The organism is Paenibacillus sp. Cedars (genome assembly GCF_003184205.1).
GTDB lineage: Bacteria > Bacillota > Bacilli > Paenibacillales > Paenibacillaceae > Paenibacillus_AQ > Paenibacillus_AQ glucanolyticus.
Window position 1 is genome coordinate 57,672 of the sequence record NZ_CP020866.1, and the last position, 82,329, is coordinate 140,000.

At 48.2% G+C, this 82,329-nt stretch carries 59 protein-coding genes (2 of these 59 running past the window's edge); 49 read left to right on the forward strand and 10 right to left on the reverse strand.

Going from position 1 to position 82,329, the window contains the following annotated elements; translation table 11 throughout:
* The 4 genes from B9D94_RS01750 to argH form a co-directional block, all read left to right on the forward strand.
* Positions 1 to 850, forward strand: partial view of an acetylornithine transaminase gene (locus tag B9D94_RS01750; RefSeq protein ID WP_036639896.1) — the 3' portion only. It extends 371 nt beyond the left edge of the window; 850 of the gene's 1,221 nt are visible here — the last part of the coding sequence; its start codon lies off the left edge, out of view; it ends in the stop codon at positions 848 to 850.
* Positions 851 to 914: 64 nt separating this feature from the next.
* Complete coding sequence (argF, locus tag B9D94_RS01755; RefSeq protein ID WP_148246372.1) at positions 915 to 1,871, forward strand: ornithine carbamoyltransferase; 957 nt, start codon at positions 915 to 917, stop codon at positions 1,869 to 1,871.
* Positions 1,872 to 1,976: 105 nt separating this feature from the next.
* Complete coding sequence (locus B9D94_RS01760) at positions 1,977 to 3,209, forward strand: argininosuccinate synthase (protein ID WP_076150810.1); 1,233 nt, start codon at positions 1,977 to 1,979, stop codon at positions 3,207 to 3,209.
* Between the two features lie 258 nt (positions 3,210 to 3,467).
* Positions 3,468 to 4,883 (forward strand): argininosuccinate lyase, encoded by a 1,416-nt coding sequence (gene argH / locus B9D94_RS01765; RefSeq protein WP_006213030.1) that lies wholly within the window; start codon positions 3,468 to 3,470, stop codon positions 4,881 to 4,883.
* Positions 4,884 to 5,093: 210 nt separating this feature from the next.
* Here the strand turns inward: argH and B9D94_RS01770 are convergent, their stop codons facing one another.
* Positions 5,094 to 5,867, reverse strand: coding sequence for an alpha/beta hydrolase (locus B9D94_RS01770; protein ID WP_006213029.1), 774 nt, complete (start codon positions 5,865 to 5,867; stop codon positions 5,094 to 5,096).
* Positions 5,868 to 6,162: 295 nt separating this feature from the next.
* Here B9D94_RS01770 and B9D94_RS01775 point away from each other — a divergent pair, with 295 nt between their 5' ends.
* Positions 6,163 to 6,891, forward strand: a complete 729-nt coding sequence (locus tag B9D94_RS01775; RefSeq protein WP_006213028.1) for a bactofilin family protein — start codon at positions 6,163 to 6,165, stop codon at positions 6,889 to 6,891.
* A gap of 69 nt (positions 6,892 to 6,960) precedes the next feature.
* Positions 6,961 to 7,695 carry a hypothetical protein gene (locus B9D94_RS01780; protein ID WP_006213027.1) on the forward strand — a complete coding sequence of 245 codons (735 nt, stop codon included), beginning with the start codon at positions 6,961 to 6,963 and terminating at the stop codon, positions 7,693 to 7,695.
* A 69-nt stretch (positions 7,696 to 7,764) separates the two neighbouring features.
* On the opposite strand, the gene B9D94_RS01785 is transcribed toward B9D94_RS01780, so the two are convergent.
* The gene (locus B9D94_RS01785; protein ID WP_148246373.1) at positions 7,765 to 9,201 is read right to left on the reverse strand and encodes a VanW family protein; all 1,437 of its coding nucleotides are present in this window, start codon (positions 9,199 to 9,201) and stop codon (positions 7,765 to 7,767) included.
* A 206-nt stretch (positions 9,202 to 9,407) separates the two neighbouring features.
* Between B9D94_RS01785 and ftsE the strand changes: the two genes are divergently transcribed.
* From ftsE to B9D94_RS01810, 5 genes are all read left to right on the forward strand, one after another.
* Entirely contained in the window at positions 9,408 to 10,094 is a 687-nt protein-coding gene (gene ftsE / locus B9D94_RS01790) for a cell division ATP-binding protein FtsE (protein ID WP_006213025.1), read from the forward strand.
* Complete coding sequence (gene ftsX / locus B9D94_RS01795; RefSeq protein ID WP_006213024.1) at positions 10,084 to 10,992, forward strand: permease-like cell division protein FtsX; 909 nt, start codon at positions 10,084 to 10,086, stop codon at positions 10,990 to 10,992. The genes ftsE and ftsX overlap by 11 nt, the downstream gene beginning before the upstream one ends.
* 27 nt (positions 10,993 to 11,019) lie before the next feature.
* A complete protein-coding gene (locus tag B9D94_RS01800) occupies positions 11,020 to 12,288 on the forward strand; it encodes a murein hydrolase activator EnvC family protein (protein ID WP_006213022.1) in 1,269 nt (422 codons plus the stop codon).
* Positions 12,289 to 12,419: 131 nt separating this feature from the next.
* A complete protein-coding gene (locus tag B9D94_RS01805) occupies positions 12,420 to 13,889 on the forward strand; it encodes a S41 family peptidase (protein ID WP_148246374.1) in 1,470 nt (489 codons plus the stop codon).
* A 106-nt stretch (positions 13,890 to 13,995) separates the two neighbouring features.
* Entirely contained in the window at positions 13,996 to 15,315 is a 1,320-nt protein-coding gene (locus B9D94_RS01810; RefSeq protein WP_148246375.1) for a PDZ domain-containing protein, read from the forward strand.
* Positions 15,316 to 15,397: 82 nt separating this feature from the next.
* Here the strand turns inward: B9D94_RS01810 and B9D94_RS01815 are convergent, their stop codons facing one another.
* Together B9D94_RS01815 and B9D94_RS01820 are read right to left on the reverse strand one after the other, a co-directional pair.
* Positions 15,398 to 16,048 carry a response regulator gene (locus B9D94_RS01815; RefSeq protein WP_148246376.1) on the reverse strand — a complete coding sequence of 217 codons (651 nt, stop codon included), beginning with the start codon at positions 16,046 to 16,048 and terminating at the stop codon, positions 15,398 to 15,400.
* Positions 16,049 to 16,085: 37 nt separating this feature from the next.
* The gene (locus B9D94_RS01820; RefSeq protein ID WP_253806097.1) at positions 16,086 to 17,249 is read right to left on the reverse strand and encodes a sensor histidine kinase; all 1,164 of its coding nucleotides are present in this window, start codon (positions 17,247 to 17,249) and stop codon (positions 16,086 to 16,088) included.
* Between the two features lie 194 nt (positions 17,250 to 17,443).
* Between B9D94_RS01820 and B9D94_RS01825 the strand changes: the two genes are divergently transcribed.
* The 3 genes from B9D94_RS01825 to B9D94_RS01835 are packed head-to-tail and all read left to right on the forward strand — an operon-like array spanning position 17,444 to position 20,764.
* Positions 17,444 to 18,382, forward strand: coding sequence for an ABC transporter ATP-binding protein (locus tag B9D94_RS01825; protein ID WP_036639884.1), 939 nt, complete (start codon positions 17,444 to 17,446; stop codon positions 18,380 to 18,382).
* Positions 18,383 to 18,426: 44 nt separating this feature from the next.
* Entirely contained in the window at positions 18,427 to 19,608 is a 1,182-nt protein-coding gene (locus B9D94_RS01830) for an ABC transporter permease (RefSeq protein ID WP_036639883.1), read from the forward strand.
* Positions 19,601 to 20,764 carry an ABC transporter permease gene (locus B9D94_RS01835; protein ID WP_148246378.1) on the forward strand — a complete coding sequence of 388 codons (1,164 nt, stop codon included), beginning with the start codon at positions 19,601 to 19,603 and terminating at the stop codon, positions 20,762 to 20,764. Before B9D94_RS01830 ends, B9D94_RS01835 begins: the two co-directional genes overlap by 8 nt.
* Positions 20,765 to 21,020: 256 nt before the next feature.
* Here the strand turns inward: B9D94_RS01835 and B9D94_RS01840 are convergent, their stop codons facing one another.
* The gene (locus B9D94_RS01840; protein ID WP_006213014.1) at positions 21,021 to 21,833 is read right to left on the reverse strand and encodes an OmpA/MotB family protein; all 813 of its coding nucleotides are present in this window, start codon (positions 21,831 to 21,833) and stop codon (positions 21,021 to 21,023) included.
* A complete protein-coding gene (locus B9D94_RS01845; protein WP_006213013.1) occupies positions 21,817 to 22,611 on the reverse strand; it encodes a flagellar motor protein in 795 nt (264 codons plus the stop codon). Before B9D94_RS01845 ends, B9D94_RS01840 begins: the two co-directional genes overlap by 17 nt.
* Before the next feature lie 308 nt (positions 22,612 to 22,919).
* On the opposite strand from B9D94_RS01845, the gene uvrB reads away from it, so the two are divergent.
* From uvrB to B9D94_RS01880, 7 genes are all read left to right on the forward strand, one after another.
* Positions 22,920 to 24,911, forward strand: a complete 1,992-nt coding sequence (uvrB, locus tag B9D94_RS01850; RefSeq protein WP_006213012.1) for an excinuclease ABC subunit UvrB — start codon at positions 22,920 to 22,922, stop codon at positions 24,909 to 24,911.
* 102 nt (positions 24,912 to 25,013) lie between these two features.
* On the forward strand, positions 25,014 to 27,884 hold the full coding sequence (uvrA, locus tag B9D94_RS01855; RefSeq protein ID WP_006213011.1) for an excinuclease ABC subunit UvrA: 2,871 nt from the start codon (positions 25,014 to 25,016) through the stop codon (positions 27,882 to 27,884).
* Between the two features lie 262 nt (positions 27,885 to 28,146).
* Positions 28,147 to 29,742 carry an S-layer homology domain-containing protein gene (locus B9D94_RS01860; protein WP_253806098.1) on the forward strand — a complete coding sequence of 532 codons (1,596 nt, stop codon included), beginning with the start codon at positions 28,147 to 28,149 and terminating at the stop codon, positions 29,740 to 29,742.
* A 183-nt stretch (positions 29,743 to 29,925) separates the two neighbouring features.
* The gene (locus B9D94_RS01865; RefSeq protein ID WP_006213009.1) at positions 29,926 to 30,135 is read left to right on the forward strand and encodes a hypothetical protein; all 210 of its coding nucleotides are present in this window, start codon (positions 29,926 to 29,928) and stop codon (positions 30,133 to 30,135) included.
* Positions 30,136 to 30,373: 238 nt separating this feature from the next.
* Positions 30,374 to 31,450 (forward strand): S1C family serine protease, encoded by a 1,077-nt coding sequence (locus B9D94_RS01870; RefSeq protein ID WP_148246379.1) that lies wholly within the window; start codon positions 30,374 to 30,376, stop codon positions 31,448 to 31,450.
* The gene (locus B9D94_RS01875; RefSeq protein ID WP_148246380.1) at positions 31,450 to 33,384 is read left to right on the forward strand and encodes a copper amine oxidase N-terminal domain-containing protein; all 1,935 of its coding nucleotides are present in this window, start codon (positions 31,450 to 31,452) and stop codon (positions 33,382 to 33,384) included. Before B9D94_RS01870 ends, B9D94_RS01875 begins: the two co-directional genes overlap by 1 nt.
* A 252-nt stretch (positions 33,385 to 33,636) precedes the next feature.
* Positions 33,637 to 35,592, forward strand: coding sequence for a GTP-binding protein (locus B9D94_RS01880; protein ID WP_148246381.1), 1,956 nt, complete (start codon positions 33,637 to 33,639; stop codon positions 35,590 to 35,592).
* Positions 35,593 to 35,756: 164 nt separating this feature from the next.
* Here B9D94_RS01880 and B9D94_RS01885 read toward each other — a convergent pair whose 3' ends face one another.
* The gene (locus tag B9D94_RS01885; protein ID WP_006213005.1) at positions 35,757 to 36,965 is read right to left on the reverse strand and encodes an MFS transporter; all 1,209 of its coding nucleotides are present in this window, start codon (positions 36,963 to 36,965) and stop codon (positions 35,757 to 35,759) included.
* Positions 36,966 to 37,383: 418 nt separating this feature from the next.
* Here B9D94_RS01885 and B9D94_RS01890 point away from each other — a divergent pair, with 418 nt between their 5' ends.
* The 3 genes from B9D94_RS01890 to B9D94_RS01900 all read left to right on the forward strand — a co-directional run bounded on the left by B9D94_RS01890 (position 37,384) and on the right by B9D94_RS01900 (position 41,642).
* On the forward strand, positions 37,384 to 38,481 hold the full coding sequence (locus tag B9D94_RS01890) for a DNA alkylation repair protein (protein ID WP_076153333.1): 1,098 nt from the start codon (positions 37,384 to 37,386) through the stop codon (positions 38,479 to 38,481).
* Positions 38,482 to 38,492: 11 nt separating this feature from the next.
* Positions 38,493 to 38,750 carry a hypothetical protein gene (locus tag B9D94_RS01895; RefSeq protein WP_036639860.1) on the forward strand — a complete coding sequence of 86 codons (258 nt, stop codon included), beginning with the start codon at positions 38,493 to 38,495 and terminating at the stop codon, positions 38,748 to 38,750.
* 378 nt (positions 38,751 to 39,128) lie between these two features.
* Positions 39,129 to 41,642: a U32 family peptidase gene (locus tag B9D94_RS01900; RefSeq protein ID WP_148246382.1), complete on the forward strand. Its 2,514-nt coding sequence runs from the start codon at positions 39,129 to 39,131 to the stop codon at positions 41,640 to 41,642.
* 92 nt (positions 41,643 to 41,734) lie between these two features.
* Here B9D94_RS01900 and B9D94_RS01905 read toward each other — a convergent pair whose 3' ends face one another.
* Positions 41,735 to 42,484 carry a MerR family transcriptional regulator gene (locus tag B9D94_RS01905; protein ID WP_148246383.1) on the reverse strand — a complete coding sequence of 250 codons (750 nt, stop codon included), beginning with the start codon at positions 42,482 to 42,484 and terminating at the stop codon, positions 41,735 to 41,737.
* 634 nt (positions 42,485 to 43,118) lie between these two features.
* Between B9D94_RS01905 and B9D94_RS01910 the strand changes: the two genes are divergently transcribed.
* Positions 43,119 to 45,083, forward strand: coding sequence for a hypothetical protein (locus tag B9D94_RS01910; RefSeq protein WP_148246384.1), 1,965 nt, complete (start codon positions 43,119 to 43,121; stop codon positions 45,081 to 45,083).
* Between the two features lie 72 nt (positions 45,084 to 45,155).
* Positions 45,156 to 46,028 carry a UTP--glucose-1-phosphate uridylyltransferase GalU gene (gene galU / locus B9D94_RS01915; protein ID WP_148246385.1) on the forward strand — a complete coding sequence of 291 codons (873 nt, stop codon included), beginning with the start codon at positions 45,156 to 45,158 and terminating at the stop codon, positions 46,026 to 46,028.
* A gap of 70 nt (positions 46,029 to 46,098) precedes the next feature.
* Here galU and B9D94_RS01920 read toward each other — a convergent pair whose 3' ends face one another.
* Positions 46,099 to 48,558: an O-antigen ligase family protein gene (locus B9D94_RS01920; protein WP_006212997.1), complete on the reverse strand. Its 2,460-nt coding sequence runs from the start codon at positions 48,556 to 48,558 to the stop codon at positions 46,099 to 46,101.
* A 161-nt stretch (positions 48,559 to 48,719) separates the two neighbouring features.
* Between B9D94_RS01920 and B9D94_RS01925 the strand changes: the two genes are divergently transcribed.
* From B9D94_RS01925 to B9D94_RS02035, 23 genes are all read left to right on the forward strand, one after another.
* Positions 48,720 to 50,087 carry an ABC transporter permease gene (locus B9D94_RS01925; RefSeq protein ID WP_040681074.1) on the forward strand — a complete coding sequence of 456 codons (1,368 nt, stop codon included), beginning with the start codon at positions 48,720 to 48,722 and terminating at the stop codon, positions 50,085 to 50,087.
* A 14-nt stretch (positions 50,088 to 50,101) separates the two neighbouring features.
* Positions 50,102 to 51,331: an ABC transporter ATP-binding protein gene (locus tag B9D94_RS01930; protein ID WP_006212995.1), complete on the forward strand. Its 1,230-nt coding sequence runs from the start codon at positions 50,102 to 50,104 to the stop codon at positions 51,329 to 51,331.
* Complete coding sequence (locus B9D94_RS01935) at positions 51,328 to 52,887, forward strand: class I SAM-dependent methyltransferase (RefSeq protein ID WP_148246386.1); 1,560 nt, start codon at positions 51,328 to 51,330, stop codon at positions 52,885 to 52,887. The genes B9D94_RS01930 and B9D94_RS01935 overlap by 4 nt, the downstream gene beginning before the upstream one ends.
* A 14-nt stretch (positions 52,888 to 52,901) precedes the next feature.
* Positions 52,902 to 55,193: a glycosyltransferase family 2 protein gene (locus tag B9D94_RS01940; protein WP_006212993.1), complete on the forward strand. Its 2,292-nt coding sequence runs from the start codon at positions 52,902 to 52,904 to the stop codon at positions 55,191 to 55,193.
* 252 nt (positions 55,194 to 55,445) lie between these two features.
* Positions 55,446 to 56,834: a DUF2142 domain-containing protein gene (locus B9D94_RS01945; RefSeq protein WP_006212992.1), complete on the forward strand. Its 1,389-nt coding sequence runs from the start codon at positions 55,446 to 55,448 to the stop codon at positions 56,832 to 56,834.
* 126 nt (positions 56,835 to 56,960) lie between these two features.
* Positions 56,961 to 57,662 carry a glycosyltransferase family 2 protein gene (locus B9D94_RS01950; protein ID WP_006212991.1) on the forward strand — a complete coding sequence of 234 codons (702 nt, stop codon included), beginning with the start codon at positions 56,961 to 56,963 and terminating at the stop codon, positions 57,660 to 57,662.
* Positions 57,663 to 57,671: 9 nt separating this feature from the next.
* Complete coding sequence (locus B9D94_RS01955; RefSeq protein ID WP_006212990.1) at positions 57,672 to 58,061, forward strand: DUF2304 domain-containing protein; 390 nt, start codon at positions 57,672 to 57,674, stop codon at positions 58,059 to 58,061.
* Positions 58,048 to 58,413 (forward strand): EamA family transporter, encoded by a 366-nt coding sequence (locus B9D94_RS01960; protein WP_006212989.1) that lies wholly within the window; start codon positions 58,048 to 58,050, stop codon positions 58,411 to 58,413. Before B9D94_RS01955 ends, B9D94_RS01960 begins: the two co-directional genes overlap by 14 nt.
* Positions 58,414 to 58,429: 16 nt before the next feature.
* Complete coding sequence (locus tag B9D94_RS01965; RefSeq protein WP_006212988.1) at positions 58,430 to 59,173, forward strand: sugar phosphate nucleotidyltransferase; 744 nt, start codon at positions 58,430 to 58,432, stop codon at positions 59,171 to 59,173.
* Positions 59,174 to 59,195: 22 nt separating this feature from the next.
* A complete protein-coding gene (gene rfbC, locus B9D94_RS01970) occupies positions 59,196 to 59,744 on the forward strand; it encodes a dTDP-4-dehydrorhamnose 3,5-epimerase (RefSeq protein WP_006212987.1) in 549 nt (182 codons plus the stop codon).
* Positions 59,745 to 59,756: 12 nt separating this feature from the next.
* Entirely contained in the window at positions 59,757 to 60,779 is a 1,023-nt protein-coding gene (gene rfbB / locus B9D94_RS01975) for a dTDP-glucose 4,6-dehydratase (protein ID WP_006212986.1), read from the forward strand.
* Positions 60,776 to 61,660, forward strand: a complete 885-nt coding sequence (gene rfbD / locus B9D94_RS01980; RefSeq protein WP_006212985.1) for a dTDP-4-dehydrorhamnose reductase — start codon at positions 60,776 to 60,778, stop codon at positions 61,658 to 61,660. Before rfbB ends, rfbD begins: the two co-directional genes overlap by 4 nt.
* A gap of 122 nt (positions 61,661 to 61,782) precedes the next feature.
* The gene (locus B9D94_RS01985; RefSeq protein WP_253806099.1) at positions 61,783 to 62,715 is read left to right on the forward strand and encodes a glycosyltransferase family 2 protein; all 933 of its coding nucleotides are present in this window, start codon (positions 61,783 to 61,785) and stop codon (positions 62,713 to 62,715) included.
* 101 nt (positions 62,716 to 62,816) lie between these two features.
* A complete protein-coding gene (locus B9D94_RS01990) occupies positions 62,817 to 63,728 on the forward strand; it encodes a glycosyltransferase family 2 protein (RefSeq protein ID WP_006212982.1) in 912 nt (303 codons plus the stop codon).
* Positions 63,725 to 65,125: an undecaprenyl-phosphate glucose phosphotransferase gene (locus tag B9D94_RS01995; protein WP_006212981.1), complete on the forward strand. Its 1,401-nt coding sequence runs from the start codon at positions 63,725 to 63,727 to the stop codon at positions 65,123 to 65,125. Before B9D94_RS01990 ends, B9D94_RS01995 begins: the two co-directional genes overlap by 4 nt.
* A gap of 501 nt (positions 65,126 to 65,626) precedes the next feature.
* Positions 65,627 to 66,232 (forward strand): class I SAM-dependent methyltransferase, encoded by a 606-nt coding sequence (locus tag B9D94_RS02000; protein ID WP_148246387.1) that lies wholly within the window; start codon positions 65,627 to 65,629, stop codon positions 66,230 to 66,232.
* Positions 66,233 to 66,362: 130 nt separating this feature from the next.
* Positions 66,363 to 67,226 carry a phosphatidylinositol-specific phospholipase C/glycerophosphodiester phosphodiesterase family protein gene (locus tag B9D94_RS02005; protein WP_006212979.1) on the forward strand — a complete coding sequence of 288 codons (864 nt, stop codon included), beginning with the start codon at positions 66,363 to 66,365 and terminating at the stop codon, positions 67,224 to 67,226.
* 217 nt (positions 67,227 to 67,443) lie between these two features.
* Entirely contained in the window at positions 67,444 to 70,764 is a 3,321-nt protein-coding gene (locus tag B9D94_RS02010) for an S-layer homology domain-containing protein (RefSeq protein ID WP_148246388.1), read from the forward strand.
* A 224-nt stretch (positions 70,765 to 70,988) separates the two neighbouring features.
* Positions 70,989 to 71,678, forward strand: a complete 690-nt coding sequence (locus B9D94_RS02015; protein ID WP_006212977.1) for a heptaprenylglyceryl phosphate synthase — start codon at positions 70,989 to 70,991, stop codon at positions 71,676 to 71,678.
* A 73-nt stretch (positions 71,679 to 71,751) separates the two neighbouring features.
* Positions 71,752 to 74,082 carry a DNA helicase PcrA gene (pcrA, locus tag B9D94_RS02020; RefSeq protein WP_006212976.1) on the forward strand — a complete coding sequence of 777 codons (2,331 nt, stop codon included), beginning with the start codon at positions 71,752 to 71,754 and terminating at the stop codon, positions 74,080 to 74,082.
* Between the two features lie 78 nt (positions 74,083 to 74,160).
* Positions 74,161 to 76,173, forward strand: a complete 2,013-nt coding sequence (gene ligA / locus B9D94_RS02025; RefSeq protein WP_148246389.1) for an NAD-dependent DNA ligase LigA — start codon at positions 74,161 to 74,163, stop codon at positions 76,171 to 76,173.
* Positions 76,174 to 76,529: 356 nt separating this feature from the next.
* Positions 76,530 to 80,930, forward strand: coding sequence for a S8 family serine peptidase (locus B9D94_RS02030; protein ID WP_148246390.1), 4,401 nt, complete (start codon positions 76,530 to 76,532; stop codon positions 80,928 to 80,930).
* A gap of 183 nt (positions 80,931 to 81,113) precedes the next feature.
* Positions 81,114 to 81,311: a hypothetical protein gene (locus B9D94_RS02035; protein ID WP_006212973.1), complete on the forward strand. Its 198-nt coding sequence runs from the start codon at positions 81,114 to 81,116 to the stop codon at positions 81,309 to 81,311.
* 60 nt (positions 81,312 to 81,371) lie between these two features.
* Here the strand turns inward: B9D94_RS02035 and B9D94_RS02040 are convergent, their stop codons facing one another.
* A protein-coding gene (locus B9D94_RS02040) for an MFS transporter (RefSeq protein ID WP_036642522.1) crosses the window boundary here: on the reverse strand, positions 81,372 to 82,329 show its 3' portion. The gene runs 299 nt beyond the window's last position; the window shows 958 of its 1,257 coding nt (coding positions 300-1,257); the start codon falls outside the window, past its right edge — the gene reads right to left on this strand; its stop codon occupies positions 81,372 to 81,374.

Here is an 82,329-nt window from a genome sequence, read left to right on the forward strand (position 1 = left end):
TCAGAAGGTGAAGGGTACGGGGCGCTACGAGGTGATTACGTTTACCCAGTCCTTCCATGGACGGACGCTGGCTACATTGACAGCTACCGGCCAGGATAAGGTGAAGGAAGGCTTCCTTCCGCTGCCGGCTGGTTTTAAGAGCGTCCCGCTGCATGACCTTCCGGCACTTGAAGCTGCCATTAACAACAATACCGCAGCCATCATGATCGAGATGGTGCAGGCGGAAGGCGGCGTGCATCCGGTGGAGCCGGAATTCCTGCAAGCCGTGACCGAGCTGTGCAAGAAGCACGGTCTGCTGCTGATTGTTGACGAGGTTCAGACGGGCATGGGCCGTACCGGCAAGCTGTTTGCGCATGAGCATTACGGCATTGAGCCGGATATTTTTACCGTAGCCAAAGGGCTTGGCTCCGGCTTCCCGGTCGGCGCGATGCTGGGCAAAGGCTATCTGCGCGAAGCCTTCACGGCAGGCAGCCATGCCACGACGTTTGGCGGCACACCCATTGCGAGCTCCGTCATCCAGGCTACCATCGAGACGATGATTGAGGATCATGTGCCGCAGCGCGCGGCGGACGCCGGAGAATATTTGATGGCGAAGCTGAACGAGAGCCTGGGCGGTCATCCCTTTGTGAAGGCCATTCGGGGCAAAGGCCTGCTGATCGGGATCGAATGCGCGGAACCGGTTGGCGAGCTGGTACTGAAAGGACAGAGCCGCGGACTGCTGTTCGTGACAGCGGGACCGGAAGTGATTCGACTGCTGCCGAATCTGTACGTGACAAGACAAGAAATCGATCAGGCGGTATCCATTATTACAGAACTGATTCATGAGCATTCAGCGGTTCAGCAAGCATAACGAGAGCCGTTATCCTATATGTAGCTTTGACAATAACAGTATACGGCAAGGAGGATTTAAGTTTATGACCGCAAGCGGACAAGTGAAGGAATTAAGCCTGAAAGGGCGGGATATGATAGAGCTGGATGAATACTCCACGGAAGAAATTCAGTTCTTGCTGGATTCGGCTATCGAGATTAAGCGCAAGCAGAAGAACGGTGAAGTCTATCAGCCGCTGAAAGGCAAGACGATCGGCTTGATATTCGAGAAGTCGTCCACGCGGACACGGATTTCGTTCGAGACGGGAATGTTCCAACTGGGCGGACATGCACTCTTTTTAAGCAAAAATGATATTCAGCTTGGACGCGGGGAGCCGATCAGCGATATGGCCCAGGTAATGTCCCGCTATCTGGACGGCCTGATGATCCGTACCTTCGGACACGACAATGTGGTGAACCTGGCGAAATATGCCTCCATTCCGGTCATTAATGGTCTGAGTGATATGGCACATCCATGTCAGGTGCTGGCGGACCTGCAGACGGTGCTGGAGCACAAGGGCAAGCTGAAAGGCCTCAAAATGGCCTTCATCGGCGATGGCAACAACATGGCGCATTCCCTTCTGATTGGCGGAGCCAAGATGGGCATGCATGTGGCCCTTGCCAGTCCGAAGGGCTACGAGGCGGATGCCGGCATTGTGAAGCTGAGCGAGGATATCGCAGCACAAACCGGCGGCAGCATTACGATTACGCAGGATCCAATCGAAGCCGCGAAGGATGCGGATGTGATCTATACGGATGTATGGGCCAGCATGGGCTTTGAAGAGGAGCAGGCACAGCGGGAAGTTGCGTTTGCAGACTATCAGGTGAACGAGGAACTTGTAAAGGCGGCGAAGCCGGATTATTTGTTCCTGCATTGCCTTCCGGCCCATCGTGGCGAAGAGGTCAGCGAAGGGGTGATCGACGGCCTCAACTCCGTCATATTCGATCAGGCCGAGAATCGTCTTCATGCCCAGAAGGCTTTGATGGTTGCTTTGATGGCATAACGCCGTTTATAGCAGAGGGTGCATTCTCTATGAAAATGTCTGCGGACGTTTTCTTTAGTATAATGAACGATAGGGTTGTTAGTAACAAAGAGAGGGAGTTTAACCATGGCAAAACAAAAAATCGTACTGGCGTATTCCGGTGGCCTGGATACGTCCGTAATTCTGAAGTGGCTGAAAGAAACTTATGATGCGGAGATCATTGCTTTCACGGCTGACATCGGCCAGAAGGAAGAGCTGGACGGACTTGAGGAAAAAGCGCTGGCAACCGGCGCATCCAAAGTATACATCGACGATCTGCGCGATGAATTCGCGAATGATTTCATCTACCCGATGTTCCAAGCCGGTGCTATGTATGAAGGGCAGTACCTGCTCGGTACCAGCATCGCACGCCCACTGATTGCGAAGCGCATGGTGGATATCGCACGCGCCGAAGGGGCAACAGCGATTGCGCACGGAGCTACCGGTAAAGGGAACGACCAGGTCCGTTTCGAGCTGGGCGTAGCTGGCTTGGCACCGGACATTGAAGTGATTGCGCCTTGGCGTATCGAGGAGTTCCGCAGCTCCTTCCCGGGACGCGCGGAGATGATTGCTTACGCGGAAGCGCATGGCATTCCGGTAACGGCATCGGCAGCCAAATCCTACTCCATGGACCGCAACCTTCTCCACATCAGTTATGAGAGCGGCGTGCTGGAGGACCCTTGGTTCAATGCAAGTGCAGAGGACAGCAAGGATATGTACCTGCTCAGCGTATCTCCCGAAGATGCACCGGATGAGGCAGAGTATCTGGAGCTTACTTTTGAACAAGGGAATGTCGTTGCCCTAAACGGAGAGTCTCTGAGTCCGCTGCAGGTGATGGAGAAGCTGAATGAGCTGGGCGGCAAGCACGGCATCGGTCGCGTGGATATGGTGGAGAACCGTTTCGTGGGTATGAAGAGCCGCGGTGTCTACGAGACTCCGGGGGGAACCATCCTGTTTACCGCTCATCGCAAAATGGAATCCATCACGATGGACCGTGAAGTGATGAACCTGCGTGACAGCCTCATTACCCGTTACAGCACTTTGGTCTACAACGGTTTCTGGTTTGCGCCTGAGCGTCTCGCACTGCAAGCGCTGGTAACCGAAAGCCAGAAGAACGTATCCGGTACGGTGCGCGTGAAGCTGTACAAAGGCAACATCATCGGAGCAGGCGTGAAGAGTCCGGTCAGCTTGTACAATCCGGATATCGCAACGATGGAAGCTGATCCAACGCAAGCGTATGATCAAGGCGATGCAACCGGCTTTATTCGCTTGAACGCGCTGCGTTTGAAAGTGGCAACCGGTGTGAACCAGAATCAATAAGACTCGCAAGCAAGGGCCCGTGTAGACAGAATGCTTGCACTAAGCACGCGGGCTGGGACATGCGACTGTGAAGCATACAGCATGGTTTGTTCATGGATTTGGCAATAGACCAAGTACAGATGCATGGATCGAGAAGTAATGAACAGGCTGAAGGCCGTTTTCATGCTTGGGAGCTCCGATGTTTCTCGTGATACCGGGAACAGGTGGGGCTTCTAGCGGGAAGCGGCCCTCTGCCTTAAACAGAGAGGGGCAAGTGTTGTGAGCAAGTTATGGGGCGGACGCTTTACGAAGCAGACCAACGCATTGGTGGAGGAGTATACGGCATCCATCGGTTTTGACAAACAGCTGGCTGAGGAGGACATTCAGGGAAGCCTTGCGCATGTGTCCATGCTGGGCAAATGCGGCATCGTGCCGGCAGAGGATGTGGAGACGATCAAGGCAGGCTTGAACAAGGTGCTGGAGCGCATTCGTGAAGGCAGCATTGCGTTCTCTGTATCGGATGAGGATATTCATATGAATATCGAGAAAAATCTGATCGACGAAGTCGGACCTGTCGGCGGCAAACTGCACACAGGCCGCAGCCGCAACGATCAGGTGGCTACAGACATGCATCTGTACCTGCGTAACCGTGTTGTGGCGTTGACTGGTATGCTGCATGAGCTGCAGACCGCCTTGATCGGACAAGCGAAGGATAACCTGGATACGATCATTCCAGGGTATACGCATCTGCAGCGTGCACAGCCGATTTTGTTCGCTCATCATTTGATGGCTTACGTGTCCATGTTCCAGCGGGATATCGACCGCTTGATCGACAGCTACAAGCGCATTAACGTGCTTCCGCTTGGAGCGGGTGCGCTTGCTGGCACAACGTTCCCGATTGACCGTCATTTCGTGGCGGAGCAGCTTGGATTTGACGGCGTTTACGAGAACAGTCTGGATGCGGTCAGCGACCGTGATTTTATTCTGGAATTCCTCTCGGATGCATCCATCATCATGATGCACTTGTCTCGCTTAAGCGAGGAGCTGGTGCTCTGGAGCAGCACGGAGTTCAATTTCATCGAGCTTGACGATGCGTTCTGCACAGGCAGCAGCATTATGCCGCAGAAGAAGAATCCGGATGTGCCTGAGCTTGTCCGCGGCAAAACCGGTCGGGTATACGGCAACCTGATGGGCCTGCTTACCGTCCTCAAGTCGCTTCCGCTTGCTTACAATAAGGATATGCAGGAAGACAAAGAGGGCATGTTTGACACGGTGGCCACGCTGGAAGGTGCACTGCAGCTGTTTGCTCCGATGATCGCAACGATGAAGGTCAACAAGGGCCGCATGCGGGAGGCGGTGAATACCGACTTCTCCAACGCAACGGATATTGCGGACTTCCTGGTCGGCAAGGGACTTCCATTCCGTCAGGCGCATGAAGTGATCGGCAAGACGGTATTGTACTGCATTCAGAACAGCAAGTACTTGCTGGACCTGACGCTGGAAGAATTCAAGCAGTTCTCGGAGCTGTTCGATGACTCCATCTACGATGTGCTTCAGCCCGAGACGGTGGTTAATGCGCGTAATGTGTACGGTGGTACGGCAACCAGTCAGGTGAAGGCTGCGATCGAGCGTTCCGTGCAGACACAACAAGCGACGGAAGAGTGGCTGAACGTTCGTCAAGGAAACGTAGAGTAAGTAGAGTAACGTACACAGAGGGCATGGTTAAAATAAAAAAAGATGGATCAGCACAAACCATGTGCCGATCCATCTTTTTTTGTATCATAAGCATGAGAAGCAGGCAGCAGGTACAGGCTTTCGAATCCCGATTCGAAGCAGGCATAGCTCCATGGATACTTCGCTCAACCAATCAGCGCCTCGGTATTCTCATGTCATAGTTTCTGTTTCTCAGGCCTTCAGTGGAAGCCACTTCAGCACGTCCTGAATGTGGGTATCCCAATAGCCCCAATCATGGCCGCCCGGTCCCTCCTGATATGTGAAATCAAGGGACGTTCCTTCACAAGCTTTGCGGAAGGCCTGATTGTCCTGATACAGGAAGTCTTCCGTTCCGCAGCATTGATACAGGAGGGGTTTTGGCCCTTCCATGCGGTCCACTTCCTGAAGCAGCCACAGCAGGTCGTTGTCGGTGCCGGTAATGTCCCGTTCTCCGTAGACTAATTGGTGCTCAAACAAGGCTTCATTTCTTTCGATATGACCTGCCATGTCGAGTGCTCCAGACAAACTGGCCGCCGCGGCAAAAGATTCCGGACAGCGCAGCGCCAGCTTGAATGCACCGTACCCGCCCATGGATAAGCCTGCAACGAAGTTATCTTCTCTGGCATGCGACAGCGGGAAGAAAGAACGGGCTATGGCCGGAAGTTCTTTGCTGATGAAGGTCCAGTACTTACCTCCGTATTCCATGTCCGTATAGAAGCTGCGGTGTACTTGCGGCATAACAACAGCAATGCCCATCTCGGCGACATAGCGTTCGATGGAGGTTCTGCGCAGCCAAATGGAATCATCGTCAGATAAACCATGCAGCAGGAACAGCGTTGGATGAAGCCCGCTTTTGGCATGGTTGGTCATCCCGATCTGTGATGTGGTTTGCTGAGGCAGAATGACGGTCATGGACGTGCTGAGACCGAGAACCTCCGAAAAAAAGCGACAAGTCATAAGAGCCATGATATGTATCCCCTTTCATTTTTACATATGAGAGATCAACGACGTGCATATCAGAATCATATCATAATTATTTGCCCATTCTCCAAGAAATTCGTATGAAAATGCCTCGGTCTCAAGACCGAGACTAAGTTCCGTCATCGGGCTGTTTTATGAATAGCAACACTATGGTATCTTAGAGGGAGATTATGACTTTAAACGGTGCAAAGTAATGAAAAATACTTGAGAAATAAATAACGTTGCAGGCAGTAGCTGATATATATACAGTCATTACTTTTAAATCCAGAGGAGGATTAACATGATACCACATAACGAAAACTTGTCTGACCTGAAAATATCGGGAACGGGAACTTCAAGCGGCGGTCAGTATAACAAGGTGAGAATTGATGGTGCAGGGCAGGTGAACGGAAATCTGGATTGCGAGGAATTAATAGGTAACGGAACGATGAGTGTGAATGGAGCGGTAGCCGCACGTACAATTCGCGTTAACGGTTCGGGAAGCATCAAGGGAGCTGTAGACGCCGAAGAACTGAATGTTGCCGGCAGCTTGAGTCTGAAGGAAGGGTTGCGCTGCCGTTCTATTGTTATTGGCGGACATTGCAGCATTCACGGAGATTCGGAATCCGAGAGGCTTGAAGTGAACGGAAATTTGCGAAGCCGTGGGGATGTTCGGAGTGAGTCGGCCACGCTTAAGGGAGGCTTTAAGATTGATGGCCGTCTGCATGTAGGAACAGCGGATATTCGAGTGTTTGGTCGCTGTTCCGCTCAAGAAATCGTGGGAGACCGGATTACCATCCGCAAGAAGGGGAAGCGCCTCTGGGAAATGCTGTCCCTGCCATTAAAGGGAGCGCGGGTAGAGGCACGGATTATTGAAGGGGATATCTTGGATTTAGAATATATCGAGGCCGATATTGTCCGCGGTAACCGGGTGATTCTCGGCAAAGGATGCGAGGTAAGGCAAGTGGAATACAGAGACGAATTGACGCAGCATCCGGAGGCAGAAGTCAAAGCATCCCGGCGGTTTTAAGTTAGTTTAACCATGCCATAAGCATTCAGGTTAAGGCCGATTAGGTGGGAATCAAGGAGGCGGCGAAGAGTGGTTAATGATACGGCTGTGGAAAGACCCGGTATTTCTATTATGGGTGACGGAACCGTTGGCGGCGGTGTCGTGGGAAGGCTGCGAATTAACGGCGAAGGTGTCATTAACGGAGATACTGATTGCCATCTGCTGCGCTGTAATGGAAGTGCCATTGTCAATGGAAGCCTGCTCGGAAGGCTGGCACGGGTTAACGGTCATCTAAAGGTCTCTGACCATGTAGAAATGGAGCGTATCCGCATTAACGGGAGTCTTGATGCTGGGAGAAACGCAAGGATCAGCCACATTGGTATGAATGGAGATCTGAGTACAGGGATGGATCTGTTCTTCGTCAAGGGGGTCGTGAATGGCACGGTTACCGTTCAAGGCAATGTGGAAGCAGAGCAGATGACGGTTCGGGGAACGCTAAGCGTGAATGGGCACGTACAGGCCAGGGAATTGAACTTAACGTTAATCAAGCAAATTTCAAGTGTCCCTGAAATTCGAAGCCGCATGATCACGGTAGCGCCGACGAAGCTGGCGAAGTTGTTTCATTCATCCCGCAGGGGGCATCTGAATGCCGAGCGGATCGTAGGCGAGGAGATTCGCTTGGAGAATACGAGAGCGTCTGTTGTCAGGGGCAGCCGAGTGCATATTGGTAAAGGCTGCACCATAGACCGGGTGGAATATACCGAGACTTTCAGTGCAGATGCCAAGGCCGTTGTCAAAGATTTTTATAAAATAGATTCCATATGATTTTTAAGGCTAAAAGCCCGTATTCGCGTGAGTTCGCGTATACGGGCTTTTTTTCAGTTATGTCAATGTTTAAGGTGTACTGATTCCGTCTTCAACCACTTCCTCTTTTGGCGATTCTTTTGCTTCCGGCATCTGGACTTCGTTTGTTGGATTGATCGCAACGATGCTGTTTTGCGCGCGGTAAGTGTCTTTGGATATCTTCACGTTCTCCACGACCTTGCCGTTCACTTTCTTGGTTCGGTAGGTTTCGACCACATAGCCAGGTTTCCCGTTCTGGACTACCTGCTTGAGTCCTGGCGGCAGTGTGGTATTATGGATGACCTTCTCTGGGGAAGGCAGGGTTTCGATGGTGGTGGATACCAGTCCATACTCCGTATTCTCCGGGAAGGTACCGAACATCTTCAGGGTTAATTTTCCGTCTGACACGCTGGAAAGGATCAGCAGATGTTTGCCTGTGTTGTTCCGGAACCTGAAGTTAATGGCGCCCTCGGCAAAGGTGGCGTCCTGCCCCTTGGGCAGGTAGCTGACCGGAAGGGAATGATTGCGCCGTTCGGTTATATCCAGGCCCAGGAGCAGAGCAGCATGATAGACCGTGCTGGATACCTGGCAGATCCCGCCGCCTATGCCCGGGACAAGCTTGCCGTTAACGATAACGGGAGCTTCTTCAAATCCGTACTCCTTCTTCGCGGTATCTATAACATGAGCATAATTGAATTCATCGCCCGGCTTCAAAATCATCCCGTCCACGGCTTTGGCAGCCGCGGTTACGTTATGAACCCGTCCGGGTCCGCTGGAGCCAAGATCAGTGGAGAATTCGATGATTTTACGCTCCACCCCTTCATCCTGCAGCGATTTTACTGTAACCGGGGGCTTCTGACGGATCAAGGGCAGCTGTACCGTGATTTCTTCATCGCCTCTCGGCTCTGTAAACTGGCGTTCATCCGGAAGCGCAGCGCTGAACCCTTCATAGAAAGCCGCCCACTCGATGCGGTAGGCCGTCTTCTCCGGGGTATAGCGGACAACGTCATCACCGGAAATGCTTCGGACCGCATTGACCGGTTCGCCAAAGCGCTCCTTTTGCCAGTCTTCATTCAGCCGCTTCTTCAACGTATCGCGGTTCCAGTCGGTTGATATATGCCACTCCAATTGAAAATGGCGTCTGTACAGTACCTGATCCCACAGTGATCCTTCAGACATCTTGGCTATGGCATCCTGAAAATCGGCTGCGCTGAACTGAACACCGGCATCTTGCAGACTAAAACTTTCCGTGTGACCCTTCAAGGCCTCCGCCGCCAGCTTCACCTTCATCGTACTCATCGCTTGCAGCCGTTGATCCAGCTCGGCGAGCACCTCATCGGCGGGTTTGCCGCCTACCTGCCAGCCGGAGAGAACGACCCCCTTCGGGAGTTCCTTCTGATTCACATACATCGTCAACAGACCGAATCCGACGGAGAGGAGAAGAGCAAAACTGATGACAATGATGAGACCGAGATGAATTTTTTTCATTGGAAACCACCTTCTTAACTTCGTATTGGCCGCAGTTCGTGCACTTGTTCATGTATATGTCACGGTGGGCTTAAACTTTCGGGTACTCAAAAGGTAACAAATTTGTTACAATAGACGATGTCGTGAGGATTTTTCATGGATTTTAAAGGAATTCGATGGATACTGTCGAAAGTATAATGGCTAATTATGGATTGGGAAGTGATGAAGTGATTGAAATGCAGGACGTATGGAAGACCTATCCAAGCGGCGCCCATGCGCTTCAAGGAGTTTCCGTTAAGATCAATCGTAATGAATTCGTCTATGTTGTCGGACCTTCGGGTGCAGGCAAATCGACATTTATGAAACTTATCTATAGAGAAGAAGTGCCCACCAAGGGGCAAATTTCGGTTAACGGATTTAATATCGGGAAGCTGAAGCAGCGAAAAATCCCCTATGTTCGCCGAAATATTGGGGTTATTTTTCAGGATTATCGCCTGCTGCCCAAGCTGACTGCTTACGAAAATGTAGCTTTTGCCATGGAAGTTATCGAGGCGCCGCAGCGTCTCATCAAGAGACGGGTGATGGAGGTGCTGGAGCTTGTGGGCTTGAAAGCCAAGGCTGGCCGCGAGCCTTCCCAGCTCTCGGGCGGTGAGCAGCAGCGAATCGCGATTGCAAGAGCCATCGTGAATAACCCGTCCGTCATTATTGCGGACGAGCCTACCGGCAACCTGGACCCGGAAACCTCCTGGGGGATCATGCAGCTGCTGGATGAGATTAATTTCAGGGGAACCACCATTGTGATGGCAACCCACAACCGGGATATCGTCAACACCATGCGCAAACGCGTCCTTGCGATTGAGCATGGACAGATCGTCCGTGACCAGCAGAGAGGAGATTACGGGTATGAATTTTAGAACCTTCTTGCGGCACTTGCGGGAAGGGGCGAAGAGCGTTTTCCGGAACGGATGGATGTCGGTCGCATCGATTACTTCCATCGTGGTGTCTTTGTTTATACTGGGTGTTTTCATGCTGTTAGTCATGAATGTTAACGCATTAGCCGATAAAGCAGATAGCAATGTGCAGATCAATACTTACTTAAATCTCAACGTGGATGAAAAGCTGCGTGAAACCATCAAGGGTGAAATCGAGGCTATGCCGGAGGTTAGTGCCGTAAAGTTTGTGTCCAAGGAAGATGGAATGAAGGAGCTTGAGGAAAGCCTGGGCTCGGAATGGGTGGAAGGCTTCAGCGAGAAGGACCAGAATCCGCTGCCGGATGCATTTGAGGTTTCCGTCATTCAGCCAACAACGGTCGGCTTTGTAGCCGACAAGATTACAGCGCTGAACCAGAAGTATACGGAGGAGCCGATCCTGCGCGTCAAGTACGGCGAAGGAACGGTAGAGACCCTGTTTAAGATTACGAAGACGGTTCGGAATATCGGGTTTATTTTCGTAGCAGGACTCGGTCTGATGTCCATGTTCCTGATCTCGAACACTATTCGCGTTACGATTCTAGCACGCCGCCGGGAGATTGGGATTATGAAGCTTGTTGGCGCCACGAACAACTTTATCCGCTGGCCATTTTTCGTAGAAGGTGCCATGATCGGCCTGCTTGGGTCGATTGTAACGGTTGTTCTGCTGTTTGTAGGTTACGATCGTTTGTACGCTGCATCGCAAACCGATATCACGCTGGCACAGAGCCTAATCCCGCTGGGGGATTTGTGGCCGCTGATCGGCTCCATCATTGTTGGGCTGGGTATCGTGATTGGCGTCTGGGGAAGTACCATGTCGATTCGTAAATTTTTGAAAGTATAAAACAAGGTAAAGGATGGGGAGCGAAACTTGAAGAAAATCGCCGCAGGAGTAGCAGCCTTATTACTGGCCACTGTTATGATCCAACCGAATGTCGGACAAGCTGAGAAGAAGACCACTGCCGACGTAGATAAAGAGTTGAGAATGCTTCAGGAGCAGGTCAAGCAAGCACGGCAACAGAAGAACAAGGCTGCGGATGATAAACAAGAAGCCCAGCATTATAAGAATAAAACGAACCAGAACCTGAAATACGTCATGGAGCAAATCAGTATCGTCAGTAATGAATTAACCAAAATTTCCGTGAAGATCGACCAAACGGAAGATTCCTTGAAAAAAACAACAAAGGAGCTTGAAGCGGCGGAGGAGCGCATCGCATCCCGTGAAAAGCTGTTGGAATCCCGGATTCGTCTCATTTATATGGATGGTCAGGTATCCTATCTGGATGTGCTGCTCTCCTCGACCAGCTTCAGTGATTTCATTGAGCGCGCGGATTCGTTGAAATCCATCGTGGATCAGGACCAGGATCTGCTCGTACAGCATAAGCAGGACAAGCTGCTGGTCATTGATAAGAAGAAGGAACTTGAAGGCCAATATGCTACAGCCAAAGATCTGTATGGTCAGATGGAAGACCGCAAGAGCATTCTGAACGAGAAGGAACAGGAGAAGCGCGTTCTTCTGGCCCAGTACGATCAGGATATCGAGGATGCTGACATCTTGACTGAGGAGCAGGATAAAATGCTGGTTGCCCTGGCGAGCAAGCGTTCCGACCTGCAGAAGGAAAAGAACAAGCTGGCTGCTGAGGAAGCAGCCCGTAAAGCGGCGGCTGCCAAAGCGGCCGCAGCGAAGAGAGCGAAAGCGACAACCCTCGGCGGAAGCAAGGGCGGCGGTGGATACACAGGAAACGGTGGCCCATTCGCGATTCCGGTCTCCGGTGCCAGACTTTCTTCGGGTTATGGACCGCGCGTGCACCCGGTAACGGGTGAAGTCGGCAAGATGCATACAGGTCAGGATTTTGCTGTTCCGCAAGGGACCGAGATCCGTGCAGCCGAGAGCGGCACGGTGATCTTGGCCGAGTGGTGGAGCGGTTACGGAAACTGTGTTATTGTTGATCATGGGGGCGGTGTGTGGACTTTATATGGACATATCCGCAATGGCGGCATTAAGGTCAGCGAAGGCGACAAGGTGTCCAGAGGGCAGAAGATTGCCGAGGTGGGTTCCACTGGCCAGAGCACAGGACCGCATCTTCACTTTGAAGTTCGGGTCAACGGATCACCGGTTAATCCTTCGCCGTATCTGTAACTGATTCTTATGACCGATACTATATAACCTTCAGACCGCTGTATAAATATTCCCGGCAAGCCAATCATATACTAGGTGGACGGGATTCCCCGTGTGTTTAGCAGTTGAAACGTACAAAGGCGGTGAAGTACTTGCTGAAAAAACGAACGGCTGTCTTTCTGGTCATAGCTGCCCTGTTGTGCGGCGGACTGTTAACGATGGCTTTGACTCAGCTACCTGCTCCCAGTCAGACCGGAGACGGCGAGGGGTTGCTGGCCAGTATAGCGAACAAGAATGGACTGGAGCAGTCTGAAGCGAAGAAATTGGGGACAGCGATTGACCTCATCGAAAGCAATTATTACAAGGATATCGACCGGTCGAAGCTGATTGACGGCGCCATCAACGGTATGATGGAAGCCCTGGAGGATCCGTATTCCAACTATATGGGGAAAGAGACGGCAGCCCAGTTTGAAGAGAGCATTGAAGGCTCCTTCACGGGAATCGGTGCTGAGGTCTCCTCTGTAGACGGCAATGTGATCGTCGTATCACCGATCAAGGGATCTCCTGCCGATAAAGCAGGGATTCGGGCGAAAGACGCCATTCTTTCCGTTAATGGCGAGTCCTTGCAGGGGCTTGAGCTGAATGCGGCCGTAAACAAGATTCGCGGACCTAAGGGCTCCAAGGCCATTCTTCAGATTAAGCGTGCAGGATCCGAACAGCCGATCGAGTATGTGATCGTTCGCGATGATGTCGATCTGGAAACCGTATCTGCCCGGATGGAGAAGGGCGGTATCGGCGTCATTGAGATTTCCCAATTCTCTCTGAATACAGGCAAACGCTTTGAAGAAGAACTCAAGAAGCTGGAAGGTCAGGGCATGAAGGGACTGCTGATTGATGTTCGGAACAATCCGGGCGGCGTATTGTCCGTGGTCATCGACATTGCAGAGCAGTTCGTGCCTAAAGGCGAACTGATTGTTCAGGTAGAGGATAAGGATAAGAAGCGGGAGAAGCATCCTTCGAACGGTGAAGCCAAATCCTATCCGATCACGGTGCTGATGAACAAGGGAAGCGCGAGCGCTTCCGAAATCCTGGCAGGCGCGCTGCAGCAATCTGCAGGAGCTACCCTGATGGGCGAGCATTCCTTCGGTAAAGGGACCGTTCAAACCAGCTTTGACAAGCAGCTTGGCGATGGAAGTTTACTGAAAGTGACAATTGCCAAGTGGTTGACGCCTAACGGAACCTGGATCCATGAGAAGGGGATTGAACCGGATATTAAGGTGTCGCAGCCGGATTACTTCACGGTTGCACCAATCGATAAGAAGAAAACCTATGCGTACGATGCAAACAGCACCGATGTCAAGAACGCACAGATCATGCTGGAAGCGGTTGGTTATAAGACAGGGCGTTCGGACGGTTACTTCGATCGGAATACGGAGAAGGCGGTCAAGAGCTTCCAGAGCAAGAATAAGCTGAAAGCGGATGGTATTATTAATACCGCGACAGCCGAGGCATTGGAGGCCGCGTTGATCGAGAAGATTCAGGATCCGAAAGAGGATAATCAAATGAATCGCGGAATTGCCGAGGTTCGGAAGGAAATCGCCACAAAGGCGTCGAACAAGTAAGAAGGCTGAATTTTAGCCTTCTTTTTTCTTTTAAGGTGCATGTTCAGTTGAAGTGTTTCTTGAATTTTGAACTACGTTTTAGAGCTGAAAGGAGCGTGGCAAGCTGTTGGAGACATTGAAACAACTGCTTATGTATGGGATAGACGCAGGCATACAACTGCTGACGCAGCCCTTTTATTATATTTCGATTTTGTTTGTGATGCTGTTTTACCGAAGGCAGGTGCTGGTGGAGCGTAAGCTGTTCCATGTGAAGCTGCATTCTTGGGGAATTCAGACCTGGCGGACGTTTCTCGGTGGGGTGCTGGCAGGCATCGCCGTTTCCATCGTTGTGGCCTTCCTGGGTATATCGTTAAGTTTGGAAGCCATCCTATGCATTTGGGTGACTTCGCTGATTCTGATGCTGTTTCATATTCGGTATTTATGCTTTGCTTATTCCATCGGGCTGCTTGGCATCCTCCAGTTCGTCCTAGGCTGGTTTCCGAACTGGCAGCTAGACGGCTGGATCAGCCATGTAACGACGACAATCCTTAGTCTGGATATCCCGGCATTGCTGGCTTTATCCGCCGTATTGCACTTTGCAGAAGCCATGTTGGTCAGGCTCCAAGGCTCGGGCTTTGCAACCCCTCTGTTTCTGGAAGGAAAGCGCGGCAGACTTGTGGGCGGCTATCATATGCAGAGCTTCTGGCCGCTGCCCCTGTTCTTGCTTGTCCCGGCGGTTGGCGGAGGCAGTGTGCTGCCGTGGACCCCATTCTTCGGGGGCGATGCCTGGAGCGGCGGCTTTACGATGATGGCGCTCCCGGTCGTGATTGGCTTCGGGGAAATGACGCAGAGCATGCTGCCGCAGGAGAAGGCGGGAATTACGGCGAAACGGCTTGTATTCTATGCGGCGACCGTGCTGGCATTGAGCCTGCTGGCCGAGTGGTGGACGCCGCTTATGATCGTGGCTGCATTAGCAGCGCTGCTGCTCCATGAAGGTTTGGTGTGGTACAGCCGTTATGAAGAGCAGCAGCGAAGCCCGATCTTTGTGCATCCGATTCGTGGACTGCGAGTACTCGCAGTCCTTCCGGATAGCCCGGCAAGCGAGCTTGGCATTCTTGCGGGAGAGACGATTCTGAAGGTGAATGGCAAACTGATTCACAGCAAGGAGCAGCTGCATGGAGCGCTGCGGCAGAATTCGGCCTTCTGTAAGCTGGAGGTTCAGAACCATCAAGGCGAGAGCAAGTTCCTGCAGCGTGCGATTTACGCGGGCGATCATCATCAGTTGGGAGCCATCGTTGCTCCGGATCCGAGGGATGGCATAGCGGTAGGTTTGAAGCCGGTAAGCTTGCTGACCCTGCTAGCGAATAAACTTCATCTTCGCAGCAAGCGAGGATCATCTGAGGGCAAGACGCCCGGTGGCTCCGAAGATGCAGGATTCCATTCGTGAATGAACAATTAACAGGCCCTTGTCCTATGGACAAGGGCCTGTTTTATTTGACTTTATAAGCTAACGCAGAATGCGAAAAGGTCTAAGCCTGCACTTTTTTTAGATAAAAAATAGCGATTTGCGTCCGGTCCCGAAGATTCAGCTTGCCTAATATTTCGGTTACGTAGTTCTTGATGGTACCTTCGCTTAAGTAGAGCTGGCCGGCAATTTCCTTGTTGGACAGGCCTTCTGCAATAAGGCCGACAATATTCTTCTCGGCCGGGGTAAGACCTAATGATCCAAGAACATCAGACTGGGAGACCGATTGGGGTGCAGGACGGAGCATGCCGGTCAGCTTGCGGGCAATATCCGGATGGATCAGCATGTTACCGTCGTACACCGTTTTGATACCCTGGATGATCCGATCCGGCGGAATGTTTTTGAGCAGATATCCGCTGGCCCCGTTCCGCAGCGCTTCCACAATGTAATCATCATCATCGAATGTCGTCAGCATGAGTACCCGAATGCCCGGGTGCTGTTCGCGAATTCGCCGCATGCCTTCAACGCCGTCGCATACCGGCATGCGGATGTCCATGAGGATCACGTCTGCCGTAAGCCCACCCTCCAATAAAGCCAGAGCTTCTTCGCCGTGTGCCGCGACACCGGAGATTTCAATATCCGGGTCCATCCCTACCAGCAACTTCAGACTTTCTCGAATAAACGGGTCATCATCTACAATCAGAACTGATATCATGGATGTCCACGACCTTTACTAAAATATAGATATCGAATTACACAATCTCACTCTTTCGATAGACAGGCAGCCGGGTGATGACGGTAAAAGGTGTCGTTCGCCGTATCTCTAACGTCCCACCAACAACTTGAGTTCGTTCAAGCATGCCGCTTAGACCGATGCCTTGACGTTCAGGGACAGCGGCATGGGCGACCGTCTCTTTGACCTCCCCGTTATTGGAAACCTCCATTCGAATTTCCTGTTCCCCGTAGTGAAGCAAGATTTCAACCCGTCCGGCTTCGCCATGGCGGATGGCGTTGGTTATGGCTTCTCGGGCATTTTTATACAGAACCACTTGCTGACTAGGATAGAGCGGATAGGGCATGCCGTGCAGGATAAGTTCGGTTTCGATTCCGGTCTCCCTCCCCGTTTCCTCAAGCAGCCGACTCAAGGAATAATCGTCAGCAATACGTCTGCCGGGGCTCATTTGTTTTACAGCCGTGCGCATTTGCTCCATGCTCTGTCCTAACTGGTCACGGATCTGATGCAGCATATCCATACCTCGGGCCGGATCATGAGGTACGACTTGGAGGGCGGCTTCCATCATCATTTTGACGCGAATCAGCCGGTGGCCGATGTCGTCATGGAGCTGGCGCGAGATGCGGTGGCGTTCCTCCACCTGTGCCGCGTTCTCTACCTGATGCGCGAATTGCAGCAATTGTCTACCTGCCTCATCCTGCTGGAAATGAAGTCTCTTGAGCTCGTCGTATAACTGAATATGGTCAACTTGTTTCTGATTCATCCGATGGATATGACTGAACGTTACGGCCAGAAACAGAAAGAGGAGATTGGCCGTTGTAATCAGCAGTGGATCATAATCGGTAATGGCGATGTTCAACAGCACGAGATGGGCGGTTGCCATCCAGAATTTGCTTGACCGCTCCTGAAACAAGGGCAGATAGACACATAATGCAGACACGGACAGGAAGACCATCATGAAGCCGTATTGATGGCATAACCACAGGGACAGCGCCATCTCCAGCAGCACCGCTGCTCTTAGATAGGCTGGGGATCGTACAAAGCGGCTTAACACCGTAAGGGCCAGAAAGAGCAGAAAGTACACCATGTATTCTCCATAATAGTCGAGCTGCTGCAGAAAGATATCAGCCGCAGCGGGAAGGAGAATCAGGCCGTAGCGCAGATAGGTGAGTGGGGAGGTCACAATGCGATCAGCACCCTTTTCCATAATAAAATCAAACCGTACACACGATTGGCTTCATTATATCACAAGGATGTTTTACATAAGGAGATGACTTTCGTCACCCGTATAAGGTGACTTCCTCTACCTTCAAGAGCTGAGGGTCTTAGATAAAATGAACTTAACGGATAGATACGAAAGAAATGGAGTTGGTGATGATGGCGGTCTTTCTGCAGATGAAAGATGTCGTGAAACGATACGGTAGCAAGCTGTCGGTGGACCATATGAACCTGGAAGTGAATGAAGGCGAGATCTTCGGGCTTCTCGGACCGAACGGGGCCGGCAAGAGCACATCCATCAACATGATCTGCGGGCTTCTCTCGAAGGACCAGGGCAGCATTAAAGTTGACGGTATCTCGATTGAAGAGCAGCCGCTGGAAGTGAAGCGGAGAATCGGATTGGTGCCGCAGGATCTGGCCCTATATGAAGAGATGTCCGCTTGGGACAATGTCACTTTTTTTGCGAAATTGTATGGACTGCGCGGCAATCTGCTGAAGGAACGGGTGGAGGAGGCACTGGAGTTTGTCGGGCTGCAGGACCGGGCTAAAGAACGGCCGTCAACCTTCTCCGGCGGGATGAAGAGAAGACTGAACATTGCCTGCTCGATCACGCACCGTCCGAAACTTATTATCATGGATGAGCCAACGGTGGGAATTGATCCGCAGTCGCGCAATCATATCTTGGAATCAGTGAAGACACTGAACCGTATGGGCTCTACCGTTATCTATACAAGTCATTACATGGAGGAAGTTGCCGCGATCAGTGACCGGGTGGCGATTATGGATCAAGGTCATGTCATCGCTTGCGGAACGCAGCAGGAGCTTCGGGCGCGTGTCGCCCATGAGGAGAAAATCATCCTTACCGCAGACGGGATAACGCAGGACTTGATCGAGCAACTGACGATTCATCCGCGTGTAAGGCGCGTTACGCAGAATGACAGCGAGATTCAGGTCTATGTGCCTTCGGCCCAGAATGAGCTGCAGGATATCCTGTTCATCTGCAGTAAACATGATACCATTCTCCGAACCTTGCAGTGTGAGGAGCCGGACCTCGAAACGTTGTTTCTCAGTTTGACCGGGCGGACGCTCCGCGATTAATCACATGCGCACGTCTGGGAATCTATGAAGGAGGAATACCGGAGATGAATATGATGATTATCGCCTGGTTTGAGCTGAGGCGGATGGTTACCAGCCGCTCGGTGCTAATTAACCAATTTTTGCTGCCGCTGATCCTTATTTTTATATTAGGCAACGCACTTTCGGGCTGGTTCGGTAATGATCAGGAATTTAAACAACAACCGGTCAGGGTAGGAGTTGTCCTGAGTCCTACGGATGGGGGCCAGCTGCCAAAAAGCATTCAGGCTCTGATGAATACACCGGCACTACAAGACATTCTGGTACAAGAGATCGTTGCGAGCCGTGAAGAGGCGGAAGGAAAGCTGCGCAGGGGCGAGGTGGATTATGCGGTAGTGACCCCAGCTTCTTTTGATGAACGAATGGACCAGGGAGACGAAGTAAAACTTGAATTGCTGCCGGGAAGGGACCGTAATCTCAATCTGGTGGCTGACACCATCTTTAAAACCTTTATTGCAGATGCCAATCACAAACAGGCGGAGGCCGTTGTTCTGGGCCGAGATAAGGTTCTTGCGGCACAAGCCGCAGCGCCTGTTGAGGCCACACCCGGACCGAACATTACGATCGGGCAGCTGAGTGAGAAAGAATCCACGTATTCGGCGGCGCAATACTACGCAGCTGCCATGCTGATTATGTTTCTGCTATATTCGGGCCTGATGGCAAGCAGCAGTCTGCTGGGAGAGCGGGAAAGCAAGACCCTTTATCGTCTGCAAAGCGCACCGGTGACCCCCGGAACCATATTTGCAGGGAAAATTATCGGCTGCACTTTGATTACACTTGCACAGGCAGCGGCCATCGTGCTAGGGTCCATGTGGCTGTATGGTGTGAAATGGGGCCCTCACCCCTTTCTGCTCACGATGGTCTGTGTATTAATTGCATTATCGTCCATGACCATTGCCACGTTCATAACGCTAATTTCTTCGACAGCTGCAGGGGCCAGAGGGTTGATGCAGGCTATCATTATCGCCATGACGTTTGTCAGCGGAGGCTTCATGCCGCTGCCCATGGAGTTCTTCCAGAAGATCGGCGCCTTCACCGTTAATCATTGGGCTATGCAGAGCATGCTCCGGATGATGCTGGATAGCGAAGTGCATTTGATTATTACCTGTGTCGGCATGCTGGCGGCTATTACCGCAGCTTTGTCCGCTGCAGCCATGTTTATGTATAGGAAGGTGGGATACCATGCATAGCTTGACCATTGCCTGGCATATGGTAAGGCGGACGCTTGGGCGAAAAAGGGGCTGGATCGTTTATCTGCTGGTCCCTTGCGTGGTCGTTACTTTGACGGTGTTTCTCATGGGGCAGACGACAGCCGCAAGCATTCTGGTCTCCTACGTGAATGAGGACGAGGGGCCCGCGGGTCAATACCTGATAAGCGAACTGGAGCGTAGTGGACAATATGTACTGAAGCAATCTGTGACCGAAAGTACGCTCAAGGAAGAGCTGATAGAGAATAAAAGCACGGTAGGTGTTTATATACCGGAGGGCTTCAGCGATGCATTGTTGGAAGGACAATGGTCAACGGTGAAGGTGTACGAAATATCAACCTCGGAAGCTTCGGTTATGATTCGAATGACGGCGGATTCAGCAGCAACGCGCCTGAGCGGCACTGCGGCCTTGATCCGGGAGACCTCAGGTCCAAGTGTGAATCCCATGATGGCATTGGAAGAGGTGATCGGGCAGTCTGCACAGAACCGGGTGGATACGCAGGTTACCGATTTAAATTTATATGCCAGACCGGGGCTCTCCAACGTTACGGGATTTACCCTGATGTTTATGATGACCCTGATCTCCAGCGTGGTATCCATGATTATGGATGACCGCAGGCAGAGAACATTATCGCGCATGTATACGGCACCTGTACGAGCTTATCAAATTGCTCTGGGCAATTTCCTGGGCAGCTTGGTAGTCGGCTCGCTGCAGGTGGTGGTTGTGCTTGTTCTCAGCCGGTATGTACTCCGTTATGATTACGGTATCCCGTTATTGCTGCACTTCCTCATTCTGATGGCTTTCATGCTGGTCTCATTAGGGGTTGCCAGCACGGTAGCCGGGTTAATCCGGAACGGGCAAAATGCGGCGATGATCAATTCCATGATCGTCACACCGACCTGTATGCTGGGCGGATGCTTCTGGCCGCTTGCCATCATGCCGGACTTCATGCAGAAAATCGCCAATTTCATTCCTCAAAAATGGGCGATCGAGGCGGTGGAGACGGCAGCTACGGGGGGGACGCTGTCTGATATCGGTTTGCCGCTTGTGGTTCTTGGGCTGATGGCTGTCATTCTGCTGGCTGTAGGGTCTGTTGTCTTGCGGCCAAGCGAGAGCGGGGCAGGGCATGGCGCCTAGGCGCAAGGCTTTAAATCCTTGTTAACTGCAGAGATATCGTCGTTGCCGGCATAATTATTGGGTTTCGTGATCAAATCATATAAAAAAGAGCGCCTGGCCAGATCTGAATGTACATGGATTCAGTCTGCCGGGCGCTTGTTACATGGAATATAAAGTGTGCTGCGACAACACGGTACCCAAGTCATCTTGAGTGTGTTGGACCTGTTTGAATATGTGAAGAATCAGCTGAATCTACCCTTCACTATGTAGAACGAGACTACTGCTTCAGCTGTCTCAACACCGTGATTTCAACCCGGCGGTTTTTCTGTTTGCCTTCGGGTGTGGCGTTGTCCGCTGCCGGACGGGTATCGGCATAACCAGCGTACTGGAATCCTGCCGGGTCCAGCTTGCTGTCCTCCAGGAAGAATCTCAGCACCGACATGGCACGGGCGCCGGATAGCTCCCAGTTATCCTTGTAGCTGGAGTGGCGACCAATCGGCACGTTGTCCGTATGCCCTTCGATGCTTACCGTTGTATTCAAATCGCCGAACAGGCTTGCCAGCTTGCCGAGCACCGGGGCAGCCCCGGATTTAAGCTCGGCCTTCCCGACATCGAACAGGAAGCGGTCGCTTAACGTAATGGCAATCCCCTGGGGCTCGTCCGAAATGAAGATGTCCTCCTCCAGCTGGTTGTCTTTCACGTACTGCTGAATGAGTCCCATAAAGTTCGCAAGTTCCTCTTCCTGGGCTCGGAAGGCCAGCTCACGCTCGGTTAAAGGTGCTTCCCCGTTATCTTCCTCCTTATCCTCAGTGACGGCTGTTTGTGGCGGCGGATTCTTATGGTTCTCCGTATCGGCTGTGCCCGTAATGCCCGAACCCATCTCCAGGATGCTGTCACCGCTCTGGAAGGTGGCCTGCAGGGACTGGGTGACCAGTTTGTATTTTTCCGTATCCAGCCGACTCATGGCATACATTACAACAAAAAAGATCAGGAGCAGCGTAATCAGATCCGCATAGGTGATCATCCAGCGGTCGCGCTGATCGCTTCCATCCTGCTTACGGTTGCGCCGCCGTCTATTCGGCTGTCTCATGCGCGATCCCCCTTGAGGACGGAGTATCCGTGGTGCCAGCGGAAGCGAAGGAAGCTAGCTTTTTGCGGACCAACAGCGGGTGCTCGCCGTTCTGAACAGCCATAATTCCTTCGAGCAGCAGCTCCATGTTTGCAATTTCTTCTTCGGAGCGTGCTTTAATCTTCGATGCAATGGGCAAAAAGATAATATTGGCACTCGCAACACCGTATAAAGTTGCGGTGAATGCAACAGCGATGGAAGGGCCGAGATTGGTTGGGTCTTGCAGACTGCCCAATACATGGATCAATCCCATGACGGTACCGATGATGCCCATGGTAGGGGCATATCCCCCGGCGGATTCGAAAATTTTGGCATAGCCTTCATGCTTCTGCTCGGCGGCATTGATATCGAGCTCCAGGATTTGCCGCACCATTTCAGGGTCGTTGCCGTCCACAACCATCTGCATGCCTTCCCGAAGGAACGGATCCTCGTGGTCGGCCGAGATGCGCTCCAGCGCCAGCACGCCGTCTCTTCTGGCTGTTACCGACATATCGACGATGTCGTCAATCAGCTTCTCTGACGAACGCTCGCTGCGGCCGAAGGCCAGCTTGAGCGCAGCAGGGATGGTGCGGAGCCGGGTGGCAGGGAAACTGACGATGACGGCGGCTATGGTGCCGCCGAATACGATAAGGGCTGCCGCACCTTGCAGCAGACCGCTCAGATGACCGCCTTCCCATAAGAATCCCCCGATCAACGCGGCGAGACCGGCGAGAATGCCAAAAATAATCGTAATATCCATAACGCTGTACCATCTCCTTTAAGGAAGTTAAATTCATGAAGTCATAAGTTTGATATAAAGCTTGTTCAATGCGGGCCATGAAGTCTGCCAGACTCTATAAGTTGAAATCCCGACAACGGGAACTGGAACTTATTGAAATTTTCATTAAACTGTTTGCATCAAAAAAAGGGAAGGGGTATAATGAGACGGGAACAAATATTCTTATTCCCTAAGTAGACACCACTAATTTCCCATAATATATCATCGGGAAGTTTCGACATATCTTTTAGCATGAATTTAATTTTAGAGTATGAGGGTGATGAAGGGCAATGAGCGATTTAGTTGTCAGTACCAAATCCTTTGAGATCGAGTCTGAATTCCAGCCGCAGGGCGACCAGCCCACGGCTATTGATGCGTTGGTCGAAGGATTGCACCAAGGGAAGAAGCATCAGACACTGCTGGGTGCAACAGGAACGGGTAAGACGTTTACGATCGCGCAGACAATCGCCAAGGTAAACCGTCCGACACTCGTCATTGCACATAACAAGACGCTGGCTGCTCAACTGGCCAGTGAGTTCAAGGAATTCTTCCCGAACAACTCGGTGGATTATTTCGTGAGTTATTACGATTACTATCAGCCGGAAGCCTATATCCCTTCCTCTGATACGTATATCGAGAAGGACTCCAGTATTAATGAAGAGATTGATAAGCTACGCCACTCTGCAACAAGCTCGCTGTTCGAACGACGCGATGTCATCATTGTGGCGAGTGTATCTTGCATATACGGTTTGGGTTCGCCGCATGAGTACGGTGAACTGCTGCTTTCGCTGCGGGTGGGTATGGAGAAACCTCGAAATCAGATTTTGTCCCGACTTGTTGACATCCAATATCAGCGGAACGATATCAACTTCGTTCGCGGCACATTCCGCGTTCGGGGGGACGTCATCGAGATTTTCCCTGCTTCGAAGGGGGAGCATGCCGTTCGCGTTGAGTTGTTCGGCGACGAGATTGAACGGATCACAGAGATTGACGTGTTGACGGGCGAGCTGGTTGGAGAACGCGACCATGTCGCCATATTCCCGGCATCTCACTTCGTTACCCGTGAAGAAACGATGCGGGTAGCGCTTGTCAATATCGAACGGGAGCTGGAAGAGCGTCTCGAACTTCTTCGTTCGGAAGGCAAGCTGCTGGAAGCGCAGCGACTGGAGCAGCGCACCCGTTATGATATTGAGATGATGAAGGAAGTCGGCTTCTGCTCCGGCATCGAGAACTATTCCGGTCCGCTGACCTTCAGAGAGGCGGGGGCAACCCCCTATACACTCCTGGACTACTTCCCGGACGATATGCTGTTTGTCATTGATGAATCGCATGTGACCCTGCCGCAGATCCGCGCGATGTACAACGGTGACCGTGCGCGCAAAACCGTGCTGGTCGACCATGGTTTCCGATTGCCGTCCGCGCTGGATAACCGGCCGCTGAAGTTCGAGGAATTCGAGGAGAAGGTGAACCAGATCATCTACGTATCGGCTACGCCGGGTCCGTATGAGATGGAGCACTGCGAGACGATGGTTGAGCAGATCATCCGTCCGACAGGACTGCTTGATCCGATCATCGATGTGCGTCCTACAGAAGGCCAGATCGATGACCTGATCAGCGAGATCCATGACCGGGTGGAGCGCGATGAGCGTGTGCTCGTGACCACCCTGACGAAGAAAATGTCGGAGGATCTGACCGATTATTTGAAGGAGATCGGGATCAAGGTTCGTTATATGCACTCCGACATCAAAACGCTGGAACGGATGCAGATCCTTCGCGATCTGCGGCTTGGTACATTCCATGTGCTGGTGGGTATTAACCTTCTACGGGAAGGTCTTGACCTGCCAGAGGTTTCCCTGGTTGCGATTCTGGATGCGGACAAGGAAGGCTTCCTCCGTTCTGACCGCTCCCTTATCCAGACGATTGGCCGGGCTGCGCGGAACTCGGAAGGTAAAGTTATCATGTACGGCAACAAGATCACCGATTCCATGGATCGGGCGATCAAGGAAACCGAACGTCGCCGCAGCATTCAGGTCGCTTATAATGAGGAGCACGGCATTACGCCGCAGACGATCCGCAAGAAGATCCGCGATGTCATCGAAGCAACGAAGGTTGCAGAGGGCAAGACCGATTATCTGGTGGGCGAAGGACAGAAGATGTCGAAGAAAGAACGTCAGAATCTGATTCAGCGTCTGCAGTCCGAGATGAAGGAAGCCGCAAAGAATTTGCAATTCGAGCGTGCGGCAGAGCTTCGTGATGCCCTTCTGGAGCTGCAGGCTGAATAATATGGATTGAAGAATGTCAAGGGGGACGGCCAAGCGGTCGTTCTCTTTGTGAAATAAATACAGCTATACATGCATGCCATATGGAGTAGGAGATGATATCGTTTGGCAAGTGAAAATATTGTGATCAAAGGCGCCCGCGCACACAATCTGAAAAATATCGACGTCACGATACCTCGTGACAAGTTCGTTGTTCTTACAGGTCTTAGCGGCTCGGGCAAATCCTCGCTCGCATTTGATACCATTTATGCCGAGGGTCAGCGTCGTTACGTGGAATCCTTGTCCGCTTATGCCCGCCAGTTCCTCGGACAAATGGAAAAACCGGATGTCGATTCCATCGACGGCTTATCGCCTGCGATATCGATTGACCAGAAAACGACGAGCCGCAACCCGCGTTCCACGGTGGGTACCGTAACGGAAATCTACGATTATCTGCGACTCCTGTTCGCTCGCATTGGACATCCTCATTGCCCGGAGCATGGCGTGGAGATCACTTCCCAGACGGTCGAACAGATGGTAGACCGCATCATGCAGTATCCGGAGAAGACGAGACTGCAGATTCTGGCACCGGTCATTTCTGGACGCAAAGGCGAGCATAAGAATCTGTTTGCCGATATTGCGAAGCAGGGCTTTGTCCGGGTTCGTGTCAACGGGGAGCTGCGTGATCTGTCGGACAGCATCGAGCTTGAGAAGAATAAGAAGCATACGATCGAGGTTGTGGTTGACCGGATCGTGGTCAAGGAAGATATTGAGGCACGTCTTGCCGATTCGATCGAGACGGCATTGAATCTGTCGGGCGGCCAGCTTCTGGTTGATATTATGGGACAAGAGGAGCTGCGCTTCAGCTCCAACTTCGCTTGCCCGATCTGCGGTTTCAGCATGGAAGAGCTGACGCCGAGGATGTTCTCTTTTAACACCCCGTTCGGAGCTTGTCCGGAATGCGACGGCTTGGGTGTGGAGATGATTGTGGATTCGGAGCTGCTGGTGCCGGATATGAGCAAAAGTATAGAAGAAGGCGCCTTTGCCGCATGGAGTGGAGGCACCTCCACCTATTATCCGCAATTTCTGAAATCGGTCTGCGTGCATTTCGGCATTCCGCAGGACAAGCCGGTCAGCACCCTGACCCAGGAACAGATGAATAAGCTGTTATATGGCACGGGCAAAGAGAAGGTTCATTTCCGTTATGAGAATGATTTCGGTCAGCGCAAGGAAGCGCACGTGACCTTTGAGGGAATTATTCCGAATCTGGAACGCCGCTACCGGGATACGAATTCCGAAGGTATTCGCGAGTACATCGAAGGCTACATGAGCAGCAAGCCATGCGACGTATGTAAAGGGCATCGTCTTCGGAAGGAGAGCCTGGCCGTTACGATCAATGAGCGCAATATGGCCTACGTTTCCAGTCTGTCGATCGGGGATTCCCTGAAATTCTTCGATCATCTGGAACTCAGCGAGAAAGAAACCCAGATTGCCAACCTCATCCTGAAAGAGATTCACAGCCGGCTGGGATTCCTGGTCAATGTGGGATTGGATTACCTCACCCTCAGCCGTTCAGCGGGAACGCTGTCTGGCGGGGAAGCACAACGAATCCGGCTAGCCACGCAGATCGGATCGAGCCTGATGGGCGTGTTGTACATTTTGGACGAGCCTAGTATTGGACTTCACCAGCGGGATAACGACCGACTGATCTCCACCCTTGAGCATATGCGGAATTTGGGCAATACGCTGATTGTGGTAGAGCACGACGAAGATACGATGATGGCTGCGGACTATATCATCGATATCGGTCCAGGCGCTGGCATCCATGGCGGCCAGGTCATTGCGGAGGGAACACCGAAGGAGATTATGAAGGACCCTAATTCTCTGACGGGGCAATATCTGAGCGGCCGCAAATTCATTCCGGTTAACAGCGAGCGGCGCAAGACTGATGGACGCTGGCTTGAGATCAAGGGCGCGAAAGAAAACAATCTCAAGAATATCAACGTGAAAATTCCGATTGGCGTGTTTACTGCGGTAACCGGCGTGTCCGGATCCGGTAAATCGACGCTGGTGAATGAGATTCTGTATAAAACGCTGGCCCGCGATTTGAACAAGGCGAAGGTGCGTCCAGGGAAATACCGTGAAATGAAGGGTCTCGAGCATATCGAGAAGGTCATTGACATTGACCAGTCTCCGATCGGCCGTACGCCTCGCTCGAACCCTGCTACCTATACAGGCGTCTTCGACGATATCAGGGACATCTTCTCCCAGACGAATGAAGCGAAGATTCGCGGATACAAGAAAGGCCGCTTCAGCTTCAACGTGAAGGGCGGACGCTGCGAGGCCTGCCGCGGGGACGGAATCATCAAGATTGAAATGCACTTCCTGCCGGATATTTACGTTCCTTGCGAAGTATGTAAGGGCAAGCGCTATAACCGTGAAACGCTGGAAGTCAAATATAAAGGCAAGAACATCTCCGAAGTGCTGGAGATGACGGTTGAGAATGCAACGGATTTCTTCCAGAACATTCCGAAGATTCACCGCAAAATGCAAACCTTGATGGATGTTGGCTTGGGCTACATTACGCTGGGCCAGCCTGCCACAACGCTGTCCGGCGGTGAAGCCCAGCGCGTGAAGCTGGCATCTGAACTCTACCGCCGCAGTACAGGGAAAACGATGTATATCCTGGATGAACCGACAACCGGCCTGCATGTGGACGATATCGACCGTCTGTTAGTTGTGCTTCACCGCTTGGTAGAATCCGGCGAGTCCGTCCTGGTCATCGAGCACAATCTGGATGTCATTAAGACAGCGGATTATCTGATCGATCTTGGTCCAGAGGGCGGCAGCGGTGGCGGTACGATCATTGCCACAGGTACGCCTGAGGAATTGGTCAAGGTGCCGGAGTCTTATACAGGCAAGTACCTGAAGCCGGTCTTGGAACGTGATACGAAGCGAACCAAGGAACTGAACAAGGTTGAGGCTGCGCGTTCATAGTAGTTCGGCTTTCTTCCCATGCTGAAGGGGATTGCGCTGGCATTGTAATCAACAAATAACTTCAGCCAATGAACAAGAGGTTGTCTGACAAAAGAGCACCCGATGGAATAATCGGGGGCTCTTTTTTTTCTTATCCAAGAGCAGCTTAGAGAATGGAGTAGTCGGTGAAGGAATATACTGTGTATTTTCATATATTCCTCCAATACCATCCCGTTCCAGGATATGGTATGATCTTGGTGATTTTGATTAATGGGGGGATTGTATGAAGAGGTACACCTATTCCATGCTGATTGCTCTGGCAGCAAGTGCTTTATACATAAACTCATCCACTAGTGCTCAAGCAGGCGTTATTTTTTCAGATATCGATCCATCCTATGCAAAGGATGCCATTCTCCGGTTAGCAGACAGCGGGCTGTTCCAAGGTGACGGGTACGAGGAGTTCAATCCGAATGAAAGCGTGAGCCGGCAGGATTTTGTTATCATGATCGTAAATGCGTTAAATCTGAGTACAGGCAATCCTCCCGAGAGGGCTACATTTAAGGATGTGTCTAACGATCATTATGCCTTCTCCGCTATAGAAGCTGCGGTGAATAAGGGACTCGTCATGGGAGTCGGAAACGGAAGGTTTGGACTGGGACAACCGCTGACACAGCAGGATATGGCCGTGTTATGTCAGAGAGCCCTGCAAGAGATTACCGGCAAGGAAATTTTGCATGAGGGAACCTTGCAGGAGAAGTCTAATGATCCTTCGATTAGCGAATATGCAAAGGATGCTACAGCACTTGCGCTGGAACTAGGTCTCTTCCCGGAAACCGCAAATGGTTTTAGCCCCAAGGGGACAGTTACAAGGGAAGCCGCCGCCGCGGCAACCTTCAAATGGCTGCAAGCGGCAGAGCAGATCAAGCTGGATGCCCCCGAGAGCGAGTTAGATACTCCCGAGGAAGAGCTGGATTCTCAGCCAGAGAAAGAGCAGGAGACTCAATCAGAGGATACGCTACCGATCATCTATGGAGTTGCGACGCCTTCCCGAGAAGCAGCAGAAGTACCTTCAGGAGGTGCGCAGCCGCATTCAACGCAATCGGGAACGGAATCGCAGGGGCCGTTACAATCACAGCTGCCGACAACACCACCTTCAGCTCCTAATGATGTGAAATTTCATGATGTGAATGGTCAGGTTCAATTGACCTGGACTCAGCGACAGGGCGAGACCTACAACGTCTATTCCAGTGCACAGCCGGGGGCAGGCTATACGTTATTGGCAGACGGAGCGAATGTGGAGGCGGGTTCTTATGTGATATTGAACGCAACTCATCAGGAGCCGACCTTCTATGTCATAGAAGCTGTCAATAGGATCGGCAAGAGCGGTTATTCCAGCGAAGTTTCGAGCCGGCCGAATAAAGTATCGGGTCTTCAGGCTATTCTAAATGAGGAAGAGGAATCCATTAGTCTAACCTGGTCAGATGCACATGAAGGCGTTAAATATAATGTTTACTACATAGGACCCGACGGATCGAGATCACGCTTAAATGATGATCTGTTAGATAACCGTGCGTATCTCATCTCAAATCTCAATATGTTAGCTGGCCCGTCTGGCAGGTATACCATTTATGTGGTCGCTGTTAACGGACTGAACGTAAGCAGTGAACCGTCCAATGAGGTTGCCCTCGATGTCAAAAAGGATCCGGAGGATCGGATCACGATCACGGACCCGTCCGTAGCCTTGCCTAATGATGACTTGGAAGAGGAAACGACAGCCGAACCGGAGTCGGTCACGGAGGACGATGGAGGACATCATCTTGATCCTGCAGATGTGCCGCTTGAGAGCTCCAAGCAGCCCCAACCCGATTACATTCCCTAAAATAACGGGCCACAGCCATGATGAAAGTCATGCTGAAGTCTGACAATTTGGTTAAAAATGAGAAAATTTTATGACTTTTTTCATTTTTGGGGACAGAGGGCTTGCATCTGGACGGGCACATGGATAACATATAAGAAGATATGTAAATTTGCCCGAGAACAAACCCACGAGGAGGTACGTTTCATGATCCTTGCAGCAGCATCGGATGCGAGCGCAACATTCAAGACATTTGATATCTTTATGATTTTGTTTACGATTTTGATCTTGGTTGGTGTGGTTCGCTTGCTGATGGCCCGCCAAAAAAATAAATTCGCAATCGCTTTCGGCCTCGTCAGCTTATTTGTGTTCCTGTATTCTGACTATGCCATGATTACGGGATGGTTTAACAATTAGGCTGCATTTCGTACGTTATTAAAGCGGCTTCATTTGACGAAGGAAATACATACAAACAAGACGCCCTTCTGCTCTTGCAGGATGAAGGCGTCTTTTTGTTGCTTCGAGGGAAAGTTACACAATCCGCAAGAAAATAAAAAAGAAATAGGTCTAGAAGCAATGGCTGTATATGGAAAAACATGATAAATTGAGGAGTACAAGTTGGATAGAGGATGGAACCGGGGGAGGAACCGAACAATTGAAGAATATACATTGGCAGCAGCGATTAGCTGCTGTTCTGCTGGGGACCGTGATTCTGGCGGGAAGCTGCGGTGTCGTTATGGATACCGATATTGCGGCAGCTGCAGCATCAAAGAACAAAAGTACATATGAACAAAACGCGGTGCCACAGGTCATCAGCCTGATGTCGCCGTCGGTCGTTGGCATTATCGGGAAGGCTGCATCAGGAGGCGGGGAAGTGGACGATCGATATAACCTCGCTCATGGCACGGGGGTCATCTGGAAGTCAGACGGCTGGATTGTGACGAATGCCCATGTAGTGGATGGTCTAACCGGCATCACGATTGTGACCTCCGATGGCAAATCCTATAAAGCCAAGGGCGTATACAGTGATCCGATGAGCGATATCGCCTTGGTCAAAATCAATGCCAAGTCCTTGAAGCCGGCCAAGTTTGCCGCTACCGCGCAAAATGCGCTGGTGGGGGAAACCGTGGTTGCCATCGGCACCCCGATCTCATTCTCGCTGCGGAATTCAGCCTCGGTCGGTGTGGTTAGCGGTCTAAACCGCAGCGTGGACGGTTCTTACCGTCTGATTCAGACCGATACAGCGATCAACCCTGGAAACAGCGGCGGCCCGCTGGTTAATCTGAAGGGCGAGGTTATCGGGATCAACAGCAAGAAATTCGCCGCGGTCGGCATTGAAAATATGGGTTTCTCCATTCCGGCGGAAACCGTTCGTTATGTGACGGATCACTTATTGAAATATGGTGAAGTGAGAAGAGCGGCACTCGGGTTGGAGCTGGAAGAGAGCTGGTCGGCCATTGTGGGGCTTCCTTCAGATGATCCGCTGACGGTTACCAAGGTGCTGTCTGCAGAGGCACGCAAAATCGGGATTCAAGAAGACGATGTGTTATACGCAATTAACGGAAAGCGCGTATATTCCGTTGTGGATATAAACGAACGGTTAAAGTCCTTCATGCCGGGCCAGCATGTTCAATTGCTGATGCAGCGTGACGGGGATATCGTAAATCTTAAACTGACGCTCAGCCAGGATGGAAGCCAAGCTGTTTCGTCAAGCGTTGGGGAGGCTGAGTAATGGTTAAGAGAGCAAGCACGGAGTCAAGCCGGCGTCTGCGGAGGTTTACAGCGGGTACGGTAGCGGCTTTCATGTTATTTACGTCGCTGTCACTTCCGGTATGGGGGGATGACGTGGTTCCCGAGAAGCGGGTATTGACGGTGCAGAGCGGCAGCAGTACAGCTTCGGTGAATGGCACGGCCTACACGATTGCCAAACCCCAATTGAAACAGGGGGTGCTCATGGTGCCGCTTGGCGTGTTCAAGAAAGCTTTTGGCAGCGAGATCAGGCTCGAAGGGGAGAATCGGGTTCGATTGCTGCAAGGCTCGCATACCGTTGTGCTCGTGATCGACAACAAGACGGCTTGGATCGATGGGAAAAAGGTGCAGCTTCCGGCAGAACCAACGATGGTAGCCGGCACGCTGATGGTGCCTCTGCGCCCGGTTGCGGCAGGGATTGGCGCCAAGGTAAGCTCTTCCCAAGGCAAGCTGTCCATTAGCCTCATGGTTATGGATAAGGAAGAGAAGCAGGGCGAAGGCGAAATCAACAATACCACGGGAAAGACCCGGATCGGGAATAGTTATTATGAATGGAGTATGAATTATCCCTCCTGGATGATGGTTGGAAGAGGGACGGACGACGAGAGCGGAGCCGCGTTCAATGACGCGACGGGCCGTTACTACTTGGAAGTCCATGCTTCCTCCCAGAAGGTGAAGCAAAGTCCCGATGACCTGCTGGAACGTCTTCTGAAGGAAGTAAACGACTCCGGGGATGTTGTGCTTCACCAGGAGACGGTCTCCGGCGGAACCGTGCCATACGCCAGAGTCATTTCCCGCGATGTGGACGGCGTCTTATGGGAAGGGCGGCAGTATTATGCCAACGACCGCGTGTATGAGCTGTATTTTGCCGATGCAGAAGCGGTTCACTACAAGGATATGGACAAACATGCGGGCTTGCTGGGCTCATTCAGAACGACCTATAATGCGGGGGACAAATCAGCAAAAGATGTATCGACCATTGTCAATGGTCTCCGGGAAGCAGGAAGTGAGGAATACGGAATATGGTTCGGCGTTCCTGCAGGCTGGGAGATCAACAACAAGGAAATGCTGTATGGCGGGGAAGGAGAGGGCTACCTGTCCGTTTCGGTGACATCCGCTCCGACGGGGGCCGACTCTACATTGTCGGCTTGGGCGCAGCGGCTTAAAGACTGGCTGCCGGAATCCTTTGTCAAGGATGCATACGAATATGTCGGACTTTCGCCTGTTGAAATATCGGGTGTAAAAGGACAGATTCAGGAGGTACGGTACAACTTCGGCGATAAATGGGTAACCGAGTATGAAGTGATGATTCAGAAGAACGGCTATCGTTATTATCTGGAGTACGCGGTACCGGACGGCCAGGAGCGGGCGGCTTCCAACTGGAAGAAGGTTCTGGAATCGATTGAAATCGATTATGAGGTCGTGCCGGAGAACTTCGGCCGTATTGGCGAGGAAGGCTATCTGACGGATAAATCCAAAATGAGAACCAAAAACTCTCAAGCTTATCGCTATCATATCGATATCCCAAGGTATTGGGAGCCGCTGAACGATCAGTTCGAGCAGGGAAGCGTGGAGTATGGTTTTGCCGGGGGCGGTTTTGAGATTATTGCGCAAAGGGACGTCGCTGCAGAATACATCGTCAGCAATCTGAAGCGATATTATAACGAAGCGAGCTCAGCCTCGGGAACCAAGGTGAAGCTGCTTGGGGTTGAAAATATCACTTACGCCGGTGTCCCGGCCGTGTCGTTCAAGGTACATCAGGTCAAGAGCGGTGTAGGTTTCACCACACAGGAAATCGTCTTTGAGAGCGGGAACATTGCCTACACGATTACGACGACGCTGAACGATGCCAATGCAACGGACGTGCAGAAAGCCGCGATTGAACGTGCGCTGTCATCATTTGAACTGGTGAAATGATAGAAGACATGAAGGAACTCATCTGATCCTTTTATTGCAATAGGGTTCATTATCGGCATCATTTATAGCTGTCCAGCTGCATCCATGGGGTGCAGAGGGGCAGCTGTTTTGATATAGACAGCGGGGATATCGCCAAATTATTTGGTGACACATAGAACATATGTGCCGTTTTTGCGGTTCGATATGTTAAAATTAAAATAGTGAGTGTATTTATAATCAATGAAATCGGCTTGTAGAAGAGGGAAACAGCGGATGAAAAAAACAATAGGCATGTTCGCTCATGTGGATGCGGGGAAAACCACGCTGGCAGAGCAGCTGTTATATATGACCGATACCATCCAGGAGCGCGGCCGCGTGGATCATCAGAGCGCTTTTCTGGATAGTCATGATATTGAAAAAGAACGCGGGATCACCGTATTCGCCGATCAGGCGACCATGCAGTTCAACGGCTCTATCTATTATTTGATCGATACACCGGGTCATGTCGATTTCTCCCCGGAAATGGAGCGGGCCATTGGGGTAATGGACGCCGCGATTGTTGTCATCAGTGCCGTGGAGGGTGTCGAGGGTCATACCGAGACGGTATGGCATTTGCTGCGCAAGCATGGGGTGCCTACGTTCTTTTTTATTAATAAAATCGATCGGGTAGGCGCGGATGTGCCGCGTGTGCTTGAAGAGATTCGACATGAGCTTACCGAGGACGCCTGTATGATCACAGAGGAGGATGTGTTGCACGAAGGCGTGATGCAGTCCTCGCTTATAGAGGCGATTGCAGAGCGGGACGAGAAGCTGCTGGAGCTCTATATGGAGCAGGGATATGAGGTTTCGCAGTGGTTGGATACGATGACAGCGATGATACGGGAAGGACAACTCTTCCCCTGCTTCAGCGGCTCTGCTCTGCAGAATATGGGGGTGACTCATTTTCTGCATCAGCTGGATCTGTTGACCGTTACGGATTATGATCCCGGGGCGGATTTTGCCGGGAGGGTATATAAGATTCGCCATGATGAGCAGGGAACGAGGCTGACCTATATCAAAGCCATGGGCGGAACGCTGCAGGTGCGGGATGAAATCGTTTATGTGTCCGGAGCCGAGATGATCCGGGAGAAGGTGACGTTTATCCGCCTGATCAACGGGGGACGGGTCATGAATACCGACCGGGTGCATGCGGGTGATCTGTTTGTGGTGACGGGTATTTCTGCGGCTGCGGCAGGAGACGGACTCGGGGCTTTAAGCGGACGGACGGCATACGAGCTTGTACCGACATTGAAGTCGAAGGTGCTGTTTGAATCCTCCATTCATCCCAAGGATATGCTGCGCGGATTTCGTCTGCTGGATGCGGAGGACCCCTCGTTGTCCGTACAGTGGGACGAGCCGGCCCAGGCGATTCATATTCACGTGATGGGGATCATTCAGCTTGAAGTACTGGAGCGCATCGTGTTCGAGCGGTTCGGATACCGGATTTCATTCGGTGAACCGGAGATTCTATACAAAGAAACCATCACAGAGGATGTTGTGGGCTGCGGCCATTTCGAACCGCTGAAGCATTATGCGGAGGTGCATCTCCGGCTGGAGCCCGGAGAGCGCAACAGCGGCATCGTATTTGCCAATGCTTGTCATCCCGATGTTCTGCCGGTCAACTATCAGCATCTGGTTGCCCAGCATGTCGGTGAGAGGGATCATCACGGGCTGCTTACAGGCTCTCCGGTCACTGATATCAAGATAACCCTGCTCAAGGGGCGGGCGCACAACAAGCATACACACGGCGGGGATTTCAGGGAAGCTACCTACCGAGCACTTCGCCAGGGGCTGGAGAAAGCAAGCAATAGGCTGCTGGAGCCTTACTATCATTTCAAGGCGAAGGTGGCTGCGGAGCATATTGGACGGTTGATGTCGGATCTGACATACGCGAAAGCCAACTTTGAGCCGCCGGAAACATCAGGGGACAAGGTAACGGTCACGGGGTCAGCTCCTGTATCGACCATGATGAATTACAGTATGGAATTAGCCGCCTATACCAAAGGAAGAGGTGCGATATCCCTTGTTTACGGGGGGTATGGCTGGTGCCATAACGAGGCAGATGTCATTGAACGTAAAGGATACGATAAGAATGCCGATCCTGAATACAGCTCCTCCTCCATCTTTTGTGCGAAGGGCAGCGGTTATGCTGTGCCTTGGGATGAAGCGGACCGACATATGCATGTGTAGGTCGGCGGAAGCGAATAGGCGTACAGCTAGGAAATCCAGTGATAATGCGTCCAGCAGTGCAGACAAGTAATATGGGCAAATAAGGGATACCAAGGCTTTATTTAGGTCCGGGAGGTGCTGCGCATGCGTCATATCGATCTTAACGCGTGCGCAGTCCAAGTGGATTATGAAGAGAGGGATCCTTTTTCTACTGGCTGCTGGCGCGAAGGGCGCATCGTCCAATAGGTGATGCCGGTTGTAATCAGCATTAAGACGCCGGTCATCAGGAACACCGAGTGAATGTTAAAAACGCCGCTGACCAAACCGCCAACGAGCGGTCCGGCCATGCCGCCAATCTGGTTGGCCGTCTGGTTGAGGCTGAACGCCCGTCCGCGGAATTCGCTTGGCGTATGTTTGACAACAAGGCCGTTGAGTGCGGGGAATACGGCACAGAAGAACGCACCGTAGGCAAAGCGGATGGCTGAGAACGCCCAAATATTGCTGAACAGGATTTGAGCGAGCGATCCGATTCCGCCGGCCAGCAGGCCGATCAGGAGCACCTTCTGGAATCCGATTTTATCGGCCAAGCGCCCCCACCTAGCTGCAAACAGGATGCTCGCGATCCCGACGATGGAGAAGACGAAGCCGGCAATCATCGAAGTATGGGATGAAGAGCCGCCAATCTGAGCGATATAGAGTGGCAGTACGGGCTCGATTGTCATGACGGAGAACTGCGTCAGAACGGTGAGCATGAGCACGGTCATGAGCGCTTTGTTGTGTCCGGCGACTTTGAAGGTGTTCATGACGGAGACGCGCTCCTTGCTGGGTACGAATTTCTCTTCTTTGACCCAGAATATGACGAGCAGCGTAGCTGCGAAGCAGAGCATCCCTGCCAATCCGAATGCCATTCGGTTGCTGAACAGGGAGGCCAGCGTGCCGCCGATCATGGGACCCATGATGCCGCCGGTGGCGGTTGCCGTGGACATCATCGAGAGGGCATAACCGACCTTTTTCTCAGGGGTATTGGTACCCACGATTGCGATAGCGCCCGGGATAAAGCCGGAGAGAAGGCCTTGCAGCAGGCGAAGAATCAACACCTGGTACTCATTCGTTACAAACGCCATCAGAACATAGATGACAAAGAGCACGAGCCCTGCACGGATAATCATCGGCTTGCGCCCGTATTTGTCCCCTACAGCTCCCCAGAAGGGAGAGGACAAGGCGCCCGCAAAAAAAGCGGAACTGAACAGCAGTCCCGACCACATTTCCGTATTCTTGGTAACGCCGAGTTCAATCAGAAAAAGCGGGAGAAATGGTATGACCATTGAGAAGCTTGATGAAACAATAAAGGAGCCGAACCATAGTATCCATAAATTCTTTTTCCAACTTTCCATGTCTTCTTCATCTCCTGATGTGCGATTTGTTGTAATCCTTCGGGCTTCCCCTCCAATCTTTAGATAGATAATGATATATGTATTAGTTGTTCACGGTCTCTTGGGTTATTTATAAATATCAAAATCTTAACTTCGGTCATTCCCACAAAAGGGGTATCACAATTCGGGTAAAGCAAAACGCCCCCCAAATTTGGTAAACTGGAATCACCCAGACTACCGCACTAAAGCGAAAGGCGTGCAACTTCATCCTACACCACATGATATGGAATGGGAAGAGGCTGGGTACGGGTGTATGGAGGCTAAGGGCTCATTTCAGGATGGCTTGGAATCCCCTGGTCATCGCATAAATAAAGGGTTTTCAGGAATCGATAAGACGTTGACATAATATCGTAAAATTATTTTTTTGGGGAGAACTGATATGAGAGAAACGCTGAAGGATCTATATTCGAATACATTGTTCCAACAAGTGACCGACCGGTTAAAGGAAGCCTATCCGGCATTCGATGTGAACCGGTTCATGGGGCTTGTTCATGATGAAGCTTGGGAGCGGGAGGAGTTCAAGCAGCGCATTCGTCATATTACGATGGCCTTAACGGACACGCTGCCCGCTTCCTACCCCGATGCTGTGCAGATCCTTAAACAGGTGGCACCGCATTTTAGAGGCGTGGAATATGTGTTTTTTCCGGATTATGTTGAGGTTAATGGCATGGAAGACCTGGAGACCTCGATGGAGGCTTTGGCGGTATTCACGCATTCTTCTACGGCGGAGTTTGCCGTGCGCCCCTTTATTATGCAGGATCAGGAACGGATGCTGACCCAGATGATGACATGGGCTCGGTCTGAGGATGAGCATCTGCGCAGATTGGCGAGCGAGGGCTGCAGACCGCGCCTGCCCTGGGCCCCGCAGCTGCCGGCGCTGATTAAGGATCCGCGTCCGGCTCTGCCGATCCTAGAGCAGCTGAAAGAGGACTCTTCCCTCTATGTAAGAAAAAGCGTGGCAAATCACCTGAACGATATCTCAAAGGACCACCCGGAGCTTGTGCTTGAGATTGCCGCGAAGTGGTATGGCCAGCATCCTCTCACGGATTGGATCGTGCGTCATGCGCTGCGTTCTCTGCTGCGAAAAGGGGACATCCGGGCATTGGCTATTTTCGGATATGTGGAGCTGGAAGAGCTTGAGGGACTTGAAGTCCGCGAGCTTCGGATCAAGCGATCTGTGATCGCGATGGGCGACGACCTGGAGTTTGTTTTTCAGGTGGTCAATGAAACCGGTAATCCGATGGCACTGCGCATCGATTATGAGATTGATTATATGAAGGCAAACGGCAAGCTTGCGCCGAAACGCTATAAATGCTCGGACAAGATCTATTCACCGGGAAGCTGGAAGGTCGAGAAAAAGCAATCCTTTAAGCCGATCTCGACGCGCCGCTTCTACTCCGGTGATCACCGCCTTCACATTGTGGTGAACGGCAAGCGATTGGCCAGCATGGACTTTGTGCTGGAGGGCGCGGAGTAAGCGTAGGGGACTTGTGCAGGACGTATACCGGCAAACCCTGGGTGCAGGACGTTGCACTGCAAACCTCTGGCAAAGGAATCCTGGATCGGGTTGACGGTACGGGAGAGTTCCGTTCCAAAGTTTTGTACATCGTGTGCAACTGCTCCCTGGCGTACGGCACGGTGCGTGGTCCGAGGCAGGCTTGGATGGCTGTCGACCGCCGTGATGTTAAGAAGGCTCTGACTAAAGGATACGGAGATCAACATGCAGTATTCCAGATCCCTGGTTGAGGAAAGAGGAAGTAATCCCCGTATGCAAAAGAAAGAGATGATAATACTAGCCCCGCACGGTGATCATGCCAGGCAGCGGTCGTAGCAGGTCATGTGAGGCAAGCCTTCCAAGGGGAGGGCTTGTTTTTGTTTTGTGCAAAACTGAGCGCCATGCGGATTATGGCAGCACTATCAAATGTGTGGAAATCAAGCTAGCAGGTAGAAGAGAAGCCGGACTTTTGGTACACTAGATAAGTTGAAGAGCTATTCAAGTGTTAACAACCAATTGATATAGATGTGAAACGTCCTGTTCTATGAAAATAGAGTATGGCTTGTTGGTTTCAATGAAAGAATAGTAGTACACAGTATACCGGCATGAACCGGTCTGGGAGGATATAGATGGACACGAAAGCAATACAAAGAGAAGACGTGGAATTGCTGGCGCCGGCAGGGGATTGGGATTGTATGCGGGCTGCCGTGGCGAATGGGGCGGACGCGATCTTTTTTGGAGTCGAAAAGTTTAATGCCCGTGCACGGGCGAACAATTTCCGGATGGATGAGCTGTCCGAAATTATGGCCTTCCTGCACAGTTACGGGGTTAAGGGGTTTCTGACCTTCAATATTCTGGTGTTTGAGAACGAGCTGGAGGATGCCAAGGAACTGATTGATGCTTGCGTAGATGCCGGGGTGGACGCGGTGATTGTGCAGGATCTGGGTCTGGTGAAAATGATTCGCGAAATCTCGCCGGACTTCCCGATCCATGGCTCTACGCAGATGACGATCACTTCGCCGGAGGCTGTCGAGTTCACAAAGCCGTTCAATATGGAGCGCGTCGTGCTGGGACGCGAGAACAATCTGAAGCAAATCCAGAAGATCGGGGAGCAGGCAAAACTGCCGATGGAAGTATTCGTGCATGGTGCGCTATGCGTATCGTACTCGGGTCAGTGCCTGACTTCCGAAATGTGGGGAGGTCGTTCCGCGAACCGCGGCGAGTGCGCGCAGGCTTGCCGTCTGCCGTATGATCTGATCGTGGATGGCGAGCAGAAGCCGATGGGCGACGTCGCCTACTTGCTCTCGCCAAAGGATCTGGCCGCCATTGATCTGATGCCGGAGCTGATCGAAGCGGGCGTGACTTCGTTTAAGATTGAGGGCCGTTTAAAGAGCCCCGAGTATGTGGCCAACGTCGTGAGCAAGTACCGGAAGGCCATCGACCGGTATTTCGACGGGGAAGATGCGAGACCGAGCAAGGAAGAGGTGCGTGAGCTGCAGCAGAGCTTCTCGCGCGGCTTCACGCATGGCTTCTTGGATGGAACGAACAATAAAAAGCTGGTTGAGGGTACGTTTCCAAAAAGCCGCGGCGTGTATCTCGGCCGGGTAGAGCAGATTCTGCGCGACGGTGTTGTCTGCAAGCTGGATGCGCCGCTCAAACGCGGGGACGGCATCGTGTTCGATGCTGGAGATCCTACGAAAAAAGAAGAAGGCGGACGCGTCTACGACGTACGGCGCAAGGGCGTGAAGCTGGAGGGTGAAGCGGAGGAAGGATGGATCATTGATATTGTTCCCGGCCGGAGCGACGTGGACCTGCGCAAGCTGCATGTCGGCGACCGGATCTGGAAGACCAATGATCCGGCACTGGACAAGCGCCTCCGTCAGACGTACGAGACGGAGAAGCCGTACCGGGTATTCCCGGTACATGTACGTGTCAGCGGCCGTCCCGGACAGCTGCTGTCAACCTGGTGGACCGATGTGCAGAAGGGCACGACGGTCCAGGTGGATTCGGAGCTGGAACTGGAGATTGCCCAGAAGCGCCCGCTCAGCCGGGAAATTCTGGAGGAGCAGCTTGGCCGCCTGGGCGGAACGGTGTTCCAGCTTGAGGCACTGGACGTCGACCTGTACGGCGACGTCATCGTGCCGATTCGCGAGCTCAACAGCATCCGCCGCCGTGCGGTGGAGCTGCTCGCCGGCGAGCGGCCTAAACCGCCCGTGTACGTGAAACGGGCGGTGGCGGTGTATGGCGATGCGGCTGTGCCCGCAGCGCCCGTGGGCCGCGGTGAGGCGAAGCTCACCGCGCTGTGCCGCAGCCTGCCGCAGGTGCAGGCTGCACTCGAGGCCGGCGTTGAGATGATCTACGCCGACTTCGAGTTCATCAAGCAGTTCCCGGCAGCGGTGGAAGCCGTGCGTGCAGCCGGCAAACAGATTGCGCTGGCAACGCCGCGCATTCACATGCCGGGCGAGAACGGCTACCACAACAACATCCTGCGCCTCCAGCCGGACGCCGTGCTGGTGCGCAACACCGGTGCGCTGTATTTCTACCTGCGCCACCGGATGGAGAACCCGGGGGCGAAGCATCCCCGGCTGATCGGCGACTTCTCCTTGAACATCGCCAACCATAAGGCGGTTGACCTGTTCGTCGAAGCCGGATGCGATGCCGTCACGCCTTCCTATGACCTGAACATCCAGCAGATGGTGGATCTTCTCGGTAAGGCCGACACGTCCAAAATGGAGATTGTCATCCATCAGCATCTTCCGATGTTCCATACGGAGCACTGCGTGTACTGCACGTTCCTCAGCGAAGGAACGGACTTTACGAACTGCGGTCGTCCGTGCGAAGAGAGCCGCGTGTCCCTGCAGGACCGGATCGGCATGTCCCACCCGGTTCGGGTAGACGAAGGCTGCCGTAACACGGTATACAATGCCATCGAGCAGTCCGGCGCCGAGTATCTCGCGAACTTCATGGAGCTGGGCGTATCCAGCTACCGCGTGGAGTTTCTCGAAGAGACGCCGGAGCAAGTCCACGAAGTCATCGATCTCTACAACCTCGCTCTGCGCGGCGAGATCAACGGTACCCAGGTATGGAAGAAGCTGAAGGCAACCAACCAGCTTGGGGTAACGCGGGGGCAGTTGGTGAAGTAAGGAATAGATATTTTTATGAAATATAAGCACATGCCAGCGATTGGGCTGACATGTGCTTTTTTTGTCTGGAGAATATGAATATAACTTCTATCCTATCTCAACTCTTTAATGTTATTTCGTTCTTCCACATATGCAATGCTCCGCTCCACAAATTTCAGCACCTCTTCCGAGACAGGATACAGCCCGGATTCTTCTGCCGGGCGCTTTCGCACTTCCCAGAACTTGTCCATCAAGTCTTCATCTCCGCTAAAAGTTTCATTGGACAGCGCCATTAATTCGCTGGCTATATTATGTCCCTCATCGGATTCCGGCAGGATAGCCTGCTGTACGCACCACTCTATTCTCCGGAGCAGTGAGACGTACTGCTGCGTCATCCGGTCATTGTGGCTGAGATTCGGGAGTGCCTGCTGTAGAAAGGCGCGCTCTTCTTCCTCGAAATAATCCGTCCATTTTTTCGCGCTCGCTTGTGCGTTCTGTACAAGGTGGGATACTCGCTCCCAGGAGAGCGAACCCTCCAGATCGATCATATGGATCAGGGAGGTGGTGTTGGAAATATGGGTCTGTAACAAAGACAGCTGTTCCTGCAGATGATTGTGATGCGCAGTCAAAATATCGCGGTAGGATAACTTGTCCAGCACATTTTGGATCTCCTCCAGCGGCAGCGCCAACGATTTAAGAAGCGTGATTTTTTCCAGCGTAAACAGGTCGTCTTCCGAATAGTAACGGCGTCCGTTATCCTCTTTCTCGCTTGGCTTTAAGAGACCGATCTGATCATAGTAGCGCAGCGTTCGGACCGAGATGTTCCACTGTTTGGCTACTTGCCCGGTTGTCCATCGATTCATGCCGTTCCTCCTGAACATAAAACTTGCAGGTGACGTCACGTCACTCTCTATAGTGGAATTATATCACAGAGAATCTGGAGGAATGGATGATGAGCAGAACGGAGACTTGGAAGCAGAAGGACCCTTGGACATGGCGGGGGCTGGTGTTGTTGCTGGTCCTTGAATTTGTGTTAGTGATGGTGGTAGTCAAGTATGGGATGCAATCCATATATGAAACCGTCTTTGAAAATACACTTTACTCCGGTACACTCACTGGTCTCACGATCGCAGGTGTACTTTTAACAGGATTATATTTAGCTGCACTGCGCCCAAATTTGAGGCCACCGATCTCTATAACTGCGCTTTGCGCGGCGAGATTAGCGGTTCCCTACGTCCACCAACAGGATCAGTGTGAATTTCGAGATTATTGATGTAGACGTTTCTTTCTATCATCAGCAATCAGCTTTTTTGGCTTTTTGTCGAATGAAGTTTTGTACAAGTGATGGGCTGCCCGTTCCATGGGTAAATGCTCGAATTCTCTATCTCAAGATATCGGCCTTGGCTTTCCAAAGTCGCACCAAGAACCGATAAAGGTCCAAGGGAGTCATTTCTTGGCTACTTCATATACGATTTGAGATGGGAGAGAGACTTTAGCATGATCACGAACACAAGAAGAAGAAGGTGCATTGCTTTTCTGCTGCTATGTGCCCTGCTGATCGTTTTGCCAGAGAAGGGGATTACGTCGGCAGCTGCTGCCGATGGGAAGGAAAAGGTAAGGCACCGGGCAACCTACATTTTTGATGGAACCCAGAATCAAGTCACGGTCCGTACAACCCGGATCAGCTTTGATACCGGGATGAAAAAGGTGAGTGAATATGATTTTACCGATAAGACATTGTTGCCGTCGCACTACCGGTTTTGGTCCACGAACGGTTTCAATATGCAGGATGGGGTTGTCGCGGACACGCCTCAAGGACTCAAAGCCTATACGGTAGCGGTACAGAGCCCTGTCCAAGGAAAAGGTGAAGTTACTATTATTTATGAATTTGATTACACCACCTTGTCGCTGCGAAAAGTGAAGGAGATCCAGCCGGGGCCAAGAGTCGGGCTTGAAGCCCAGCTCGGCCTGTACTCCTTAAATTCGGAAAAAACCGGAATCCAGTATTACTCACTGGTGGACAACAAGCGAAAGCTGTCCGGGGGGCGGTTAATCACTTCGGAGGATGTGACGGAAACCGATTACAGCCTCTCGCCGGCTCCGGCTTCACAGAATTTTGGCGTATATTGCCCCAATAGCCAACTGACCGGCTGTTATAACGTTACATTCGGCGGAGGGAAGGGCAGCGCGGTCAAAGTCACGGAGAACCGGGTGGCATATGATTCCAAGCAATCCACGTCCACGAAGAGTTTTATGGCCGGAGGGACCAGGATTAAATGGAAGAACAGTTACCAAAACGGTACCTACCAATGGACCGTGGAGGGAAGTCGCAGCGGCGGCAAAACCGTCTCTCTCTATAAGGGGCTGGTCAAGGAAGTAAAAACCTTTGTTTCCCCCGGCGGCAAGTACTTGGTGATCATTGCGGATCCTTCAGGAGGCGTCAACAAGACGCAGAACGGCAAAGTGTACATGTATGATCTTAAAACCTTGAAGCTGGTACAGCAATACGACGCCTTATATAAAGCGTATGTTACCGGGATTCGGTGGGCATCGGATGAGCTCTATGTCATCGAATACTATTTTTCTAATCCGGGCGCCTATCCGCCGTCCTTCTATTACGTCCCGGAAGGGAAACATTTCAAAATCGAGTACGACCAGTACCGGGATTGGGTCAACTACTGGGACTCCTTCTCGTATGAGGGCCTATTCTATTTGACGCTTCCGGTCGCGGTGACATCCGGTAACGGCGTGCTTTCTTATGAAGGGCAGCCCGCGTTCCACATGAACGGCCTGTATTACGTTCCACTGAAGGAGTTCGCCGATGCATTCCATATCCAATATGAGGTGAAGGGTAAGGAACTGCTGTTCCAGCGGGAAAGTCGAACGAGCAAACTTGCAGCCAGCCAGAACAAGCAAGTGGTCGTCGACGGAAAGGTGTTCCTGCCGCTCGGACAGTGGAATAAGGAACTGGGATTAAAGGTTGCCCTGGCCAATAGACACGTTATGAACACTACACTGCAAATCAGCGATGAGCTGCGTAAGACGGAGGCGGCTATGAAGACGGAGCCTCAAGCCTTTCAGGCTATCGTGGAGCGGCTTCAGCGGGCGGGTGATGGATCCGGTGGTTTTGTGGGTGATCTTGCTTGGGAGATGACCGAGGCGGATCGCGCCGTATTAGGGAATGTGCAAGTTGTGCTTAATCATGACCGGAGCTTGAGCATCCGCATGCAGACTAACCGTGAATACGGAGAGATAATTCCTGTCATCATCACTAGCAGGGATTATGGCAAGGTGCTCATGGAGCTTCCGGTCGATATGAAAGATAAGTACCAGGCGACGACCACAGCCTTGCCGAACCATGTTTTTGATGACGGGGTGGTGACCGTCGTGCTCCCCGACTCCAAGGAGTCGTACTCGGCCTTTACGCTAAAGCAGCCAGTCTTTGATAAAAATCGGTTTTAATCGAAGGTTTGACCGGACTCATGGTACAATGTCATCAATATGTGGGAGACTTACGGGAATGGAGAAGATAGGATGAACATTCGTAAAGCGATTATACCGGCAGCGGGACTTGGCACCCGGTTTCTGCCGGCCACGAAAGCAATGCCGAAAGAGATGCTTCCTATTGTGGACAAGCCTACAATCCAATACATCATAGAAGAAGCTGTGGCTTCCGGCATTGAGGACATTATCATCGTGACGGGTAAAGGAAAGCGGGCGATCGAGGACCATTTTGATTCCTCATTTGAACTTGAACATAATTTAGCGGAGAAGGGCAAGTGGGGGCTTCTCGAAGAGGTGCGCAAGCCGTCCAATATGGCGGATATCCATTACATTCGGCAAAAAGAGCCCAAGGGTCTTGGGCATGCGATCTGGTGTGCGCGTAAGTTCATTGGAGACGAGCCGTTTGCGGTATTGCTCGGTGACGATATCGTGGAGTCGGAGGTGCCTTGCCTGAAGCAGATGATGAAGGTGTACGACACCTACCAATCCGCCATTGTGGGCGTTCAGCCTGTCGATTGGGACGAAGTCGATCGATACGGGATCGTGGATGGCTTAAGGAAATCGGAAAGAATTTATGAAACATCAAGATTGGTAGAGAAGCCGTCCCGTGCAGAGGCACCATCCAATCTGGCCATCATGGGCCGTTATATTTTGCCGCCGGAGATCTTTGACTTGCTGGAGAATCAGGAGGTTGGGAAGAACGGGGAAATTCAACTGACTGATGCGCTGTCTGTACTAGCTTGCCGGAGTCCGATTATAGCCTACAATTTTGATGGCATACGCCATGATGTCGGCGAGAAGCTGGGTTTTATTGAAACCAGTATTCATTACGCATTGCAGCGGGAAGAGTTGAGAGATGATTTGATTGCTTATATGAGCAATATATTGAGGAAAGTGAGATGATTTAGGAAAAATAGCGGGTGCATTCCTATAGCAGGTGTTGGTCTGCTTGGAAATGCGCCCGCTATTTGTTTTAGAATTGAAGATCTATTAGCTGCTTGATATTGTGCTGTGCATTCGGGTCAACTTGCTTTAACTTCTCAAGCAGCACTTCATCGCTCTGGCCTTGCTTCTGAAGCGAAGCTAGGTACCATCTAGCGATCTCTTGATTGGATGACTGCGTAAGATCCTCCTGGATGCCTATTTTGAGGGCATTGGCTGCCTGCTCCAATTGATTCATCATGTAATACATTTTTCCTGCATGGAGGATCATATCCGGTGTAATTTCAAAGGGATTCCCCTGGAGTTGTCCTTCTGGCAACGTCTTCAGGTGTTGAATGCCTTTCTGGACTTTAGAGAATGCATCGGTCGCCTTCATAAAGTACTCGTCTTTTTTAGAAGTTTCGCCTGTTCCAAGGGCCTTCATGCCGAGTTCATACCCTTGCAGTATGATGTCCTTGTACCATTCAATGTCCCAGTTGAACTTTTGAGCGTTCTGGATCAAGACCTCGTATGCTTGCTCCGGTTGCTGCTTGATTTCATATAATTTCATTAAACTTCGCAACATTAATTTGTTATAAGGTTCGTCTTCCAGTGCTTTGTTAAGTAAGTCAACTGAAGCATTATAGAAGCCTTCATCTTGGTTTTGCTGATAAACCGTTTGATAGAGAGATGATAGAAGCAGAACAGAGTCTGGATGACTCGAACGGATGCTAAGATCTTTATCCAGAGGGGCTTTGATCTCTTCATAAGAGGTACTAACCTGGATGACCCTGCGAGCCTCCGCAGCTGCATCGGCAGCTTGAACATATCGAATCGATGTAATCAAGACAAGAACAGCACTGAGACCAACCACAGCGCTATATGCGCCTCTAGCAGTGGAATCCTTTACATTCCATTTGTTAACCGGTCTATGCTCCATCGCCGCTGCCATACCACCAAGGCCCAGGAATACAAGAATTCCCATGAACACATAACTCATATTAAAGTCCAAAATACTATGAATCAAAATGGAAAGGACAATGATGAGATATAGGAAGTGACTATGGCGCTCATCTTTACTACCTTTGATATAACCACGAATATACTTAAAGAATATATATAAGATAAACGACATGAAGATCACGAATCCGACAATGCCGACCTCGATCAAGTACTGTAAAAAGAAGTTATGCGCTTGACGGCTTGTGTATGGGTTGTTCTGATACTGCTCATAGAGTGAAGCCCATGCTCCGCCTCCGGCACCAATTATCGGGTAGTCAGCCAGCACCTTCATAGCATCTTTATAGAAGGTAAAGCGTTCCAAAACACTGTGCTGATTAAAGTTAATGTTCTCAAGTCGGACGCTGATGCTTTGCGGGAGTATATTTTTTAACCCAGTACCCATAAATAGAATAATCAGCAGGCCTCCAATTATAACGGAGCCAAGTGGGATCCATAGGTTGGAGGTTTTTTTAATTGACCAATTGCTTAGAGCTTTTTCAAGTTTAGGAGCGATAAGACTTTGTATAACCCACCCGAGGAGTCCTACGATAGCGGACGTAACAAGCAAAATTCCCCAGCCCTTAAGGGCACCACTGCTGCTGAATGCTTCATTTAAACTCAACCCCAGCTCTGTTACTGGTTTGGAAATGATCAGCGAAGCCACACCTGCTATACCGCAGTATAGGATCCACAATAATTGTTTAGCCGGCTTCAGGAATAGGAGCAACAGAATAAATACTACGGGAAGCATGACCAGACCACCACGAGACAATGTCAAGAGCAGCGATACTATGATGGGTACCAGCATAAAGCTATGAAAAGCTTGACTGTACCATTTTCGAGATGTCGTTACGAAAAAAACTGCTGCAAACAAGAAAGCCATGAGAAAAGCCGCATAAGTATTTGCGTATTGGAACACCGATGTCAGACGAAGACCATTAGAGTCGGTCATGACAGCATAAGTATATGTACCGTTTAAGACCGTGTTAGAAAACCATTTTGCAATGGCACCTACAGTTCTGCCCTGGCCAAACCAATGCAGTAGACCGAAACCAACAATAAGATATGCTACAGCCATAATCGTACTTTGAATGATTCGGTTCCCTAACTTGTCACGGAGTACGTACAGTCCAATGATAAACATAATAGCGTAGATACAATTAATGATAACCATATTCATGGCAAGAACATGGGAGGCGGCACTAGTTAGCGAGAGTATGTAAGTTAAGGGAAGTAAAAGCACACCTACAGCTAGCCAATCCCTTTGATCTTTTAATTGGATGCTTTTAAAGCTATTTGCAATCCAGAGAAATAATAAAAGACATGATAAGATTGAAGCCCAGAAAATCGGTTTCTCAAAAACTAAAATTTGTCCGTTAAATAGAGCTGTTTGGAAAGGAGTCCAAGCTAGAAACAGAATAATTCCTGATATTAACACCCAAAACAAAACCGATCTCGTATCGCCCTTCCTCGACGCGGCGGCTTTTTTACCGTATACTGGATTCGACAACGTAATTAGCTCCTTTTCTTGTAGATACGACAATATTCTAGCATATGATTTATATTATAACCAAGATAGTAAACATTATCTGGGGAAATGTAACTCTTGAATTAATTCAGAAGTATATTAAATCGCTTTTCTATAAAGTAAACCAAATAAGGGGAAGTCTAATGAGTCGTTTTAAGAGAGTTCTTTTGTTTGTAATAGCAGTAATATCAATGATAGGTTCTTTTTCTATCTTGGAAATATATAATCGATCTAATTACAATGTCTTACTAAGCTTTGAAGTGAAATCAGAATTCTCAGATGATTATCAAGTTTTTTATTCTAAAGATAACTTAGGGTGGGAAGAACAAAAATCTTTACACTTGGACTATAATACTCCAGGAGACTGGAAAACTCTCGAATATCAAATTCCAAAGGACACAAGTCAATTACGAATTGATTTTGGAACGAACAAAGGTGATATACTACTTCGTTCGTTGATTATTTCTACTAATTCACAAGTTCCTATTTTTCTGGAAAGACTAAAAGAAGCTTCATACAATCAACTACAATTAAAGAATGTACTTGAAGATCGGCTCGAGATTTATTCTTTGGGAAATGATCCTTATATAGAATTTAGCGTACAGCAATTTATCCAAGATTCGGTGCATAATACGAGTTATAGTCATAAGGTTAAAAATATTGTTATTAGTATTATTTTTAGTGGTCTTATTGTATTTATAACTAGATACCTGAAAACCATTTTCCAATTTTTCAGAACTATTACGGCTAATAACCGCTTAATTTTAAACTTAGCGAGAAATGATTTTAAAACTAAATATGCCTCATCGTATCTTGGAGTCATTTGGGGATTTGTAAATCCTCTTTTGACTATTCTAACTTATTGGTTTGTATTCCAGGTCGGTCTTAGAAGCGGTAACGTTTCAGAAGTTCCATTTATCTTGTGGTTTATTACAGGTATCGTTCCTTGGTTCTTCTTTGCAGAAGCATTCTCAGGCGCAACCAACTCATTACAAGAATATAGTTATTTAGTAAAAAAAGTTGTGTTTAAAATAGAACTCTTACCTGTAGTGAAAATAGTTTCTGCATTATTTGTTCATTTATTTTTTATTTGTTTTCTATTCGTTGTATTTGCTGCGTACGGTTACTATCCGACAATCTATAATCTTCAATTTATATATTACTCTGTTTGCTTGATAGTTTTGGTTCTATCGTTATCTATTCTAACATCTGCAGTAGTGTTATTCTTCAAGGATTTAGGCCAGATTATAACTATAATTCTACAAATGGGTTTTTGGTTTACCCCTATAGGATGGCCGGTGGCTATGTTATCAGAATTCTGGGCATACATCTTTAAGCTTAATCCTGTTTTTTATATTGTACAGGGCTATAGAGATACTTTCATTGACAAGATCCTGTTTTATGAGAGACCGTATGAGACATTATATTTTTGGATATTATGTCTAAGCATTTTTACTTTAGGGACAGTGGTGTTTAGAAAGTTGAAGCCTCACTTTGCTGACGTACTCTAGGAGTTGAATATTTTATGAAACCAATGATAGAAGTTAAAAACATTGTAAAGAAGTACAGATTATACAATAAACCAATAGATCGTCTAAAGGAATCTTTGAGTCCCAACAAAAAAAAATATCATCAGGAATTCAATGCTTTAAATGATGTATCCTTTATTGTAAATAAAGGTGATGCAGTGGGAATACTCGGGAAGAATGGGTCGGGTAAATCTACATTACTTAAGCTTATCACTGGTGTTATATCTCCAAGTTCTGGGGAGGTTATCGTAAATGGGAAAATATCCGCTATTCTTGAATTAGGTGCTGGTTTTAATCCTGAATATACTGGTAGAGAAAATATATATTTGAATGGATTAATGATGGGTTACACTAGAGAAGAAATGGATGAGAAGATCAATTCAATTATCGATTTTGCTGATATAGGGACATTTATAGAACAGCCAGTAAAAGTGTATTCAAGTGGAATGTTTGCAAGACTAGCATTTGCTGTTTCTATTAATGTTGAACCAGATATTCTAATCGTTGACGAGGCATTGGCAGTAGGAGATATTCGATTTCAGACAAAATGTATTGAGAAAATGAAGGAATTGAAGTCAAACGGGACTACTATATTATTTGTATCCCATGCAACGGAACAAGTAAAAAGATTTTGTAACAAAGCAGTTTGGATTAAAGAAGGTAAAGTTAAGGCTGAAGGTGCATCGAGTGAGATTGTAGATTTATATGAAGATTACATGAAGCATGGCAATGATTATTTTGGAGCTGCGAATACAAACTCCGTTGCTGTTAATAGAGCTTTTGATAAAAGTGACGAGGAAACAATTATATTGCCAGAAGACCCAAATATACTTGCTTCCATCACTAACGTCAATATTACCAAAGACGAACTTAAATCCTTCGACCAATTAGAAATTGAAGTTATCTATGAAATATATGAAAATTTTATTGAAGACATTTTAATTGGAGTAGCCCTTTATACACCCAAAAGAGACTATATTTTTGGTCCTAATACTCACTTGGAAAAAATAGAGATCCCAAAAAGTTTTGGGAGACACAGTATAAAATATATAGTTCCGAAGCTTCCATTGATGGGAGGTACTTATTGTATTGATGTTGGAATATTTAGCAATGAAGGTTTAATCTGTTTAAATTATAAGGAGAATGCCAATCAATTTGTAGTTACAAATGATTATTTTTCGGAGGGTCTTGTTTATTTGAATCATAGATGGGAAGTGGTTAAATGATCAATATTTCTTTTGATCAGTATCAACGATACAAGAATGTTGCGAATCTAATAAATCGTCTTCGTACGAAAAATGAGGTATTTAGAATCCTTGAGGTCGGGGCTAATGAGCACCAGAACCTAGAATTATTTTTGCCAGATGACATGATTTTTTATCTGGACATACAAATTCCCGATCAGCTTTTAAATAACCCACGATACATTTTGGGCGATGCCACAGAAATGTCCTTTTCAAATGATTCGTTTGATATTGTAGTAGCCTTAGATGTATTCGAACATATCCCTCCCCAGAAAAGAGGGGATTTTATTAATGAATTATATAGAGTTAGCTCTCAGTTCTTTGTGCTCACTGCACCGTTTTATTCAACAGAGATAATTGAAGCTGAAAAGAGAGTAAATAAAATATATAACCTATTCTTTAAAACTGATTTTATTTGGTTAGAAGAACATTCAACTAACGGTTTACCGAAACACGAAGAGTTGGAGAGTCAATTGAAAAACAACCATTATCCGTATTGCGTTTTTAATCATGGGAATATAGATATATGGGAAAAATTAATGGGAGTTCATTTTATTGCTGCTTCCAATCCTGAGTTATTAATGTATCGTCAAGAAATTGACGATTATTATAATAGATATTTATTTGATTATGACTTTACTGATAGCTCCTATCGGAAAATATTTGTTGTGGGTAAGGAAAGAAGTATTGAGGCTGTTCAAATGAAACCTCACTGCGACATTCCTCAAGATAGAATAAATAAAATCAATGAATTAGTAATTAATTTTTATAGACTTGCGGCCCTTATGAGTTCAAAGCTGAATGTTCCAATGGAACAATTAATTAATAAAGAGGATGAGACTGATTATATTCAAGTTTTCATTGATGAGGGGCATGGCTACAATGAGCAAAACAGTCATACTATAAAACATATTCACGGACATACGGTGAGACACTTTTCTAAGGAAGTTAACTATCACAATTCTATTGCCTCGATTAGAATTGATCCCTCTAATTATATGGGCATTTTTAAAATATATAACATAAGACTGTTTGATAATATTGGAGAAGCATTTTCAAGATATACGATATCAGGAAACTATAGTTTTAATCATAAAAATAATTATCTTTTTGAAGAGGACGATCCACAGATAATTATTAAGTTTGATTCTAATGTTAATCTGAATCGTATAGAATTCGATGTTTTAAGGTTCTTTGATGATTATCGAGTTATTATTCCTGAGATTAAGAATGAAATTCTTGCATTAAATGACATCTGCGAAAACAGATTAACTGAAATTAACAATTTGAATAGTGTAGTGTCTGAGATAACCAATAAACAAAATGAAACTTTAGAATTACTTGAACTAAAAGAGGAAGAATTAAAAAGAATGCAACTGGAGTATGAGACACTTCAATTGCAAATGAGGACTATAGAGTCTAATAATGAAAATGAGATGAGGATTGTTAGAGAGCAGTTAGAACTAAAAAGTAATGAGTTAAATCGAATTTATAGCTCTAGGGTTTGGAAGTTGATTAAAGGGACTATTAAGACTTAAGAGGAGTGTAGGTTTTGAAATTGGGGAGATTTAAAGATAAATTAACTTCTGTGATAACTGGAATATTTAGAATTAAAACGAAAATAAGACTAAAACCTATCTCAGATTTAAGAAAGTCAGGGGGGGAATGGATTTCAGATGGCAATGATCCTGCTTTTTTAATCGAAGGTAATTTTTTTGGTGGATGGAATAAAATTTCATATTTCTCCCAGTCTGAAGAATACATCCCATTGAAGTTATACTGGGATATTGGAGAAGGATTTTCTGAAAAAGATAGTAAAGTCATATGTGCTATATTGCCTGGAAGCCTGAAATATGAACAATTTATATACATCCCCGTAGGAACGATCAATCTTCGGTTGGATCCTGGGGAAAGAGAGCTAACTTTCGGTTTGGAGAATCTGTATTTCAGAAAAACGACAAGGTTAGATGTATTGTTAGCATCATTCAGTAGAATTCTCAAGGAAAGAGGAGGTGGTTTAGTAACTTTTAAAAATATAATAAATAAAACTTATAGAACTTACAAAACTCAAGGGCTAAAGGCAATATGGAGAAAGGCAAAGAGTACATTGGGGATAGATTCGGAAACTAGTGCTCAGGCTTACCAGATATGGATTATACAAAATCAATTGTCAGATGAGGATAAATTAAAGATTAACAGAGAAGTCGAGCAATTTACATACAAGCCGTTAATCTCAATAATTTTGCCGGTATATAATGTTGATGAGATTTGGCTACGGAAATGTATTGATTCAGTGATTAATCAGATTTATCCTAACTGGGAACTGTGTATTGCTGATGATGCTTCACCTAAACCCCATATTAAGAAAGTACTTAGGGAGTATTCAGAACGTGATGCCCGAATAAAGGTAGTCTTCAGAGAAAAGAATGGTCACATCTCTGAATCATCAAACACTGCTCTTAGTATTGCACAGGGAGAATTCATTGGGTTACTTGATAATGATGACGAGTTAACAATTGATGCATTATATGAAAATGTCAGACTCCTTAATGAACATCCAGATGCTGATATGATTTATAGTGATGAAGACAAAATTAGTGTAGAAGGTGAGAGAAACTCGCCATTTTTTAAACCAGACTGGTCACCTGATTTATTAATGACACATATGTATGTTTGCCATTTTGGAGTGTATCGTACATCTTTGGTTAAGAAAATTGGAGGATTTAGAAATGGGTTAGAAGGTAGTCAGGATTTCGATTTAGCTTTGAGAGTAAGCGAACTAACTCACAACATCTACCATATCCCTAAAATTCTATATCACTGGAGAACTATTCCTGAATCGACCGCGTCTGGTCCAGGAGCTAAAAACTACACACATTATGCCGGACTAAAAGCAGTTAATGATGCTATACAACGAAGAGGGATTGATGGTTACATTGAGGAACTCGAGGGTTACTCGAATTTTTATAGAGTGCACTATAATAATAGGATTGATTCACTGGTTAGCATTATCATTCCTACTAGAGACGGCGTATTGCTAGATCAATGTTTGAGTTCATTAACGAAAACACTGTTGGATAAAAAATATGAGATTATTATTGTTAATAATGGAAGTTCTCTAAGAGATACATATTTACTTTTTGAAAAATGGAAGAGTATCCTTAAGGATCAATTAAAAATCATAACAGTTGATGAGCCATTTAATTACGCAAGAATAAATAATGTAGCTGTTGAAAATGCGAGTGGAGAGCTTCTCTTATTATTAAATGATGACATTGAGGTTATTAGTTCTAATTGGTTTGATGATATGGTAGGACAGGCAGTAAGAGAAGAGCTTGGGGCAGTAGGTGCCTTTCTAATATACCCTGATAAAACGATTCAACATTCTGGTTTAACTCTCGGTTTAGGTAAACAAAGAGCTGCCGGAGATGGACATCACAATCGTCCAATAACTGATCCGGGATATTTTGGGGCAATGTTATCTGTTAAGAATGTATCTGCTGTGACGGCTGCATGTTTGATGGTGAAAAAAGAGATATATCTAAAAGTAGGCGGGATGGACGAGAATTTGTCGGTGGCTTACAATGATGTGGATTTTTGTCTTAAACTAAGATCTGAAAGTTACTTAAATATATGGTTACCTTATGTTCAGATGATTCATCATGAGTCAAAAACTCGAGGAGATGATTTGTTATCTAATGAGAAATTAATTAGATTAAACAAAGAAGCATTATACCTGCAAAATAAATGGGGAAATATTCTTCTAGAAGATCCTTACTATAATCCTAATCTTTCTTTGGATACAGGGTATGCTCTAAACATAGAGGCTTCTTTAATAAAGTAGAAATAGACTTGGTATTAGGGGGAATCGGACTCTATCGTATAAGTTTTGAAGACTTAAGTTTGAGGTCAGCAGATATATTACCTTGATATTTGTATCTTGTCTCTACTCTAAGTGATTAATAGCAGAGAAAATGGCTGACATGATAAATTGGTGATCAATTCGATAATTTCCCTCGCTTCTTTAGTGAGAATTCATGTTTGAAATTACTTGAAAAATAACAATGAGATATTGAAGTCAAGGCGGGGTATTTTAATGAAGAAGAATTTTGCTCTCTGGATTATATTAACCATTATGTTGATAAAAGGGTTGGTTTGGACATTCATTATTCCCCCCTTACAAAACCCTGATGAGCCTGTTCATTTTGCATATGTCCAATTTATGGGTGAAGAAAACAGGGTACCTATCCAAACATCCGAACAATCTTTTTCTCATGAGCTAAACTTATTTACAATGGCTGTTAAACTTAATGAAGTTGCCTTCAATCCAGAGTCAAAATATACCACTAATCAACCTATTTATGACATGCTCTCAAAGCCTGAAAACAATAACCCGTTACAACGTGTTTCTGATGGAAGTAATCTTGCCGCAGGGTATCCGCCAGGTTATTACTTTTTCGCATCCTTATTTTACAAATTGGGATATGAATCCACAATAATTTTCCGGTTTTATGCTGTTAGGATTTTTTCAGTATTGTTAAGTCTGGTCGCTGTTACATTGGCGTATTTCGCTGGCAAAAAAATAGAGCCGAATTCAAATTTTTTAGCTTCAGTTTTAGCAATTACAACGGGCATGCATCCGATGTTTTCAATGATTGGTTCAGCGGTAAACAATGATATCATGATGGATGTTGTTTCTATAGCGCTTTTGCTTTGGCTTTTTACTATAGCAACAGAATCTGTTAGTGAAAAAACACTTATCATCGGTGGTTTACTTTGTGGATTTGGTTTGATTATTAAAGCTCATATGGTATATGTTTGTGGATTTATTTTATTCTCAGCTCTCTTAATTTTTATAAAAAAATACGGAATGAAATCTACACTGCGTTCTGCTGTGATGGTTTCTGTGCCGCTGCTTATTTTATACCTTCCCTGGGCCTTCTTTAGTTTAAGACACTATGGTTCTTTCACTGGTGGCGTATCAATGCAACCACAAGGTGATGCGTCACTTGGTTTGAAATGGTATTTTCAAAATGCCTTTTTAAATGAAGCAGGCAGGAATAGATTCTTCGATCTATGGATACGGACATATTGGGCTAAATTTGGGTGGTTAGATACCCGATTCAATTCGATCTTGGTTTATAAATTGATTGCTCTAATTGTGATCACGGGATTAACTGGGGCAGTGTATGGCATAATTCGCAGAAGAGAAAATTATAAAATAGTTTTGTTCTGTTTGCTTTTTTCTTTAGGGAATGTATTCTTTTTATATCTAGTAGAGATTATTTATTTCAGGGAATACCATAATTTCATGCTGCAAGGACGATATTTGTTCACTTCTCTTGTTCCAATTAATTTAGTATTGATTTATGGATTCAAATACATTTTCCGGAAATATACAAACTACGTTTATTATTCAGCTGCATTTTTAATGATTTTATTTAATTTAATATCAATTAGCCTTATATACAGTCGGTATTATTAGAAGTAATAATGTCACTTATTCTCAACAATTTTTTCGCTTACTCGTCTGGATTTCAAGAATATTTAGCTAGGATTACAAAATTAGTGGACTATTTATTATAAAATGAAATGGAGGGATAACAAAAAAATGAGGATATTGGTAATAATACCAGCTTTTAATGAGGGAGGAAATATCGAAACAACCCTTCAAAATATAAATAGTATTTATAATACTGATCTAGATATTCTTGTAATTAATGATTGTTCTACTGATAATACCTCTCAAATATGCAGAAATTATAACGTGCATTTGATAGATCTACCATGCAATCTAGGAATTGGTGGCGCTGTACAGACAGGATATAAATTTGCTCGGAATAATAATTATGATATTGCTATTCAACTAGATGGGGATGGTCAACATAATCCAATTTATATAGAAAATCTCATTAACCCAATTCTTAGGGGTGAGGCTAGCTTAGTTATTGGTTCAAGATATATTAATAAAATGGGATTTCAATCTACAGCAATGAGAAGGTTGGGCATTCGCTATTTTTCTAAACTTCTAGAAATACTTACCGGCCAGTTAATTACTGATCCTACATCTGGATTCAGAGCATGCGATAAGCGGGTTATTCAACTGTTTTCCAATAGATATCCAGTAGATTATCCCGAACCCGAATCTATTATGTTTTTAAAGCGAAATAACTTAAAAATTATGGAGGTTCCTGTAATCATGGAGCCAAGGTTACAAGGTACTTCATCTATTACTTCATTAAAATCCATATATTACATGACCAAAGTATCACTAGCTATAGTTATAGATCGAATGAGAAAGCAAGTTTCGTAAGGAGGGGCTATGATCTCTTTTAAATTACAGGTTATCTTAATAGCTTCTTCGCTGCTCTGTGTAGTTTTACTAATAAATCTTTTAAGCAGATACAGACTGGAATTAAAATATTCTATTCTTTGGATCGCTGTTGTAGTGTTATTGTTCATACTATCCATATTCCCTAAAGTTTTCAGCTTTTTCTCGGAATCATTGGGCATAGAACTTCCTGTAAATGCATTGTTTCTGTTCTCGATTTTTGGTTTGATATGTATTTCCTTTTCTGCAACATTGGAAATCTCAAAAGCCAATAACAAAATTAAAGATCTAACTCAAGAAATTGGAATTATGAAAAGAAATGTAGAAATGTTATCTATACAATTAAAGTTGAAGAGCGAGGATAGGGATGTTAAAAAATAGCACTGCATTCAGTTATCTTTTGTTGGGATTAAATGTAATTATGTTATCAGGAGGACAAATACTCTTCAAAGTTGGTTTAGAAAGAATGGGAGGAGTAAACCTAGCTCAATCCTGGAAAGCAATTTTTAATCCGATAATATTCTCTGGTCTAATGCTTTATGTGATAGCTACTTTAATATGGTTTGTTGTGTTGTCGAGAATTCCTTTAAGCATAGCCTATCCAACACAATCCATAGCTTATATTCTTGGTATCTTTGCTGCTGTATATATGTTTAATGAACCAGTATCATTGATGAAGTGGATAGGAGCTTCACTTATACTTATTGGTGTTATTTTCATAGCCACAAATTAATTAGGAGGTATTCTAAATGAAAGGCATAATACTAGCTGGCGGTACTGGCTCACGCTTGTATCCCTTAACTAAAGTAACTAATAAACATCTCTTGCCAGTTGGAAAGTACCCAATGATATTTCATGCTGTACATAAGTTGAAACAAGCGGATGTTCAGGATATTCTAATTGTAACAGGTAAGGACCACATGGGTGATGTAGTAAACCTACTTGGAAGTGGAAGTGACATGGGAGTAACTTTTACGTATAAAGTTCAGGATGAAGCAGGTGGGATCGCTCAAGCTTTAGATCTTGCTGAAAACTTTGTTGGAATTGATCAAATGGTTGTTATTCTAGGTGATAATGTTTTTGAAGATGATCTATCGCCATTCGTTCAGAATTTTAGAAAGCAGCAACATGGAGCGAAAATTCTTATACAGGAAGTAGAAGATCCAAAACGATTTGGCGTGCCCGAACTCCAAGGGAATCGAATAATCTCAATAGAAGAAAAACCGTCTAACCCAAAATCTAATTATGCAGTAACAGGAATTTATATGTTTGATCATCATGTTTTTGGCATTGTTAAGACACTGAAGCCTTCTGCTCGTGGAGAACTCGAAATCACCGATGTTAACAATGCATACATTGCAAGAAGTGAACTCACGTATGATATTTTAAACGGATGGTGGACCGATGCGGGCACACACTCTTCTCTTGCAAGAGCAAATGAGTTGGCACATGATCTATTATTTACCGAGGAATTTGGCAAGCTTAAAGTCTAGTAGGCTGGTAGGAGGTAGAAATATGAGTGTTATTCGCTTATCCTTAAACGATGCTTTGTTGATTGAACCAAAAGTCCACGGCGATCACCGGGGTTTTTTTATGGAGAGTTACAACGATTCGCTATTTAAGCAACACGGCATTACCTACAACTTCATCCAAGACAATCAATCTTTATCTGCCGAAGCTGGTGTCTTGCGGGGACTTCACTATCAACTCAACCCTAAGGCTCAAACCAAACTCATACGTGTCTTAACAGGTGCCATCTATGATGTCATCGTAGATATTAGAAAAAGCTCTCCTACCTTTGGTAAGTGGGTTGGTGTCATTTTAAGCGAACACAACCATCGTCAGCTGCTTGTTCCTAAGGGCTTCGCACATGGTTTTTGTACGCTTGTGCCCAATACCCAGGTTCTCTATAAAGTGGACGAATATTATTCCCCCGAAAATGACCGCGGCATACTATGGAAGGATCCGGCTTTGGGGATCGATTGGCCAACATCAAATCCGATTTTATCGGATAAAGACCAGCAGCACCCGCTGCTGAAAGACGCAGAGATGAATTTTGACTAGGGGGCAGTTTGGATGAAACTACTTGTTACCGGCGGGGCCGGTTTTATAGGCAGTAACTTTATTTTATATATGATTCAGCAGTATCCCGATTACCAGATCATCAACATGGATGCTCTTACGTATGCGGGCAACCTTGAAAATTTAAAATCCGTTCAACACCATCCTAACTACTCATTCGTACAGGCAGATATCGCTGATAAACCAGCAGTAGACGCGATTTTCCAACAAGGCATTGACGTCGTAGTTAATTTCGCAGCAGAATCCCACGTGGATCGCAGCATCCTGGAACCGGAAATCTTTGTAAACACCAATGTCATGGGCACACAGGTTCTTCTGGATGCAGCCAAAAAATATGGCGTGACCAAGTTTGTTCAAGTATCCACTGACGAAGTATACGGTTCTCTCGGGGATACGGGATTATTCTCTGAAACCACACCACTTGCTCCTAACAGTCCTTACTCAGCTAGCAAAGCAGGCGGGGACCTGCTCATAAGGGCTTATCATGAGACCTTTGGTCTCCCGGTTAACATCACTCGATGCTCGAATAATTATGGACCATACCAATTCCCAGAGAAACTGATCCCTCTGATTATTTCTCGTGCCCTAAATGATGAATCTTTGCCAGTCTATGGCGATGGCCTCAACATTCGCGATTGGCTGTATGTCGAGGATCATTGCAGTGCGATCGATCTGGTTATTCATCAGGGGAAAATAGGTGAGGTTTATAATATCGGGGGAAACAACGAGCGGACCAATCTGCATATCGTCAAAACGATTCTGGAAGAGCTCGGCAAGCCGGAATCCTTGATCACTTATGTTGCTGATCGCCCAGGCCATGACCGTCGTTATGGCATTGATCCCACAAAAATCATGAATGAGCTGGGCTGGAAGCCCAAGCATAACTTCGAGACAGGCATTAAGGAAACGATTCAGTGGTATTTGAACCATAAGGATTGGTGGACACGTATCCAGTCTGGAGCTTACCGGGATTATATGACCCAGCAGTACGGGAAGCGGTTGGGTGAAGCTGAATGAAGGTACTCGTAACCGGAGCCAACGGTCAGTTGGGGCAGGATGTAACGAATGTTCTTGCTGAAGCTGGGTATCAGATTATCGGCTGTGGAAGAGCAGAACTGGATATTACGAATATGGAGCTATGCGAACAGGTTATTTCATCTCATAATCCGGATTTCATCATCCATTGTGCGGCTTATACGGCTGTAGATGCAGCCGAAACCGATACAGACGGTGCTTATCGTGTGAATACTTTAGGTACGCGAAATATCGCAGTATCCGCCGAAAAGATAGGTGCCGCCGTAGTCTATATCAGCACGGATTATGTTTTTAATGGTACTAGTGAGACGGCTTATGTTGAGTACGACGACACCGACCCGCAAACGATTTATGGTCGATCCAAGCTGGCAGGCGAGCAAATGCTCCGGGACTTCTGCTCCAAGTGGTTCATCGTAAGAACATCTTGGGTATTTGGGTTACACGGGAATAACTTTGTGAAAACGATGCTCCGGCTAGGTCAGGAAAAACCTCAGCTGAAGGTGGTTAATGACCAAAAGGGTTCTCCCACCTACACGGTAGATCTGGCACAATTTTTGTTAAACCTCATCTCCACCGAAAAATACGGCTTATACCATGCCTCCAACAGCGGCTCTTGTACATGGTATGAATTCACTCAGGCTATTTTTGAAGAAGCACGAGAACAATTGGGACTAGAGATTATGGCTGAACTGCAGCCTTGCACGACAGCAGAGTTTCCACGGCCCGCTCCGCGTCCGGCTAATTCAACAATGGATCACCTGGCTATCCGCCTAAACCAATTAGAGGATCTACCGCATTGGCGCGAAGGACTGAAGCAGTTTATGGTGGATATGAAGCAGCACCCTGAACTATACTTAAAGTAAATACAGCGATGTAAGAGACCTGATCTGTATGGATCAGGTCTTTTATTAGTCTATCTTTTAATTCACTCATAGATCTAATGCATGACGATAGTATGAAGCCAATGTTTTCCGGAGGTTCTTTCATGATGAATAAAGTGCAAGTATTGCTATCCGCCTACAATGGCGATCAGTATATTTCTGAACAAATCCAGAGCATTCTCAATCAGACACACCCCTCCATTTCGATTTTGATACGAGACGATGGATCCACGGATCTAACAGTAGACGTTCTCGAACAATTGATGAGGATACATCCGAATAACATAAAACTCATCAAAGGAACGAATGTCGGCGTTGTCTCCAGTTTCTTTGAACTGCTGCGTGCTGCAGACGCTGAAGCTGATTACTACTGTTTTTGCGACCAGGATGACGTGTGGCTTGATCATAAGGTGGAGGGAGCTATAACTCGCTTAAATTCCTCCGTACATACAGAAATACCCGCGATGGTATTTACATCGACCTACCTAACGGATAACGAATTAAATCAAAAAGGTACATGGCCCAAGCCTCCGGCACGGGAGCCATCCTTCTTTAATGCGTTATATGAGAACATCGCTATTGGCGCGACGTTAACCATGAATCGGTCAGCAAGGAACCTTTTTATGAATAGTAAATCGGTGGACAGTCATAAGGTTCTTATGCACGATTGGTGGTTTTACTTGCTTGTATCCGCATTTGGAACCGTAATCTACGATAACAAGCCATCCATGTTATACCGTCAGCACAATAATAATGTGGTAGGGGGCAGCAACTCCATCCTGGGTAAGTTGAAGAGCAAATGGACCAGTTTTAAGAGACATACAGGCAAAGACTTGCTGCATAAACAAGCGAGTGAGTTTGATAGAATCTATGGATCACGTTTAACTGGCCTAAAAAAAGAGCAGTTGGAGTTATTCCTTGCATCTCGTACAAGTTTTATAGACAGGTTGCATTATGCACGTAAGAGCAAGTTGTACAGACAATCCAAAGCAGAGAGCCTGTTATTTAAGTTTTTTATATTGATCGGTTTTATATGAGATAGATAGGATGAAACACTATATTATTGATATTCCTTCTTTCCCCACGAACTATGTTATAATGTCGATAGATTACTATATTTGTCAGGAGACGTTATGCAATGGATTTAAGCATTTTAATCGTGAACTACAACACCTGTCAGCTGACGGTGGATTGTTTGCGATCGGTATACGCATCGGAGACCGAATTTACATACGAAATCATCCTCATAGATAACAACTCGAAGGACGAGTCCGTTCAGACCATCCGAGAGTTATTCCCGCAGGTCAAGCTGATCGAGAACACGGAGAATACCGGCTTTGCCAAAGCCAACAATCAGGGGATGGAAGTGGCGGAAGGTCGCTATATGCTGCTGCTTAATTCCGACACGATTATCCAGCAGGATACGATCCAGACGATGGTAGCTTTTATGGACTATAATCCGATCATCGGTGCTTCCGGCTGCAAAATCGTCCTCCCGGACGGTTCGCTGGATAAGGCCTGTAAAAGAGGGTTTCCAACGCCTTCGGCGTCCTTTTACTATGCCTTCGGACTCAGCAAGCTGTTCCCGAACAAACCGGAGTTTAACCAGTATCAGCTGGGATATTTGAACCCGGACGTAGAGTACCCGGTGGATTGCTTGGTGGGGGCATTCATGCTGGTGCGCCGCGAGACGATCGAGCAGGTGGGCGGACTGGACGAGACGTTTTTTATGTACGGGGAAGACATTGACTGGTGCTATCGCATCAAACAGGCGGGATGGGGAATTCACTATTACCCCCGGACGACGATTATCCATCATAAAGGCGGCAGCGCTCGGCGTCGGCCGTTCAAGATCATTTATGAGTTCCATCGGGCGATGATTCTTTTTCATCGGAAGCATTACCGGCAGAAATACAACATATTCGTTAATGGAGCCGTGTATGCGGGCGTTGGTTTAAAATTGCTCCTGTCCCTGCTTACGAACCGGCTCAAACCCGTTCGTCCAGCAAACATAACGCAAGCTTCAGGTGGAGTGGAGGTAAAATCATGATCCGGCAGAATCAAGGCTTTCTGACTAAATTGTATATGATTACCGACTTTGCATTTATCCAGCTGGCGTTTCTGCTTGCATGGTGGGTGAAATTCGAAAGTGGTTGGTTTCCGTATGAAAAACCGCTGCCCATCCAATCTTACGGGATGTGGAGCTTGGTATACGGAGCGGTTGCGGTTGTCGTCGGCATCATGATTACCTTGTACTCACCGAAACGGAAAAAGCGCTTTGCCGACGAGTTCTTAAAGATCTTCCAGATGCATTTCATCGGTATGTTCATTCTCTTAAGTATTATGTTTTTTGTTAAAGAGGTAGATATCTCCCGTTGGTATCTCGCCATCTACATGATCTTTAACGTCGCTTTTATCATCTTGTACCGTTATTTCCTAAAGAAATCCCTCAAGCATTTTCGGGAAAAAGGCTACAATCGCCAATTCGTGCTCATCGTGGGTGCTGGTACGCTGGGCAAACGCTTCTTCAAAAATCTAAAGCAATACCCGGAGCTTGGTTATGAAGTCATCGGTTTCCTGGATGATTACCAGCAGTGGGATGAGATCGAAGCCAGACGCCTCAAACCCATTCTGGGTTCAGTCAGCGATCTACATAAGGTGTTAAACGAGAAACTTGTGGACGAAGTCGTGCTGGCCCTTCCGCTAAATGCACACCACTTGTATCCTGAAATCATTGCTGCTTGTGAAAAAGCTGGTGTGCGTACGCTCATCATTCCCGACTTTTTTGATTACCTCCCGGCAAGGCCGGTATTTGATAACTTTGCGGGTATGCCGATGATCAATGTACGCGATATTCCGCTGGATCTTGCGGCAAACAGACTGTTTAAGCGTGCGTTTGATATCGTATTCTCCTTAGTGGCGATTATCCTGACCCTGCCAGTAATGATCGGGATTTACCTCGGAATCCGGTTGACCTCCCGCGGCCCCGTCATCTTCAAGCAGGAGCGGGTCGGGCTTAACCGCAGGAACTTCTATATGTATAAATTCCGCTCCATGAAGCCGCTGCCGGAAGGGGCAACGGATACGGGCTGGACCGTGGAGAATGACCCCCGCCGAACCAAGTTCGGCTCGTTTCTCCGGAAGACCAGTCTGGATGAGCTGCCGCAGTTCTTCAATGTCCTGTTCGGACATATGAGCGTGGTGGGTCCTAGGCCGGAGCGTCCTTATTATGTGGAGCAGTTCAAAGAGGAGATTCCGAAGTACATGGTGAAACACCACGTACGCCCTGGCATCACAGGGTGGGCACAGAGCAACGGTTTGCGCGGTGACACCTCGATTGAGGAGCGGATCAAACACGATATTTTCTATATCGAGAATTGGTCAATCCTGTTTGATATCAAAATCATTCTGCGCACGATCCGCAACGGGTTCAAGAACGCATACTGATTGTAATCAATGAAGACGTCATTTGGCATGGGCCAAATGGCGTTTTTTTTCTTGTGTCCCACGAAGCAGATACGTAGCCAAGATAAATACATCCCAAGCACGAATCACAGGAAAAGATATCGAATACTGTCGCTTCATGTGAAAATATGACATACCAGATTACGATGGGTTCATTTTTTAAAAGCTGGAAATGCAACACACCCATCAGATAATAGTTACTCGGATATATTTACAATATATAACTTTAATACTATTATAATGAAATGTTGGCTTGCTGCGGTACCGCACTGAGAATATGTTTCTTCGTAGGGTGCCCGTGCAGCCTATGACCCAACGTCTTCCAAGCGCTGACTCCGCACCTCATGCAGCAGCCATTATTATACCGCGTGCCTGAAGAGGATTTTCTTGAGTTCGCTAAATTTTTTCGATTTGTCGTGTTTTCAATCCAGTCATTGTATTAGCAAGTGGAAGCTAAAGATCCAATACTAGGAGGGAATCCCAATGGAAAATGCGAAGGTTCAGGATTTCATCGAAAGCAACCAGCAGCAATGGGACGAGGAGTACCGATCCCGCATGTGGGATTATTTATCGGACATCACCGAATATGCCAGATACTCGGTCGTGTATGGTTATATAAGAAAGTATATTGCGGACGAGGGAATCCTGGATATGGGATGCGGGGCCGGAATATTGTACGATATGCTTCTGGAGGGCGAAAAATCTAATTACACCGGCGTGGATTTATCCGAAGAGGCTGTCAAAATCGCATCCAGCAAGACTTCGAGGCACATTTTCTATTGTGCAGACATTAATCATTATGTTCCACACAAACGCTATGATGTCATTGTATTTAACGAATCGTTGCAATACGTGCCGAACACACCAAGCAAGCTGCTTGAATATGCCCGTTATCTAACCCCGGACGGGGTCATCATATCTTCGCTTTATTCTCATAAGAACACCCAGGATCCGGATTATACGATGGTAGAACATAAAATCGAAGAGATCGAAAGCTGCGGATGGTTTGACGTCTTGGATAAAGTGAGTGTGTTTAATCACAATGCAGGATTGAAATGGTATATTCATCTTTTGAAGGCTAAGGGCTAGCGTACTATAACTACCGCATCCATAAAGAACATTCCGTCATTTGGCAGCCGCCGAATGGCGCTTTTTTTGTTTTGCCAACCATTCAAAAGGGTAGTTAACTAGCAACAACTATGCAAAAGGTGGGCATACCATGAAACGGATCATTGCTGTCCTTATTTTAATTTCCGCCATCAGTATTCTGTTGCTCACTTATCATGAGAACGAAGAAGAACCGCAGGGATTCACGGCCTATCGCTTGATTGCGCATGCCATGGGAAGTATCGGCGAGCAGCCGTATACCAATGCTTATGAAGCGATGCTTGCCAATTACGAGAAGGGCACTCGTGTCTTCGAGATTGACTTGATGCTGACTGAGGATCGTAAAGTTGTTGCGCGTCATGAGTGGACGGAGAGCATGACCCAACAGCTCGGTCAGCAGGATAAACTTCCGGATCATAAGCAAGCTGCCCGCCTAACCCATGAGGAATTTATCAATACGCCGATACTGGAGCAATATCAACCGATGGATATAGAGGCCATTATGGACATGATGCAGCACTATTCGGATATGTACATTGTGACGGATACGAAGGAGCAGGAGGATAAGGATATTGAGCACCTGCTGACAGAGATCGTGAATGCTGCCGAGCAGCGAGACCCGGAACTATTGGATCGAGTTGTCATTCAAATTTATAATGAACCGATGCTTGATATGGTCCACGAGATCTATCCGTTTGAATCCATTATCTATACGCTTTATGCCACGCAGGATTCGCCTGCCGAGATCACGGCCTTTGTTCAGGAGAACAAGATCGACGCCGTAACCATGCCAGAGTATAAAGTCAGCCCGAATTTTGTGGCAAAGCTGAAGGCAGCCGGGGCCGTAACTTATGTGCATACGATCAATGACACCAATACCGTTAACAATTATGAAAAATGGGGTGTTTATGGTGTATACTCAGATTTGCTGACCGAGCCGGAAATAGAGCAGAACAGCTTGAGATACTTGTATTAGCCAATAACCATATATCAGAATTTGAAAAAATATGTCTATAAAAGGACATATTTTTTTATTTATACCAGTAATTGGCTTGTGTTATTTACTGGAAGTGGTAATGTTATTAGAACTTAAAGACTATTATGATTTGGGTCTAATGATATAAATTGATAGATTTTTAGTCAAATAGTCTTATAGTATGAATAAATTATTAGGTGAGAGAGAGGAATTCAACTTGGGTAACAGACTAGGATTTTACCAAAAGGCTTTAAGTGCAGTATTAGGGATAACCCTCATACTGTCTCCGTTAGGTGGAGCCTACGCTGCAACAGCAAAGAATGAAACAAAAACCACTTCCAGTGCTAGTGATATTGAAGGACACTGGGCGAGCAAGACACTTCAGAAATGGAATGAACAAGGTTATCTTAATGGGGATCAAACCGGAAAGATTAATCCGGATGCTCCAATAACTAGAGCTCAACTGGCAGCGGTCGTTAATCGATCGTTTCAGTTCGAGACCAAGGCTGGCATTTCATACAGCGATGTCAAAAGTACATCATGGTACTATAATGATTTGTCCGTGGCAGCTTCGCAGGGGTATATGAAGGGTTACAGCAATGGAACCTTCAAACCAGACAACAAGGTAACACGTCAGGAACTGGCTGTCATCTTGAGTTCACTAATGGAGCTCAAGCCAAGTGATGCAGCTAATAAATTTACAGACACGGATCGTAGTCCGGCATGGAGCAAAGGAGCGATCGGAGCCGTTGCTTCTAGCGGTATCATGAATGGGAGCAATGGCAAGTTCAGACCGACAGCAAGCGCATCCCGTGCTGAAGTCGTTACTGTACTCGATCGTGCTCTTGAAGAGATTAAATCTCAGGAAGTTACGAGTTACGATACGGCAGGTACATACGGTCCTGTTACAGGAACCAAGAACGTTCCGGGATCCGTACATATTAATGCCTCGGAAATCACGCTTCAAAATATGACCATAGAAGGTAATCTTGTCATTGGCGAAGGCGTTGGTGAAGGGGACGTCACGCTTAAAGGGGTAACGGTTAAGGGAAGTACAACCATAAAAGGCGGAGGCAAAAACAGTATTCATGTGGTTGACTCCGTGCTTATTACCGTTATTGTGAACAAAAAGGACGGCAGTGTCCGTATCGTTACCGAAGGTGGCAGCTCTGTGTCACAGGTTACACTGCAATCCGGTGCGATTCTGGAAGAAACAGGTTTGACAGGTGAAGGGTTTAAAGATCTGTTATTGTCTAATCTTATTCCATCTGGCTCCAATGTGACTTTGGCAGGGCAGTTTGAAACAGTGGATGTTACAGCAGCTTCGCTGAATGTAAATCTTACTTCAGGCTCTGTATCTCAGCTAAATGTTGCGGCGAATGCTTCCGGCACGAATCTGAATGTTGGATCTTCCGCATCTGTTCTATCCCTGATTCTTAATGCAGCAGCGTCTGTGAGTGGTCAGGGAAGCATTGGCAGTGCTCAAGTTAATGCCGCTGGCGTATCCTTCACTCAGCGCCCGGGCAGTCTGGTGTTAGCCGATAACGTTACCGTAAGCGTTGGTAGCGGAGGTTCTACTTCTGGATATAACGCTGGAACCGGAGAGAGCGGGAATACAACGAATCCTAATCCTACCCAGCCGCCGGTTACGGATCGTATTCAATTGAGTAACGGACAGGCAGTACTGCAGTTTGTGAATGCAGTTCCGTCTCTGGAACTAATTGATTTTAACATCAGCGCAACGGTTGCAGGTGCTGTTTATCAGTTGGAGGACATGGCGTTTAATAACGCGACTAAGACACTGACATTTACACCGATTTCGCTGGATGAACACTATGGTGATACATTGGTTCTTAATGTTACTCCTGCAGCAGGCAGCTCCAAATTCACAACAAGTTTAACAGGCAGCATTAAACTCGAAGGCTTTGAAGGGACAATAACCGATGTTAACGAACTCCCTGTGGAAGGTATGAGAATTGATTTCCGCAGAGGATTAGGCAATACAACGGGCAGCATTGCGACGTCGACGCTTACGAATGCAGATGGACGATATACCGCTAATTTGCCAGCCGGGGTATATACTGGACAACTCACAAAAGCCGGCTTTATTACGACTTATGTAGTAGGCGTCTCACTAAGTGACAGCTTTAACCGGAATGAAGATGCGACTGCAATCAAAATCCCGGCAAACGATGAGATTCGCATCGTGTTGACATGGGGAGAGAAGCCGCGGGATGAAGACTCCCATCTGCTTGGACCAACACCTGATGGAAGATCATTCCACACTTATTTTGGTGACCGGGAATATTATTATCAAGGAGAAAAGTTCGCGGATCTGGACCATGATGATACAGACTCCTATGGCCCAGAGACAACGACAATCCGCAAGCGCGTAGACGGCAAGTATCAGTTCTATATTCACAACTACTCCAGAAACGGATATGACGGATCGGAAACGCTGCGTAATTCATCTGCTAAGGTTGAGATATACAGCGGGAATAGCGGTCAGCCTGTGAAAACATATCATATCCCGAGTGGAAGCGGAGACGAGTTATACTGGTATGTATTCGATATGGAAGTTAACGGTGCGGAACTGAATTTCACGGATCATAACAAACTTGTTGTGGATGAGCCTCAATCCGATCTTCAGCCAGCCATCGATTATAATTTTTACTCATCCATTGAAGGAAATCAGTTAGTAGATAACGCTTTACAGCTTACATTGGGTACAGGGTATTATCCAACGCAAGATAAGGTCTTCCTTCGTTTTTCTGTTGAGGGTCCGCTGAACCCGGCTCTTATTGAACTCAAGTCAAGTGAAGGAGCTTTGTTACCGTTCCAGACCAATTCATTGAATAATTCGATTGAGGCTTACCACGGTTCAAATGATAACGGATATGATGTGTCCAATCTTGAACTCCAGTATGAGCTGAAGTTCAAGCAAGCGGGAAGATATACACTTAAAACTGAGTTTATTGATGTAAGCAGTAATCAAGTTTTGGATACGACTTACGATACGCTGGACATTAAAGACGGAGAGCTTGAACTTCTCAACGAAGAGAAGGCCAAACTATCGTTAGAGTCGAGAGTTTCCTATCTTACAACGGTTGGGGAGGCTGTTTATCTTACAGATCGAAATAATCCTCTATTGGATGATACTTTAGTGATCATTGAGGATCTGGAAATGACAACTCCAGCAACCGTGATTGGCAGCGTATATCTCAAGCAAGATCAAGGTGCTATCCTTCTTGAGAATTACAATGACGGAAATCAATACGTTACTTATCAAGCAAAGGTTAAGCTGGTCCGTGGGTCGCAGCAGACAATCGCACAAACCATCTCCATTATTGTCCCAACGCTGGATATCCTGATTGAAGAGGCTGTTGAAGATGCCGATGAGCTAATTCATGATGATCCTGGCTTGACGGAGCTGATTTCTGCTCGTGATGCTGCGATGCAAGCAAGAGTTGGCAGCCAAAACGATGTTAAAATAGCGTCTCTTAAACAGCTGGCGGGACTACTAATTAACCTGCTCTAAACATGAGGCCAATATAATCTCCTCCGCCCGTCGGATTCACTCTAGTGAATTCGGACGGGCTTTTTCATTCCCTTCACAGCAGTAAGTACCGCGGCCATTAGGTCACACATCACAATTACCAAAAAAATGTTCGCATTTTATACGAACATAAATTGACTTGATTACCGTGCTAGCATAGACTTATTTTAGTATAATAGTAACCCGTGAACGTGGAGGAATGACGCTTGAAAGAGATGATACAATCCTGGAAGCATGTGTTTAAGCTGGATCCCGACAAGGAGATCAGTGACGACAGCCTTGATGTGGTATGCATGTCAGGAACCGATGCCATTATGGTTGGGGGTTCAACCGGAGTCACTTATGAAAATACCGTGGATCTTCTGTCCCGTGTAAGGCGCTATGAGCTGCCGTGCGTACAGGAAGTATCCGATCTGGAAGCCGTTGTACCCGGATTTGATCTGTACATGATCCCGATGGTTTTGAACACACAGGATCCGACCTGGATCATGGGGCGGCATCGTGAAGGAATCGAACGCTATGGTTATATGATTCCGTGGGACTTGGTTGTGACCGAAGGGTATATCGTATTAAACGAGAATGCGGCGGTGGCGAAGCTGACCGGAGCAGAGACTTCGATTGAAGCAGGCACGGCCGCCGCCTATGCGCAGATCGCGGACAAGCTGATGAATTTACCGATTGTTTACCTGGAATACAGCGGAGCCTTTGGAGATATGGAGACCGTTCGTACGGTCCGAAGATCGCTGGATAATGCCCGTTTGTTCTACGGTGGCGGAATAACCAACGCCCAGCAAGCGCTGGAAGCTGCCTCTACTTCAGATACGATCATTGTAGGCAACGTAGTGTACGATGATCTCGAGCAGGCGCTTGAGACGGTTAAGGCTGTGAAGGGCTGACCGGATCGGCTATCTTTTCTGTTTGCAATCATTTCTCTTTTATTAAATCTACAAATCTAGGAGGCAAAATAATATGCAGCCCATTGACATACACGAGGCGGTCAAGCGTCTCAACCCCGAGCAGCGGAAGGCCGTTGAAGCTACGGACGGACCTCTGCTCATTATGGCAGGAGCCGGCTCAGGCAAGACGAGGGTGCTGACGCACCGGATTGGTTACCTGATCGCCACCCGTAAAGCCGCACCATGGAGCATTCTTGCGATTACCTTTACGAATAAAGCAGCCCGTGAGATGCAGGAGCGGGTATCCAAGCTGGTCGGCCGCGAAGGCCAGGATATCTGGGTATCGACATTCCACTCGATGTGCGTGCGCATTCTGCGCAAAGACATCGAGCGGATTGGTTTTACCTCCAATTTCAGCATTCTGGATTCAACGGACCAATTGTCGGTCATTCGGAACGTGATGAAGCATCATAACATCGATCCGAAGAAATTCGAGCCGAAGGCGGTTCAAGCGGCCATGAGCGCGGCCAAGAATGAGTTGATCTCCCCGCAGCAGTATGAACAGAAAGCCGGGGACTATTTTGAATCCCTTGTAGCCAAGGTGTACACCGAATACCAGAAGCGCTTGAAGAGCAACAACTCGCTTGATTTCGACGATCTGATCATGACCACGATCCAGCTGTTTAAGGAAGTGCCGGAGGTCCTCGACTTCTACCAGCGCAAATTCCAGTACATTCATGTAGATGAATATCAGGATACCAACCGGGCGCAGTACATGCTCTGCCGCATGCTGGCGGACAGCCATCACCGCATATGCGTGGTCGGGGACAGCGATCAGTCCATCTACCGCTGGCGCGGTGCGGACATCACGAACATCCTGAATTTTGAACAGGATTATCCCGAGGCGCGGACGATTCTGCTGGAGCAGAATTACCGTTCTACAGCGAACATTTTGAACGCTGCCAACAATGTGATTGGCCTGAACACGGGCCGCAAGCCGAAGAATCTGTGGACCGAGCAAGGTGAAGGACCGAAGATCAAGGTGTTCCGGGGGGATACGGAGCATGATGAGGGATATTTTGTTACCTCGGAAATCAGCAAGAACATCAATGCAGGCAAGAACTATCAGGATCATGCGATCCTGTACCGGACCAATGCGCAGTCCCGGGTTATCGAGGAAATTCTGATCAAGTCGGACATTCCGTACCAGATCGTCGGGGGTATCAAGTTCTATGATCGCAAAGAGATCAAGGACATGCTCGCCTACCTGCGCCTGATTTCGAATCCGGATGACGATATCAGTTTGACGCGGATCATCAACGTGCCCAAACGAAGCATCGGTGACACCACCGTCGCGAAGCTGGCTGCAGCAGCCGGAGAGCGGGGCATCTCGATCTTCCGCGTGCTGGAAATCGTGGACGACCTCGGTTTTGCCGGACGGACGCGCAATGCGCTGGTGGGCTTTTACGACATGATTGCCGCCCTCAGTCGAATGGTCGAGTTTCTCTCGGTCACCGAGCTTACGGAAAAAATACTGGAGATGTCCGAATACCGGCTCGAGCTGCAAAATGAGAATACGATCGAATCCAGATCCCGCCTTGAGAACATTGACGAGTTCCTGTCGGTTACGCAAGAGTTTGAGAAGAATAATGAGGATAAGTCCCTCATCTCCTTCCTTACGGATCTTGCGCTGATCGCGGACATCGATTCGATGAACGATGACGAAGAAGACCGTGACGACGCTGTCGTGCTCATGACCATGCATAGCGCTAAAGGTCTGGAGTTCCCGGTGGTGTTCATTATCGGCATGGAAGAAGGGGTATTCCCGCATAGCCGTGCCTTCATGGATAACGAAGAGCTGGAAGAGGAGCGCCGCCTTGCTTATGTCGGCATTACGCGTGCCGAGAAGCAGCTGTTCCTGTCCTGTGCGCGTATGCGTACACTCTTTGGCCGCACGACGGCGAACCCGCCTTCACGCTTCCTGGAGGAAATCCCGGAGGAGCTGAAGGAAGACACGCAGATGGCGCATGACCGCTACCGCCGCGGTGGAAGCGGAAGTGTAGGCGGATCTTATGCAGGACGTGGCTTCGGCGGAGGCGGAGGCAGCAACTTTGGCGGTGGACGCAGCGTGGACCTCTCCCTAAGTGGATCGACGGCTTCGGCTCAAGCGGCACCGAAGAGCCGGGTGACCATGACTACCGGTGCCGCATCCCGACCAGCGTCTGCTTCGGGCAGCGGGGAATTTAAAGCTGGCGACAAAGTAGCCCATGGCAAATGGGGTACCGGCACCATTGTGGCGGTGAAGGGAAGCGGCAATGACATGGAGCTGCAGATTGCTTTTCCGGCACCGGTTGGCGTAAAACGTCTTCTTGCTGGTTTCGCGCCGATTACGAAGGTGGAATAAGGGAAGAACTAGGAGCATCAGCATGAACGAAACGCAGCCTGTTATGCCCTTATATTATTGAAGGAGGATTGCCCCTGTATGGATTTCAAGGAGAAGATGGGGAAGCTCATCACGGAGCTGAACAATTATAATTACCACTACTATACGCTGGATCAGCCGCTGGTGAGCGACAAGGAGTATGATGCCCTGTACGATCAGTTGGTAGCGTTGGAGGCAGAGACCGGAGTGAAGCTTCCGGATTCTCCGACCCAGCGGGTGGGAGGGGAGATTCTGAAGGGTTTTGCCCCGCACCGTCATTTGGCTCCGTTATGGAGTCTCGATAAGGCTCAGAACATCGAGCAGCTCCGTACCTGGCATGATCGGGTGGTCAGGCTGGTCAATGACTACAATACGAAGAATCCCGGCAATCCTCTGCCGAATCCTTGTTACGCGCTGGAGCTGAAGTTTGACGGGTTAACGCTGAACCTGACCTATCAGGACGGCAAACTGGTTCAAGCTTCGACACGGGGCAACGGTGCAGTAGGCGAAGGCATACTGCCCCAGGTGAAGACCATCAAATCGGTCCCGCTGACGATTCCTTATGATGAGGGCACGATTGAAGTGCAGGGCGAAGGTATCATGAACCTGTCGGTGCTGGAAAAATACAATCAAACCGCAGCCGAGCCGCTCAAGAATGCGCGCAATGCGGCGGCAGGGGCGCTTCGCAATCTCAGTCCGAAGGTGACGGCCGAGCGCAAGCTGAACGCTTACTTCTATAATGTAGGCTACTCGGATGGAATCACTTTTGCCGACCATAAGGAAATGATGGATTTCCTGCGTGAGAACCGCCTTAAGGTCAATGCTTACATTTTCTACTTTGAGCAGTTTGATGATGTGATGGAGCAGCTGGCCGATATCGAGAAACGCCGTTCCGAGCTGGACTATCTCATCGATGGAGCGGTTGTGAAGGTGACCGATTTCCGCATCCGCGAGGCGCTGGGATACACCGACAAGTTCCCTCGCTGGGCGGTCGCTTACAAGTTCGAAGCGGAAGAAACTACGACCGTACTGCAGTCGGTCACCTGGAACGTGGGACGAACGGGTAAAATCACGCCGCTCGCGCGCGTGGAGCCTGTTGAGCTTGCCGGTGTTACCGTGCAAAATTGCACGCTGAACAATATCGGGGATATTGAGCGCAAGAACCTCAAGTTCGCGCTGGGTTCACGTGTCTTCATCCGCCGTTCGAATGACGTCATTCCCGAAATTCTTGGAAAAGTAACGGAAGAGAACGACGGCGAAGAGATTTTGTTCCCGGTGGAGTGTCCGTCATGCGGATTCCCGTTGGAGCAGCGCGGGGCGCATCTGTTCTGCAACAACAAGACCGGCTGCAAACCGCAGATCGTGGCGAGAATTACGCACTTTGCTTCCAGGGACGCCATGGACATAGAAACGTTCAGCGACAAAACCGCCATTCAGTTGTATGAGGAGCTCGGCGTTCGGGAGCCTGCGGATCTGTATACCCTCTCTTTTGACAGCTTGGTGAAGCTGGAGCGCTTCGGCGAGAAAAAAGCACAGAACCTGCTGGACGCCATCGAGAAGAGTAAGGAGCGGGATCTTGCATCGTTCCTCTTCGCCCTGGGTATTCCGAATACCGGCAAATCCACGACCAAGATGCTGGCCGATCACTACCGTGATCTGCATCGCGTGATGGCAGCGACCGCAGAAGAGCTCGTTGAGCTTCCGGACGTAGGAGGCATCGTGGCCGATAGTATCGCCGGATACTTTGCCGACCCTTTTGCGCAGGCGAGTATCGAGAAGATGCTTTCATTGGGTGTTCAAGCACAAGCGCCGGAAGCACCGAAGCCGGTCAGCAGCGATTCCTATTTCAGCGGCAAAACCGTTGTGCTGACAGGCACGCTTCATCTGCTGACCCGTGAAGAGGCGACGGAACGCTTGGAAGCACTCGGTGCCAAAGTCACCGGCAGCGTGTCCAAGAAAACCGATCTCCTCATCGCAGGCGAAAAAGCCGGCAGCAAGCTGGCCAAAGCCCAGCAGCTCGGCATCGACATCCTGGAGGATGAAGAAGAGTTCGTGCGCTTGCTGAACGAATAACATCTTAATCTGGATATATCTTGCAGAAGCAGATAAAACCCTATATAAACCGAGGCTATCAATAGCCTCGGTTTTCTTTTTTTCACTCGCTCGATTCAACCTCTCTTACTTCCCTTGTAAGCTTGATTTTTCTTGAATCTATTGCGGTTTCTCTCATTCGTCAAAACCTCCTATGAAATCGACTTTTTTTAACAAAAACATACAGAAAAGGATGGAGGAATCTAATTTTGTGGTCTAGAAGTTATTTACCATGGGTCAGTCATCCAATAGAAAGAGGTGGTAGTGAAGTCGTTTACTGCTAGTTTTAAGACCCTGTTGTTATAACAGAAAATTGAGTTGTAGGGAGGAGCAAAGTCTTGAGTAAACGAGTGTTGTCCATATTATTAAGTTTGATATTAATGCTTTCATTGGTTATTCCGGCAGCTGCTGCTCCATCGGAGTCCAAGCAACTGCTGAACAACCCGTTAAGTGCGGAAGATGCTTTGCAATTAAAGCAGATTCTGCAGGATCGGGCTGAGCTTGCCAAGACGCCTGTGCTTGATGAACAATTGGAAAGTTTGGGGACGGGTCAAGTTGATGTCATCGTTGAATTGTCTGCTGAGCCGGTTGCACTGGCGAAGGGGATTTCCTCGATAGCGGGCAAATCATTTAGTTCTTCCATGAAGGCAAGGGTTGAGCAGAAGGTAGAACTGCAGCAGCAGACCTTCATTGACAATCTGAGCACCAACCATATCAATCATGAGGTTTCAAACCAATATAGCTATGCTTTTAACGGGGTAGCATTGGAGATGGACAGCAATAAACTTGAAGACATTCTCAAGATCCCGGGTGTGCTCGGGGTATATCCCGATCTGGAAGTAACGGCAGGACCAAAAGGTGAAGTTAGCCCGCATATGAAGGATACAGGCCCGTTCATTGGCGCTCCGGAGGTATGGGATCTGGGATATACGGGTAAAGGGGTTAAAGTTGGTGTAATCGACACGGGAATCGATTACGTTCACCCTATACTGAAGGATGCTTATAAGGGTGGGTATGACTTCGTGGATAACGATAATGATCCTTATGAAACGACACCGCTTGATTGGGAGAACGATCCTACCAATCCGCCAGAGGTGGATGATAGAGGAAGCACGTACTGGACCGAACACGGAACGCATGTGGCGGGCACCATCGCAGCCCGGGATGCGGGTGAATTCGGCGTTGTGGGTATTGCTCCAGAAGCGGATATATACGCCTATCGTGTTCTTGGACCTTATGGAAGTGGTAAGTCCAGCTGGGTACTGGGAGGTATCGACCGTTCAGTTCAGGATGGACTGGATGTCATTAACCTCTCGCTTGGCAATGCCCGCAATGATCCGGACTACGTCACGTCCGTAGCTATTAATAATGCTGCGCTGGCTGGTGTTACGCCAGTCGTTTCCAGCGGCAACTCGGGGCCGAACCGGTGGACCGTAGGATCCCCGGGGGCATCAGCATTTGCTATTACCGTAGGTAACTCTACAGGGCCAAGTGATGAAATTTCGGCAACCACGCATTTTTACACGGATGCTGTACCGCCTGCGGCGCCAATCGGCGTGGATGAGAGCGCAGTAGATACTGGGGCTCAGCCTGAACAACCGACTGTTCCTGAAGAACCGCCTGGTGTACAAGCAGATGATATAGCCCAACTGGCAGTGACGGATGAGAACCCGTCGAATGCAGCAGGCGAAGAAGCTCCGGCAGCGGATGCGGTCCCTGTTGAATCTGCCGAAGAAGAAGCTGTTCCTGCAGCAGACACAAATGCACCTTTGAGCGTAGTAGACGCTACGTATAAACTTGAACTGATGGCTTGGAATCTCGCCGAGGATCCGGAAGTAGTCCTTAACGGAGAGTTTGGCCTCGTTTATGCGGACCTGGGTAAACCTGAGGACTTTGCAGGCAAAGACGTGGCGGGCAAAATCGCGTTGATTAAACGCGGAGAACTCGCATTCGTAGATAAAATTGCCAATGCCAAGGCAGCAGGTGCCATCGGAGCGATCGTATTTAATCAAAATCCGGGACCGATCGGCGTCCTGCTTGGTGACAGCTTTAACTTTATTCCGACGCTTAGTATGAGTAAAGAAGATGGGGATGCCATCAAATCTCTGCTCGACGCCAACCCCGATCTCAAAGTAAGTTTTTCCGATTTTATGAGAAACAAGTCGGCCGGAGACGAGATCAATGACTCAAGTTCCCGCGGTCCGGCTAAAAAGACGCTGGATATTAAACCTGACGTTGTAGCACCGGGAACAAGCATTCTATCATCCGTTCCGGCTTACGGGAAGAACGATCCAGACGCGGATTACAGTCAATCCTATGACCGTTTAACGGGTACAAGCATGGCTGCTCCACACGTAGCGGGGCTTGCCGCACTCGTCTTGGAGAAACACAGTGACTGGACTCCGTTTGATGTGAAAGTCGCACTGATGAACAATGCCAAAGTGCTGGATACGGATTCCTATGATGTCACGGATCAAGGAGCCGGACGTATTCAGGCAGTTGATACCATTCAGGCCGAAGCTCTGGTCAAGGTTCTGGATAAGACCTCTTATCTGGAAAACGGAACAAGTAAAGAGCAGGACAACATTACCGGAAGCATTAACTTCGGTAATTTTACGGGAGCAACGGCTCAAACCGTTCAGAAGAAAATAAAGGTTGAACAGATTGGTGGTATTGGCGGAGCGTTTGAGGTTGAGGTTCATACAACACAATCGACCCCGGGAGTAGCGGTTACGGTGGATCAATCCTCCTTTGACTTAAGCGGGGAGAAAGAATTGATCGTAACGCTAGAAGTACCAGCCGGTATTACCGGAGTTTCGGAACAGCAGGGCTATATTAACTTTGTAAACGGTACCCGCACTTATTCTGTACCTTTTGTAGCATACTTTAATCTTGAAATGACGGGTGTCAAATATACGAAGGTCTATAACGACACGGAAACCTACCTGCCGCATTTTCCTTTGAATGAACAGGGGGAGCTTGGTGAAGTGTCTGTAGGTTTCGAATTTTATAATCCTATGCAAGTTGTCATCATTGATTTGTACGATAGCCTGAATCCTGAATCAGGACCAGATGGTGACGGGTTGATTGGGCAGATTTTTGGTACAGATGAGTTTCTTTTCGAAGCCAATACGGAATATACCCTCGGATTTGATGGGGAGTACTTCAATTACACAACCGAAGAAATTGAATTGATTAAAGACGGTCTGTACTCGGTAGATCTTAAGTCCCTCGGTACTAATAGGGTCGTTTACGGCGATTACGCAACCATTCCGTTCTTTGTCAAAACCAAAGCACCTATCATTAACACAAAATCTGATGTGCAGGCTTCCAGTGGTTCCCCTCTCGCATTAACTGGAACCATCAACGATCTTTATGTTACGGCTGTTCCGGCTTTAATGGACGAATGGACGATTGATTTTGATGTGAGCGAATGGCTGGATGCCACTTATGTTGTCAAAAAAGCCGACAAGACCGTTGCCAAGCAAGGCAGCTTCGACGTCGAACAGGATGGCGCATTTAACATTGCGTTAGATGGACTGTCCTCAGGTAAATACAACGTTGAGCTTTCGGTTAAGGACCATCAAGGATTGGAAGGAAAAGCTGCGGTATCTGTTAATGTACCAAGCACTCCAGATCCAGGTAATCCTGGCGGCGGCTCATCAACCGGTGGCGGATCCACAGGCACACCATCCACTCCAGCTCCTGAAGTTTCGGGTGATGCCAAAGTAACCACGAAGAAAAATGCGGACGGCACCGAATCTGCAACAGCAGCCCTGTCCGAAGCAGCGGTTACAGCTGGAATTGCTGGTGACAGCAAGGAGGTGAAGCTGGACGTATCCAAGCTTGATTTCAGTAAATATAGCGATGTAGCTCTTACACTGGGCAAGGCAACCGTTGATAAACTGAAAGCATCGGGCAAGCCTCTTGTTATAACTGGTAACGGCTTTACCCTGACAGTGCCTGCCGATGCCTTGGATGATTTCACAACGACCAGCGGATTCAGCTTAACGGTCTCGGCAGCTGCGAGCAAAGCAGGATCCGGAAACAGCTTGAGCGCTGTATCTTCCATTGTTACGGTTAAACACGCCGCCAAGTTCAAACATCCGCTTCTGTTGACCTTGAACTATGACCCGGCCAAAGTGAAAGATACTCGTAAGGTTGGAGCTTACGTTCAGTCGGAAAAAGGAGACCTGCAATCCGCAGGATTGCTGCAATCGGCGTCACGCGGATCAATCACGTTCCGTATCAACGGACCGGGATCTTATGCAGCCGCTGAGAATAACGTAACCTTCAATGACATCGTAGGCCACTGGGCTAAAGATGAGATCGAAGTTGCGGCTTCGCAGCATATTACGAACGGTACCGGTGCAGGCCGGTTCTCTCCGAACAATGCAGTGACCCGCGCCGAATTTGCGACGCTGCTTGATCGTATTTTTGAGACAGGCATTGATTGGGAGACACGCAGCACAGAAGCGGGTGCGAAGAATCCGCTAACCCGTGAGGATATGGTAGTCATGATTGCTGAAGCATTGAAGATTGATTCTGAAGCAGGCTCCTTGTCATTTAACGATGCGAATCTGATTTCAGAGGATGCACGTGCGGCTGTAGCCTTTGCTGTGAAGGAAGGTCTGGTTAAGGGCGTAAGCGGCAACCGCTTTGCTCCAGACGAAACCTCCACTCGGGCGCAGGTATCCGTGATTGTGTATCGCTTGCTGGATTATTTGAATAAAATCTGATGATCTACGAGCTAGTGATTATATGCAGTAAGATAGGGTAGAATCGACGGGAGTTGTCCTGGGTCTTAAAAAGAACCGGGCCAGCTCCTTTCTTTTTTAAACAGTAAAATATGGTTATATATTCTCATTGTGTCATGGTATATTTTATATGGATTAGTCAATCTTTAATCGGAAGGGATAGACATGAAGAGTAAAAAAACATTCGGTTATCTGGCCATACTCTTATTCCCGTTGTTTATAATCATTTTGGTTTTAAGTGGATTGACTCAGCCCGGGAGGGAAGCGGAAGATCTTCGCATGAGCATCGAATGGCTGACGAAGTACGTACTGCCATGGATATTTCTGTACTGGTTCGTCAAACTCGTTAGAAAAATCAAATAAAAAGACACTCACCATGCACGTACTGTGCAGTTGATGAGTGTCTTTTTTACGATATGAGGGTTATTCTCTGGACCATTCGTCCAGCTTGTCATCGCCAGGAAGAAGCAGGGCAAGGAGACCGAGCAGAGGCAGAAAACCAATCGAGATCATGACATTGCCGATTCCCCAGGCATCCCCAAGATTACCGAGTACAAGCGAACCGATACCGCCCATGCCAAAAGCGAACCCGGTAATCAGTCCGGAGACCGTGCCAATATTGCCCGGATGCAGCATTTGAGCATAGACGACGGTAACCGAGAAACTCGACAGAAGTACAAACCCACCGATCACGAGCAGAACGGCCGCCCAGAACGGGGAGACAAATGGAAGGATCAGAGCAATCGGAGCTGTACCAATCATCGAGAACATAATCATGTTTCTGCGTCCGAACCGGTCTGCCAGAGGTCCACCGAAGAAAGTGCCTATGGCTCCTGAAGCGAGAAACAGGAAAATATAAATCTGAGCATTATCCAGCTTGATCTGGTAAGCATCCATGAGATAGAAGGCATAATAGCTGCTGATGGCTGCGCCATACCAGGAGCGGATAAACACAAGGACGACGAGCACCAGCGTTGCGTTGCGAATGCTTTTACGGCGGGCGGGATCGAGCATGCGCCCGGCGGCTCTCTTTTTAAACGTGTATCCTGCCTTCAGCATACCGTGATACCAATAGGCAACATAAGATTGCACGAGGATACCCGCAGCGGCAACGAAGGTGAACCCGATCGCGCCAAACTGTCCAAACGGTACGAAGATATATCGCGTAAGTAGTGGAGCCAGCGACTGACCGGCATTGCCCCCTACCTGAAAAATGGATTGAGACAGTCCCTTTCGCATGCCTGCAGCCATATGGGCGACCCGCATTCCTTCAGGGTGGAAGGTCGCAGAGCCTAGCCCGATCAGGACAACGGCAAACAACACCAGGACATAGGTATGCGCATAGGCCAGAATGAACACGCCTGCAAACGTGAAGCACATG

Bases quoted from the DNA above. Each gene is read 5' to 3' on its own strand.
- galU (WP_148246385.1), top strand. From the start codon at position 45,156: ATGAACATTCGTAAAGCGATTATACCGGCAGCGGGACTTGGCACCCGG.
- B9D94_RS01840 (WP_006213014.1), bottom strand. From the start codon at position 21,833: ATGAGACAGCCGAATAGACGGCGGCGCAACCGTAAGCAGGATGGAAGC.
- B9D94_RS01960 (WP_006212989.1), top strand. From the start codon at position 58,048: ATGTTAAAAAATAGCACTGCATTCAGTTATCTTTTGTTGGGATTAAAT.
- argF (WP_148246372.1), top strand. From the start codon at position 915: ATGACCGCAAGCGGACAAGTGAAGGAATTAAGCCTGAAAGGGCGGGAT.
- B9D94_RS01885 (WP_006213005.1), bottom strand. From the start codon at position 36,965: ATGGAAAGTTGGAAAAAGAATTTATGGATACTATGGTTCGGCTCCTTT.
- B9D94_RS02000 (WP_148246387.1), top strand. From the start codon at position 65,627: ATGGAAAATGCGAAGGTTCAGGATTTCATCGAAAGCAACCAGCAGCAA.
- ftsX (WP_006213024.1), top strand. From the start codon at position 10,084: ATGAATTTTAGAACCTTCTTGCGGCACTTGCGGGAAGGGGCGAAGAGC.
- B9D94_RS01965 (WP_006212988.1), top strand. From the start codon at position 58,430: ATGAAAGGCATAATACTAGCTGGCGGTACTGGCTCACGCTTGTATCCC.
- B9D94_RS01990 (WP_006212982.1), top strand. From the start codon at position 62,817: ATGGATTTAAGCATTTTAATCGTGAACTACAACACCTGTCAGCTGACG.
- B9D94_RS01760 (WP_076150810.1), top strand. From the start codon at position 1,977: ATGGCAAAACAAAAAATCGTACTGGCGTATTCCGGTGGCCTGGATACG.
- B9D94_RS01880 (WP_148246381.1), top strand. From the start codon at position 33,637: ATGAAAAAAACAATAGGCATGTTCGCTCATGTGGATGCGGGGAAAACC.
- B9D94_RS01985 (WP_253806099.1), top strand. From the start codon at position 61,783: ATGATGAATAAAGTGCAAGTATTGCTATCCGCCTACAATGGCGATCAG.
- B9D94_RS01900 (WP_148246382.1), top strand. From the start codon at position 39,129: ATGGACACGAAAGCAATACAAAGAGAAGACGTGGAATTGCTGGCGCCG.
- B9D94_RS02035 (WP_006212973.1), top strand. From the start codon at position 81,114: ATGAAGAGTAAAAAAACATTCGGTTATCTGGCCATACTCTTATTCCCG.
- B9D94_RS01935 (WP_148246386.1), top strand. From the start codon at position 51,328: ATGATCAATATTTCTTTTGATCAGTATCAACGATACAAGAATGTTGCG.
- B9D94_RS01830 (WP_036639883.1), top strand. From the start codon at position 18,427: ATGAATATGATGATTATCGCCTGGTTTGAGCTGAGGCGGATGGTTACC.
- B9D94_RS01860 (WP_253806098.1), top strand. From the start codon at position 28,147: ATGAAGAGGTACACCTATTCCATGCTGATTGCTCTGGCAGCAAGTGCT.
- B9D94_RS01945 (WP_006212992.1), top strand. From the start codon at position 55,446: ATGAAGAAGAATTTTGCTCTCTGGATTATATTAACCATTATGTTGATA.
- rfbD (WP_006212985.1), top strand. From the start codon at position 60,776: ATGAAGGTACTCGTAACCGGAGCCAACGGTCAGTTGGGGCAGGATGTA.
- B9D94_RS01815 (WP_148246376.1), bottom strand. From the start codon at position 16,048: ATGATATCAGTTCTGATTGTAGATGATGACCCGTTTATTCGAGAAAGT.
- B9D94_RS01925 (WP_040681074.1), top strand. From the start codon at position 48,720: ATGAGTCGTTTTAAGAGAGTTCTTTTGTTTGTAATAGCAGTAATATCA.
- B9D94_RS01995 (WP_006212981.1), top strand. From the start codon at position 63,725: ATGATCCGGCAGAATCAAGGCTTTCTGACTAAATTGTATATGATTACC.
- B9D94_RS01785 (WP_148246373.1), bottom strand. From the start codon at position 9,201: ATGAAAAAAATTCATCTCGGTCTCATCATTGTCATCAGTTTTGCTCTT.
- ligA (WP_148246389.1), top strand. From the start codon at position 74,161: ATGGATTTCAAGGAGAAGATGGGGAAGCTCATCACGGAGCTGAACAAT.
- B9D94_RS01770 (WP_006213029.1), bottom strand. From the start codon at position 5,867: ATGGCTCTTATGACTTGTCGCTTTTTTTCGGAGGTTCTCGGTCTCAGC.
- B9D94_RS01950 (WP_006212991.1), top strand. From the start codon at position 56,961: ATGAGGATATTGGTAATAATACCAGCTTTTAATGAGGGAGGAAATATC.
- B9D94_RS01825 (WP_036639884.1), top strand. From the start codon at position 17,444: ATGGCGGTCTTTCTGCAGATGAAAGATGTCGTGAAACGATACGGTAGC.
- B9D94_RS02005 (WP_006212979.1), top strand. From the start codon at position 66,363: ATGAAACGGATCATTGCTGTCCTTATTTTAATTTCCGCCATCAGTATT.
- rfbC (WP_006212987.1), top strand. From the start codon at position 59,196: ATGAGTGTTATTCGCTTATCCTTAAACGATGCTTTGTTGATTGAACCA.
- B9D94_RS01865 (WP_006213009.1), top strand. From the start codon at position 29,926: ATGATCCTTGCAGCAGCATCGGATGCGAGCGCAACATTCAAGACATTT.
- B9D94_RS01845 (WP_006213013.1), bottom strand. From the start codon at position 22,611: ATGGATATTACGATTATTTTTGGCATTCTCGCCGGTCTCGCCGCGTTG.
- B9D94_RS01930 (WP_006212995.1), top strand. From the start codon at position 50,102: ATGAAACCAATGATAGAAGTTAAAAACATTGTAAAGAAGTACAGATTA.
- pcrA (WP_006212976.1), top strand. From the start codon at position 71,752: ATGCAGCCCATTGACATACACGAGGCGGTCAAGCGTCTCAACCCCGAG.
- uvrB (WP_006213012.1), top strand. From the start codon at position 22,920: ATGAGCGATTTAGTTGTCAGTACCAAATCCTTTGAGATCGAGTCTGAA.
- B9D94_RS01875 (WP_148246380.1), top strand. From the start codon at position 31,450: ATGGTTAAGAGAGCAAGCACGGAGTCAAGCCGGCGTCTGCGGAGGTTT.
- B9D94_RS01905 (WP_148246383.1), bottom strand. From the start codon at position 42,484: ATGAATCGATGGACAACCGGGCAAGTAGCCAAACAGTGGAACATCTCG.
- B9D94_RS01955 (WP_006212990.1), top strand. From the start codon at position 57,672: ATGATCTCTTTTAAATTACAGGTTATCTTAATAGCTTCTTCGCTGCTC.
- B9D94_RS01835 (WP_148246378.1), top strand. From the start codon at position 19,601: ATGCATAGCTTGACCATTGCCTGGCATATGGTAAGGCGGACGCTTGGG.
- rfbB (WP_006212986.1), top strand. From the start codon at position 59,757: ATGAAACTACTTGTTACCGGCGGGGCCGGTTTTATAGGCAGTAACTTT.
- B9D94_RS01890 (WP_076153333.1), top strand. From the start codon at position 37,384: ATGAGAGAAACGCTGAAGGATCTATATTCGAATACATTGTTCCAACAA.
- B9D94_RS01910 (WP_148246384.1), top strand. From the start codon at position 43,119: ATGATCACGAACACAAGAAGAAGAAGGTGCATTGCTTTTCTGCTGCTA.
- B9D94_RS01775 (WP_006213028.1), top strand. From the start codon at position 6,163: ATGATACCACATAACGAAAACTTGTCTGACCTGAAAATATCGGGAACG.